The sequence below is a fragment of the Acinetobacter sp. DSM 11652 genome (assembly GCF_900109815.1).
Lineage (GTDB): Bacteria > Pseudomonadota > Gammaproteobacteria > Pseudomonadales > Moraxellaceae > Acinetobacter.
In genome coordinates, this window is sequence record NZ_FOBK01000012.1 from 1 (window position 1) to 108,453 (window position 108,453).

The 108,453-nt window shown below is 39.6% G+C and carries 117 protein-coding genes, 4 tRNA genes and 2 pseudogenes; 40 read left to right on the forward strand and 83 right to left on the reverse strand.

All coding sequences use genetic code 11. From position 1 onward, the window contains the following. Window positions 1-414: 414 nt before the first annotated feature. Genes BMW42_RS11540 through BMW42_RS11550 form a run of 3 tightly spaced genes read right to left on the reverse strand, consistent with a single transcriptional unit; the run spans window position 415 to window position 3,222 of the window. Window positions 415-1,482, reverse strand: coding sequence for a DUF6670 family protein (locus BMW42_RS11540; RefSeq protein WP_092768032.1), 1,068 nt, complete (start codon window positions 1,480-1,482; stop codon window positions 415-417). A gap of 18 nt (window positions 1,483-1,500) precedes the next feature. After that, complete coding sequence (pssA, locus tag BMW42_RS11545) at window positions 1,501-2,325, reverse strand: CDP-diacylglycerol--serine O-phosphatidyltransferase (protein WP_035269898.1); 825 nt, start codon at window positions 2,323-2,325, stop codon at window positions 1,501-1,503. A 39-nt stretch (window positions 2,326-2,364) separates the two neighbouring features. Then, window positions 2,365-3,222, reverse strand: coding sequence for a 23S rRNA (adenine(2030)-N(6))-methyltransferase RlmJ (locus tag BMW42_RS11550; RefSeq protein ID WP_092768034.1), 858 nt, complete (start codon window positions 3,220-3,222; stop codon window positions 2,365-2,367). A gap of 117 nt (window positions 3,223-3,339) precedes the next feature. Between BMW42_RS11550 and BMW42_RS11555 the strand changes: the two genes are divergently transcribed. Both BMW42_RS11555 and BMW42_RS11560 read left to right on the forward strand, forming a co-directional pair. Then, entirely contained in the window at window positions 3,340-3,942 is a 603-nt protein-coding gene (locus BMW42_RS11555) for a 2OG-Fe(II) oxygenase (protein WP_092768036.1), read from the forward strand. A 58-nt stretch (window positions 3,943-4,000) separates the two neighbouring features. Continuing rightward, window positions 4,001-4,528 (forward strand): hypothetical protein, encoded by a 528-nt coding sequence (locus BMW42_RS11560; RefSeq protein WP_092768038.1) that lies wholly within the window; start codon window positions 4,001-4,003, stop codon window positions 4,526-4,528. A 27-nt stretch (window positions 4,529-4,555) separates the two neighbouring features. Here BMW42_RS11560 and BMW42_RS11565 read toward each other — a convergent pair whose 3' ends face one another. From BMW42_RS11565 to BMW42_RS11585, 5 genes are all read right to left on the reverse strand, one after another. Further along, window positions 4,556-4,807: a DUF2789 family protein gene (locus tag BMW42_RS11565; RefSeq protein WP_035269894.1), complete on the reverse strand. Its 252-nt coding sequence runs from the start codon at window positions 4,805-4,807 to the stop codon at window positions 4,556-4,558. A gap of 119 nt (window positions 4,808-4,926) precedes the next feature. Further along, complete coding sequence (locus tag BMW42_RS11570; RefSeq protein WP_035269893.1) at window positions 4,927-5,166, reverse strand: DUF2789 family protein; 240 nt, start codon at window positions 5,164-5,166, stop codon at window positions 4,927-4,929. Between the two features lie 148 nt (window positions 5,167-5,314). Next, entirely contained in the window at window positions 5,315-6,301 is a 987-nt protein-coding gene (locus BMW42_RS11575; protein ID WP_035269892.1) for a malate dehydrogenase, read from the reverse strand. Between the two features lie 173 nt (window positions 6,302-6,474). Continuing rightward, complete coding sequence (locus BMW42_RS11580; RefSeq protein WP_143047415.1) at window positions 6,475-7,137, reverse strand: ribonuclease T2 family protein; 663 nt, start codon at window positions 7,135-7,137, stop codon at window positions 6,475-6,477. A gap of 26 nt (window positions 7,138-7,163) precedes the next feature. Beyond that, window positions 7,164-9,077 carry a lytic transglycosylase domain-containing protein gene (locus tag BMW42_RS11585; protein WP_213032617.1) on the reverse strand — a complete coding sequence of 638 codons (1,914 nt, stop codon included), beginning with the start codon at window positions 9,075-9,077 and terminating at the stop codon, window positions 7,164-7,166. A gap of 360 nt (window positions 9,078-9,437) precedes the next feature. Here BMW42_RS11585 and miaB point away from each other — a divergent pair, with 360 nt between their 5' ends. From miaB to BMW42_RS11620, 7 genes are all read left to right on the forward strand, one after another. Beyond that, window positions 9,438-10,895 (forward strand): tRNA (N6-isopentenyl adenosine(37)-C2)-methylthiotransferase MiaB, encoded by a 1,458-nt coding sequence (gene miaB / locus BMW42_RS11590; protein WP_092768042.1) that lies wholly within the window; start codon window positions 9,438-9,440, stop codon window positions 10,893-10,895. 38 nt (window positions 10,896-10,933) lie between these two features. Next, a complete protein-coding gene (locus tag BMW42_RS11595; protein ID WP_092768044.1) occupies window positions 10,934-12,019 on the forward strand; it encodes a PhoH family protein in 1,086 nt (361 codons plus the stop codon). A gap of 30 nt (window positions 12,020-12,049) precedes the next feature. After that, window positions 12,050-12,538, forward strand: coding sequence for an rRNA maturation RNase YbeY (ybeY, locus tag BMW42_RS11600; protein ID WP_035269880.1), 489 nt, complete (start codon window positions 12,050-12,052; stop codon window positions 12,536-12,538). 74 nt (window positions 12,539-12,612) lie between these two features. Continuing rightward, window positions 12,613-12,906, forward strand: coding sequence for an antibiotic biosynthesis monooxygenase family protein (locus BMW42_RS11605; protein ID WP_092768046.1), 294 nt, complete (start codon window positions 12,613-12,615; stop codon window positions 12,904-12,906). 258 nt (window positions 12,907-13,164) lie between these two features. Next, window positions 13,165-13,845: a hypothetical protein gene (locus BMW42_RS11610; protein ID WP_092768048.1), complete on the forward strand. Its 681-nt coding sequence runs from the start codon at window positions 13,165-13,167 to the stop codon at window positions 13,843-13,845. Window positions 13,846-13,986: 141 nt separating this feature from the next. Then, window positions 13,987-14,700 carry a DUF3108 domain-containing protein gene (locus BMW42_RS11615; protein ID WP_092768050.1) on the forward strand — a complete coding sequence of 238 codons (714 nt, stop codon included), beginning with the start codon at window positions 13,987-13,989 and terminating at the stop codon, window positions 14,698-14,700. 82 nt (window positions 14,701-14,782) lie between these two features. Next, window positions 14,783-15,358, forward strand: coding sequence for a xanthine phosphoribosyltransferase (locus tag BMW42_RS11620; protein WP_035265221.1), 576 nt, complete (start codon window positions 14,783-14,785; stop codon window positions 15,356-15,358). A gap of 37 nt (window positions 15,359-15,395) precedes the next feature. On the opposite strand, the gene BMW42_RS11625 is transcribed toward BMW42_RS11620, so the two are convergent. From BMW42_RS11625 to BMW42_RS11635, 3 genes are all read right to left on the reverse strand, one after another. Further along, window positions 15,396-16,250: a MetQ/NlpA family ABC transporter substrate-binding protein gene (locus tag BMW42_RS11625; protein WP_092768052.1), complete on the reverse strand. Its 855-nt coding sequence runs from the start codon at window positions 16,248-16,250 to the stop codon at window positions 15,396-15,398. Continuing rightward, window positions 16,247-17,296 (reverse strand): isopenicillin N synthase family dioxygenase, encoded by a 1,050-nt coding sequence (locus BMW42_RS11630; protein ID WP_092768054.1) that lies wholly within the window; start codon window positions 17,294-17,296, stop codon window positions 16,247-16,249. The genes BMW42_RS11625 and BMW42_RS11630 overlap by 4 nt, the downstream gene beginning before the upstream one ends. 115 nt (window positions 17,297-17,411) lie before the next feature. Further along, window positions 17,412-18,392: an aliphatic sulfonate ABC transporter substrate-binding protein gene (locus tag BMW42_RS11635; RefSeq protein WP_092768056.1), complete on the reverse strand. Its 981-nt coding sequence runs from the start codon at window positions 18,390-18,392 to the stop codon at window positions 17,412-17,414. Between the two features lie 271 nt (window positions 18,393-18,663). Here BMW42_RS11635 and BMW42_RS11640 point away from each other — a divergent pair, with 271 nt between their 5' ends. Next, window positions 18,664-19,038 carry a hypothetical protein gene (locus BMW42_RS11640; RefSeq protein ID WP_035265212.1) on the forward strand — a complete coding sequence of 125 codons (375 nt, stop codon included), beginning with the start codon at window positions 18,664-18,666 and terminating at the stop codon, window positions 19,036-19,038. Window positions 19,039-19,088: 50 nt separating this feature from the next. On the opposite strand, the gene wrbA is transcribed toward BMW42_RS11640, so the two are convergent. After that, on the reverse strand, window positions 19,089-19,685 hold the full coding sequence (gene wrbA / locus BMW42_RS11645) for an NAD(P)H:quinone oxidoreductase (RefSeq protein ID WP_035265209.1): 597 nt from the start codon (window positions 19,683-19,685) through the stop codon (window positions 19,089-19,091). 114 nt (window positions 19,686-19,799) lie between these two features. Here wrbA and BMW42_RS11650 point away from each other — a divergent pair, with 114 nt between their 5' ends. Next, the gene (locus tag BMW42_RS11650; protein WP_035265206.1) at window positions 19,800-21,044 is read left to right on the forward strand and encodes a YihY family inner membrane protein; all 1,245 of its coding nucleotides are present in this window, start codon (window positions 19,800-19,802) and stop codon (window positions 21,042-21,044) included. A gap of 38 nt (window positions 21,045-21,082) precedes the next feature. Here the strand turns inward: BMW42_RS11650 and yddG are convergent, their stop codons facing one another. Both yddG and BMW42_RS11660 read right to left on the reverse strand, forming a co-directional pair. Next, entirely contained in the window at window positions 21,083-21,970 is an 888-nt protein-coding gene (gene yddG / locus BMW42_RS11655) for an aromatic amino acid DMT transporter YddG (protein ID WP_228143126.1), read from the reverse strand. Then, window positions 21,967-22,908 (reverse strand): DMT family transporter, encoded by a 942-nt coding sequence (locus BMW42_RS11660; RefSeq protein WP_092768060.1) that lies wholly within the window; start codon window positions 22,906-22,908, stop codon window positions 21,967-21,969. The genes yddG and BMW42_RS11660 overlap by 4 nt, the downstream gene beginning before the upstream one ends. A gap of 102 nt (window positions 22,909-23,010) precedes the next feature. Here BMW42_RS11660 and BMW42_RS11665 point away from each other — a divergent pair, with 102 nt between their 5' ends. After that, complete coding sequence (locus BMW42_RS11665; protein WP_092768062.1) at window positions 23,011-23,814, forward strand: AraC family transcriptional regulator; 804 nt, start codon at window positions 23,011-23,013, stop codon at window positions 23,812-23,814. Window positions 23,815-23,865: 51 nt separating this feature from the next. On the opposite strand, the gene BMW42_RS11670 is transcribed toward BMW42_RS11665, so the two are convergent. Together BMW42_RS11670 and BMW42_RS11675 are read right to left on the reverse strand one after the other, a co-directional pair. Beyond that, the gene (locus tag BMW42_RS11670) at window positions 23,866-24,504 is read right to left on the reverse strand and encodes a fumarylacetoacetate hydrolase family protein (RefSeq protein WP_092768064.1); all 639 of its coding nucleotides are present in this window, start codon (window positions 24,502-24,504) and stop codon (window positions 23,866-23,868) included. A 45-nt stretch (window positions 24,505-24,549) separates the two neighbouring features. After that, entirely contained in the window at window positions 24,550-25,053 is a 504-nt protein-coding gene (locus BMW42_RS11675) for a YcxB family protein (RefSeq protein ID WP_035265193.1), read from the reverse strand. 171 nt (window positions 25,054-25,224) lie between these two features. Between BMW42_RS11675 and BMW42_RS11680 the strand changes: the two genes are divergently transcribed. After that, window positions 25,225-26,532: a hypothetical protein gene (locus BMW42_RS11680; protein WP_092768066.1), complete on the forward strand. Its 1,308-nt coding sequence runs from the start codon at window positions 25,225-25,227 to the stop codon at window positions 26,530-26,532. A gap of 74 nt (window positions 26,533-26,606) precedes the next feature. On the opposite strand, the gene BMW42_RS11685 is transcribed toward BMW42_RS11680, so the two are convergent. From BMW42_RS11685 to BMW42_RS11700, 4 genes are all read right to left on the reverse strand, one after another. Then, window positions 26,607-26,683 (reverse strand) — tRNA-Arg (locus BMW42_RS11685). Window positions 26,684-27,043: 360 nt separating this feature from the next. Further along, window positions 27,044-27,120: transfer RNA gene (locus tag BMW42_RS11690), tRNA-Arg, on the reverse strand. A 43-nt stretch (window positions 27,121-27,163) separates the two neighbouring features. Beyond that, window positions 27,164-27,240 (reverse strand) — tRNA-Arg (locus BMW42_RS11695). Between the two features lie 16 nt (window positions 27,241-27,256). After that, window positions 27,257-27,347 (reverse strand) — tRNA-Ser (locus BMW42_RS11700). Window positions 27,348-27,609: 262 nt separating this feature from the next. Between BMW42_RS11700 and rnr the strand changes: the two genes are divergently transcribed. The 3 genes from rnr (at window position 27,610) to BMW42_RS11715 (ending at window position 32,510) form a co-directional block, all read left to right on the forward strand. After that, the gene (rnr, locus tag BMW42_RS11705) at window positions 27,610-30,048 is read left to right on the forward strand and encodes a ribonuclease R (protein ID WP_213032618.1); all 2,439 of its coding nucleotides are present in this window, start codon (window positions 27,610-27,612) and stop codon (window positions 30,046-30,048) included. A gap of 172 nt (window positions 30,049-30,220) precedes the next feature. Further along, a complete protein-coding gene (locus BMW42_RS11710) occupies window positions 30,221-32,260 on the forward strand; it encodes a M3 family metallopeptidase (RefSeq protein ID WP_035265188.1) in 2,040 nt (679 codons plus the stop codon). 40 nt (window positions 32,261-32,300) lie between these two features. Further along, on the forward strand, window positions 32,301-32,510 hold the full coding sequence (locus tag BMW42_RS11715) for a YheV family putative zinc ribbon protein (protein ID WP_171076743.1): 210 nt from the start codon (window positions 32,301-32,303) through the stop codon (window positions 32,508-32,510). Window positions 32,511-32,604: 94 nt separating this feature from the next. Here the strand turns inward: BMW42_RS11715 and BMW42_RS11720 are convergent, their stop codons facing one another. The 5 genes from BMW42_RS11720 to BMW42_RS11740 form a co-directional block, all read right to left on the reverse strand. Beyond that, the gene (locus BMW42_RS11720; protein ID WP_092768070.1) at window positions 32,605-34,824 is read right to left on the reverse strand and encodes a TRAP transporter large permease subunit; all 2,220 of its coding nucleotides are present in this window, start codon (window positions 34,822-34,824) and stop codon (window positions 32,605-32,607) included. A gap of 339 nt (window positions 34,825-35,163) precedes the next feature. Next, a complete protein-coding gene (gene rrtA / locus BMW42_RS11725; RefSeq protein ID WP_092768072.1) occupies window positions 35,164-35,751 on the reverse strand; it encodes a rhombosortase in 588 nt (195 codons plus the stop codon). Between the two features lie 84 nt (window positions 35,752-35,835). Continuing rightward, window positions 35,836-36,879 (reverse strand): hypothetical protein, encoded by a 1,044-nt coding sequence (locus BMW42_RS11730; protein WP_092768074.1) that lies wholly within the window; start codon window positions 36,877-36,879, stop codon window positions 35,836-35,838. Window positions 36,880-37,416: 537 nt separating this feature from the next. Beyond that, window positions 37,417-37,740, reverse strand: coding sequence for a hypothetical protein (locus tag BMW42_RS11735; protein ID WP_092768076.1), 324 nt, complete (start codon window positions 37,738-37,740; stop codon window positions 37,417-37,419). A 52-nt stretch (window positions 37,741-37,792) separates the two neighbouring features. Then, window positions 37,793-38,053 carry an FAD assembly factor SdhE gene (locus BMW42_RS11740; RefSeq protein WP_092768078.1) on the reverse strand — a complete coding sequence of 87 codons (261 nt, stop codon included), beginning with the start codon at window positions 38,051-38,053 and terminating at the stop codon, window positions 37,793-37,795. Between the two features lie 179 nt (window positions 38,054-38,232). Here BMW42_RS11740 and BMW42_RS11745 point away from each other — a divergent pair, with 179 nt between their 5' ends. Next, on the forward strand, window positions 38,233-39,405 hold the full coding sequence (locus BMW42_RS11745) for an acyl-CoA dehydrogenase family protein (protein ID WP_035265167.1): 1,173 nt from the start codon (window positions 38,233-38,235) through the stop codon (window positions 39,403-39,405). Between the two features lie 48 nt (window positions 39,406-39,453). Here the strand turns inward: BMW42_RS11745 and BMW42_RS11750 are convergent, their stop codons facing one another. From BMW42_RS11750 to BMW42_RS11895, 30 genes and pseudogenes are all read right to left on the reverse strand, one after another. Further along, window positions 39,454-40,944, reverse strand: a complete 1,491-nt coding sequence (locus BMW42_RS11750; protein WP_092768080.1) for a flavin-containing monooxygenase — start codon at window positions 40,942-40,944, stop codon at window positions 39,454-39,456. A gap of 188 nt (window positions 40,945-41,132) precedes the next feature. After that, on the reverse strand, window positions 41,133-41,498 hold the full coding sequence (rplQ, locus tag BMW42_RS11755) for a 50S ribosomal protein L17 (protein WP_034587447.1): 366 nt from the start codon (window positions 41,496-41,498) through the stop codon (window positions 41,133-41,135). Between the two features lie 18 nt (window positions 41,499-41,516). Then, the gene (locus BMW42_RS11760) at window positions 41,517-42,524 is read right to left on the reverse strand and encodes a DNA-directed RNA polymerase subunit alpha (RefSeq protein WP_035265161.1); all 1,008 of its coding nucleotides are present in this window, start codon (window positions 42,522-42,524) and stop codon (window positions 41,517-41,519) included. 17 nt (window positions 42,525-42,541) lie between these two features. Continuing rightward, a complete protein-coding gene (gene rpsD, locus BMW42_RS11765) occupies window positions 42,542-43,168 on the reverse strand; it encodes a 30S ribosomal protein S4 (RefSeq protein WP_035265160.1) in 627 nt (208 codons plus the stop codon). 12 nt (window positions 43,169-43,180) lie between these two features. Continuing rightward, entirely contained in the window at window positions 43,181-43,567 is a 387-nt protein-coding gene (rpsK, locus tag BMW42_RS11770; RefSeq protein ID WP_001040166.1) for a 30S ribosomal protein S11, read from the reverse strand. A gap of 19 nt (window positions 43,568-43,586) precedes the next feature. After that, window positions 43,587-43,943 (reverse strand): 30S ribosomal protein S13, encoded by a 357-nt coding sequence (rpsM, locus tag BMW42_RS11775; protein WP_035265156.1) that lies wholly within the window; start codon window positions 43,941-43,943, stop codon window positions 43,587-43,589. Between the two features lie 106 nt (window positions 43,944-44,049). Next, window positions 44,050-44,166: a 50S ribosomal protein L36 gene (rpmJ, locus tag BMW42_RS11780; RefSeq protein ID WP_000867907.1), complete on the reverse strand. Its 117-nt coding sequence runs from the start codon at window positions 44,164-44,166 to the stop codon at window positions 44,050-44,052. Window positions 44,167-44,186: 20 nt separating this feature from the next. Further along, window positions 44,187-45,506, reverse strand: a complete 1,320-nt coding sequence (gene secY, locus BMW42_RS11785; RefSeq protein ID WP_171076742.1) for a preprotein translocase subunit SecY — start codon at window positions 45,504-45,506, stop codon at window positions 44,187-44,189. A gap of 45 nt (window positions 45,507-45,551) precedes the next feature. Then, complete coding sequence (gene rplO / locus BMW42_RS11790) at window positions 45,552-45,992, reverse strand: 50S ribosomal protein L15 (RefSeq protein ID WP_092768082.1); 441 nt, start codon at window positions 45,990-45,992, stop codon at window positions 45,552-45,554. 3 nt (window positions 45,993-45,995) lie between these two features. Beyond that, the gene (rpmD, locus tag BMW42_RS11795; RefSeq protein WP_004786899.1) at window positions 45,996-46,172 is read right to left on the reverse strand and encodes a 50S ribosomal protein L30; all 177 of its coding nucleotides are present in this window, start codon (window positions 46,170-46,172) and stop codon (window positions 45,996-45,998) included. A gap of 6 nt (window positions 46,173-46,178) precedes the next feature. Further along, a complete protein-coding gene (gene rpsE, locus BMW42_RS11800) occupies window positions 46,179-46,676 on the reverse strand; it encodes a 30S ribosomal protein S5 (RefSeq protein WP_035265141.1) in 498 nt (165 codons plus the stop codon). 2 nt (window positions 46,677-46,678) lie between these two features. After that, on the reverse strand, window positions 46,679-47,029 hold the full coding sequence (gene rplR / locus BMW42_RS11805; protein ID WP_035265138.1) for a 50S ribosomal protein L18: 351 nt from the start codon (window positions 47,027-47,029) through the stop codon (window positions 46,679-46,681). A gap of 14 nt (window positions 47,030-47,043) precedes the next feature. Next, a complete protein-coding gene (gene rplF / locus BMW42_RS11810) occupies window positions 47,044-47,577 on the reverse strand; it encodes a 50S ribosomal protein L6 (protein WP_035265135.1) in 534 nt (177 codons plus the stop codon). A 13-nt stretch (window positions 47,578-47,590) separates the two neighbouring features. After that, window positions 47,591-47,986, reverse strand: coding sequence for a 30S ribosomal protein S8 (gene rpsH, locus BMW42_RS11815; protein WP_035265132.1), 396 nt, complete (start codon window positions 47,984-47,986; stop codon window positions 47,591-47,593). Window positions 47,987-47,998: 12 nt separating this feature from the next. Next, on the reverse strand, window positions 47,999-48,304 hold the full coding sequence (gene rpsN / locus BMW42_RS11820) for a 30S ribosomal protein S14 (protein ID WP_067731180.1): 306 nt from the start codon (window positions 48,302-48,304) through the stop codon (window positions 47,999-48,001). Between the two features lie 9 nt (window positions 48,305-48,313). Continuing rightward, window positions 48,314-48,850: a 50S ribosomal protein L5 gene (rplE, locus tag BMW42_RS11825; RefSeq protein WP_004809796.1), complete on the reverse strand. Its 537-nt coding sequence runs from the start codon at window positions 48,848-48,850 to the stop codon at window positions 48,314-48,316. A 16-nt stretch (window positions 48,851-48,866) separates the two neighbouring features. Beyond that, window positions 48,867-49,184 carry a 50S ribosomal protein L24 gene (rplX, locus tag BMW42_RS11830; protein WP_035265122.1) on the reverse strand — a complete coding sequence of 106 codons (318 nt, stop codon included), beginning with the start codon at window positions 49,182-49,184 and terminating at the stop codon, window positions 48,867-48,869. A gap of 11 nt (window positions 49,185-49,195) precedes the next feature. Then, window positions 49,196-49,564, reverse strand: a complete 369-nt coding sequence (gene rplN, locus BMW42_RS11835; RefSeq protein WP_035265119.1) for a 50S ribosomal protein L14 — start codon at window positions 49,562-49,564, stop codon at window positions 49,196-49,198. A gap of 91 nt (window positions 49,565-49,655) precedes the next feature. Further along, complete coding sequence (gene rpsQ, locus BMW42_RS11840; protein ID WP_092768084.1) at window positions 49,656-49,913, reverse strand: 30S ribosomal protein S17; 258 nt, start codon at window positions 49,911-49,913, stop codon at window positions 49,656-49,658. After that, window positions 49,910-50,107: a 50S ribosomal protein L29 gene (rpmC, locus tag BMW42_RS11845; RefSeq protein WP_035265113.1), complete on the reverse strand. Its 198-nt coding sequence runs from the start codon at window positions 50,105-50,107 to the stop codon at window positions 49,910-49,912. The genes rpsQ and rpmC overlap by 4 nt, the downstream gene beginning before the upstream one ends. After that, entirely contained in the window at window positions 50,107-50,520 is a 414-nt protein-coding gene (gene rplP, locus BMW42_RS11850) for a 50S ribosomal protein L16 (protein WP_035265110.1), read from the reverse strand. The genes rpmC and rplP overlap by 1 nt, the downstream gene beginning before the upstream one ends. Further along, window positions 50,460-51,276: pseudogene (gene rpsC, locus BMW42_RS11855) on the reverse strand (30S ribosomal protein S3). The gene rplP and the pseudogene rpsC overlap by 61 nt, the downstream one beginning before the upstream one ends. Window position 51,277: 1 nt before the next feature. Beyond that, window positions 51,278-51,607 carry a 50S ribosomal protein L22 gene (gene rplV / locus BMW42_RS11860; RefSeq protein ID WP_035265103.1) on the reverse strand — a complete coding sequence of 110 codons (330 nt, stop codon included), beginning with the start codon at window positions 51,605-51,607 and terminating at the stop codon, window positions 51,278-51,280. An 11-nt stretch (window positions 51,608-51,618) separates the two neighbouring features. Beyond that, window positions 51,619-51,894: a 30S ribosomal protein S19 gene (rpsS, locus tag BMW42_RS11865; protein WP_004281508.1), complete on the reverse strand. Its 276-nt coding sequence runs from the start codon at window positions 51,892-51,894 to the stop codon at window positions 51,619-51,621. A 19-nt stretch (window positions 51,895-51,913) separates the two neighbouring features. Next, on the reverse strand, window positions 51,914-52,738 hold the full coding sequence (rplB, locus tag BMW42_RS11870; RefSeq protein ID WP_035265099.1) for a 50S ribosomal protein L2: 825 nt from the start codon (window positions 52,736-52,738) through the stop codon (window positions 51,914-51,916). Between the two features lie 11 nt (window positions 52,739-52,749). Beyond that, complete coding sequence (rplW, locus tag BMW42_RS11875) at window positions 52,750-53,070, reverse strand: 50S ribosomal protein L23 (RefSeq protein WP_035265097.1); 321 nt, start codon at window positions 53,068-53,070, stop codon at window positions 52,750-52,752. Further along, window positions 53,067-53,669, reverse strand: a complete 603-nt coding sequence (gene rplD, locus BMW42_RS11880; protein WP_035265093.1) for a 50S ribosomal protein L4 — start codon at window positions 53,667-53,669, stop codon at window positions 53,067-53,069. The genes rplW and rplD overlap by 4 nt, the downstream gene beginning before the upstream one ends. Window positions 53,670-53,680: 11 nt before the next feature. Continuing rightward, complete coding sequence (gene rplC, locus BMW42_RS11885; RefSeq protein WP_035265091.1) at window positions 53,681-54,319, reverse strand: 50S ribosomal protein L3; 639 nt, start codon at window positions 54,317-54,319, stop codon at window positions 53,681-53,683. 59 nt (window positions 54,320-54,378) lie between these two features. Further along, a complete protein-coding gene (gene rpsJ / locus BMW42_RS11890; protein ID WP_004725677.1) occupies window positions 54,379-54,690 on the reverse strand; it encodes a 30S ribosomal protein S10 in 312 nt (103 codons plus the stop codon). Window positions 54,691-54,925: 235 nt separating this feature from the next. Continuing rightward, a complete protein-coding gene (locus BMW42_RS11895) occupies window positions 54,926-55,684 on the reverse strand; it encodes a type 1 glutamine amidotransferase (protein WP_092768086.1) in 759 nt (252 codons plus the stop codon). Window positions 55,685-55,836: 152 nt separating this feature from the next. Between BMW42_RS11895 and BMW42_RS11900 the strand changes: the two genes are divergently transcribed. The 6 genes from BMW42_RS11900 (at window position 55,837) to BMW42_RS11925 (ending at window position 62,052) form a co-directional block, all read left to right on the forward strand. Beyond that, window positions 55,837-57,039 carry a PLP-dependent transferase gene (locus tag BMW42_RS11900; RefSeq protein ID WP_092768088.1) on the forward strand — a complete coding sequence of 401 codons (1,203 nt, stop codon included), beginning with the start codon at window positions 55,837-55,839 and terminating at the stop codon, window positions 57,037-57,039. Window positions 57,040-57,051: 12 nt separating this feature from the next. Further along, entirely contained in the window at window positions 57,052-58,569 is a 1,518-nt protein-coding gene (locus tag BMW42_RS11905; RefSeq protein ID WP_092768090.1) for a helicase HerA-like domain-containing protein, read from the forward strand. 149 nt (window positions 58,570-58,718) lie between these two features. Continuing rightward, a complete protein-coding gene (locus tag BMW42_RS11910; RefSeq protein ID WP_092768092.1) occupies window positions 58,719-59,480 on the forward strand; it encodes a globin domain-containing protein in 762 nt (253 codons plus the stop codon). A gap of 106 nt (window positions 59,481-59,586) precedes the next feature. Then, the gene (locus BMW42_RS11915; RefSeq protein WP_035265081.1) at window positions 59,587-60,033 is read left to right on the forward strand and encodes an RrF2 family transcriptional regulator; all 447 of its coding nucleotides are present in this window, start codon (window positions 59,587-59,589) and stop codon (window positions 60,031-60,033) included. 86 nt (window positions 60,034-60,119) lie between these two features. Next, complete coding sequence (gene yihA, locus BMW42_RS11920) at window positions 60,120-60,974, forward strand: ribosome biogenesis GTP-binding protein YihA/YsxC (protein WP_092768094.1); 855 nt, start codon at window positions 60,120-60,122, stop codon at window positions 60,972-60,974. A 133-nt stretch (window positions 60,975-61,107) separates the two neighbouring features. Beyond that, window positions 61,108-62,052: a metal-dependent hydrolase gene (locus BMW42_RS11925; RefSeq protein WP_092768096.1), complete on the forward strand. Its 945-nt coding sequence runs from the start codon at window positions 61,108-61,110 to the stop codon at window positions 62,050-62,052. A 55-nt stretch (window positions 62,053-62,107) separates the two neighbouring features. Here BMW42_RS11925 and BMW42_RS11930 read toward each other — a convergent pair whose 3' ends face one another. Together BMW42_RS11930 and BMW42_RS11935 are read right to left on the reverse strand one after the other, a co-directional pair. After that, complete coding sequence (locus BMW42_RS11930; protein ID WP_092768098.1) at window positions 62,108-63,361, reverse strand: dicarboxylate/amino acid:cation symporter; 1,254 nt, start codon at window positions 63,359-63,361, stop codon at window positions 62,108-62,110. A 169-nt stretch (window positions 63,362-63,530) separates the two neighbouring features. Continuing rightward, complete coding sequence (locus BMW42_RS11935) at window positions 63,531-64,403, reverse strand: acyl-CoA thioesterase (RefSeq protein ID WP_035265059.1); 873 nt, start codon at window positions 64,401-64,403, stop codon at window positions 63,531-63,533. Window positions 64,404-64,704: 301 nt separating this feature from the next. On the opposite strand from BMW42_RS11935, the gene plsB reads away from it, so the two are divergent. Continuing rightward, window positions 64,705-67,278, forward strand: a complete 2,574-nt coding sequence (plsB, locus tag BMW42_RS11940) for a glycerol-3-phosphate 1-O-acyltransferase PlsB (protein ID WP_035265057.1) — start codon at window positions 64,705-64,707, stop codon at window positions 67,276-67,278. Between the two features lie 36 nt (window positions 67,279-67,314). Here plsB and BMW42_RS11945 read toward each other — a convergent pair whose 3' ends face one another. Continuing rightward, window positions 67,315-68,112, reverse strand: coding sequence for an NAD(P)-dependent oxidoreductase (locus BMW42_RS11945; RefSeq protein ID WP_092768100.1), 798 nt, complete (start codon window positions 68,110-68,112; stop codon window positions 67,315-67,317). A 53-nt stretch (window positions 68,113-68,165) separates the two neighbouring features. Here BMW42_RS11945 and recG point away from each other — a divergent pair, with 53 nt between their 5' ends. After that, entirely contained in the window at window positions 68,166-70,211 is a 2,046-nt protein-coding gene (gene recG / locus BMW42_RS11950; RefSeq protein ID WP_092768102.1) for an ATP-dependent DNA helicase RecG, read from the forward strand. 67 nt (window positions 70,212-70,278) lie between these two features. Next, window positions 70,279-70,911, forward strand: coding sequence for a ComF family protein (locus BMW42_RS11955; protein ID WP_092768104.1), 633 nt, complete (start codon window positions 70,279-70,281; stop codon window positions 70,909-70,911). Window positions 70,912-70,928: 17 nt separating this feature from the next. Here the strand turns inward: BMW42_RS11955 and BMW42_RS11960 are convergent, their stop codons facing one another. Continuing rightward, window positions 70,929-71,330: an NUDIX hydrolase gene (locus BMW42_RS11960; RefSeq protein WP_092768106.1), complete on the reverse strand. Its 402-nt coding sequence runs from the start codon at window positions 71,328-71,330 to the stop codon at window positions 70,929-70,931. Continuing rightward, the gene (locus BMW42_RS11965) at window positions 71,327-71,926 is read right to left on the reverse strand and encodes an LOG family protein (protein WP_092768108.1); all 600 of its coding nucleotides are present in this window, start codon (window positions 71,924-71,926) and stop codon (window positions 71,327-71,329) included. Before BMW42_RS11965 ends, BMW42_RS11960 begins: the two co-directional genes overlap by 4 nt. A 155-nt stretch (window positions 71,927-72,081) precedes the next feature. Between BMW42_RS11965 and BMW42_RS11970 the strand changes: the two genes are divergently transcribed. After that, a complete protein-coding gene (locus tag BMW42_RS11970; protein WP_035265042.1) occupies window positions 72,082-73,095 on the forward strand; it encodes a CorA family divalent cation transporter in 1,014 nt (337 codons plus the stop codon). Between the two features lie 110 nt (window positions 73,096-73,205). On the opposite strand, the gene BMW42_RS11975 is transcribed toward BMW42_RS11970, so the two are convergent. From BMW42_RS11975 to dxs, 8 genes are all read right to left on the reverse strand, one after another. Next, window positions 73,206-73,493 carry an STAS domain-containing protein gene (locus tag BMW42_RS11975; protein ID WP_092768110.1) on the reverse strand — a complete coding sequence of 96 codons (288 nt, stop codon included), beginning with the start codon at window positions 73,491-73,493 and terminating at the stop codon, window positions 73,206-73,208. Window positions 73,494-73,505: 12 nt separating this feature from the next. Then, window positions 73,506-74,138, reverse strand: a complete 633-nt coding sequence (locus BMW42_RS11980) for an MlaC/ttg2D family ABC transporter substrate-binding protein (protein WP_035265038.1) — start codon at window positions 74,136-74,138, stop codon at window positions 73,506-73,508. 19 nt (window positions 74,139-74,157) lie between these two features. Beyond that, window positions 74,158-74,838, reverse strand: coding sequence for an outer membrane lipid asymmetry maintenance protein MlaD (locus BMW42_RS11985; protein ID WP_092768112.1), 681 nt, complete (start codon window positions 74,836-74,838; stop codon window positions 74,158-74,160). Continuing rightward, entirely contained in the window at window positions 74,838-75,617 is a 780-nt protein-coding gene (mlaE, locus tag BMW42_RS11990) for a lipid asymmetry maintenance ABC transporter permease subunit MlaE (protein WP_035265034.1), read from the reverse strand. Before mlaE ends, BMW42_RS11985 begins: the two co-directional genes overlap by 1 nt. Next, window positions 75,614-76,432, reverse strand: a complete 819-nt coding sequence (locus tag BMW42_RS11995) for an ABC transporter ATP-binding protein (protein ID WP_035265033.1) — start codon at window positions 76,430-76,432, stop codon at window positions 75,614-75,616. The genes mlaE and BMW42_RS11995 overlap by 4 nt, the downstream gene beginning before the upstream one ends. A gap of 423 nt (window positions 76,433-76,855) precedes the next feature. Next, a complete protein-coding gene (locus tag BMW42_RS12000; RefSeq protein ID WP_092768114.1) occupies window positions 76,856-78,640 on the reverse strand; it encodes a DEAD/DEAH box helicase in 1,785 nt (594 codons plus the stop codon). A 408-nt stretch (window positions 78,641-79,048) separates the two neighbouring features. Then, complete coding sequence (locus tag BMW42_RS12005) at window positions 79,049-79,879, reverse strand: inositol monophosphatase family protein (protein ID WP_092768116.1); 831 nt, start codon at window positions 79,877-79,879, stop codon at window positions 79,049-79,051. Window positions 79,880-79,997: 118 nt separating this feature from the next. Continuing rightward, window positions 79,998-81,902: a 1-deoxy-D-xylulose-5-phosphate synthase gene (dxs, locus tag BMW42_RS12010; RefSeq protein WP_092768118.1), complete on the reverse strand. Its 1,905-nt coding sequence runs from the start codon at window positions 81,900-81,902 to the stop codon at window positions 79,998-80,000. Between the two features lie 317 nt (window positions 81,903-82,219). On the opposite strand from dxs, the gene ribA reads away from it, so the two are divergent. Further along, window positions 82,220-82,822: a GTP cyclohydrolase II gene (gene ribA, locus BMW42_RS12015; protein ID WP_171260724.1), complete on the forward strand. Its 603-nt coding sequence runs from the start codon at window positions 82,220-82,222 to the stop codon at window positions 82,820-82,822. Window positions 82,823-82,908: 86 nt separating this feature from the next. On the opposite strand, the gene hemN is transcribed toward ribA, so the two are convergent. Next, window positions 82,909-84,279, reverse strand: a complete 1,371-nt coding sequence (gene hemN / locus BMW42_RS12020; protein ID WP_092768122.1) for an oxygen-independent coproporphyrinogen III oxidase — start codon at window positions 84,277-84,279, stop codon at window positions 82,909-82,911. Between the two features lie 245 nt (window positions 84,280-84,524). Between hemN and hemF the strand changes: the two genes are divergently transcribed. The 5 genes from hemF to BMW42_RS12045 all read left to right on the forward strand — a co-directional run bounded on the left by hemF (window position 84,525) and on the right by BMW42_RS12045 (window position 89,776). Continuing rightward, window positions 84,525-85,466 (forward strand): oxygen-dependent coproporphyrinogen oxidase, encoded by a 942-nt coding sequence (hemF, locus tag BMW42_RS12025; protein WP_035265021.1) that lies wholly within the window; start codon window positions 84,525-84,527, stop codon window positions 85,464-85,466. A 243-nt stretch (window positions 85,467-85,709) separates the two neighbouring features. Continuing rightward, on the forward strand, window positions 85,710-85,922 hold the full coding sequence (locus BMW42_RS12030) for a hypothetical protein (RefSeq protein WP_035265018.1): 213 nt from the start codon (window positions 85,710-85,712) through the stop codon (window positions 85,920-85,922). A gap of 84 nt (window positions 85,923-86,006) precedes the next feature. Beyond that, window positions 86,007-86,795 (forward strand): shikimate dehydrogenase, encoded by a 789-nt coding sequence (aroE, locus tag BMW42_RS12035; RefSeq protein WP_092768124.1) that lies wholly within the window; start codon window positions 86,007-86,009, stop codon window positions 86,793-86,795. A gap of 379 nt (window positions 86,796-87,174) precedes the next feature. Continuing rightward, entirely contained in the window at window positions 87,175-88,998 is a 1,824-nt protein-coding gene (locus BMW42_RS12040; RefSeq protein WP_035265010.1) for an acyl-CoA dehydrogenase C-terminal domain-containing protein, read from the forward strand. A 172-nt stretch (window positions 88,999-89,170) separates the two neighbouring features. Then, window positions 89,171-89,776 carry an SRPBCC family protein gene (locus tag BMW42_RS12045; protein ID WP_092768126.1) on the forward strand — a complete coding sequence of 202 codons (606 nt, stop codon included), beginning with the start codon at window positions 89,171-89,173 and terminating at the stop codon, window positions 89,774-89,776. A gap of 59 nt (window positions 89,777-89,835) precedes the next feature. Here the strand turns inward: BMW42_RS12045 and BMW42_RS12050 are convergent, their stop codons facing one another. Beyond that, window positions 89,836-90,249: a hypothetical protein gene (locus tag BMW42_RS12050; protein ID WP_092768128.1), complete on the reverse strand. Its 414-nt coding sequence runs from the start codon at window positions 90,247-90,249 to the stop codon at window positions 89,836-89,838. A 125-nt stretch (window positions 90,250-90,374) separates the two neighbouring features. Then, window positions 90,375-91,529: a radical SAM family heme chaperone HemW gene (hemW, locus tag BMW42_RS12055; RefSeq protein ID WP_092768130.1), complete on the reverse strand. Its 1,155-nt coding sequence runs from the start codon at window positions 91,527-91,529 to the stop codon at window positions 90,375-90,377. A gap of 111 nt (window positions 91,530-91,640) precedes the next feature. On the opposite strand from hemW, the gene BMW42_RS12060 reads away from it, so the two are divergent. The 4 genes from BMW42_RS12060 to BMW42_RS12075 all read left to right on the forward strand — a co-directional run bounded on the left by BMW42_RS12060 (window position 91,641) and on the right by BMW42_RS12075 (window position 95,272). Further along, window positions 91,641-92,102 (forward strand): DMT family transporter, encoded by a 462-nt coding sequence (locus BMW42_RS12060; RefSeq protein WP_092768132.1) that lies wholly within the window; start codon window positions 91,641-91,643, stop codon window positions 92,100-92,102. Between the two features lie 99 nt (window positions 92,103-92,201). Further along, a complete protein-coding gene (locus BMW42_RS12065) occupies window positions 92,202-93,506 on the forward strand; it encodes an MATE family efflux transporter (RefSeq protein ID WP_092768159.1) in 1,305 nt (434 codons plus the stop codon). Window positions 93,507-93,650: 144 nt separating this feature from the next. Beyond that, complete coding sequence (locus tag BMW42_RS12070; RefSeq protein WP_092768161.1) at window positions 93,651-94,943, forward strand: ABC1 kinase family protein; 1,293 nt, start codon at window positions 93,651-93,653, stop codon at window positions 94,941-94,943. A 77-nt stretch (window positions 94,944-95,020) separates the two neighbouring features. Beyond that, the gene (locus BMW42_RS12075) at window positions 95,021-95,272 is read left to right on the forward strand and encodes a type B 50S ribosomal protein L31 (protein WP_035264993.1); all 252 of its coding nucleotides are present in this window, start codon (window positions 95,021-95,023) and stop codon (window positions 95,270-95,272) included. A 73-nt stretch (window positions 95,273-95,345) separates the two neighbouring features. Here the strand turns inward: BMW42_RS12075 and crcB are convergent, their stop codons facing one another. Further along, window positions 95,346-95,726 (reverse strand): fluoride efflux transporter CrcB, encoded by a 381-nt coding sequence (gene crcB, locus BMW42_RS12080; RefSeq protein ID WP_092768135.1) that lies wholly within the window; start codon window positions 95,724-95,726, stop codon window positions 95,346-95,348. 119 nt (window positions 95,727-95,845) lie between these two features. On the opposite strand from crcB, the gene BMW42_RS12085 reads away from it, so the two are divergent. Continuing rightward, window positions 95,846-96,178, forward strand: a complete 333-nt coding sequence (locus BMW42_RS12085; RefSeq protein WP_035264987.1) for a HopJ type III effector protein — start codon at window positions 95,846-95,848, stop codon at window positions 96,176-96,178. 24 nt (window positions 96,179-96,202) lie between these two features. On the opposite strand, the gene BMW42_RS12090 is transcribed toward BMW42_RS12085, so the two are convergent. Together BMW42_RS12090 and BMW42_RS12095 are read right to left on the reverse strand one after the other, a co-directional pair. Then, window positions 96,203-97,429: a TIGR03862 family flavoprotein gene (locus BMW42_RS12090; protein WP_092768137.1), complete on the reverse strand. Its 1,227-nt coding sequence runs from the start codon at window positions 97,427-97,429 to the stop codon at window positions 96,203-96,205. Further along, entirely contained in the window at window positions 97,426-98,091 is a 666-nt protein-coding gene (locus BMW42_RS12095) for a DUF938 domain-containing protein (protein ID WP_171260725.1), read from the reverse strand. The genes BMW42_RS12090 and BMW42_RS12095 overlap by 4 nt, the downstream gene beginning before the upstream one ends. Before the next feature lie 84 nt (window positions 98,092-98,175). Here BMW42_RS12095 and BMW42_RS12100 point away from each other — a divergent pair, with 84 nt between their 5' ends. Continuing rightward, window positions 98,176-98,355, forward strand: coding sequence for a DNA gyrase inhibitor YacG (locus BMW42_RS12100; RefSeq protein WP_035264978.1), 180 nt, complete (start codon window positions 98,176-98,178; stop codon window positions 98,353-98,355). A 352-nt stretch (window positions 98,356-98,707) separates the two neighbouring features. Here BMW42_RS12100 and BMW42_RS12105 read toward each other — a convergent pair whose 3' ends face one another. The 5 genes from BMW42_RS12105 to BMW42_RS12125 all read right to left on the reverse strand — a co-directional run bounded on the left by BMW42_RS12105 (window position 98,708) and on the right by BMW42_RS12125 (window position 103,089). Next, window positions 98,708-99,352, reverse strand: a complete 645-nt coding sequence (locus tag BMW42_RS12105) for an MBL fold metallo-hydrolase (RefSeq protein ID WP_092768141.1) — start codon at window positions 99,350-99,352, stop codon at window positions 98,708-98,710. Between the two features lie 14 nt (window positions 99,353-99,366). Further along, the gene (gene hemH, locus BMW42_RS12110; protein ID WP_035264970.1) at window positions 99,367-100,383 is read right to left on the reverse strand and encodes a ferrochelatase; all 1,017 of its coding nucleotides are present in this window, start codon (window positions 100,381-100,383) and stop codon (window positions 99,367-99,369) included. Between the two features lie 125 nt (window positions 100,384-100,508). Next, window positions 100,509-101,471, reverse strand: a complete 963-nt coding sequence (locus BMW42_RS12115) for a DUF4062 domain-containing protein (RefSeq protein WP_092768143.1) — start codon at window positions 101,469-101,471, stop codon at window positions 100,509-100,511. Window positions 101,472-101,543: 72 nt separating this feature from the next. Continuing rightward, window positions 101,544-102,428 carry a glutamate racemase gene (gene murI / locus BMW42_RS12120; protein WP_092768145.1) on the reverse strand — a complete coding sequence of 295 codons (885 nt, stop codon included), beginning with the start codon at window positions 102,426-102,428 and terminating at the stop codon, window positions 101,544-101,546. A 49-nt stretch (window positions 102,429-102,477) separates the two neighbouring features. After that, window positions 102,478-103,089 (reverse strand): DUF1285 domain-containing protein, encoded by a 612-nt coding sequence (locus BMW42_RS12125; protein ID WP_092768147.1) that lies wholly within the window; start codon window positions 103,087-103,089, stop codon window positions 102,478-102,480. A gap of 183 nt (window positions 103,090-103,272) precedes the next feature. On the opposite strand from BMW42_RS12125, the gene BMW42_RS12130 reads away from it, so the two are divergent. After that, window positions 103,273-104,985: an electron transfer flavoprotein-ubiquinone oxidoreductase gene (locus tag BMW42_RS12130; protein ID WP_092768149.1), complete on the forward strand. Its 1,713-nt coding sequence runs from the start codon at window positions 103,273-103,275 to the stop codon at window positions 104,983-104,985. Window positions 104,986-105,156: 171 nt separating this feature from the next. Here BMW42_RS12130 and BMW42_RS12135 read toward each other — a convergent pair whose 3' ends face one another. The 4 genes and pseudogenes from BMW42_RS12135 to BMW42_RS12150 all read right to left on the reverse strand — a co-directional run bounded on the left by BMW42_RS12135 (window position 105,157) and on the right by BMW42_RS12150 (window position 108,301). After that, a complete protein-coding gene (locus tag BMW42_RS12135) occupies window positions 105,157-105,519 on the reverse strand; it encodes a hypothetical protein (protein WP_228143128.1) in 363 nt (120 codons plus the stop codon). A gap of 548 nt (window positions 105,520-106,067) precedes the next feature. Next, window positions 106,068-106,351: pseudogene (locus BMW42_RS12140) on the reverse strand (IS5/IS1182 family transposase); the annotation flags it as partial. A 206-nt stretch (window positions 106,352-106,557) separates the two neighbouring features. Then, on the reverse strand, window positions 106,558-107,613 hold the full coding sequence (locus BMW42_RS12145) for a hypothetical protein (protein WP_228143129.1): 1,056 nt from the start codon (window positions 107,611-107,613) through the stop codon (window positions 106,558-106,560). A 130-nt stretch (window positions 107,614-107,743) separates the two neighbouring features. Beyond that, window positions 107,744-108,301, reverse strand: a complete 558-nt coding sequence (locus BMW42_RS12150) for a hypothetical protein (RefSeq protein ID WP_092768151.1) — start codon at window positions 108,299-108,301, stop codon at window positions 107,744-107,746. Window positions 108,302-108,453: the final 152 nt, after the last annotated feature.

Below are 108,453 nucleotides of genomic sequence, written 5' to 3' on the forward strand. Positions count from 1 at the left end.
CAATTACTGACAAAAAATTTGCTCAAATAAACTTCGAGAAATTTCTACCATCAATCAATGATAATATATATCGATCAATCAACCAGTAAAAATCCACACAAGTTGTTCTTCATAATCTCTTAATGATCTTCTTAATGCTTCGTCAGCATCAAGCTAGGTCGGCTATATTACCCTTTCTTTTCAGAAAGTCAACTAGAAATGTTAATTTATTTTCTAACTTATTCTCAAAACTTAGATCCAACCTATTCAGCTAAATCCTTGTTTTTCAACAAGTTTTAATCAACATCACCGCCGATGGATGTGCATTCTACAGCATTTCATATCCAATGCAACCATGTTTTTTTAAATATTTAAATAAAATATGATTAACTGGATATTTATTGTTCAATTTACGTGATTTTTATGCTTTTTTAGCTATTTTTTAAGCGTGCATGGCACAATACTTGCAAAATTATCCATTAATTTTTCATCTTTATTAATTTCTTGCCACTTTAAACTACGGCAATCTATATATTCACAATACCCAGATTGCCCCTCTTCTTGAATTCCGTCAATCTGCACCTCATAACTAAAACTACCGACATAACCTGCGGCAACACCGAATTTAAAATCTCCACGACTTTCACCTTTCACGATTATTTTTCTTTTTTTATTTTCAAATGACCATTCAAATACGCGCGCTAAATACATCTCATGCCCATTAGGGGTTTTTACTTTTGGGTATACACGATGAACTTTGAAATAAACATCATCAAACATTTCAGATGTCTGAGTTTTTAAATCTCTTAAATACATTCTTGATTGTACAATTTGATTTAAACCATTACGTATATGAGCAAGAAGTAACTGCCTTTGATCAATCAAATTAATAATCTGATAGGTAAAAAAATGAAGTGGTAGATAAGGAATATTGATCGCTCTAGCAAATTCAAATGATCCTAACTGGTCAATTTTATATGTTTGTTCTTTATAGGTTACTGTTCCTTTGCATTGACACACTAATGACCAGTGATCAAATAAACCTAATTTTAGTTTGGTAAAGTGCGAAATAATTGGTTGAGTTTGAATATTCAGATCAACGGAAAGTTCATTGTCCTTTCTTATTAATTTGAAGTTTGGGATTGAGCCTTCTAGTTGCTCTCTTTGTCCGAATACAAATTTATTCTCTTTAATCTCGCAATCATTAATGATTGAATAACCATGAAAATGTCCAACCATATGTGGACTAATGCTCGTAATGAGTGAAACAGTATCCAAGGCTCTTGTTTTAATTGCATAATCATTACGCAGCATTGGAACATTCGGCTGGCCGATAATGGTTAAAAAATTAAAATAATGAAGTGGAGATGGTAATCCTGGAATCATCAATCCTTGATGGATAATTTTATAGATTCCTCGTGGACCGTGATAATCCAACCGAAGAGGAAAAGGAGCCTGATTGAGCTGTTTTGAATCGTCCGCTAAACTCATCAACAACTGCATATCAAACTCCTTTTTTATTTATATTGTTTTTTCTCGAGCCAAAAATGTAGTGACGAAACCTGAAAGTGCATAAATAATCGAAAGCACTAAAATACCGACAGGAATATTGTATGTAATCGCAGCAAAGATAAATACAACAATAGGCAAGACTGCAAACGGCACACGTTTACGATCTACGGTTTTAAACGAATAGTATTTAATATTCGAAATCATCAGCAAGCCAACTGCAATAATAATGACTGCATTTATCGTCTGAATCATTGGATCAGATAGGACAAAAATTTCAGGGAAATCACGCCCCACCCAAACCAAAGAAATGATCATTACTGCGGCTAGAGGACTAGCTACACCAATAAAATAGCGTTTATCAACCACACCTATTTGCACATTGAAACGTGCCAATCGGAATGCAGCACAAGCAGTATAGACAAAACATGCAGCCAAACCGATTCGACCTAGATCATGGAGGCTCCAGCTATACATCAAAATTGCAGGCGCAACACCAAATGCCAACATATCTGATAATGAATCAAACTGCTCACCAAAAGGGCTTTGCGCTCCAATTGCTCGTGCGACCCGACCATCTAAACCATCAAATAAAGCAGCGATAAAAATGGCATAAATAGCTTGTGTGAATTCGCCATTCATACTTGCAATAATTGAGTAAAACCCTGACAACAATGCCGCAGTAGTAATCAGATTTGGCCACAGATAAATCCCACGACGCTTAACCTTTTGCCCTTCTTGCGTATGTTCCTCTTCTTCAACTTCGAAAGTAATACCATCAAAGCCCGGAACATTTCTTGGAGAAGATTCAGTTTCAGGTTTATTTATATTTGTCATTGTCATTCGTCCTAACTGTAGCCTTATCTCTCAATATTCTTATTCGCCGACCAACCAACGAACGGCAGCATGACCACCATTTTCACTCATTCTTAAGTGCGGGAAAAGCCATTGCAATGCTTCATCTGCATCTTCAGAAAACTTCCAAGGTGGATTAATCACCAATAAACCACAACCGTTTAATCCTACAGGTGTATCGTCTGGCCATACACATACTTCACAAACCAATTGGCGGCGAATACCAGTCTTAATCATTTTTTTCTCAAAACGATCAATCATTGCGCGATCTTTAATTGGGTACCAAATTGCAAATACGCCTGTAGGCCATTTTTTATATGCCGTAGCAATGAGTTCAACCAACTGCGGAAAATCCTTTCGCTCCACCTCATATGGTGGATCAATCATGACCAATCCACGTTTTTCTTTAGGAGGAATCACACCGAGCAAACCTTCATAAGCATCACGCTCATGCAAACCTGCACGACGATCACGCACATTCATATAAAGTTGCTGAAATACATCTCGTTGCATCTCAAAAATTGTTGCTTTATCTGTTTCGCGCATTCCTTCCAAAGCGAACCATGGCGAACCCGGATAAGCGCCTTTTCCGGCACCTGCACGCATATCTTCTACAACTTTAAGATATTGCTTAACACCTTCAGGGGCATTACGCTTAATTGAGTCATCGAGTTTAACTAAACGGTGAATACCATTTAAAAACTCTCCCGACTTCTGTGCTGCAGACGTTGATAAATCGTATTTACCTGCACCACCATGTGTATCAATGTAACGATACGGCTTATCTTTTTGATTAAGACGTGACAAAATCTGAAGCAACAATACATGCTTCATGACATCGGCAAAGTTTCCAGCATGGAAATGGTGACGGTAATTCATGTTTCAATTATTCCTAAGATCAACAATCATTTTAACATGAAAAAGTGTTTCATTCAGAATCGATTATTACTCTAAAATAGCTGACCTTTTTTTTATACAGTAAATAGCGAGATAAATATGGAAGCAGTTGTCATCCCAGGGGATTGGAATGTTGATCAAATCCTTGATGATTTAGATCAACATGGCTTCAGTATCATCGATCATGCATACCCACCAAGCTATTTAAAAAACGTTGTAAATGAATGCCAAATCCATCTCGATGATTTTCGAAATGCAGCAATTCAAAATGGCATTGTCAGCACAATCCGCAGCGATCACATTTTGTGGTTAGATCCAAAACTATCAATTTCCCATCAACACATAAAAACCTTAGATTTACTCTCTCAGGAATTAAATCGTGCATTTTATTTAGGCATTCAAGAAGTCGAAGCCCACTTCGCTTGTTATAATCCTGGTGATTTCTATGCTTTACATCGAGACAACCCTCAAGGCAAAAATGGTCGTGTGATGTCGACAGTTTTTTATTTGCATGAGGAATGGCATCAGCATTGGGGTGGTCAACTAAAGCTCCAAGATAAGAATAATCAGTGGCATATTATTGAACCTAAACCTAATCGCATCGCTCTATTTCAAAGCGATTTATTACATGAAGTTCTTGTTGCACACCACCAACGTCTTTCGATTACAGCTTGGTTAAGGACCGCACGAACTTTAATTTAGCGCTTTATTTTTTCGAAGTTGCCTCCATATAGGTTTTAAACCTGATGAGGACTCATCCATGCAATCTAATACCAAGCTAATTATTCAACGCATTGGTGAAACAGACCAACTTTACTTACAAAAAAATACGCCTGAGCTTGCCTTTGAACGTGCTGAATTGCGTTTAGAGCTGGTCAGTATGAGTAAGCTTCGTCAGGAACAAATTCATTTTCTTCAAGAAGCGATTGTTCTTCTTGAACAAGGTCGAGTAGATTTTGAAGAAATGCCAATGCGTTTGTATATTAATCTGACCCTGATGTTAGCTAGAGCCTACATGATGTATTTTGAGATTACTCAAGATGAAAAATTTGCGATTATCACTCAGCAAATTTTAAAATCATTAACGTCAACCAACCATAGTGATGTTTATTTTAATCTGGCTTATGCTTGTGCTTCTCGTAAAGAATCAGCACTTACACGCCATTGGCTGAATAAATATTTTAAAACCATTGATCATGATTTAGATGTAGTAAGAACCCACCCTTCTTTCAAACAATTTCATGATCAAGAATGGTTTATCCAGTTAACCAAACCTAAAGTGCATTAAAAAAAAGCCCCATGAATGGGGCTTTTTTTAGGCCATTTTTAATTTATATGCATCCATATGTAATTGTTGATTAAGTTCATCTATCCATATTGCCCAATCATCATCTTGTACTAAATGACTAATTAAGAAGTCGCGCTGACCTTTATTCCAGAATGGCGCATCATGTAAATTTTGTTGAGCGGAAAGCTGATGTGTCCGGATATAGAGTTCAATTGCCGCTGGGCTATTTGCCAACCCCAATTGAGAAAACAATAACGCTAAGGAAGGTTTATGTTCCATCAAGAGACTCTCCTTATCAGATTTTAATAAAATTATTATTTAAATAACTTATAAGAAATCCAAGAAAAAACCCAGCTTTTGGTCTGGGTTTATTGTTTCAATTTGTGATTATATTTTCATCACTTTGTGTCGTTTGTGAGTTGCTCACTCAGTTGATCAATGACAATGGCCCATTCATTATCTTTTTTCCAATGACTAATAATAAAATCGCGTTGCGATGGGTTCCAAAAATCAGCTTCATGCATCGGCGTATTGGGATCAAGCCGATGTGTTTGTATAAAGTGATCAATCCCTTCAGGTGAGCTATCTAGGCCCAATTGCTCAAAAAGTAATTCTTGATTTACTTCCATATCTAACATGGATTGCTCCTTGAATTTTCATGATTTTGTTCAAGATAACATGTCAATACTAAGTTCAATGTAGAAGGATTTCTTAAGCATTGTTAAGTTTTGTGCATAAAAAAAGCACTCCCAATGGAGTGCTTTTTTAATTTAGTTGAAAACTAAATTATTTAACCATATCAGCAATCGCTGCACGTTCTTCTTCTAACTCATTAAGCGTGAAGTTGATACGCTCACGGCTGAATTCGTCAATTTCAAGACCTTGAACGATTTTGTACTCGCCATTTTCACAAGTTACAGGGAAACCGAACATTACGCCTTCAGGGATACCGTAAGAACCATCAGAAGGAATACCCATAGTTACCCATTCGCCGTTTGTGCCAAGAGCCCAATCGCGCATATGGTCGATTGCAGCGTTTGCAGCAGAAGCAGCAGAAGAAAGACCACGCGCTTCGATGATCGCAGCACCACGCTTACCAACAGTTGGAAGGAATACGTCTTTATTCCATGCAGCATCGTTGATTTTGTCTTTTAAGCTTTCGCCGTTTACATTAGCAAAACGATAGTCAGCATACATTGTTGGAGAGTGGTTACCCCAAACTGTCATGTTTTTGATGTCAGAAACTGCAACACCAGCTTTTTGAGCAAGTTGAGTTAACGCACGGTTGTGGTCAAGACGTAACATTGCTGTGAAGTTTTTCGCTGGAAGATCTGGAGCAGATTTCATTGCGATATAAGCATTCGTGTTAGCAGGGTTACCTACAACAAGAACTTTAACGTCACGGCTAGCAACTTCGTTAAGCGCTTGACCTTGACCGATGAAGATTTCACCGTTGACTTTAAGAAGGTCAGCACGTTCCATACCAGGACCACGTGGACGTGAACCAACAAGAAGCGCGTAGTCAGCATCTTTGAATGCAACTTTAGGATCATCAGTACCGATCATGCCAGCCAACAATGGGAAAGCACAGTCGTCAAGTTCCATCATCACGCCTTTAAGCGCTTGTTGAGCTTTCTCAACAGGAATTTCTAATAATTGAAGAATAACTGGTTGGTCTTTACCCAACATTTCACCGCTAGCGATACGGAATAAAAGGCTGTAACCAATTTGACCAGCAGCGCCAGTAACGGCAACGCGAACAGGTTGCTTCATGTAATTATCTCCAGTTGAGAGGATAGTCAATGCGATTAAATAGCTGTTCTATCTAATCTTAATAATCATAAACGGCGAAGATTGTACTCCAATACTTTGACAGATGCATTGAAAAGAGAATGAATTTCAACAAAAGTCTGATAGGAAATATAAATTAACTTCGCGGAAATAAATTAGTAGGCGCCCTCTATGTCAAATGTATTTGGGCAGGTCGAGACAATATCAGACGCACATGACTTGAATTGACCATTCGTGCGATAACAGATTTCAACCCCCGTTAACACCGGGCGACCATTTAAGCTTTGGCATTGAAATTCAATACCTTGGCTGGGTAATTTTGGGTTGAGTTTGATGAATTGCGATCGTAATGTCGAGATAGAGACTGTTTTACGATCCACTCCTGTTAAGTAATCAGGAACTTTTAATTGGTCTGCATGATTAATAATGGTACGAAAATACTGACTGGCATTCATTGGAACGCAACCACCATAGTTGGCCCACAGCCTAATTCTAGCCTGCTCATCAGGCATCACCCTAGCAACAACCCTCTTCTGTAGCGGTGCCAAGGTGGCAGATGAACTCGTTTGGCAATCATGACGACTGGTTTCTGGGATAAGACCCTTTATCGTAAGTGAATATCCTTCTAGGCATTTACGGTGTTTCGCTTTTGTTCGATCTAATGCACAAATGGCAGGTGTCATCTGTACTTGAAGCACATATCCTTGTAAACCTTTCCCTGATGCCATCACATCTGCTGAACACAACAAAGCCCCTACGCTCAAACTACTGAGGAGGTAAGTGTGTTGACGACTAAACAGCAGTTTTGTGTGATTCATCAAAGCTCACAAAAGTAGTTGAAATGCTATTGCGTATTTCTTACTGGAATAGGCGGCATACGACTTTCGATCGCTTGCGGCCCCTGTCCAAGCAATACACCATAATGAGCAGCATTGGTCATAACTTTCTTCACATAGTCACGTGTTTCATGAAGTGGTATTGACTCTGTGTATTGATCCGCCGCAATGCTTTTGAACTCTGGTTGCCAACGGCGTGCTCTAGTCAGTCCTGCATTATAACCAGCCGTAGCCAGAACTGGACTGTTACTCAGCATACCTTGAATCATTGACAGGTAATATGTCCCATAACGAATATTGGTATTCGGATCGGATAATGCAGCAGGATTATACGTTTCACCCATTTTTCGTGCCACATCTTTTGCTGTTGCAGGCATAATTTGCATCAATCCACCAGCACCTACATGTGAACGGGCCGTGGTTACAAAGCGACTTTCTTGACGCATTAAACCATAAGCCCACGAAGGATCAATCCCTGCATTTTTACTATGCGTCACCACTAGATTTTGATGTGGTGTCGCATAACGATATGCATAGTTATGACGTTTAAGTGTTCTTTCCGCCGCATAAATAGCACGGTCATACCACCCCATTTCTGTGGCACGTTTTGCCGCAGCCAGTAATAGACCATCATCTTGCTTGAGATAAGCTTGGCGGACAGCCCAATTCCATTCACGGTTTGTGTAAGTTGCTGAAGCATTGATATTGCGTAATGCAAAAGCACGTCTAAAGTGAATATCTTGATCTAAACGTTGAATATCCTGTGCGCTTGGTTGTGCTCGATCATGTGCTTCATTATAACGAATACCTAAATGATCTTTTGCCAACAGATTGTGATAATCATCGCCAGCGGCAGCTAATCGTTGATAAATACTTTTTGCAGCTTGCTTGGAAGCTTGATCTTTGCGATTTTCATACGCTCTCGCCATCCAATATTGCCAGCGATCTTCTTGTTTTTGCGTAACGCTCATACTATCTATGGCGCGCAACACACTTTCCCACTCACCAAAACGAATCGCTTGACGCGCGTAAATTTCAGCCTCTTCTGGTGTAAAAGGCACGCCATAACTGTAATCAAAGTTCTTCAGCACTTCTGGATTAAAATTATTTTTCATCACTGTCGTGCCTCCAATATACGCCACCGTGCGGTACATATACTTTTGAACATCTGCAGGAACACCTTGCACGACACGAGGAAGATTTTGAAGCGCCGTGTTCAAGTCAGCATCTGCAGCACGACCTAAAGCAAACACCAAATAAGCATAATCTACTGTTGTTCCTTTGGTCGCAGACCATAAATAATTCAAAGGATCTGCCTGAATTTGATTTAATTGTGCTAATGACAAGTTTAAACCCAGAGTTTGTGCTGTTGCGATCGCTGGACCAGACTGGCCCGCTCTAAGTTGCGCATACAAGCGCTGTTGACGATCCGTGGTGGTGAGTAAGGGACTACTTAGCATTAAGCGACCTAAACCATTACACGATTCTGGCTGCGACTCTGTTGTAAGCCAGACATCTTTGTATTCCGCGTACACCAATGTATCGCCATTTTTTGCTCGTACTTGCGCAACCGCACAGCTTTCAGCTTGGTCAGGATTGGTGACATAAGGTAAAACAGGTTGAGCTGTCTTGAAATCCGCTTGTTTTACCTTTTCTTCGACATAATCAGCAGCTAATTTTTCAGCCATTGCAGATTGAGGATAGCGCTGTGCAAAGCTGATAATATTCGTTGCAGGTTGGAAGCCTAAATTATTATTCAACATCCAATATTCTGGATAATATCCAAGCGCATCATTTTGCATTGCAGAACGATAATATTCGAGCTGAGCTGTATTACCCGAGTTCGCAAATTTAATCGCTTCATTAAATTGCTCTTCAGCCGCATGAGCAATGGGCAAACAACCTAGTGTTATCAGCCCCATTAAATATTGTTTTAACTGTTTTTGCTTCACTGCTTTTTTTAACACGCTTCTCTTCTCAACTTTAACTCGTCGCTACATTTGGACATGCTTTTTTGCATGATCAACTCTTTTGCAGCGCTTGGCAATTTTAAAATGTATTTTAAATACTCTAATGATCAAGTACTGTTCTGTTATGTAAAGCGCTGATTAACCACTATTATTTTAAAGTATTTTTACTGTAAATCCATAAACTTGATCTGATTTATATATTTGTTCAACCCGTAGTACAAATACTGTAAAATAGCTCGCTTTTATCGAGTGTGGGATTTCCCCATACTTCACCGGAACATATTTATCCCTTTTTATAGGATAGGAGCCTTCATGACGGTTCAAACCTTCATTCCGAATAGTGCCCCAGCTGCCTCAGAAAACACTGTTACCCAGCCACAGCACACCCCAGCCATCGATGGTGCAGTCAAAAAACTGTATATCGAAACGCAAGGGTGTCAGATGAATGAGTATGACAGTCATCGTATGGCCGACTTGCTAGGTGATTCACACGGTTATGTATTAACAACAGACCCTGCTGATGCAGATATTCTTTTAATGAATACCTGTTCAATTCGTGAAAAAGCGCAAGAAAAAGTATTTTCAGAATTAGGTCGCTGGCGCAAGCTGAAAGAAAAAAATCCTGATTTGGTGATTGGTGTAGGTGGATGTGTTGCATCTCAAGAAGGTGACAATATCCAAAAACGTGCACCTTATGTCGACATGGTATTTGGTCCACAAACACTTCACCGTTTGCCACAAATGCTTGATCAGCATACGGATCAAATTGAAAAGCCGAAAAAAGAGAAAATCAAACTGGTAGACATCTCATTTCCAGATATCGAAAAGTTCGACTTCTTACCTGAACCTCGCGTTGAAGGTTATAAAGCTTTCGTATCGATTATGGAAGGCTGTTCAAAATACTGTTCATTCTGCGTGGTGCCATACACTCGTGGTGAGGAAGTCTCTCGTCCCCTAGATGATGTACTTGCTGAAATTGCTGGTCTTGCGGAAAAGGGCGTACGTGAGGTTTCTTTACTCGGTCAAAACGTAAATGGTTACCGCGGAGAAACATTCGAAGGTGAAATCTGTACGTTTGCTGATCTTCTTCGTCTAGTGGCGGAAATTCCAGGCATTGGTCGTATTCGCTATACGACATCTCATCCATTAGAATTCAATGATGACCTTATCCAATGCTATCGTGACCTACCACAGATGGTTTCTCACCTTCATTTACCAGTTCAAAGTGGTTCAAATGATGTATTGAAGGCGATGAAGCGTAACCACACGATTGACGTTTATATCGATAAGATTGCTAAATTACGCCAGGTACGCCCTGATATGCATTTGTCTTCAGACTTTATTATTGGCTTCCCTGGTGAAACTGATGCTAACTTTGAAGAGACATATCAATTTATTCAAGACTTAGATTTTGATCATTCTTATAGTTTCATCTACTCGAAACGTCCTGGTACACCAGCATCAGAGCTGGAAGATTTAACACCTGAAGATATTAAAAAAGAGCGCTTGGCTAAAGTTCAACAATGGATTAAGCAGTCAAGTATCCAAAAAACTGATGCTATGCTTGGTACTGTCCAACGTGTGCTCATTGAGAGCGTTTCAAAACACGATCCAAACTTATTGGTAGGAACCGCAGACAATACACGTTTAGTAACATTTATTGGTGATGCCTCTTGGCTTGGACGCTTTGCAGAGATTGAGATTACAGAGATTAAAACCTTAAATTTAGTTTACGGTGAACTCTTGAATCTTGAACCTGACGTGGCGTAATGTAGAGGTATAGATTAATAGACTCTAAAGGAAATCTCTTGACTGCAGCGATTCGACGTACAGTGGCTTTTCCCGGTGTTTCAATGGACCGTTTACAAACCATGCTTGGCGCGTACAACGGTCATATGAAACAAATTGAACAACGTTTAGATGTAAAAATCAGTCAGCGTGGTGATAGTTTTTTTATTGACGGTGGAATTGATGAAGTCGAGAGAGTTGAAAGCTTACTTCAGCGCTTATACGCCGAAGCTGAAGTTTCTCAACAAATCAGCTCTGATTTGATTCATTTAATGATTCAAGGCAGCCAGACTGATCATGAATTACAATTGGATCCTAATCAAGAACACACAGGACTTGATGAAGTCTGGCTCCAAACCCGTAAGGGCCGCATTAATCCGCGGGGGGCCAACCAAAAACGCTATGTACAACGCATTCTTCAAAGTGATATTTCTTTCGGGATTGGTCCAGCGGGTACAGGTAAGACCTATTTGGCTGTAGCTGCTGCCGTTGATATGCTTGAACGCAATGAAATTCAACGTATTCTTTTAGTTCGCCCTGCTGTGGAAGCTGGTGAAAAACTTGGCTTCTTGCCAGGTGACTTATCACAAAAAATTGATCCTTATTTACGCCCACTCTATGATGCCCTGTATGAAATGCTTGGCTTTGAAAAAGTGGCAAAATTAATTGAGCGTCAAATTATTGAAGTAGCGCCACTTGCATATATGCGTGGTCGTACACTCAATCACTCCTTTGTCATTTTAGATGAAGCTCAAAATACAACGCCAGAACAGATGAAAATGTTCTTAACTCGTCTTGGTTTTGGTTCGCGTGCAGTCATTACCGGTGACATTACTCAAGTGGATTTACCACGTGGACAACAGTCTGGTTTGGCACATTCATTACGTGTGCTTGAAAAGATTAAAGAAATCCATATCACACGTTTTCACTCACGTGATGTTGTAAGACATCAGCTTGTACAAAAAATTGTAGAAGCATACGAAGGTTGGGACAGTGAACAACATCGTTTAACTGCTGAAGCACGTGCGGAACGTAAAGCGCGTCAAGAAGCACTCATATCAGAAAATGATTCTGCTGCTGATGCTCAGCATCAAGATGCAGAGTAATTTAAATCTAATCACGCTCAAGGCAAGATTTTGAAACTCAGTCTCTCATTACAACAATCGTTTGAAGCATCAAGCTTGGTGCTCAAACGTGCGTATGTTAAAAAAATTATTGAAACCACCCTTCGTCATATTGATACACAAAGCGATTGTGAAATTGGTATAGCTTGCGTAGATGTCGAAGAAAGTCACAAACTTAACCTTGAATATCGTGGTAAAGATAAGCCAACCAATGTTTTATCTTTTCCAAGCGACTTACCAGATGAAATGGCTGAAATTCTAGACAGTTTCCCTATCGGAGATCTGGTGATTTGTATTCCTGTTGTGCTTCGTGAAGCAGAAGAACAATTTAAAGCACCATTAACACATTTCACTCATATGTTGGTTCACGGTACTTTACATCTGATGGGCTATGATCATGAAACTTCTGAACAAGATGCTGAGGAAATGGAAGCAATTGAGATTGAGATTTTACAAAAACTAGGCTTTGAAAATCCTTACCTGCTTTTGGATGACGAATAACACTCCTCAATGACTTCGGTCTATGCTTCCCGTTCTTCGGGAAGCAAATTAAAATAATAAATGAGTATTCAAAAATGAACTTCGTTGTCATCTTCAAAGCTAAAATAAAAAATATTGATGATGAATATGTAATATTGGCTAGCCAAATGCGGCATAAAGCGATGCATGATTACCATTGTATAAAGTTTGAAAGCTATCAAGAGAAGGATAATGAAGTCAGTCTTTCTTATTGGAGTCGGTTAGAAGATATTCAAGCTTGGCGTCAAGACACCCAACATCTTTATGCCCAACAAAAAGGTCGCCTATCATGGTATGACACGTATTCGATTGAGGTCTGTCAGATTCAGCGCGCTTATCAATCTGAATAAATCGAGTTGATCTTTATATTGATGACATATTTTAGACAAATGAGTTAAATATTGAGCAAGTTCTTTAGATAAAATAAGATAAAGTCATGCGAAACCAATAGATTAAACCTAAATAACGCCTGACCATCAAAACCATAATAAACGTCTTTGTAAACATTACATCGCAATTGGATAAGCTGTTATCCTTCGGCAGTAATCACCTACAAGATATACACTAGCTGACATCTCACAAGATTTAGAGGTAATGGAACTTCACTTATGCCAACGATTATTTCAAATATCGCGAACAAATTTCGTAAAGTCTATCAAAAGGCTGAAGGGTTTATTGAAGAAGAACGTGAATTTCCTGTCTCTCAAGTTTTTTTAAATGCGACTTTCAAGCGCTTTGTGACCGACAATGTCAGCATCCTTGAAGATTTACATGCTGATTTACACGACGATTGGCTTCGACTCTATGCCACTTTGAATGTGAAAGGGCTTTATACCATTCTCTCTGTAGATTTAAAGCTGATTCAAATGGAATTGAATAAAGATGTACAACTGATTGTATTTGAACAAATTAGTGAAACCGAAGTCATTGAAGCAAAATTTCAAACCTTTTGGATGAAAATTGCATTCCGCTCTGCCCTATTTTTCTATCAAAAAATTCTTCGTAAAGATCCACTTGGCATGATTTTAGAGCGGTTTAATGTCATTAAAGTCAAAGACGATCTCTTACATCTCGATTTAAATCAGTGGCTCAGAAAAAATCGCTCGATCATTGAAACATTGGGCAAAGTACACGTCAACCATGCAGAACTTCGTGAAACAGAATTGGTGGTGATTGGTAATGTAAATTTGATGGCTTTATTCAGCAAAATGAATACTGATCGATTCAAATCGAAATCTGATGAAGTGGAAAGTGATCACATTACACCAATTAAACAAAAGGACGACTAGAGCGCAGCGTTTTGATGTCGTCATAAAGCTTAAGCTACAGAAAAATACATTTTCACTGTGATTATTGATTATTTCTCCTTATTTATCAGAGATAATAAAACTTCAAGTGATCCTTCGATACGAAGGTAAAGGAAAATATTTATGGCATTTAAATCGTTTAAAACTTTGAGTGTGATTGCAAGTGTAGGTACAGCCGTGCTTTTCACAGGCTATTCAAGTCAAGCGCTTGCCATGACGCCCTTCCAAGCCTCTTATCAGTTTGCATACAATGGTAAAAACTTGGGGTCAGCAACACGAACCTTGAAAAAATCAGGTAACACATGGAATTACGTTTTTGCAGCTAAAGCAGGTGGTATTGCTTCAGCGACTGAAACCAGTAACTTCACATTCAACAATAATCAGATTCAATCATCCAATTTCAGTCGCACCAGTAAAATTTTAGTTCATAACAATACAATGAGCATTAAATTTAATCCGAGTGCCAAAATCATTAACACCACCAAAGATAAAGAGCAACGCTCATTTGCATGGAAATCTGGTGTACTGGATGAGTTAAATGCAGAATTGCAAATTCGTGAAGACCTCAAAAATAACGGTTTAAAATCGCAATATTGGATTGCAGATGCTAAAGAAGTTGAATCACGTCGATTCGTCAAACAAGGCACTGAAAAAGTGGAAACCAAGTACGGCACGTTTGATACCATCAAGGTGGTGATGAAACATGATAAACCAGGTCGTGAAACGATTTTTTGGCTGTCTCCGAAATTGGACTATCTACCAGTGAAAGTCACACACCAAGATAAGAAATCTTCATACGGGCTCTTACTGACAGGGTATAACGGTCCACAAAATTAAGGCATTTTTTACTTGCTTTTTTGCAGATGCTTTTTAAAATACGTCTTTGCTTAAAAAGGCACCTGCCCTAGAGGATTCTCCCGTGTACGCACTAGAACAGAAAATCTTAAACGAAGGTATCGTTCTATCTGATCAGGTTTTAAAAGTTGATTCTTTTCTAAACCACCAAATCGACCCAGTGATGATGCAACAAATTGGTCAAGAATTTGCTCGTCTATTCAAAGATGCAGGCATCACCAAAATCATCACAATTGAAGCTTCAGGTATCGCACCTGCTGTGATGGCTGGCTTGGAACTTGGTGTACCGGTAATTTTTGCACGTAAGTATCAATCTTTAACTTTAAAAGATGATTTATATCGTTCAAAAGTATTCTCTTTTACAAAGCAAGTAGAAAGCACAATTGCTATTTCTAAGAAGCACATTGCAGCAACAGATAAGGTTCTTGTGATCGATGACTTTCTTGCGAATGGACAAGCAGCTTTAGGTTTAGCTGATTTGATTCACCAAGCTGAAGCTGAGGTTGTCGGGATTGGTATCGTGATTGAAAAGTCGTTCCAACCTGGCCGTGATCTTTTACTTGAAAAAGGTTACCGAGTTGAGTCACTTGCTCGTGTTGAATCACTTGCAAATGGGACAGTGACTTTTGTTCAAGAATAATTTTGAACATTAAAAAAAGCGCCTAACGGCGCTTTTTTTATTTTAATGTGGCAGGATCTAGTTGAATGCCCAATTTTGTACCACCAAAATGCTTTTGAATATAATCCTCAACGTAAGGCTGATGGTAAAGATTTGAAAGTTTTTGAAATTTTGGATCATTCAATCGGTCTTTACGCACTGCCAGTATATTGACATTTTCTAAAGCTTTATCAGTGACCTCTTCTTTAAATATCGCATTTGTTATTACATTTAGTCCACTTTCCAGAGCAATAGTATTTCCAATTGCGGCTAAATCCACCTCAGACAAGACACGTGGGAGTTGTGCACCTTTGACCAATTTAAATTGAAGTGATTTCGGATTTGACTGGATACTTTCAAGAGTTCCAGAAATCGTATTAAAATCAGGCTTAAGTATAATTAGCTGAGCACGCTCTAATAACCTTAATGCACGTGCTGTATTCGCCACATCATTTGGAATTGCAATTAAGGCCCGATCAGGCAAAGCAATTAATGACTTGTAGTTTTGAGAATATAAACCCATAGGCTCTAAATAAGTGGTCGCCAAGACAGCAAGCTTCAGATGATTCAAGTCATTAAATTCTTTGAAATACGCCCAAGATTGAAATGCATTTACATCAATTTCACCATCGAGCAAAGCTTGATTCAAAGCCACACCGTCATTAATTTCTTTCACCTCAATGTCAACATTTGCTGTTTTCGCCTGATCAGAATCCGCGATATATCTCCAAATATCAACATCCGATCCATGTGATCCTATCACGATTGTTTGTTGTGTTTGCTTTGTTTTTTGAGGTTCAGGTTGAGCACTACATGCACTGATAATGAGAATTGCAAAAATAATAAATAAAAATTGGGCGTATTTTGACTTCATGATTTACTCGATATTGTTGTTGATTGTTTGAGTTGTTTAAATTGTGCTGGATAATATTTTTCTGTAACGTCTAGATGAGATCTAAGTCGTCCTTTGATACAGTTTTCTCCTACATTTCTCAGTAAAGGATTCAGCGGATCTGTCTCTGGTCCTTGTGCAAGCGCTTTTAAATTATCTGCAAGATTTAAAAGTGGAATTTCACCAGCAAATAAATTGGGAGAAAGAAAATAAGCAACCGAATACCGATCTGCATTCGTTGGAGATATGACTCGATGTTGATTTGCAATCAAATATCCATTTGTGGCAAGCTCTAAAACCTCACCGATATTGACGACAAATGCGTATTCAACAAATGGTACTTCAATCCATTTGCCTTGACTTAAGCCCTGAAGTCCTCCGATCTGGTCTTGTAAAAGTAAAGTTAAAATATTGGAGTCTTTATGAGGCCCTACACCCTGATGATTCATTTGATCAATTGGGGGATAATGAATCAGCTTGAGTAGTTCATGTGGACTGCCTGTAATCAATTGATCAAGTGCTGTGTCCTGCTGCCCCAATGAAAGCAACAAGGCTTTTAATAATTTAATTGCAACTTGTCTGAGATCTCGTTGCCATGCGGTGACTACGCGTTGAAACTCAGGCCAATTCGAAGGCCACTGATTTGGTCCCTGTAAACGTCTCCATGTCGGTCCAGTTTCAGGTTCTAATGCTGCTAGTTCAAAACCAATGTCTATTTGTTCTCTAAAATCAGGTTGCAGACGTGTAACTTCGGCATTTACTCGACTATACCCTCGAAAATGCGGGGAATGAATCATAGCGATTTCATCTTTTTGTTCTTGTGGCAGCGAAAAAAACTGCCGAGTAATACGCTGAATCTCTGAAATTTTTTCAGTTGGAATGCCATGACCCGTCAAATAAAAAAAACCAATATCCTTGGCGATATGTGCAAGTCGTTGCAGAAAATCTGCTTGAGTTGATGATTGATCAAATTGACTTAAATTCAGAATAGGAAATGCGTTTAAGCTTTGTTTTAATGGTTGAGTCATGATGCACTCATCTTTCTAATACTTCATTGTATTAATGACTGAAAGATGAATGCTTTTGAAATCATTTAAATTGGATACTTATGCGTCTATAAAAATATGATTCACGTTCAATCACTTAGTCTTGCCCAGTCCACACATGATCTTTTAAAGACACGGCATTCGGAATGAGTTTAAGTTGATAAAACAAATCTGCAATTTTTTGTTGCGCCGTGACTGTATCTGTATCGACCAGTTTGGCATAAGCAGGAATATTTCTTTTTTCTAAAACCAGTTTGGTAATATTTTCGTCCAAGCTTGTACTTTGCGCCAAAATTTTTGCGGCTTGATCTGGGTGTTGATTGATCCAATCATCTACTTGATTTAATGTTTGCACAAATTTTTGGGCTTCAACCGCATGTTGTTTTAAAAATTTTGGTGAAGACAAATAGAAGCTATATGCCAATGGCAAAGCTTTTGAATCAATAAGAACACGTGTATCACCTTTAAGCGAAGCAGCACTTGCATAAGGATCCCAAATCGCCCAAGCATCGAGTGATTTTTTATCAATAGCAGCTCGTGCATCTGCAGGCGTTAACCAGACGGGTTGAATATCAGACCAGCTCAATTGAGCTTGATCTAATATTTGTGAGAGAAAGTAATGCGCACTTGAACCTTGTGTAACACCAATGCGCTTACCTTTTAGATCCTTTAAGCTTTGAATCGTGCTGTCTTTGGGCAAGAGCAAGCTATGTGAGTTTTTAGATCCATTTTCATAAGCTAAATATTGAATTGGTTTACCTGCAGAAAGTGCGAAAATTACAGGTGTATCCCCTGTATACCCCACATCTATAGCACCGACATTTAATGCTTCTAGTGTTTGAGGACCTGCCGGGAATTCTTTCCATTGAATTTTCACACCAGGAAATGCCTGCTCAAAAGTTTTATTTTGTTTTGCAACGATGAATTTAAGCGCCGCTTTTTGATAGCCAATATTCAAGGTTGTTAATTTTTCATTTGATTCATCTTGCCCCTTAAGATCAGTAGGCTTTTCTTTTGAGCATGCAATGAGGCTAAAACTCAATGTCACAATAGTACTTAGTACAAATAATTTTTTCATTGTCTTGGTAATTTTTTTGATTGGAATAAAAAAATAAGCCAAACTTCGAAAAAAATTAAATCACTATTTGCGCTTAGTTATTCAGTTCAAGATCTAAGCCATCCTGCTCATAAAATACGGTTTTATCCTTAAAAATTAAATTAATCTATTTTGAAATCAATTTTTTATTTTATCTGGCATTACAGTTTTTCTACATTCGGCCATGTTGCAACTTTAAGTGCAATGCTAGAATCTTTGAAATAAATGGATGTATAGATTAGAGCAATCCTAAATGACTGAAAACTTAGAAATACACTGCCCAAAATGCGGTTCAACTGATATTGAAAAACGCAACCATGAACAATTACTGCAAAAAACAGGTGGTGTTCTTCTTTCCGCAGCGGGTACGACTGCGGGTACTGTGGGTGGTGCTGCATCAGGTGCTTCTATTGGTGCTTCCATTGGTGCTGTTGCGGGCCCTTTAGGTGTAATCATGGGTGGCACAATTGGTACTTTTGTTGGCGCAATCAGTGTCGGTGTGACTGGTGGCTTTTTAGGTCATCGTTTTGGAAAAAAAGCGGGAGAAATCGTCGATAAGAATGTTTTCCTCGATTACCAATGCAAAAAGTGCAAACACCGGTTTGAACAAAAACATATTTCAAAATAAAAGTGAGCGAGAAGCTCACTTTTTTATGCCTGATAAAATAATCTTTAAAATTATTTCTTTAACATTTGCAACGCCACTTCACCTAATCGTTTCCCTTGCTCGATACATAGTGATTTTTCATCTTGGCTTAGAGATTGATCGTGTCTAGGACCACTGACATGTGTAGCACCATAGGGTGTCCCACCTGATTTTGTATTTGATAAAGCTGGATTGGCATTGGTTAAACCTAAAATCAGCATTCCATGATGAAACAAAGGTGGCAACATGGTCAGTAATGTACTTTCCTGCCCGCCGTGCATAGACCCCGATGAACCAAACACACAAGCAGGTTTATTATGCAATGCACCATTGAGCCATAAGCTCGTTGTTTGGTCCCAAAAATATTTCATTTCTGATGCCATATTGCCAAATCGAGTGGGTGATCCTAATGCAAGTCCCGAACAATGTTGAAGATCATCCAAAGTCGCATAAATATCGCCCTCCTCTGGAATACTTGGTGCTGCTTCGGTCACCACTGTTGCCAACTGTGGAACTGTTCTAATTTTCGCAAGCATTCCAGTAGATTCAATTCCTTGAGCAATTAAATGTGCCATTTCCTTGGTTGAACCATATTTGCTGTAATACAAAACTAGAACATATGCTTGCATAAAAAGATCATCCAATGAAAAAAGAAAACTATACGGTATTTTTTTTAAAATTTGGTTAAGCTGTGCAACGAACGTACAGAATTTTAACTAAAAAATACTCGAGACTCATTATTTATGGCGGAAATCTTAAAAAAGTTACCTTTCTACAATAAAACATGGTTTCAGTTTATTTTGTTTGTACTACGACGCTTTGAAACTAACAATTGTCGTGAGCAAGCAGGCTCTTTAACTTACACCACACTTTTCGCTGTCGTGCCGATGTTGACCGTATTCTTGGTTATCATTTCATCGATTAAAGCATTAGAACCTGCTCGGCAACAATTACAACAATTGATCTACAGTAATTTTCTGCCTAAAACCAGTATCGCGTTTGACAAAGCATTGAATGCATTTACTGACAATTCGAGCAACTTAACCATTATTGGTGTGCTGTTTTTATTCTTTACCACAGTAATGATGCTCACTAGCATTGAGACAGCATTCAATCGTATTTGGCGTGTGACAGAAACGCGTAATGGCATTATTGGTTTTATGCGCTATTGGACCATCATTTCACTGGGACCTATCCTGCTGGGTTCGGCTTTTGTGATTTCATCGACTTTAGCGTCTATGAACATCTTAAGCAATAATTTTGCAGGTTATGAATTGAATGGCACGTTTATTTTATGGGTCATCTCATTTGCACTCACCGCATTTGGTTTTTTTGCATTGTATTGGACAATTCCAAACCGCTCTGTTCCAATAAAAGCAGCCATGATTGCTGCGATTTTTAGTGCTGTTACCTTCGAGTTACTGAAAAATTTATTCGGCTTCGTGATGACTAACTTTACCAGTTATCAATTGGTTTACGGTGCTTTTGCAGCGGTTCCAATTTTCCTGTTGTGGATTTATCTATCTTGGAACATCGTACTGCTTGGTGTTGAGATAAGTTATGCTCTCACAGCATTTCATACAGGTAAAACTGAAACGCGCCATCCAATTCTCATGCTTCTAGATATGCTTGAGTTATTCTATAAAAAACAAAAACAAGGTAAAACCGTAACTGATCTGGAGGCACTTGATATTTTAGGACGCGGTGAAATTGGCCGCTGGCCTAAATATGTCAATCTATTGGAACAGCAGAATATTATTAAACGTACAGATAATAATGAATATGTTTTGGTTAGAAATTTAGATCATCTTGATTTTTGGTCATTTTATAAATCATTACCTTATACGCTGCCTGATAAAAATGATATCGGACAAATCCATGAAGATGACGTATGGATGAACCGTATTGGTCCTGCACTGATTGAAGCTGATGATTATCTGGCTGCGAAGCTCTCCGTACCGCTATCGACCATACTTGAAGAAAAATAAACTATTGCAATAAGAAAAGACCTCTATAGGTCTTTTTCTTATTTCATAGATGGATTATATGGACGTGTAGATTGCCAACAAATAAGTGCGCCTAAGGTCACCAAGACACAACCGATCCAAAAGCTTATTAGAGGTTGCACATCTAGAATCAGCATCGACATCAGACTTGAAAAAATGGGCATAAAATACGTTGCCAAAATTAAAATTTTGAGATGTCCATATTGCATGCTTTGGTTCCAATTGCTGTAAGCCAAGCCAATTAAGCTGCCAATGACTACAACCATCAGCCATGTCATCAAATTCAGCTCAACAAAGAGTTCTCGCATCACAAAATGTACAGCCCACAACCCAACTGCAGTCATTAGAAAAAGAAACGGAACAGCATTATGACCTTCTGCATATTTCTTGGTCAATATACTGTACAAAGGCCATAGCACCGCGCCAATAAAAGCAAATGAGTACGCCAATGGATTTTCAAGCACGGCCACCAATATCCGTTTCGGCTCGAGAATATCTGGATTAACAACCATCATTAACCCAAGAATGGCACATGCAAAGCCAGCAATCACCCAAATATTCGCGCTCAATTGCCGTGCAAGAATCGAAAATACAATCAGCAAAGGAGGCCAAAGATAATTAATCATTGCAATGATTAATACCTGTTCTCGATGCGTTGAGAGTGCAATCGAAATTAAAAACAGGATCTCATAGCCAACAAAAAGAGCACCACAGCCCAATAGGTATTTTTTAGGCATGAGTGAAAGCTTGGGAAAACCATTCTTCCATAACATGAACAATGCACTAAAACTATAGATCAGCGCCACCGCCTGTACCGGACTTAATGATTCAGTTACAAGCTTCACTACCGCAACCAACGAGGCCCAAATCAAAATTGAGCTTAATCCTAGCCATGTGTACTGATTCAATGGAATGCTCCAATTCTTGCGCTGATTCGATCAAGATAAATTCTCAAATAGCGGTGCAAAGACACAATCATAATCCCTGCAAGAACCATACAAGATCCGACCAAGAAACTCGTTTCGATCTCCTCATCTAACAGCCAGACACCAAACAACATGCCGAACATGGGAGTCAAAAACGAAAACACACCTAAGCCATTTGCTAAATAAGTTCGTAACAACCAAAACCATAGCAGCAAACTTAAAAAAGACATGACAACCGCATGAAATGTTAAGCTCAGAAACGCCAGTTGTGACCAGCGTACATCTGCTTGTCCAGTCCAAAAAGCTAAAGGTAATAAAAAAATAAAGCCCCCTAGCAATTGATAAAATAATGTTTGAGTGGGAGGCGCCTCAGAAAGCTTTGAAAATTTTAAAGAAATCGTAGTCAATGCCCACATCATCCCTGCCATTAGAGCAAGAAAATCTCCCCATAAAATATGGTTGAGTTGACTTTGAGCTTGATCACGCACTAAAAAAGTATAAGCGATGCCAAGAAATGCGAAACAAATACCAAACCACTGCAGATTATTCAATTTTTCAGCTTTGACTTTCCAATGTAAGCCTAAAGCCACAAAAATAGGCGCGGTATAGAGCAGAACAACAGTGTGCGCAGCACTGGTGTACCTGAGTGCCTCAGCAACCAAATAAAATTCTGCAGAAAATAAAAAGGCTAACCAAATTCCAGGAACAACATAACGGTAATTGAACAGTTGTTGCACTCGTTGTCGATACAATAATGGAACGACAAGCAAGGTTGCCAAACCACAGCGCAATGCGATTTGCATCAGAGGACTAATATCAGTAGCTGCAAGTTTCAAGACAATTTGCTGTAAACCCCAGACTAAACACAATACGATCATTAAGCTTGACGCCTGAAGGTCAAGACCTCTTCGCTCACCCATGAGTGGCACTCTTCACACAAACAAGTCGTCACTATACTGCTGACTGAATTAGAATATATAATTCAAAATAGACAACAAATACATTTATTCAGGCAATTTAATATGCCAAAACGCCATCCACATGAATCATTCGTTCAGTTAGATAATTATGATCATATCCAAGAGAATCTTTGGCTAACATTCCGTAATGATCCAGCCCATTCGGAATATCCTAAACACGGTCATGCATGGGGCGAATTTATCTATGCATTTGATGGTGTAATGGAAGTTCATATTGATCAAAATCAATATTTAACACCTCCGCCCTACGGAATTTGGCTACCGCCGCATCTGCATCACAGCAGTATTAATCTCACAGCTGTTTCTCATGCCACCTTATACGTGCATGAAAGCCTGTGTGATGCACTGCCCAAACAATCAGGTATTTTACTAAGCTCCCCCTTAGTGACGGCGCTACTCAATGAACTCAGAAAAACTTATTTCAAATATGATCAACCCGAATATCAACGACTCTTAATGGTTTTGCTGGATCAATTAAAAAGTTCACCACTGCTCAAAAGCTACTTACCCCATTCTGATCATCCTGCATTACAAACGATATTTACCTACATGCATGAGCATCTCAGTGATCAGCGTCCACTGAGAGATTATGCTCAAATGGTGAATATGAGTGAGCGCACTTTATCGCGCCTATGTGAAGCTGAAATTTCGATGTCGCTCAATGAATGGCGTCAACGCTTTAAAATTACACGAGCATTAAGCTTATTGTCTGAAAATAAAACCGTTGAACATATTGCTCTAGATTTGGGCTATGCCAACGCCTCAGCCTTTATCAATATGTTTAAACGCTGGATGCACATCACGCCCCAACAGTTTCGTAAAAACATCAATTCAGACAATCTCTAGCCATAAAAAAAGGATGAACCATCATCCTTTTTAATTGAGCTTGATGCATCATTAATGCACTTGCGTAGTCCACACAAAATCTTGTTTTAAGCCAGTCAAAGTCATTTTGAGCTGATCACCCGATTCTAATGGTCCCACACCTGCAGGCGTACCCGTCATGACAACATCACCAGACATTAAGCTAAAGTTTTGACTGATTTCTGCCAAAAGCGCTCCTAATTTAAAAATCAGTAACCCCGTATCACCATGTTGCCTAAGTTGATCATTAATTTCGAGCTTAAACTGGACTTGATCTAATGCTGGGACCTGATCAAGCGAAATCCAACCTGCCAAAATACAAGATCCATCAAATGCTTTCGCACGTTCCCAAGGTTGTCCTTTCTTTTTAAGCTGATCTTGTTGATCTCTTAAAGTCAAATCCAAACCAAGGGTGACTGCACCTACTGCTGCTAATGCCTCTTGAGGATCCGTAACGTTTTTGAGCGGTCGATCTATTCGCAATGAAAGTTCACATTCATGATGACACTGTCCCAATGCACGATTCCAATCAATCCCTTCTGCTAAGGACACCAAGCTACTCGGCGGCTTGATAAATAAGACAGGTTGATCAGGAATCGCATTACCTAATTCTTGAGCATGCGCAGCATAACTGCGACCGACACATACAATTTTTGATGGAACTGCACTCATGAAAATCTCTCTTATTTATAGTTTGAATAATGAACTCATCAAAACTTAACGTTTTTGGAATGTATTTTCAAACAGTGTTCTGTCTACATCAGACTCAAATGCACGTTTTGGAATAATGACAACTGTATGATTTTTGAGTTCAAGCATATAGGTCAATTTACCCACTACAAATTTTTGTACTTCACTGTAGGCAAATGCTTGTTTAGGACGACCACTTGAAAAAAGCTCGGCAGAGTTTTGAAACAAATCGATACCTTGTTCAGTCTTACCAAATTGATATTTTTCAAACTGACGCTTGAACATCATAGGTAAGAACCAGTAACGCATAACGATTTGTAAAAAGATAAAGAACGTGCCTAAAGCCACGTAATAGCGCCCTACTCCCTCTAATCCAAGATAAAGCCCCCAAATCACGATCGCAATACTGACAAGTGGCGTTAAAAAACGCGTAAATTGTTTTTTGCCAAAAGTAGCTAATGCAAAACCATCCTGAGACTCTTGTAAATTTAAGAAGTAACGGACAGATAAAACTGGTTGAGTATCAGACATAGGGGATTCAACAATCGATTTTCTTAAGCAAAGATATTACACCACTTTACCTGAAATCGAATTGTCGTTTTAATGAATACTGTTGATTACATCATCGCACTATTGATGAAAGCATCACACGATTTACAATGACACAAAATAAAAAGTCTAAATTCATAGTTCAGGATGAAAATGAAATACTTTAACTATCGAGCATTGTGCTTAAGCCTTATTTTTGTACCTAGCTTGTCGTACAGCGCGATTATTGAATGGAAAGAAAATATACCCAGTGCGTTAAAACCATTTCAAAATAATAGTACCGAACTCGCCAGCATCGCCAAAGATCAGATTCTCATTTATGCGCACACAAATACCCAAACATCTATTCCGACACGCAAAAAACAACCCAATCCAAATGTGAAGTTCACATCATCTGCCATCGTATTGCCTGTTAATGAAGAAAAGGTCGCCAAAACGCTTTCACAGTTTGAAAATTTTGTTGGATTATTCCCGACATTGAAATCAGCTAAAATATTAAATCAAGAAAAAAATATCACTCAGGTTCAATATAAAATTTCCATTCCAACACCAATACCAGTGCTCAACTTTAATGAGACCATAGTGTTTCAGCATCATATTGAAGCCAATAGTATTTCGAGTTTGATTGTGGATGCACCTGTTCCTTATGGTCTAGGCAAATTTGAATGGTTCAAATTGGATCAAAATCATACTCTTCTGACCCTAACGCAATGGGGAGATTTGAACCAACCTAAAGGTTTTCTATTTAGCAAAGTTCTGAATGCAGTGCCTGAAGCAAAAATGGGAATTCCAAGTGGTACACATGCATTTTTACTTGAATCAATTCGAAAAAAATTAACAGCGCCTTCTTCGAGTGCGCTCAAACCAGGACAATTTCCATCCGACCAATTAACGACAAATCAAATAGCCAAAATCGCACAAATCAGTCGTATCACCGAACACCCTGTAAGTTTTGTCCATACACCGACAACCGTGCCTTATCAACACGGTGCAGAATCAATGCGTTTTGTGACGACGTATCAGTATTATTCCCAACCAGTGCAACAATTACAAAAATGGACACAGCCTGTACATTATAAAAAGTTGTTTCCCCGCCAACTCAAATCTATTGATATCGAAACCCTAAAAGACCAAACACAATTGGCAGATTTTAAAGTTGAACTCGGGTTAGGAGTTATTCAAATTCCATTCCGATTTAAACTAAATTTTAGCTTTCCTCAGTCGAATCAGAATAGTTTTTATGCTCAAGGCGGTGATCTGAAATACATTAAAGGAAAAATGCAATTTGATAAGTTTCAACAAGGTACTTTATTGAAAATGACGAATGCTGGAAAAATAGATGAAAAAGCACCGTTCCTGATTCGTGCAGCACGGAGCTTGCCTTATCATGATGTGCTCCCTACAGTTGGGGCGAATGTCGTCTTTGCATTGAAAGTCAAAAACGAAGAGCAGAAGAAATAAGATAAAAAAATAGACACAAAAAAACCGCAATTAAGCGGTTTCTTCTCTTTTTTACATCTTATAGATGATCAAGTTGGTGCGCTCAGAGAGATTCGAACTCCCGACCCCTTAGTTCGTAGCCAAGTGCTCTATCCAGCTGAGCTATGAGCGCGACGTCTTGATGGAGTGCATTATATATGAATATTATTATTTGTTAAGTACTTTTTAATAAAATTTAAATCAAGCGAACAGTATTTATACGTAAATGTAAATTATGGCTAGATAATCAACAACTTAAGAGATGGTCAACAAGATCAATCCAAATTCCAAACAATCCTGAGTTGGATTGATGATGTTTTTATAAGAGCTAATATCTATTAATTAAAAATAATATGTGTAGAAATTTTAAAATTTATTTCTTTCTTAAGTAGCTAATAAAATATGATGATTTATAGCATCACTTCATTCTAGAAACAAAAAAACCGCAATTAAGCGGTTTCTTCTCTTTTTTACATCTTAGAGATGATCAAGTTGGTGCGCTCAGAGAGATTCGAACTCCCGACCCCTTAGTTCGTAGCCAAGTGCTCTATCCAGCTGAGCTATGAGCGCGTACTTGAGTGTCTTACGACTTCGTTACATCGATTAACTTGATTGGTGCGCTCAGAGAGATTCGAACTCCCGACCCCTTAGTTCGTAGCCAAGTGCTCTATCCAGCTGAGCTATGAGCGCATTTCAAGTTTATCGTTGGCGGTGAGAGAGGGATTCGAACCCTCGATACCAGTAATAGGTATGCTTCCTTAGCAGGGAAGTGATTTCAGCCACTCATCCACCTCACCGTAACGAGACGCCATAATACAAACTTCGTCCCTACTCTTCAAGTGAGAATTTAAAAAATTCTATGTTTTTTGTTCAATCATATATTTTTTAAACAATTTTCAGGTTTTTTACCTTTAATCTGCATTAATTTCACTTTAATACTGTCTATTCTGCATCTCTTTTATAATTTATGAACTAAAAACACTTTATTGCAATCATTTACGTGCAGTATTTCTCATCATGTCTTATGCTAAACTTATCTTCTGATATGAAGCCAAAGACATTATGAAAAATTGGGTCGACCCTGAAGCCAAAGCGGAAGCTGAACGTTACGATAATCCTATTCCAAGCCGTGTTCTTATTCTAGAAACGATTGAGAATAAGAAAAAAGCATTGTCTCATGCAGACCTTGTGGAACACTTCGAAATTGCGGATCAAAAAAGTATTGAAGCACTTAGTCACCGTTTAAGTGCGATGGTTCGTGATGGTCAATTGACGAAAGAAGGTTATAAGTTCCAGCTTATGGCAGATCAACCTGTTCATGATGCGACCATCTATATCAATAACAAAGGTTTAGGGGTTGCGAGTATAGATAGTAAGAAAGAAGAATATTTGTTACCTGAGCGTGAATTACGTCAAGTCTTCCATGGTGACCGAGTTAAAGTTCAACAGACCTCTGTTGACCGTAAAGGTAAACCATGGGGTTTCATTACTGAAATTACCCAACGACGCGTCAAACAAATCATTGGGAAACTCGCAGAATATGAAGGTGAATACTTCATTCAACCAGCAAATCCAAATGCGCATCAACCGATTACCTTAGAAAAAGAACTCATTGCGCATGCGAAAGCTAAAGTTGGTGATTCTCTTCGAGTTGAAATTGATGATTTTCCAAATCGTGAAGAGTTTGCTACAGGCCATATTATTCAATCTATGGCCGACAAATCTGATACTGAAATTATTATTCCTCAAACCATTTTAGAATATGGTTTACCTTACGAATTTCCAGAAGCAGTAGTTCAAGAAGCTGAAAGTTTTAAAGAACCGACAGCACGAGATCGTCAAGGACGCATTGATTTAAGAGATTTACCCTTAGTCACAATTGACGGTGAAGATGCACGTGACTTCGACGATGCTGTCTATGCAGAAAAACGTCCTGGTGGCGGCTATCGTGTCGTGGTTGCGATTGCAGATGTCAGTCATTATGTTCGTATTGGTAAACCTTTAGATGATGAAGCACAAGAACGCGGTACGTCTGTGTACTTCCCTCACTTTGTCTTACCGATGTTGCCTGAAGCACTTTCAAATGGCTTATGCTCACTCAACCCAAATGTCGATCGTCTATGTATGGTCTGTGATTTGAATTTAAGTCGCGCAGGTAAAGTCACAAAATTTGAATTCTATCCGTCGGTGATGCACTCTAAAGCACGACTCACCTATGACCAAGTTGCAAAATATTTTGAAGGTGATAGTCAAGCTGTACCTGAAGATCGTACAGTGCGTAAATCACTGAATACATTATTCCAACTTTACCAAGTATTAAAAGGTTTACGTGCAGAACGCCATGCAATGGAATTTGAAACCGTTGAAACGTACATGACCTTTGATGAACTTGGTGGAATTAAAGAAATTCTACCAAGATCACGTAACGATGCTCATAAACTCATTGAAGAATGTATGTTGTTAGCCAATGTCGCTGCTGCTGAATTTGCTTTAAAACACGAAATTCCAATGTTGTATCGTGTGCATGAGCCACCTGAATTCTCACGCATTCAAAAAGTTCGCGACTTTGTTAAGTTATTAGGTTTGAAATTCCCTGATCAACCTACGCAAGCGGACTACCAAGCGGTCATTGAAGCCACTAAAGACCGTATTGATGCGCCAAGTATTCATGCTGTGCTTCTTCGCTCCATGATGCAAGCTTATTATGGGCCAAATAACGCTGGTCACTATGGTTTGGCGTATGAGGCATACACTCATTTCACCTCTCCAATTCGTCGTTATCCAGATTTATTATTACATCGTGCTATCAAAGCACACCTCAAAAATAAACCTGCACCAGTCTCAGGTGGCGCACTAGAAGAAGCCGGTAATCATTTCTCGGCAACAGAACGTCGAGCTGATGAAGCTTCTCGCTCAGTGACCACTTGGTTAAAATGCCATTATATGCAACAGCATCTTGGTGAAGAGTTTGTTGGCGTCATTAGTGCTACGGCTGAGTTTGGTCTATTTGTCACTTTAAAAGATTTATATGTCGATGGTATGGTCCATGTAAGCCAGCTTGGCGATGACTTCTTTGTCTTCGATCAAGCGAGTCAAAGTTTAGTTGGGCAAAATCGTGGTCAGACCTTCGGTTTGGGTGATGAAGTACGCATCAAGGTTGCAGGTGTCAATTTAGAAGAACGTAAGATTGATTTTGAATTGATTCAACAACTCAGCCATGCAGGTCGCGCTATTCGTAGTCGAGCACCACGTGTCGTGAAGGAAAACCCGGTCACCAAGCAAGAAGCGTTAAATCGCATGTTGAATGAGCCTGTCGAACTCCTAAAAGATAAAGATGAAAGCGGTGAACGCCCTGTTCGTAAGAAAAAGTCCAAGGCAAAACCAAGCTCTTATACTAAAAAATCAGACAAAAAATCTGATGGAAAAGTAAAAGACAAAGCGAAAAAGAAAGCTAAAGTAAAAAAGAAAAAGTCGAATGCGAAAGCTAAATTAGACTAAATCTTTAAAGAGCGCTACGGCGCTCTTTTTTTTAAGCTTTATTTTTTTAATTTATAATCAAGTGCACCGATTCTTTATTTAGCACTTACGTAAATAATTGAATGTATCACTTGATTTAAAGTCCATAAACCCCTACATCTAAATGAAGTAAATGAATCAATTAGGTCCTTGAATGACTTTAGAAAAGGCAACTTTGCCTGTACCCGATTTTTCTCAAATTACACTTGATCAACTTAAAGCACAGATTGAACAAGCGATTCAAAATGGTCAACACTTTATAAACCAACTCGAGAAAGTCCCAGACACGGTACAATTACAATTAAATGTGCTCGATCAAATCGATCAATTAGAAAACCAAATGAGCGAATCTTGGGGTATTTTGTCTCACTTAAATGCTGTGATGAACAATCCTGAAACCCGCGAGATTTATCAGTCTCTTTTACCTAGCTTAAGTGAATACTACACACAATTAGGGCAACATACTGCGCTCTATCAAACCTACCAATATGTGCATGATGCACCTATTTTTTCGGATTTACCAGAAGCTCAACAGAGTGCGATTAAACTTGCACTTAGAGACTTTAAACTCTCAGGCGTGGCTCTAGAAGGCGAAGCAAAAAAACGCTACGCAGAAATATCAGCTCGTTTATCGCAGCTTTCTTCAGATTTTTCTAACCACGTTCTTGATGCCACACAATCATATTTCAAACCATTAACTGAAGATGAACTTGCTGGTTTACCTGCGAGCAGTATCGAACTGCTAAAGCAATACGGTCAACAACGTGAACTCGATCAAGCCGTGGCGACATTGGATTTCCCTTCTTATCTTGCGATCATGACTTACGCAGATAATCGAGAGCTTCGCGAAGCCTTATATAAAGCATATACCACGCGAGCGTCGGATCAGTCAGATCACCCTGAATATGACAATACTGCGGTGATGGAAGAAATTCTCAAATTGCGCCAAGAAATGGCTCAACTTTTAGGTTTTGATCATTATGCAGCATATTCACTGGCAAGTAAGATGGCTCCAAGTGTTGAAGCTGTAGATCAATTCCTGATTGAGTTGGCAGAACATGCTCGTAAACCTGCCCTACAAGAAATTGAGGCATTAAAAGCAATTGCTCAATCTCATGGTGTAGATGAACTACAACCTTGGGACACGACGTATTTCTCGGAAAAACTCAAAGTTCAACAGTTTAATCTGTCTCAGGAAGCACTTAAGCCATACTTCCCTACCCCTGTCGTCGTTCAAGGTTTATTTAAAATTGTGGAGCGTTTATATGGTATTCAAGTCATTGAACGTGAAGCACCTGTATGGCATCCAGATGCACGATATTATGAGCTTGAAGATCAAGGCAGTGTCATAGGTGGATTCTATTTTGACTTGTACGCTAGAAGTGGGAAACGTGGTGGAGCATGGATGAGCGGATTCCGCTCACGTATGCAAACCAACAATGGCATGCAGAAACCGATTTGTTACATGGTCGGTAATTTTACACCACCAATTGGTCAACAGCCTGCGCTTTTAACACATGATGAAGTCGTTACTCTTTTCCATGAGTTTGGACATGGTCTGCATCATATGCTCACAGAAGTAGATCATATCTCTGTAGCAGGCACACATGGTGTCGCTTGGGATGCCGTCGAGCTGCCAAGTCAGTTTATGGAATTCTGGACTTGGGATAATGAAAGCTTGGCTTTAATCAGCCAACACATTGAGACCAAAACACCCTTACCTGAAGAACTCCTTAAGTCGCTTTTGGATGCGAGATTTTTCCAATCAGGCATGCAAACCCTTCGTCAACTAGAGTTTGCCATGTTTGATTTGAATATACATAAACAATCTCCTGCTTTAGATGCAATAGCTATTCAACACACTCTAAACGAAATTCGTGAACAATATGCTGTTCTCCCTACAGCACCTTACAACCGATTCCAAAATAGTTTTAGCCATATTTTCGCAGGGGGTTATGCCGCAGGCTACTACTCTTACAAATGGGCTGAAGTTTTGGCAAGTGATGCATTCGATCGCTTTGAACAAGAAGGCATCTTCAACCAAGAGACTGGACTTGCTTTCCGCAAAGCAGTGCTTGCTGTAGGCGGTAAAGATACAGCGCTTGATGCCTTTGTTAAATTTAGAGGTCGTGAGCCTAAAATTGATGCATTATTACGCCATCAAGGTTGGACGAATGACACTAAAACTGCTTAAACTACGCTACTAATTTTTGAAGGTGAGTGTCATTATGTCGATCAAACGTCGTTTCATTGCAGGTGCAAAATGTCCGAAATGTGAAGCTATGGATCGTATTGTCATGCTCACTTCAGGTGATTCAGAATGGATCGAATGTATTGAATGTAACTATTCTGAAAATCGTCCGACACATATAGATGAACCTCAAATGCCTGAGGTTGCAGACGAAATTGGTGTTATTCAATTTAAGCCGCGCCCAAGAAATTAAGATGTTTTAAAAATCAACAAAGCCAGCTCGATGGAGCTGGCTTTATTGTAAATTCATTAAAAAATAAGCACCCGAAGGTGCTTATTTTATTTAATTATTGATACCAACCAAATAACTTAAAGATATAAGGTACATAGGCGATAATTAACATAGCTGGAATCATCACAATCAGAGGAAGAATCCAACGTTCGTATTTGTAGTAGAACGTTTTATCTTTCACTTCTGCATCGGCAGCAGCCACCTCTTCATCACCAATCGACTGCCTTGCGAGCAAGTGATTGAGTGCAACTGGAGGTGATACATAACCCAATTCGAAACCAATTAAAGCAATCATCCAGAAGTGAACAGGATCTATACCATAAGCGTAGGCGACAGGAGCAACTGTTGCTGAAATTAAGATGACAGCACCAAACGGATCCATAATCATACCGACAAATACCATGAGACATACGATCAAGGTAATCACGATATAGATATTTTCAATATCCGTTGGGAAGTGTTCCATCAACTCGATACGCTCTAAGTATCCACCAACGCTGACAGACAATGCCATTAAGATCACAAGCGCCCCGATATGTCCGACTGTTTCACTTGCAGATACATGAATTGACTTCCAGAAACTCACTTTACGCGCAGGATTGTCTGGACTATCTTGCGCTGCAATTTCAGATGCTGACACTCGCGCCTTAGCTGCTTCTTGTTCAACCGAAGTATGGCTTAATGTCGTATCCCAATGTCCTACTGGTGCGAGTGGTGCTGGTTCATGACGTAATTTTTCATAAAGCACCATGACAAGTAAGATGATTGGCATCATGACTGGTGCAGTGAACTCATTCAAATTGGTATTTAATGCATACTTGTAGAATGACCACACGATCAGGAACACGATCACATAAGGAACTACTGCCACTAATGCCTTAGCGGAATTCGGGAATGCAACTGATGGCGCTGCAATACGGAATTTTTGCTCAGCAAAGAACAGTGAAATTAATAGGAACAGTGTCGAAGTGATGAGGAAAACACCGATACCATATTGGTATAACAAGTCAGTCGTCACTTCTTTGTTCAGCGATGCAACAACAACAATCAATAGACATGGACGGAGTACCACACCAAGCGAACCTGACATTGCAGCCGTAGCCAAAGCGAATTGACGGCGTCCGCCCGCATTCCAAACTTCTTTATAAATGATCGCACCTGCAGCGATTACAAAAATACCTGATGCACCTGTATAGGCTGTAGGTAATGCAGCAGCAAGTAAGATTAACCAGGTAAGCGTTTCAGGCGCTAGATTCCATGGACGTAAAATGTTTAGGAATTTATCAACAATTAAGGTCTGCTTTAACAGCATACCTGCCCAAATGAATAGTGATAAATTAAGGAAAATGGTAGAGAACTCAACCAGCTGCCCTAAATAAATCCCTTGACCCATTGGATAGTCCATCACAAAGGTAAAGTTAAATCCTGTTGTGATCGCCATATAGGCATAAAGTGGGACTGACAATAATGCCATGCCAATCGTACCACCTGGCTTCGCATTTTCTGGTACACGGAATAATTGGTACAAACTAATTAATGTCAGTGTACTGAACAAGATTATCCATAACCAGTAGATGATTGTCATCTCACTGGTTGGCGGAACACCAGAGTTCAATACAGATCTATACTGACTGATCGCTGAACTGGTTAAGAAACTGTTCGCAAGTATCATTGCGACAGCGTAAACCCGATAATCTAAAACAGAACTTGGACCGCGTAGACCAATGTGGTGGATTTTAAGTGTTGCAGTGATCGCTGCAAGTACCACCATGATAATCAATAGAACTGCCTTATTTTCAGTACCAAATTGGAAAATACCAAAGAAAGTTGTTTCCATGGTTCGGTAAGTTCGTATTGAAGGGTTATCTTCTAAATACTGAATTGACTTATCGTAGAAGGCATATTTTTCTTCACATAACTGTTGACCAGCCAATACAGAGGCACGAACATCTTCTTCAGACGTTGTACCAAAGATATCTGCAAATTCATCTTTTGCATTGGCTTGCATTTGGTTTTGAACCAAAAGGTCAATATTTGGATTTCGATCACAGACTGGCTTTTCAGGTTCGGCACGCAAGAATGAATACTGCATACCAATTTTTTCGTCACCGTATAGACTTTCACCTATACGTAACATCTGCCCGTGAATCATTTCTCCTGTCCCGATGATGAGCGTCAGTAACAGTAGAAGCAAAATCGTAAACGCAGATATCCACTCAGTCCATATATAACTAAGTAGACCTAACCCAGATCTCTTTTTAGAAGGCTCTTGCATTGTTATTCCATTATTTAATACTGCTATACATTGCCTGTACAGCTCATCTTTTCTAATTCGGGCTTAGGCAAAATCCTTTACCTAATTTCCTTACCACTTTTATCACATGAATCTGACTGATTTTTTTTTAAAAAAGAATGACTGACTTTTCCATTTTTTTTAAATTTATGCCAATTTTCATCAATTCACCTCTTAAGAGCGAGATAAAAACCAACTAAATCAGTAGGCTATACCATACTGTATTTCTTTTTTTAAACAAATATGACCTTAAAAAAATAAATGCAAAAGATTTGAATCTGATCACACATTAAAATAAGTGATAATTAAGCATCAGAGGAATTAAGAGATGTGTGTGTCCTTCACGGAGATATGCTGATAAATTAAAAAGAGCATGCTGAGTAATGCCCCCCATATTGCACCTGTTAAATGTGCTTCAACCAATACTGGGCTACCAATCATTTGCGCAGTATCGAGAGAACCAAAGATATTTTCCCACAAAATTTTGCCCGTGATTAAAGCTAATACAAGCAGCGAGAATTTACGTTCTTTTTCAAATTTAAAAAAATAAACTGCCAAAGCCATATACATACCATGTAGCACCCCTGATAGACCTGCATAAGCTTCAACGCGAGGATAAACATAAAAAAAACTTAAACTAATTAATGGCGGGAGTGCGATCAACAAGTACAACATGTACCTAATTTTGACATATGGGAAGATGAATGGTAGGCAGGCTAAACCCACCATATTCAATGCATAGTGTATCCATCCCACATGTACATAGTGAGCTGTCCATACTCGCCAAATTTCTTCATCCAATACAGGACGCCAATAGAAAAAATACTCCTGAAAAATCTGCAAACTAGCAGCAATACTGATACAGCATGCAATAAACAGTATTTTTCGAATCAGGATAGTATCTTTCATCTTTCGTATTCCTAAAAGAAAAAGAGCTTAAAGCTCTTTTTCTTGAATAACTCCATTTTTAATTTTGAACAAAATTAAAAAATCTTATTCGCCTAATGTGTTCTCGAAAAGATCATCGGCTTCATTGGTCGCTTGATCATCCCAGAAGCTCGACATTCCATCTGCTTCAGTTCGGACACCTGTATTCTCCGTCCAATAACGGTCTGAGATCGCTTGTATCATTTGTCCTGCCATATTATCCAATAACTTAAACTCTGGATTTACAGGAACTTTTTCAGCACGTGAAGCGGCATAAGAACGTAATGCATCACGTATTTTTGCATCGTCACCACTGGCTTGTGCTGCAACAGCATACAAGGCATGCGATAAGCGTACTCCTTTTTGCTCACCAATTTGCATAGATTGTTTAAGCGTTTGGTATGGATCTGGTTTGCCTGCATCAGCTCCAGGTAATAATGTCCAAATCACTGCTCGAGTAGCATTCGGTACACCCCAAAACTTGTTGTTATCAAGGCAGACCATGCCACGTTCAACAATTGCTGCGATATCTTTAGGAACATGCACTTGACCACCAGAAGCAATATCATTGGTCATTGCTTGTAAGCCACTTAACATCCCTAACAGATATACTGTTTGGTCAAGATTACGACGCATAGTTGGACATGAGTCACCTAAATTATATTTATATTTAGACTGCCAACGTTCCGCAAACAATTGATAACCCGTATATTGACGTTCGGCAGCAACAGCAGCCCAGCGCTTTTGTTCAATACGCGCATCTTGTGCTTCTGTCACTTGACCTGCTTTTGATGCTCTTAGGTATCTTAATTCTGCATCTAAGGCACGATTTTCTGCGCACATCCCTGAAGCTGAATATAAAAGAACTGCCATACGGGTCGGATCAGCACCCATATCTTTAGTCGCCATAATCACAGGAGTCAAAGCTGTGCCCTGATTACACACCATATCCACATCACCCATTGAGAGTACTGGTGGTAAGATGTGTTTTTCACTAAAAGCAAGTGATGCATTCGCACCAGTTTTGATTACGTATGAACATCCAGATAAAGTTGTAGCTGCTACAACCGCAATTGCCGTGAAAAGACCTTGAGTCTTTAATTTAGACATACTTCCTGTCCTCAATTTTATAATTTTGTCATCCTTGCGATTTAAAATATCAGATGCAATCGCTGAATAAAAGTGCAGCAATGCACTTCATTAACAATTAGTCTGTCATTGATCTGAATTGAAATAATTGACTTATTTTTTGAATTGTTAAAATTTTGGGCAAAAAAAAGTAGCATTGCGACGGTTCGGCACATGCTACTTATTAAACGGTAAACTCAAGAGAGTTTATTTTGTTCGTTGTTGTGGTGTTCAATTCGTTCCTTCAGCACAGTTCCTAGTCTTCCAATTATAATTGCCATAACAGCAGCAACCACTAGAAACAACCACATATGAATTTCACTCATTTTGAAATTCCTCTTTAGCTGTTGGTATATTTAATGTACTTTAGAAATTAAGATTTCACCGTATTTTTGTCTAACAATTTGATTTTCTTTCATTTTCGTCAAACAATTCATTTTTTATACATATTATATATTTTTAAATAATTGTTTTTTATCATGTTTTAAATTTAAAAATAAAAGACTTATTGTCTAACAATTAGCCAAAACTTGCATGAGTAATCAAGCTTTTCCATTGTTTTTCATCTATTTGATCTCTCCAAATCACCAAAGAGTCGAATTTATTTTCGTTAAAACTGAGTACTACGAAGTAATGAAAATGAAAAACTCGATTCAGTTTTGCTTGGTATATTTTTAGATTTGAAGTCATTTGAATCGACCATAAATCTTTGTCTATTTTTTGTAATTCTTTTAATTGTGGTTTTTTTCTAAAATTCCACCAGATAATCAGTATAAATATAATACTGCCCAAAGCATAAATGAGCTCAATACAGATTAATAAAGTAATACTTATGATGAGCATAAAGAAAACATGAAACACAGCCGAATAAAAGCTGTGTTTCAGTGAATAGTGCTCATGGATTATGGACATAATCTTTTAATTTTTGAATAAAATCGCGCAATTCAGGTCGAGGTGGTTCAGAAACCTCCATAAACCAATCCAATAAATCAGGATCTTCTTGTTCAACCAGTTCAGCAAACATTGCTTTCTCTTCTGGTTCAGCTTGCAAATAGTATTGCTTTACATAAGGATCAAAATACACGTCAATTTCTTTTAAACCACGACGTGCGCGATAGATAACTTTACGCTCTTCAAGCGTTAATTCATCGTACATTTTTATCCCCTAATCTGTGTTCATTCCATTTTAACTGAAGCCATGAGCTTTGTGTTTTAAAAATATCAATTGACCAAATTCATCAGCAATTCTTGCGTTTTGAGCATTCAACACATTGCACCAATGTTCAGGCTCTCTTATGTTGTGGCTATTCTAATAACACTTATGGAAATATAAATATGCAATCAGGCGCAATTCGACCAATTCCTAATATGTTGCCTCGAAAATTATTCAATGCAGAGCATGAAGCGTTTCGTGATACTGTCCGAAAATTCTATGAAAAAGAAGTCGTTCCAAATATTGCTAAATATGAAGAACAACAACATGTAGATCGTGACTTATGGAATAAAGCGGGTGAAATGGGTCTATTGTGCACCACAATGCCTGAAGAATATGGTGGATATGGTGTAGATCGACTCTACAGTATGATCCTCATTGAAGAACAAGCTTATGCAATGGATTCATCAACTGGTTTTTCATTGCATTCGGATATTGTTGCGAATTACCTGAATAATTTTGCCAACGAAGAGCAGAAGAAAAAATGGCTCCCTAAAATGGCTTCTGGCGAAGTTGTCACTGCCATTGCGATGACTGAGCCTGGTACAGGTTCAGACTTACAAGCTGTACGAACTTCTGCAGTTTTAGATGGCGATGAATATGTCATCAATGGTTCTAAAATTTTTATTACCAATGGTTATCTATGTGACATGGCGATTGTTGTGTGCAAGACAGGTAATAGTGATAAAGGTTCAGCCAACTTATCTCTCATTATTGTCGAAGCTGATCGAGCAGGATTCACCAAAGGTAAACCACTCAATAAAATTGGTATGAAAGGGCAAGATACTTGCGAATTGTTCTTTGATAATGTTCGTGTACCAAAGGAAAACTTGATTGGTATGGAAGGCATGGGCTTCATCATGCTTATGAAAGAACTCGCTTGGGAACGTATGCTTGTAGCGATTATCTGCCAAGCTGGTGCAGAAGCTGCCTTTGCACACACAGTACAATATACAAAAGATCGTAAAGCATTTGGCAAGCCAATTGGCGCATTTCAAAATACACGTTTTAAGCTAGCAGAACTTCGAACTGAAATAGACTTTTGTCGTTCTTATTTAGATCGTTGTATGGAATTACAGCTTGAGGGTACGTTAGGTGTAGATGCGGCTGCAGCTGCAAAATATAAAATTTCTGATATGTTCTCTAAAGTCGTCGATGAATGCTTGCAGTTACACGGTGGCTATGGCTTCATGCTTGAATACCCTATTGCACGCGCATATATCGACAACCGTGCAAATCGTATTTATGCAGGTACCAATGAAATCATGAAAGAACTCATATCACGTTCTTTGTAGATAGAAAAAGGAAGCTTTCGCTTCCTTTTTTATTTTAATAGCTATTCATTAAGACACTAATTTAGGCTTTTTTACAGACTGTGCCGGAGCCTTCGCAAATTTTAAAATACCATCATTAAAAGTCGCATTTTTGAGATCTTTACGATCAGCTAAATAGTTATGCGTTGCCATCCAAGGTGCCTTAGTACCTTGTTTTGGAAGTTGATCAGCCGCACGCGCAATATAACCTGATGACATTTCACCCATAACTGTTTCATCGAGCATTGCAGAATGGTCAGTTGGTGCGACAACTTCATCATAACCGTTCTGATCCATATATTTGAATAGACGGCAAATATAATCAGCGACTACATCTACTTTTAATGTCCATGATGCGTTCACATAACCAATGACCATCGCCATATTTGGTACATCACTTACCATCACACCATTATAAAGCATATGTTCGCTAGTCTTGATCGGCTGACCATCAACCGTCGCTTTGATACCGCCCATAATTTGAATTTCTAGACCAGTCGCAGAAACAATGATATCTGCATCTAAGTGTTTACCAGATTTCAATTGAATACCATTTTCAGTGAATGATTCAATATGATCTGTTTCAACACTTGCTTTACCACTACGTAAAATTTTGAATAAATCACCGTCTGGCACTACACATAAACGTTGATCCCAAGGATTGTAACTTGGGGTAAAGTGCTTCATATCCACTTTACCTTTCAACTGCATTTCAATAGATTTAAGAAGTAACTTGCGAACAAGTTGAGGTTGTTTTTTTGACAAAGCAAAAATCGCACGTTGCATTCCGATATTACGAGCACGCGTGAACTTATATGCCATATCCTCTGTCATAAATTTACGTGTTTTGTCATAAACAAAATCAATCGAAGGAATTGAAGCAATATACGTTGGTGAACGTTGTAACATTGTTACATGCCCAGCCCCACCTTTTGCCATTGCTGGTACTAAAGTGATTGCAGTTGCTCCACTACCAATGATAACTACTTTCTTACCGGTATAATCTAAATTTTCAGGCCAAAATTGTGGATGAATCAATTGACCTTTAAATTTATGTTGATTTGGAAAATCAGGTTGGAAACCTTGGTCATAGTTATAATAACCTGTGCAGCCTAAGACGAAATTAGCTTGCCAAGTTTGTTTCTTTTCATTTTGATCTTCGATTTCTACAATCCATTTTTTAATTGAAGTATCGTAATTAGCTGAAAGGACACGATGTTCAAAATGAATTTTTTCATTAATATTGTACTCACTAACAACTTCGCCCAAGTAACCTTTAATCGAAGCGCCATCTGCAAGCACATTCGCTTTACGCCATGGCTTAAAATTGTAGCCAAAAGTAGACATATCTGAGTCGGAGCGAATACCTGGGTATTTAAACAAATCCCACGTTCCACCGAAACTTTTACGACGTTCGAGTATTTCAAATTTACGGTTCGGATTATTTTTAATTAAATGTGCTGCAATTCCAATTCCAGAGATACCAGCACCAACAATAAGAATATCGACTTGCTTATCCATTTCTTTTATTAACCTTTTTATAAGAACATTTTTATTAAAACATATTTTTGACAATACACAATGTCAAGTTTGACTAAAAGTTGCAAAAAACATATCAATTCAGGTCAAGTAATGCCAATTGTTAGACAAAAAAAGGCCGGTTTATTCAACCGACCTTTTTTGAACAACTTGCGATGTTCTACACGAAATTATTTAACTTCGCGATCTACTAGCTCAACGTAAGCCATCGGTGCAGCATCACCTGCACGGAAGCCCGCTTTAAGAACACGTAGATAACCGCCGTTACGTTCTTTGTAACGAGGGCCAAGAACGGTAAATAATTTACCAACAGTTGCTGCTGAACGAGTACGAGCAAACGCTAAACGACGGTTTGCTACTGTATCGACTTTAGCTAAAGTGATTAAAGGCTCAGCTACACGACGTAACTCTTTTGCTTTAGGCACAGTTGTTTTGATCAACTCGTGTTCAAACAAAGAATTAGCCATGTTTTGGAACATCGCTTTACGATGACTGCTTGTACGGCCTAATTTCACACCACTATTACGATGACGCATGGTGATAGTCCTACTTAATTAACGACTACGATAGGCAAAACGATCGTCCATACGTAAACTAGCTGGTGGCCAGTTTTCTAAACGCATGCCGAGTTGTAAGCCTTTTGAAGCCAGAACATCTTTGATCTCAGTCAACGATTTTTTACCTAAGTTAGGAGTTTTTAACAACTCAACTTCAGTACGTTGAACAAGATCACCAATGTAGTAAATATTTTCTGCTTTCAAACAGTTAGCAGAACGAACAGTAAGCTCTAGATCATCTACTGGACGAAGCAAGATTGGGTCAACTTCTTCACGAGGTTCTTGAGCAACTGGAGCTTGATCTTTCTGAAGATCAACAAAGATTGCAATTTGTTGTTGCAAGATTGTTGCCGCTTTACGGATCGCTTCTTCAGGATCAACAGTCCCGTTTGTTTCAAGATCAATGACCAACTTGTCAAGGTCTGTACGTTGTTCTACACGAGCATTTTCAACTGTGTAAGAAACACGTTTAATCGGGCTATAAGACGCATCTAATTGTAAACGTCCCACTGGGCGAGTTTCACCTTCTGGGAAGCGAGAATCAGAAGTCTCATAACCACGACCTTGAACAACTTTCAAGCGCATTTTCAATGAGCCTGAAGCACTTAACGTGCCGATCAAATGTTCAGGGTTAACCACTTCGACATTGTGAGGTAAACGAAGATCAGCGGCAGTTACATCGCCAGGTCCTTGTTTCTCTAATGTCAAATATGCTTCATTTTGATCGAACAGCTTAATAGACAATCCTTTAAGGTTCAGCAAGAGCTCGACGATGTCCTGCTGCAAGCCTTCTAAAGTACTGTACTCGTGCTCGACGCCTTCAATCTCAACTTCAACCACAGCAGCGCCAGGTAAAGATGATAAAAGAATGCGACGTAAAGCATTACCTAGAGTATGACCAAAGCCACGCTCTAAAGGTTCTAGAATCACTTTTGCCGAGGTCCCGCTTGCCGCTTCGACCTTGATCGCTTGCGGAGTTAGAAACTCGTTTGCAGTACGCGTCATTATTGCTACCTCAAGGATTATTTAGAATACAATTCAACAATCAAGCTTTCGTTGATTTCAGCAGGTAAATCAGAACGATCAGGTGCAGATTTGAATGTACCTTCTAATTTAGAATGGTCAACTTCCATCCAAGAAGGAGTTCCACGTTGAGCAGCCAATTCAATTGCGTTTTTAATACGTAATTGTTGTTTAGCGCCTTCGTGTACTGCAATCACGTCACCAGCTTTAACTTGGATTGACGCGATGTTAACACGACGACCATTTAAAGTGATTGAACGGTGAGATACAAGCTGACGAGCTTCTGCACGTGTAGAACCAAAGCCCATACGATAAACAACGTTATCTAAACGGCTTTCAAGCAATTTCAACAAGTTTTCACCTGTTGCGCCTTTAACACGAGCAGCTTCTTTATAGTAGTTACTAAATTGACGCTCTAAAACACCGTACATACGACGTACTTTTTGTTTTTCACGTAATTGTAGTGAGTACTCTGATTGTTTACCACCACGAGCTCCACCATGTTGGCCAGGAGCTTTAGCATGTTTTTTTGTCTTAACATCAAACGGTTTAACGCCTGATTTAAGTTGCAGGTCTGTCCCTTCGCGGCGAGAGAGTTTGCATTTTGGACCAATATAACGAGCCATGAATGTTTCTCCTTACACGCGACGTTTTTTAGGTGGACGGCAACCGTTGTGAGGAATTGGAGTCACATCGGTAATGCTATTAATTTTATAACCCACTGCACCTAAAGCACGAACCGCAGATTCACGACCTGGACCAGGACCTTTAACAAGGACATCCAAGTTTTTCAAACCGTAATCTAAAGCAGCTTTACCAGCTACTTCAGCAGCTACCTGAGCAGCAAACGGAGTTGATTTACGTGATCCACGGAAGCCTTGTCCACCTGAAGTGGCCCAAGCCAGTGCATTACCTTGACGATCGGTAATAGTCACAATGGTGTTATTAAAAGAAGCGTGAATGTGTGCAACACCTTCAGAGACGGTACGAGTGACCTTCTTGCGTGTGCGAGTATCTTTAGCCATCTTTTAGCTTCCAGAAATCTTATTTCTTAATAGGTTTGCGCGGACCTTTACGGGTACGTGCGTTAGTTTTGGTGCGTTGTCCGCGGACAGGCAAGCTGCGACGATGACGAAGACCGCGGTAGCAGCCTAAATCCATTAAACGTTTAATGTTCATGGAAATTTCGCGACGTAAGTCACCTTCGGTCGGAACCTTAGCAACTTCTGCACGAATCGCATCAAGCTGAGCGTCATCTAATTCACGGATCTTAGTAGTTGGTGCAATACCAGTTGCAGCTAAGATTTGCTTAGCAGTATGGCGGCCAATACCAAAGATATACGTAAGAGAGATAACAGCATGCTTGTTATCCGGAATGTTTACACCGGCAATACGAGCCATTCACTTTCTCCAAAAAGGCAGTAGAGATAATCAACCGCCCCACAAAATCTTTGAGGGGCGGATAATAACCTAATTAGCCTACTGAAATCAACAGGTCTTGATCAGATTAACCTTGACGCTGCTTATGACGAGGTTCAGCGCTACAAATCACGCGGATTACCCCATTACGACGGATAACTTTACAGCTACCACAAATTTTCTTTACAGAAGCTTGAACTTTCATGATGAAACCTCTAAGTGCGCTTATCCCTTAGGATGAGCAGTCGTTTTACTCATTAGTGTTTGATTATCATATTGGCGCGATGTGAGGTGTGCCTGTAGCTGAGCCATAAAGTCCATAACTACAACAACCACGATCAACAGCGATGTACCACCCAAATGGAATGGAATACCAAAAGAACTTTGAAGTACCATCGGCATTAAACATACAACAGTGATATAAATCGAACCGATAAATGTTAAACGACTAAGAATATGATCTAAATAACGAGCAGTTTGCTCACCTGGGCGGATACCAGGTACATAAGCTCCACTACGCTTTAAGTTTTCTGATACTTCTTTAGGACTGAAAACTAGTGCCGTATAAAAATAACAGAAGAAAATAATAAGCGCACCGAATAGCACCAAATATAATGGTTGTCCAGGCGATAAAACTAATGCCAAATCTTGTAGTGTACGCTTAACGATCCCTGCATTAGGATCAGAACTACCTAACCATTGACCTAAACTTGCAGGAAACAGCAATAACGAACTTGCGAAAATTGCTGGAATAACACCTGCCATGTTGATTTTTAATGGTAAGTGAGTCTGCTGTGCAGTAAATACTCGGCGACCTTGCTGCTTTTGAGCATAGTTAACAGGTATACGACGTTGTGCTTTTTCAATAAACACAATCGCAGCTAAAACAGCTAAAGACAATAAGCCAAATATAGCAATACCAATTAAGCTTGATTGACCATTTTCCACTAGGGTAAATGATTGCACAACCATACTTGGTAAACCAGCAACAATACCTGCAAAGATGATCATAGAGATCCCATTACCAACACCACGTTCGGTAATTTGCTCTCCCAACCACATTAAGAACATGGTACCTGCAACTAACGACGTTAATGCAGGAATATAGAATGCTAAACCTGAAGTAAAGGTAATCCCTTGACTGATCAGACCCGCACACATACCAATACCTTGTACAATTGCAAGGAATAATGTGCCGTAACGCGTATATTGGTTAATCTTACGCTTGCCCTGCTCGCCTTCTTTTTTCAATGCTTCCAGCGAAGGAACAACCGTTGACATTAACTGCACGATAATCGATGCAGAAATATACGGCATGATCCCCAACGCAAGAATGGACATTCGTTCCAATGCCCCGCCTGAGAACATATTAAACAAACCAAGGAAAGTACCCTGGTTTGCATTAAAGAAACGTTCTAAAGCGACATTATCAATACCTGGCAGCGGAATATGCGCTCCTAGTCGAAAGACCACCAAAGCACCAATTAAAAACATTAATCGGCGAATAATTTCACGATATTTCACGTGAAATGGTTGACCTTTCATCATGTGAACATGACCTGTAGAACTAGGAGACATAGACACTCGCGATTACTCCTCGACTTTACCGCCAGCAGCTTCAACAGCAGCTTTAGCGCCTTTAGTCAATGCAACACCTTGAACAGTGAATGCACGAGTGATTTCACCAGAAAGAACGATACGAGCACGAATCATATCTTTACGTACAACGTTCGCTGCTTTTAAAGTTTCAAGAGACACGATATCGCCTTCAACTTTGTTAAGTTCAGACAAACGTACTTCAGCAGTTTTCAAAGCCAATTGGCTAGTGAAACCGAACTTAGGTAGACGACGATATAACGCAGTTTGACCACCCTCGAAACCTGGACGAGTACCACCGCTCTTACGTGAGTTTTGACCTTTGACACCACGGCCACCAGTCTTACCAACGCCAGAACCAATACCACGGCCTAAACGAAGGTTTTCACGCTTAGCACCTTCTGCAGGTGCAATTGTATTTAAACGCAGAGTCATGGCTTATTCCTCTACACTAACCATATAGTAAACTTGATTGATCATACCACGGTTAGAAGGAGTATCTTGAACTTCTACAGTGTGACCAATACGACGCAGACCTAAACCTTTAAGGCTAAGCTTGTGATTTTTCAAGCGATGCGATGCAGATTTAGTCTGGGTAACTTTAATCGTTTTCATGATTGATTACCCTTGAATTTGTGCTACTGAAAGACCACGTTTCGCAGCAACTTTCTCAGGAGAAGTCATATCACGCAGACCATTAAAAGTCGCGTTTACTACGTTCGCAGCGTTAGTAGAACCATAACATTTAGTTAATACGTTACGTACACCAACAGCTTCTAAAACAGCACGCATAGCGCCACCAGCAATTACACCAGTACCTTCAGAAGCAGGTTGCATGTAAACACGGCTAGCACCGTGACGAGCGTTGATAGGGTGCTGAACAGTACCATCAACAAGTTCAACAGTAATCATGTTGCGACGAGCAGCTTCAAGTGCTTTAGAAATAGCAGCTGGAACTTCACGAGCTTTACCACGACCAAAACCTACGCGACCATTACCATCACCTACAACAGTTAATGCTGTGAAAGAGAAAATACGACCACCCTTAACAACTTTGGCTACACGATCAACGGCAACCAGCTTTTCAACAAGACCTTCGTTTTGTTCAACTTTAGCCATGATTAGAACTCCAAGCCGTTTTCACGAGCAGCATCAGCCAAGGCTTTGATACGACCATGATATTTGAAACCAGAACGGTCAAATGCAACTTTAGTTACGCCAGCTGCTTTAGCACGTTCAGCGATTAAAGCACCAACTTTAGTAGCTGCTTCAACGTTACCTGTAGTACCACTACGTAACGTAGCATCTAAAGTAGAAGCTTGCGCTAATACTTTGCCACCATCTGCTGAGATTACTTGAGCATAGATGTGACGCGGAGTGCGGTTTACACACAAACGAGTCGCACCCAATGCACGGATGTGCAAGCGTGTGCTTTTCGCACGACGCAAACGGGTTTGTTTCTTTTCGTTCATAAGAACCTCGCGCCTTATTTCTTCTTAGCTTCTTTACGAAGTACAACTTCATCAGAATAACGAACACCTTTACCTTTATATGGCTCTGGCGGACGGTAACCACGGATATCTGCAGCAACTTGACCTAAAGCTGCTTTATCAGCAGATTTAAGCACGATTTCAGTAGCTGTAGGTGTTTCAGCAGTTACACCTTCAGGAAGGTTGTAATCGATCGGGTGAGAGAAACCTAGGTTAAGGTGAACTGTGTTCCCTTTAACCGCAGCTTTATAACCAACACCGATAAGTTGTAACTTACGTTCGAAACCTTCGCTAACACCTTTAACAAGGTTGTTAAGCACAGCGCGAGCAGTACCAGCTTGCATCCAAGCATCTTTAGATTCAGCTTTAGGAGCAACAGCTAGAATACCGTCTTCCTGTTTTAGCTCGACCAGCGCATGCAGGTTGAAAGACAAAGTACCTTTGCTGCCTTTCACTTCGACCTGCCGGCCGTTCTGAGTAACTGTTACACCGTTAGGTACAGTTACTGGGGCTTTAGCCACACGAGACATGAGGAATCACCTATTAAGAAACAAAAGCAATAACTTCACCACCGATACCTGCAGCACGTGCAGCGCGATCAGTCATGATGCCTTTGCTTGTAGAAACAATTGCAATACCTAAACCTTGCTTAACGCTTGGAAGGTTATCTTTACCGCGATATTGACGTAAACCTGGACGGCTAACGCGCTTCACAGTTTCAATAACTGGTTTGCCTTCGAAATATTTTAAAGTCAAAGTAAGTGTTGGTTTGCCTTCAGCATCTGCAACAGCTACATCAGCTATATAACCTTCTTGTTGAAGAACGTTAGCAATCGCAACTTTTAACTTTGAGTTTGGCATAGAAACAGTTTGTTTCTTCGCCATTTGTGCGTTACGAACACGTGTTAACATGTCGGCAACGGTATCTTGCATACTCATTTATAGTGCTCCTTACCAGCTTGCCTTAACAACGCCCGGTACATCACCTTGCATTACTGTGTCACGTAATTTGTTACGGCTTAAACCGAACTTACGGAAGTAACCATGAGGACGACCAGTTAAACCACAACGGTTACGAAGACGTACTGGAGATGCATTACGTGGTAATGCTTGTAACTTCATCATCGCTTCGAAACGCTCTTCGTCGCTTGCATTTACGTTTGCAATAACAGCTTTTAATTCAGCACGTTTTGCAGCGTATTTAGCAACAGTAGCTTCGCGTTTCAATTCGCGATTAATCATACCTTTCTTAGCCATATCGACCTCTTATTTGAACGGGAAGCCGAATGCACGCATAAGCGCACGGCCTTCGTCATCGGTGCGAGCAGTCGTAGTGATGGTAATATCCATACCACGAATACGGTCAATCTTATCAAAATCGATCTCAGGGAACATGATCTGTTCTTTAAGACCCATAGAGTAGTTACCACGACCGTCAAATGATTTCGCAGAGAAACCACGGAAGTCACGGATACGAGGAATCGCGATAGAGATCAAACGGTCTAAGAATTCGTACATGCGTTCGCCGCGTAAAGTAACTTTACAACCAATCGGCCAACCATCACGGATTTTGAAACCAGCGATAGATTTACGAGCTAACGTAAGAACTGGTTTTTGACCAGCGATAGCTTGCATATCAGAAAGAGCACCATCAAGGAGTTTTTTGTCAGCAGCAGCTGCACCAACACCCATATTGATCGTGATTTTAGTGATGCGAGGGATCTCCATCACATTCTTAACGCCCAATTGTTCTTGTAATTGAGCTTTAAGTTCGTCGTTGTAACGCGCTTTAAGTCTGGCCATTGCCTATTTCAACCTATTACTTCGCTACCGCCACTGATTCACCATTTGATTTGTAAACGCGAGTTTTCACGCCGTCAATCACTTGGTAACCAACACGGTCAGCCTTTTGGGTTGTAGCATTAAAAATTGCCACGTTAGAGATATGAAGCAAAGCTTCTTGTGTAACGATAGCGCCTTCAGCACCTGTTGCACGGTTAGGCTTTTGATGCTTCTTAACTAAGTTAAGACCTTCAACCTTAACTCGGTCATTAGAAACAGACAAAACAGTACCTTGTTTGCCTTTTTCTTTACCTGCGATCACGATTACTTGATCGCCTTTTTTAATCTTAGCCATGATTGCCTCTATTATAGAACTTCAGGAGCCAATGAAATGATTTTCATGAACTGTTCAGTACGAAGTTCACGAGTCACTGGTCCGAAAATACGAGTAGCAATCGGAGCTTTGTTGTTGTTCAAAATAACAGCAGCGTTATCATCGAAACGAATAACAGAACCATCTGGACGACGGATACCGAATTTTGTACGTACAACTACTGCATTCATTACGTCGCCTTTTTTAACACGGCCACGTGGAATTGCTTCTTTTACAGTAACTTTAATAATGTCGCCAACTGAAGCATAACGACGATGTGAACCACCAAGTACTTTAATACATTGTACGCGGCGAGCACCACTGTTGTCTGCTACGTCGAGCATAGTTTCGGTCTGAATCATTGCCCTACTCCAAAACCGAGCATCACCGGTCACAATTTCGAAAGGCTCAAAGAGTACTCGAAATTGACCGATGATGCAACAAGAACGTTATTTACTCAGCAGCTGCTTCAACAACTTCAACTAAAGTCCAAGACTTAGTTTTAGAAATTGGGCGGCTTTCTTTGATAGTTACAACATCGCCAGTTTTAGCAGTGTTGTTCTCATCATGAGCGTGTAATTTTATTGAACGGCGGATTGATTTGCCATACAACGGGTGTTGAACGCGGCGTTCGATAAGAACAACGATAGACTTGTCCATCTTGTCGCTTACTACTTTGCCTGTTAACGTGCGAACTGTTTGCTCACTCATTGTGCGTTCCCCTGTTTTTCGGTAAGGAGGGTCTTGATGCGAGCAATAGTTTTACGAGTTAATTGCACTTCGTGCGATTTACCCAATTGACCAGTTGCTTTAGCCATGCGAAGACGGAATTGGTTCAACTGTTGCTCATCAAGCAAAGCTGTCAATTCTTCTACCGACTTTTCACGTAGATCTTTAGTTTTCATTACATTACCGTCCGAGTCACGATAGTGGTTTTAAACGGAAGTTTAGCAGCAGCAAGCGTAAATGCTTCACGCGCTAATTCTTCGTTCACACCTTCCATTTCGTACAGGATCTTACCTGGTTTGATTTCACAAACCCAATATTCCACAGAACCTTTACCTTTACCCATACGAACTTCTAATGGTTTTTCAGTAATTGGTTTGTCCGGGAATACACGGATAAAGATCTTACCACCACGTTTTACACGACGGCTGATTGTACGACGCGCTGCTTCAATTTGACGCGCAGTCATGCGACCACGTTCAACTGATTTAAGTGCGATAGTACCAAAAGATACTGTGCTACCGCGATGTGCTAGACCAGTGTTACGGCCTTTTTGCACTTTACGGAATTTAGTACGTTTAGGTTGCAACATGGATTATTCTCCTTTTTCAGCAGAACGATCATTGCGACGACCACGACGCTCTTGACCTTCACCACGACCGCGACCACGTTTAGCTGGACGTTCTTCAGCTGGAGCTGGGTTCATGACTTGTTTCATGCCGCCCAAGATCTCACCACGGAAGATCCAAACTTTAACGCCGATCGTACCGTAAGTAGTTTCTGCGCGAACCGCTGAATAGTCGATGTCAGCACGAAGAGTATGTAGAGGTACACGACCTTCACGATACCATTCAGTACGTGCAATCTCTGCACCGCCTAAACGACCAGAAACTTCAACTTTGATACCTTTCGCACCAGCACGCATAGTGTTTTGAACCGCACGCTTCATAGCACGACGGAACATTACACGTTTTTCTAATTGAGAAGCAATTGCTTCACCAACTAGACGAGCGTCTAAATCTGGACGATCAATTTCGTTGATGCTTACTTGCGCTGGAACACCCATAATATTGGTAAGTTCGCGCTGTAATTTTTCAATGTCTTCGCCTTTTTTACCGATCACGATACCAGGACGAGCAGTGCTAATTGTTACTTTAGCAGCGCCTGTTGGACGTTCGATAAGAATATTGCTCACCATCGCATTCTTAAGTTTTTTGTTTAAAAACTCACGAACTTGAAGATCTTTAAGCAAGTATTCAGCGTATTGTTTCGGATTCGCATACCAGTTAGCGTTATGACGTTTCACAACACCTAGGCGGATACCGATTGGATGAACCTTCTGACCCATATCAAACCCCTACCTTAACGGTGATGTGACAAGTACGCTTAGTAATACGATCTGCACGACCTTTAGCACGTGGCAAAATACGTTTAAGGCTCATGCCTTCATCAACGTAGATCGTAGAAACTTTAAGATCGTCTACATCTAAACTGTTATTATGTTCAGCGTTTGCAATCGCAGATTCCAACGCTTTCTTAACTAAAACTGCAGCTTTTTTGTTGCTGAAGTTTAGGATGTTAAGAGCGTGCGCAACAGATTTGCCGCGAATCAAGTCTGCAACCAAACGAGCTTTTTGTGCCGAGATAGCGGCACCGCGTAATTTAGCAGTTACTTCCATCATAGCACCTATTAACGTTTAGATTTCTTGTCAACACCGTGACCACGGTAAGTACGAGTCGGTGCAAATTCACCAAGCTTGTGACCAACCATATGCTCAGATACGATTACCGGAACATGGTTACGACCATTGTGTACAGAAATTGTTAAACCAACAAAATCCGGGAGGATCATCGAACGACGCGACCAAGTTTTGATCGGCTTACGGTTATTAGCCGCGATAGCCGCTTCAACCTTAGCGAACAAGTGCGCATCGACGAATGGGCCTTTTTTCAGAGAACGAGGCATTGTCAGATTCCTTTACTTGTTACTTAACGCGACGGTCGCGAATGATCATCTTAGTCGTACGCTTATTGGTACGTGTCTTGTACCCTTTAGCTTTTTGACCCCATGGGCTTACAGGTTGAATACCTTTGTTACGCCCTTCACCACCACCATGTGGGTGATCTACCGGGTTCATCGCCATACCACGAACGGTAGGACGAACACCACGCCAGCGTGAAGCACCAGCTTTACCTAGTGAACGTAAGTTGCTTTCTTGGTTAGAAACTTCACCAAGAACTGCGCGACATTCAACGTGTACTTTACGCATTTCGCCAGAACGTAGACGAATAATTGCGTAAGAACCGTCACGACCCAATAACTGAGCAGAAGCACCAGCAGAACGCACTAATTGAGCGCCTTTACCGATTTTAAGCTCGATATTGTGAAGAGTAGAACCGATAGGCATGTTACGAAGTGGTAAGCAGTTACCTGGACGAATTGGAGCATCGTTACCAGATTGAACTTTATCACCAGCACGTAGACCTTTAGGCGCAATGATATAACGACGCTCACCATCAGCATACAAAACTAATGCAATGTGTGCAGTACGGTTAGGATCGTATTCGATACGCTCTACAGTCGCAGGAATGCCATCTTTGTTACGTTTAAAGTCAACAATACGGTAATGTTGCTTGTGACCACCACCAACGTGACGTGTAGTAATGTGACCGTTGTTATTACGACCACCAGTACGTTTTTTAGCTTCTACCAACGGAGCATAAGGCGCACCTTTGTGAAGATGGTCGTGAACGACTTTCTCTACAAAGCGACGTCCTGGAGACGTTGGCTTACATTTTTGAATAGGCATAATTCTCGTCCTTATTCCGCTGTGCTTTCAGCGGTATCGCCCAAGTCAGCCATTTCTACATCTTGGCCAGCTTTCAGGGTGACGTATGCTTTTTTAACATCAGAACGACGTCCGATAGTTTTACCAAAGCGTTTAGTCTTACCTTTAGTGATAGTCGTGTTAACTTTAACAACTTCTACACCAAATAATTGTTCAACTGCTTTTTTGATTTCAAGTTTGTTTGCATCGATAGCAACTTTAAACACTTGAACACCAGCAGTTTCACCTAAAACTTGTGCTTTTTCTGAGAATACAGGTCCTTTTAGGACTTGATAGATACGTTCGTTGTTCATCCGAGTTCTACCTCAATTTTCTTAGCAGCAGCTACAGACATAACAACTTTATCGAACGCGATCAAGCTAACAGGATCGATAGCAGCAGCATCAACCACATCAACGTGTGGAAGGTTACGAGCAGCTAGATACAAGTTCTCATCAACAGCATCAGTAACGATCAATGCACGAGTAGCATTCAAGTCGTTAAGTTTTGCAAGCAATTCTTTAGTTTTTGGAGCAGCTACAGCAAACTCTTCAACTAAAACTAAGCGATCTTGACGAACAAGTTCAGCTAGGATGCATTGCATAGCACCGCGATACATTTTACGGTTTACTTTTTGAGACCAGTCTTGTGGACGAGCAGCAAAAGTTTTACCACCGCCAACCCAGATTGGGCTACGAATAGAACCAGCACGAGCGCGACCAGTACCTTTTTGACGGAATGGTTTTTTACCACCGCCAGAAACGTCTGCACGTGATTTCTGAGCTTTTGAACCTTGACGACCACCAGCTAAATAAGCCGTAACAACTTGGTGTACAAGAGCTTCATTGAATTCACGACCGAACGCAACTTCTGATAATTCAACAGCAGAGCCGGAAACAGTATTTAAATTCACGTTATTTCCCCTCAAGCCTTGATAGTAGGACGAACAGTTACGTCACCACCGGTAGCACCAGGAACCGCGCCTTTAACTACAAGAACTGAACGCTCTGTATCGATAGCAACGATTTCAAGACCCTGTGTAGTTACGCGTTCAGCACCTAAATGGCCAGCCATTTTTTTGCCTTTGAATACGCGACCAGGAGTCTGGTTTTGACCTGTAGAACCTAGAACACGGTGAGAAACAGAGTTACCGTGAGTAGCGTCTTGAGTACGGAAGTTCCAACGCTTAACACCACCTTGGAAACCTTTACCTTTAGACTGACCAGTTACGTCAACGATTTGACCCACTGTGAACAAATCTACACCGATAGTTCCGCCAACTTCACGACCTTCAAGATCAGCTTCTGTAACACGGAACTCTTGAACTAAACGACCAGCAGCAACACCCGCTTTAGCGAAGTGACCTTTCTGAGCATTAGTAACGCGAGATTCGCGACGTTCACCAGTAGTGATTTGAATCGCTTGATAACCATCAGTTTCAAGCGTTTTGATTTGAGTGATACGGTTAGGATCAACCTCAATCACTGTAACAGGTACAGAAACACCAGCATCTGTAAAGATACGTGTCATACCGCACTTGCGACCGACTAAACCAATAGCCATGTGCATAAACCTCTAAAAAAGCGGCTTAATTAACTTAGAGTGTTAATTAACCGAAAGCCTTAACCCAATGCGATCTGAACGTCTACACCAGCTGCAAGATCTAATTTCATCAATGCATCTACAGTTTTGTCTGTAGGTTGAACGATATCGATCAAACGCTTGTAAGTGCGGATTTCATACTGATCACGCGCGTCTTTGTTAACGTGCGGTGAAGTTAGAACGTTAAAACGCTCGATGCGAGTTGGCATCGGGATTGGACCACAAACTTGTGCGCCAGTACGTTTTGCTGTTTCTACGATCTCTTGAGAAGATTGATCAATTAAACGGTGATCAAAAGACTTCAAACGGATACGGATTCTCTGGTTAGACATACCAGTAAACTCCAAGCCAAATATATAAAGAATCACCCATGACGCATCTCCCCCTGTCCGAAAACAAGGCAAGTGTCAGAGGCAGTGAAAATCACTAAGGTCGTGATCGATGCCACGACTGTAACGATCTAAACAACAATCAACGTTGTTTAGCCCTTAATATCAAAGGGTCGCCCATTATAACGATTGTTTAACTGTTAAGCAAACCTATTTATCATTTTTTCTCAATTTACGGTTAAGCGTTGGCGGCTTTCTTTTGTACACCCTGCCCGAACCCCAATACATAATTAATTGCATCGGTCAGCAATTCATTCCCTTTTTGGAACCTCGTTTTTTTTGTTTGTTTTAAGGTATCTAAAGATTGTACATAAGCGCCAGAAAATACCTTCTCATGCTCTTCATTCTCAATATACATTTGTAAAACTTTCGGCGTTATTTCTGGATGAAACTGAAAACCCAGCACATTCTTTCCAATTTGGTACATTTGATTTGCACACACATTATTTTCAGCCAGTCTGACGCCTCCTTTAGGAATCTCAAAAGTCTCACTGTGCCATTGCATTATTTCCAATTCTTTAGGTATTTCAAAGTAATCTGATAAACCATGTTGAGTTCTGAAGACATTAGTCCAACCTAACTCTTGTTGTTCATTTAAACGTACACTTGCTCCCAAAGCATTGGCTATAAGCTGACCTCCGAGACACAAACCAATGGCAGGCTTGCCTAGTGATAAATATCGACGGATCCATCTTTTTTCTATTTTTAGCCATGGATAATTTGCCTCATCATTTACACTCATTGCTCCACCCATGATGATTAGTAAATCAATATCTTCAATTGCTGGTAACGCCTCGATTTCTAATGCCATCTCAACAGGTAATGCAAAAAACTCCGTAGCACTAATTTGTGCTCCAATTGATTTTAAATATTCATAACAACTTCCGAACCCTTCACCAGCAATATGCTGAAAGTAATGCACTTTTAATGGCTTCATTTTCCAACCCGAACTTTTCTTATATTGCACTAGCAGTTGCAAAAATGAAGCCAACCTATAGGTTGTTAAATAATTTTAAACAAAGCACAGCTATGCAGTTTTTTAGTAGTATGTTTTGTTAGTTATAAAATGACGGTTTATACAGGTAAATTGTGAAAATAAATACGCAAACTCAACTCATACATAGCCCTAGAAAAGCACCTCAACTTTTAAATAGTATTCAACCTCCTATTTATCGTGCATCAACGATCATTTTTGAAAATACCGATGCTCTTTTCAATCGCCATTGGACCGATGCTTATGACTATAGTTACGGAACGCATGGCACCCCCACTACGTTTACGCTAGGCGACAATATTGCACAATTAGAAGGCGGAAAATACTGCCTCCTTGCACCAAGCGGACTCTCTGCAATCAACTTGGTGAATTCTTGTTTTTTAGCACATGGTGATGAAGTTTGGGTCGCGGACAATATTTACGGTCCAAATATGGAGCATTTGCGAAACCTAGAATCACGTTATGGTATTGCCGTTAAGGTCTATAACCCAATTGATGTTGAGAGCTTTAAACCCAGTGATAAAGCTAAGTTAATTTGGTTAGAAGCTGCAGGATCTGTAACACTCGAATTTCCAGATTTAAAGAATCTGGTCAAAAAAGCTCAAACGCATAAGATCCTTACCGCACTTGATAATACTTGGGGAGCGGGTCTGGCTTTTAATGCTTTTGATTTTGGTACAGAACACTTAGCAGTCGATATCACCGTCCATGCACTCACCAAATATCCAAGCGGTGGTGGTGACATTCTCATGGGGAGTGTCGTAACAAAAAACAAGGATTTATACCACAAGCTATTTCGCATGCATGCAATTCAAGGGATTTCTATATCAGGCGATGACACCGCACAGATTCAGCGCAGCCTATCTTCAATGGAACTCCGTTATACACACCAATCTAAATCAGCGCTAACTTTATTAAGCTGGCTTCTACAGCAAAATGAGTTTGCACAAGTATTGCACCCTGCCAATCCAAAATCTGCAGGTCATACTTTTTGGAAAGAAGTTTGCCTATCAGAATTGAGCGCAGGTTTGATCAGTGTAATTTTTGATAAAAAATATAATCTTCAAGATATACGCAATTTTTGTGATGCGCTTAACCTGTTTAAATTAGGTTTTAGCTGGGGTGGCCCAGTGAGTTTAGTAATGCTCTATCAAATTGATCAAATGCGTGAGCTTGCACATCCACATTTACAAGAAGGAATATTGGTTCGTTTTTGTATAGGACTGGAACATCCTCACGATTTGATAGAAGATATTCAACAAGCACTCAAAATAATGCAACAACAAAAGATCGAATAAAAAGGAATAATTATGGGCACACCAATTGTCATCGCAAAAAAAACCTCAGATACATCCCAAGAGATTGTTTTACATTCGCAACTGGCAAACCGACATGGCTTGATTGCCGGCGCAACAGGAACTGGAAAAACAGTCACTTTAAAGGTCTTGGCAGAGAGCTTTTCTCGTATTGGTGTGCCGGTATTTTTAGCCGATGCAAAAGGTGATGTCTCTAGCCTTGCCAAAGCAGGTGAAAATAATTCAAAATTTGATGAACGCATCAAGAGCCTCAATATTGAATCAATCCCATTTAGCGCATCACCTGTGGTTTTTTGGGATTTATTTGGCGAACAAGGTCATCCGATTCGGACTACAGTATCAGAAATTGGTCCATTGCTTTTAGCCCGAATGCTGAATTTGAATGATACCCAAGAAGGTGTGCTTTCTGCGATTTTCCGCATTGCGGATGATCAAGGTTTATTACTGATCGACTTTAAAGACCTCAAGGCGATGATCACTTATGTGACTGAGCATGCAGCTGACTTTAAAGCAGAATACGGCAATCTTTCTCCTGCCAGCTTGGGTGCAATCCAACGTAATTTGCTAGCACTGTCCGATCAAGGCGGTGATCAATTTTTTGGTGAGCCTGCATTAGACCTCATGGATTTTATCCAAACCGATGCACAAGGTCACGGCAATATTAATTTGCTCGCTGCCGATAAATTAATGAACACACCAAAGCTTTATGCGACTTTCTTACTGTGGATGCTTTCCGAACTGTTTGAACAATTACCTGAAGTCGGTGATATGGATAAACCGAAATTGGTATTTTTCTTCGATGAAGCTCATTTACTGTTTGACAATGCCAGCTCTGGTTTGCAAGAAAAGATCGAACAAGTGGTACGCTTAATCCGCTCTAAGGGAGTAGGTATTTATTTTGTCACCCAAAATCCGCTGGATTTACCTGAAAGTGTTTTAGGACAACTGGGCAACCGTGTTCAGCATGCACTTCGCGCCTTCACACCAAAAGATCAAAAAGCAGTAAAAACTGCAGCTGATACTTTTAGACCCAATCCTGCATTCAAAGTACAGGACGCCATTACGGAGTTGGCAGTTGGTGAAGCGCTAATTAGCTGTCTAGATGAGAAAGGCACGCCACAAATGGTTGAACGCGGTTGGGTTATGCCCCCATATTCATCTTTTACACCTATCACGCTTGAAGAGCGTAAGACGCTCATGACAAACAGTGTGGTTGCGGGTGTTTATGAGCAAGTACTTGATAGAGAAAGTGCTTTTGAAATACTGCAAAACAAAGTAGTTCAGCATCAACAACAAGCCGAACAAGAAGCTTTCGCAAAACAGCAAGCCAAAGAACAAGAACGCCTTGCCCGTGAACAACAAAAAGAAGCAGAACGTGCAGCCAAACAACGCGAAAAACTCACCCAAGATATTGTCGGTACGTTTGCTAAAAGTGCTGCACGAAGCCTCGGCGGAAGCACTGGGAAAAAAATCGTACGCGGTCTACTGGGCTCATTATTTGGAAAAAAATAGTCCTCCCTTTACCCATCATTTTTAACTTCATTATGGGATATTTTAATATCCCATAATTATTTTAAGGTTTTCTATGCAAGTCATATTGCAGCTCGACCCTAAAAGATGTATTTTAAATATATCTTTTAATAAAGCCAAAGTTGAAGCTCATGACGCCACAACATATTGAACTTGTAAAAGCGACTGTTCCCGTTCTGCGTGAGAATGGTGTTGCCCTTACGACCTATTTCTATAATCGCATGCTGAACAACAACCCCGAGTTAAAAAATACATTTAACATGGATCATCAAAGTACTGGTCGTCAGCCACGTGCTTTAGCTGCTGCTGTTTTGGCATATGCTGAAAATATTGAAAATCCTACAGTTTTGGCAAAAGCGATTGAGCGAATTACCACTAAACACGTAAGTTTAGACATTCAAGCGGATCAATACTCGATTGTGGGTGAAAACCTTCTGCATTCAATCAGCGAAGTATTAGATGTGCCAATGGACTCTGATCTGATTGCTGCTTGGAAAGCCGCGTATATGCAATTGGCAGACATTTTAATTGGTGTTGAAAAATCAAAATATGAAGCTTTGACTGCACAAAATGGCGGTTGGGCTGGCTGGCGTGAATTTAAAATTACAGCGATTGAAGCTGAAGCTAACACCAAAACCTTCAGTTTAGCTGCCAAAGACGGTCACACCATTGCGACGGCTGAAGCAGGTGAATATATTTCGGTGCGAGTCCAAGTACCGGGGCAAGAGATGCGCCAACCACAACAATTTAGCTTTGATGCTGCACAAGCTGACCAGTATCAAATCACAGTAAAAGCGGTAGATGAAGCAACTGAATATTCTGTGGCAAATATCTTATTAAACCACTATCAAGTAGGTGATGTGGTTGAGGTATCTGCACCACTAAAAAATTAATTCATCTAAATCTTTAACCGAAATAAGATTTTAAGAGATCATTGAAAGCTCCGTTCACGGGGCTTTCAATGTTAAGATGGAAATAAGCTATCTTTTATGATGATCTATGCAACTGAATAAATTTACCGACTATGCGCTGCGTATATTGATGTATGTCGCACAACCTCGCGACTTGCCTTATACCATTGCAGAACTGGCAAACCAATTGCAGGTCTCAGAAAACCATGCCATGAAAATCGTTCACTTTATGGCAAAACAAAATTGGCTAATGACCAGTCGAGGCAAAGGTGGCGGTATACGTCTAGCCCCTCAAACTCTGAATATCTCATTAGGGACTTTAGTGAGAACACTTCAAGGCGATCAGCAAATTGTAGAGTGTCATAACCCGCCATGCGTATTAAGAAGTGACTGTGGCTTGAAAGGCATTTTAGATCATGCAGTCCAACAGTTTTATCAGCATTTAGATCAATTTAAACTGAAGGATGTTATACCCACCTCAGGTATAAAATTCAATTCAGATTCACCCATTCCTTTCATTCAAGTTACACCATAGATTGACTCAATTCGATTGAGTATTCGCTTGCATGCGCGACTTCCTTTATAATAGCTGATTGTAAATTGAGTTATTGAAGTTGAGCTATGCATCACAGCAGAGGAAAGTCGAAAAACAGTAAGGCGTCAAATGCCCCAAAGCAAAAGATCAGCTATGAGAAAAAAGCCGATCCAGCGATTACTGAATATTCGGTTCAAGCGCTCAACTGGTTGCGCAAAGCCGAATTCTTAATGAGTGCACCAAAACTGAATTTATGTGTCGATGACACAGGTTATGAGATTGCTTTTGCAGGTCGTTCGAATGCTGGTAAATCGAGTGCGATTAATGCATTAACTAATCAAAAACAACTTGCACGTGCGTCTAAAAAACCTGGTCGCACACAAATGATTAACTTTTTTAGCATGGGCAATGCCGAACAAAGATTAGTTGACCTTCCTGGATATGGCTATGCTGCTGTACCTGAAAGCATGAAAATCGTTTGGCAAAAAGAGCTTGAAAACTACCTCATTCATCGTGAAAGTTTACAAGGGCTTGTATTGTTAATGGACATACGACACCCTTTACAACATTTCGATGTCATGATGTTAGAATGGGCTTATTCACGTAAATTATTTGTCCATGTTTTATTAACAAAATCAGATAAGTTAAATCGTGGTCCAGCTTCCAAAGCATTGCAAGAAGTCAAAGCTCAATTAAAGAAAATGAAGCTTAACTTCTCTATCCAATTGTTCTCATCCCTCAATAAGCAAGGTCTTGAAGAACTCGCAAGCGTTATTGCTGGTCGTTTAAATTTTACGCTTGAGCAGCCTAACGGATTTGATCTAAGTGCAATTCCTGAAGTAAGTGAATCAGACATCGATGAAGATTTTGAACATGTTATTCAAGAAGATGATGAATCACCAAGCGAAACAACCGAACTAAAATCCAACAAAGCCGAATAGTATCTACCCTACCGAATGGTTAAATCATTACATTCACTAATTGATATATCAATGTCCTCAAATGCTAAGGTTATTTGAGGGCATTTTTTTATACTGAAAAATGATAATCACAACAAAAATTCAGGAAAGTGTGATGAAATTATTGTCTCGATTAAGAAATAGTAAGATTGGATCTTCTATTGAGTATCACATCAAACCTCGTAAAGTTAAATTTGAGTGGGCGGATACACCAGTAGATTGGGTTCCAAATCAGCCTTTCGTTAGTTATTTTATCAATGAAATCAATAATATCTTACCAGCAGGCGAATTTTGGTTTTGTCGTCTGTACAACAAAGTTTTGCCCAAAATTACTGATGAAAAACTTGCAGAAGATGTGAAAGCTTTTATTCGCCAAGAAGCGATGCACGCTCAAGCACATAATTCAGCAAATAAAGAATATCTCAGCGCACGTCATATCGATATTCAACGTAACCTCGATATCATGGACTTTCTTTTTGGAAAACTTTTAGCGGATAAACCTTTAGGTCTAAACATCCCAAAAGCCTTAGATCATCAGTGGGATTTATTCAGATTAGGTATTATTGCTACTGTTGAACATATGACTTGTGTCCTCGGCAAATATGCCTTGTACAACAAAAAATGGGGTGAATTGGGCGCTGATGCCAATATGCTCGATCTCGTAAAATGGCATGGTGCTGAGGAAATTGAACACCGTACCGTTGCATTTGACTTATATCGTCATCTCGGCGGTGGTTATATTTCTCGTTATTATCAAAGTGTAGTTGTGATTGCTGCTGTATTAGGTTTATGGGTTGATGGTGCTGCTCATATTATGGGTCAAGACCCTCGCTTTGAATCAATTAAACCAGCTGTTTACAAACCTTGGATTTGGCGTGAATGGGCACGAATTGCCCAAAAAGACAATGGTTTACTCCCACACCCATTCTGGCTTGTTTCTCAACAACTCGGCTATTTAATGCCTTGGTATGACCCTGTTCATGAAGCAAAAACTGAAGATGCGATTAACTATCTGAATCAATCACCAGCAGCAGAACGCGCAGCACTGAAAGTTGCATAATGTATTTAATAAAAAAGCAGGGTGATCCCTGCTTTTTTATATCTGATCCAATCTTTTAAGCTGTATTTTTTTCAATGGGTTCATGATCAGGATTCATGTAACGATCTACAACAACACTAATCATCATATCCCCCTGCACATTAACCACTGTTCTAACGGTATCTAACAAACGGTCAATCGGCAATAATATCGCGATTGCTTCTGCTGGGAGTCCAACTGATTGTAAAACCATAATCATGGTAACCATACCTGCGCTAGGTATACCTGGTGCCCCTAAAGATGCAATCATTGCTGTCGCACACACAATCAATTGTTGTCCTAACGTTAAGTCAAGCCCCATTAAATTCGCAATAAACAGCGCCGCCGCAGCCTCATACAATGCCGTCCCATCCATATTCAACTGTGTCCCGAGCGGGATCACAAATCCTGCAGTCTGGGGTCTTACTCCTAAATTTTCCTGAGCACACTTCATTGATAGCGGCATGGTTGCGGAACTTGAGCTGGTAGCAAACGCCGTAATCAAGGCTGCTCGTGTTCCCTTAAAAAATGTAATTGGATTCATTCTCCCGAAAATCCAGAGCAACAAAGGCAAAACAACAAGGCCATGAAAGATGGTTGTTCCCGTGACTACTGCTGCGAATTCTGCTAATCGACTCAGAACGGATAGGTCCTCCGTCGCGATTAACTTTGCCAGTAATGCAAAAATCCCTATTGGTGCGAGCTTCATCACCCAACCAATCATCAACATCATGATTTCAAAAAATTGCTGACTCAACGCTTTCACTGTTTTAAATTTTTCACCACCTTTAACGAGAGCCACCCCAATTAAAAGTGCAAAAACGACAACGGCTAACACATTACCTTCAGCAAATGCTTTAAACGGGTTTATTAGTGTATTTTGGATAAAGTTGGTAAAAAAACTCGAGGGAGTCAAAGTATCAGGCGTCTGATGCTGATTCATGGTCTCTTGAAAAATAGTGATGTCTACACCCTTCCCGACCTCGAAAAGATGCGCACACGCAAGCCCTAAAATCAGCGCCAACGTTGTGGTTGTGACACAACAAGCAAGGGTAATTTTCCAAGTTCTACCAAGTTGGCCACCAGTCTGCAGATTGGAAACTCCGACAACAATAGAACTAAAAATTAGAGGAATCAGTAATAGTTTAAGTAGACCAATAAAAATACTACTGGCAATCCCTAAGCCATATAAACTTCCGTTAAAAAATGCTGTATCAGGGAATACATTTAACAAGAAGCCAAAAGCCACACCTAAAATTGCAGCAATTAAAATTTGCGTATTTAGACTCATGTCCTGTGCTTTTCATTTTGATTTATTAGTCGCACTATGCCATGAGCGACTTCAAGAATCGATCATTTTTTCTTGTTAGCTTTGCAACCGAAACGAATAATTTATAAATACAAATATGAAGTAAAAAAGCCAAATCTGAAGATTTGGCTTGAAGCATAGATCAATTATCTTATTGCGTTTCGATTTCACGAATTCTAATTAGACCTTCTTGTACTGTACTACAGACCAATTGTCCATTTTGCCACATTCGTCCAAAGTTCAATCCTCTTGAACTTGCACTAATCGTTGCCTCCATGTCATAGAGCATCCAATCATCTACACGAAATGGTTTATGAAAGTACATGGTATGGTCAATGCTGGCACACTGTAAACTCGGTGAAATATAACTGAGTCCATGTGGTCGTAGCGCGGTTGTCATCAAAGTAAAGTCTGAATAAAAAGCAGCGATCGCCTGATGTAATGCGTTTTCATCTACATCATCAGCCAAACGATCATGTGTACGAATATAGTGCGCGTAAGACGGCGCCTCAGGTTGTGGTTGGAATGGATTGACTGGCATTACAGGCTTAATTTCAACATGACGATCACGCATAAAGCTGGCACGCACATTCTCTGGTACAAAATCCACAATCATTTTCTTGAGTTCAGCTTCAGATTTTAACCCATCTACTGGTGGGTATTCGGGTTCAGCAACTTGATAATTGAGACCCTCTTCTTGGTCTGCAAAAGATACCATACACATGAATATCGTCTTGCCATGTTGAATCGCACGAACTTGGCGACTCACAAAACTACGCCCATCTCGGATTCGATCTACTTCATAAATAATGGGTGCATTAACGTCTCCACCAAATAAGAAATATGCATGCAATGAGTGTGCAGGGCGATCTGTTGTATATGAAGCAGCACGTAACGCTTGACCTAGAACTTGCCCACCAAAGACACGTTTGCCAACCAAATTTTGGCTTTTGCCTCTAAAAATGTTTTCTTCAAGTCTTTCTAGCGTGAGTAAATCTACGAGTTCTTGCGTGAGCTGATTCATATCGGACCTATATATTTCATTGCTACGACATTAAATTGGGCCTGTTGAATTTAAACAGATTTTCCAATTTAATGACTCAATCTCTATATTGCCATAATTTCCGAGTAAACAACTAAACTTTGCTTGACTATATTGTCATAAAACAAATTTGATATTTTGGCTAAAAATACGATTATTAACGAAAATTCATCCAAATTCTGTGCATTTTGTTAGAAAATGACATATTGTTTTGATCACAGATTTAAGAAAATAATTGCCTTCATTCGCGTCATGCGAAATTCGTCTTTGGCTAGGAGTATGTATGTCCAAGAATGGCTTTGGTCAAATGTATCGTCGACTTTCCAGTAAGTTGCTTGACCTCGTAGTAACACCGCATGTTCTTGGAGAGGTTCCTACTGAAACCCAACCTTCAACACCACCCACTGAAAATAACACGACTCACAAAAAAGTGGTGTGCTATGTATTACAAAATTACTCGCGTAGTAATGCGTTAGTGGTTGACGGCGAAACTCGTCGATTAAATCTCGCGCCAGCACTTGACCCACTCATGATCGGGGACCATAAAGAGAAAGCTGCTGTATTATTTTTACAACACCAAGATGAAACAAACTTACTTAATCCGCCACCCCATGCATTTCCACCTCGTCTCCTCAGATTGATCGAGATATTGGATAAGCATCCAGATACTGACATTGAACTTATACCTGTGACTGTATTGTGGGGCCGCTCACCGGACAAAGAAGATTCATTATTTAAATTGCTATTTACGGACACTTGGGCAACGCCAAGTACTGTTAAACAACTGATGAATATTGGTTTACATGGTCGCCAATCTTTTCTTGAATTTCATGAACCAAAATCACTGCGCGAATTGGTAGATTACGCACGTGTAACACATCCAAACTTGTCTCCTGCAACATATATCGTCAATCAACTCAATGATTATCTAGATCGTCAGCGTGAAGTTGTATTAGGTCCAGATTTATCAGATCGTCGAAACGTGATGCAATCATTGATTAAATCTCAAGATGTTCAGGACGGAATTCGCAAAGAAAGTATTCGCTCTAAAATCAGTTTGATTGAAGCTGAGCGCCGTGCGATCGGCTACGTGAATGAAATTGCATCAGACTATTCTCATGCAACCGTACGTTTTGCAGAACAAGCCCTGACGCGTCTTTGGACTCAACTCTATGACGGCGTAGAAGTACATAATTTCAATACAGTTCGTGAATTAGCGAAAGACTACGAAATTATTTATACACCTTGTCATCGTAGCCATATTGACTACCTATTACTCTCTTATGTGATTTATAAGCGTGGAATGATGGTACCGTACATTGCTGCAGGTGATAACCTGAATATGCCATTCGTTGGTCAGCTTTTACGTGGTGGCGGTGCATTTTTTATACGTCGAACCTTCCGTGGAAATGCGTTATACACCACTGTATTCAAAGAATATCTATACAGTATCCTATCGCGCAACACGCCATTAGAATACTTTATTGAAGGTGGACGTTCACGTACTGGACGTTTATTACCGCCGAAAACAGGTATGTTGGCAATGACTGTGCATAGTCATTTGCGTGGTCGTGCTAAACCTATTGTATTTGTCCCGACCTATTTTGGTTATGAACGCCTGATGGAAGGTGCAACTTACGTCGGTGAAATGAATGGTAAGCCTAAAGAGGCCGAATCTATCTTTGGTATTTTACAAACCTTAAGAAAGATCGAACGCATCTTCGGTAAAGTACACGTAAACTTTGGTGAACCCGTCTTCCTTGATGAGATTTTGAAACAGCATGGTGCTGAACATATCAAAATTGAGAAGAATGATGACCCGATTCCTCAAGAAGTTTCTGATGCAGTCAACACCTCAGCAAATGCAATTCTTGAAAATATTAACCGTGCTGCTGTTATCAACCCAGTTTCGTTATTGTCACTTATTCTTCTATCGACTTCCAAGCACACGCTTGATGAAGAGATTTGTATTAAACAGTTAGATACCTATCGCAATCTTCTAACAGCGTTACCTTATGATCATCGAGTTCAAATCACACCACTGTCTGGTAAAGAAATCATTGCTTATGGTTTAAAACTCAAGTTGATTAAGCGTGTAAAACATGTCCTTGGCGACATCATTGCGATTGAAGATGGTCAAGCAGTATTACTGACATATTTCCGCAATAATATTTTGCATGCTTATGTCTTGCCATCACTGATTGCTGCGATGGTCGAGCACAATGGTAAAATTTCACAGGGCGATTTGATTAATGTCATTCGTACACTTTATCCATTCTTGAAAGCTGAACTTTTCCTTAAGTGGAATACGGATGAGCTTAAAGAACAGATCTGTAACTATGTTCAAGGTCTGGTAGAAGCACAGTTGATTACGATTGATGAACATGGAAATTTATGTAGCCCTGCACCTAACTCTGAACAACACAATCAGTTAGTCGTGCTTGCTGCTCCAGTGAAGCAAAGTATTGAACGCTACTACATGACACTTGCCCTAATTACTCAACGTGGCTCTGGAAATATTACGACCAAGCAGGTCGAAGATTTAAGCCATCTATTAGGTCAGCGTTTATCTGTACTTTATGAGTTCAACTCACCTGAATTCTTTGATAAAGCGCTCTTCCAAAGTTTTATCAAAGTTCTGACTCAACAAGGCTATATCAGTAATAACGAAGAAGGCGCAATAGTCTTTGATGCACAATTCAAAGAGGTTGCTCAATATGCCAACTTGGTACTAGATGATGTAACCTTACAAATGTTGCAACATATCACTTCATTTAACGATGAAGAGCTCAAAGAAGCTTTGGATGCAGTTGCTGATCAACAAGCCAAAAAACGCTTAAAACGCAAGAAAAAATAGTATCTAAAACCCTCCCCAGCGAGGGTTTTTTTATGCCTAAATGAGTTCTCGATAATCCTTAAAAAATTGATTATGTTTCAATTTAAAACCAGTGCTTAACATTCGAGAGGCATAAACTTTCTTTCCATGCTGTGCCTCACTCAATAATTTTAATGGAGGGATGTTTAACTGCTTTTGGAACCACAGAATAATTTCATGTAATGGAATGGGTTGATTATTACTACAAATATAAGTTTTTTCTGGATGTTCCACGTGAAGTAAATGGACAAGAAAACCCGCTAAATCTTCGATATGAATTCGATTCGACCAATGCACATTGGGATAGGTCATTGTATTTTGAGCAAGCTGCATCATTCTCTTCACGGATACGCCATAAATACCAGTGGGTCTCACAATGATACATTGCTGTGGGAAGGCTTCTTGCCAAAGTTTCTCCATTGTGGCTAACACTAATGCTTTCTCATCTTTCGGATTGATCTCTGTTTGGTCATCAATCTCCTCCCCTTGATCTTGTCCGTAAACGCGTGTTGATGAGACAACAATAATCTTTTGGATGGGATGCAATGCCAGCTGATTTCTCATATGTGGAATCGCATCTATGAAAGCAGCTTTATACCCGTCTAGTGATGGGTCTTTGGGTGCAATCAACACGTATACTGCATCAATAGGCGACAATGTCGATAAATCAAGTTGGTGTATATCTTGTTGAAGATGCATAGCACCTGTTTGATCTTTCCTGCTTAAACTGACTGTGGTAATTTGATGTCTTTGTTGAAATAATTGTTTAGCAACATGTTGGGATGTTTTACCATAACCGATAAATAGAATATGCATGTAAGACCTATTCTCTAGTGTTATAAATTCAATTTAAGCAAAGTTGAGGGGACATGACTGCAGTCCATCAGTTGCAAGGTGTAGGAAACGCCGCTGCCGCTTTACTCGAAAAATTAAATATCTGGAATACGGATGATCTTTTGTTTCATCTGCCTCGAGATTATGAAGATCGCAGTACTATTGTGCCCATGAATCAACTTCAAGTAGGTCGAAGCTATTTACTTGAAGGCACTGTCGCATCAATGGATATGCCGCCCGGTAAACGCAAATCCATGGCAATATTATTACAAGATGATTTTGGAAAAGTCACCTTACGTTTTTATCATATTTATAAAGCATTGATGGATCGCGCAAAGCCTGGAAATCGTTTAAGAGTGTTTGGTGAAGTCCGAGTAGGCGCTCGTGGCCTAGAAATGTATCACCCAGAAATTCAATTGATTACGGATCATACACCACTTCCAAAAACGCAGCTAACCGCAATTTACCCATCAACGGAAGGACTCACTCAACCTAAACTGCGCGAATATATTAAACAAGCTTTAGCACAACATGCCCATGATTTACCAGAACTGATTCCTGCAAAATTTACCAATGGGTATGCTTTAAAAGAAGCACTAGAATATATTCATCACCCTCCCACCGATGCCAATATGTTGCAACTGGCTGAAGGACAGCATCCTGCGCAGCAACGTCTCATCTTTGAAGAGTTAGTCAGTCATCAAATTAGTTTGTTGACTCGTCGTGCATACATTCAACAGATTTCCGCACCTGCATTTTCAACTAGCCGAACATTTGCTAAACAACTTCTCTCCACACTTCCCTTTGAAATGACGAATGCTCAAAAACGTGTTTCAAATGAAATTGTGAAAGATCTTAAACAAAACAAACCGATGCTCAGACTGGTGCAAGGTGATGTAGGCGCAGGCAAAACCCTAGTAGCAGGCATTGCGGCATGTCATCCACTCGAAGAGGGATGGCAAGTTGCTCTTATGGCACCGACTGAAATCCTCGCAGAACAACATTATTTAAATTTTAAAAAATGGTTCGAACCACTCAGCATCCAAGTTTCTTGGTTATCAGGCAAACAAAAAGGGAAAGCACGCGCTGCTGCAGAACAGCAGATTAGAGAAGGCTCTGCCCAATTGGTCGTCGGCACTCATGCACTATTTCAGGATAACGTCCAGTTTCATAAATTGGGTCTTGTCATCATTGATGAACAGCATCGGTTTGGAGTTGACCAGCGTCTAGCATTACGAAATAAAGGGGCACAGGATACGACACCACATCAGTTAGTAATGACCGCCACGCCTATCCCACGTACGTTAGCAATGTCAGCGTACGGCGATTTAGATACTTCTGTGATTGATGAGTTACCCCCAGGGCGTACTCCAATCCAAACAGTCACTATTCCACTCGATCGTCGTGAAGAGGTCCTGCAGCGTATTGCGACAAACTGCGCTGAAGGTAAGCAGGCTTATTGGGTCTGTACATTAGTGGAACAATCAGAGACGTTAGATGCCCAAGCTGCTGAAGCGACTTATCAGGAGATTAAAGAACGCTTTCCGCACCTCAATATTGGTTTGGTTCATGGCAAAATGAAAGCTGATGAAAAACAAGCTGTCATGCAACAGTTCAAAGACAATCAATTACAACTGCTGATCGCAACAACTGTGATCGAAGTTGGAGTGGATGTACCAAATGCATCCATCATGGTCATTGAAAATGCGGAGCGACTGGGTCTATCTCAACTACATCAATTAAGGGGGCGTGTGGGTCGAGGTGCTAAAGCAAGTTTTTGCGCATTATTGTATAAAAGTCCTTTATCGCAGAATGGACAAGAGCGTTTACGCATTATGCGTGAAACCAATGATGGCTTTTTAATAGCAGAAAAAGATTTGGAAATCCGTGGCCCAGGCGAACTGTTAGGAACGAAACAAACTGGAGACATGGGCTTTCGCGTGGCTAAATTGGAACGTGATGACCATCTGTTAACTCAAGCACACTATGTCGCGACTCAAATTTTAAAAGATTACCCACATCAAGCGGATGCTCTTCTTAAACGATGGTTACCAGAAGCACCTAGATATGCGTATGTTTAATATGTTCCTTAATCAACGAACTCAGTTATAATCATAGGTACTCACAATAAAAATAACTTGAGCCATGATGCTGAGCCCTATTCATAACCTCTATCACACATTATTATCACGACGCGCTTGCCAATTATGCGGATTCTCTCCAACTCAAACCCACAGATTATGTGATGACTGTTGGACAATGCTCCCATGGAAAAGCCCTTCACTCATTCATCGACATGAAAGAAATATTTATGCTTGTTTCGACTATAGCTTTCCTATAGATCGCATTATTCACTTATTCAAATATGAACAACAACTTCATTATCAAACTTTTCTAGCACACACATTGCTAGAACTTAAACTGAAACGTTTTCAAGCGATTGTACCTATGCCTATTTCAAACGAGCGCTTGAAGGAGCGTGGTTATAATCAAATGATGGTCATCGGAAAAATTCTTTCCAAAAAACTGCAAATACCCATTTGGCAGCCAATTGAACGTTCAGCACAACACTCACAGAAAGGCTTAACACGTGTAGAAAGAATCGAGGATATTCAATCTCAATTCAAACCAATACGTTCAGAAAAAGGAAAGTTTAGAAATATCCTGATTATTGACGATGTCGTGACCACAGGGAGTTCAGTCAATGCGTTGGCCAATGCACTAGAAAAGCTCGGCTGTCAGAACATTCAGATCGCATGCATTGCAGCCGCAGAATATTGACACAGTCACTTTAAGTTTTAATCGGCATTAAAATGCTGCCTACACCAAGGAATCACGATTTCTCGAGTTAACGGTGCTAAAGGCGTAGCATCATCATCTAAATCGATCCATTTCATTTCAGCAATTTCTGCATGAATGTGAGGCTCTTGTTTAAGCTGAACTCGATAGAGATAACTAATCAACTGATGATCCGCTTCATTTGCAGCTTTGGTTTCAAAACGACCTATATATTGATCTATTACTGCCTCAGCGCCAATTTCTTCTTTAATTTCTCGCAGAATCGTGTCTTCAGAAGGCTCATTCTCCTCTAACTTCCCACCAACCTGCATGAAAAACTGGGTATTCTTTTTTCGAACCAACAACAACTGCTGATCCTCATTGGAAATAATCGCTGCTGCGACAGTAATGACTTTGCTCATGTATCTAGTTTCACCAAATCTTCTCGATCTTGGACACCCCATTTCGGTTGTGGTGCCTGATAAGACTCGAATTTTGACACAATATCCTCGATTGAAGTTGAATTGATTAATGCATTGGTAAAGCGAGCTCGAGTAAACTCTTGATCTGTCGTATGTTGAATGAATTGTAATAGACCATCATAAAACCCGTTAATGTTTAAAAATGCGCAGGGTTTAAGATGAATACCGAGTTGCGCCCATGTCCATTGTTCAAAAATTTCTTCAATTGTTCCTGCACCACCCGGTAAGGCAATAAAACCATCCGACAAATCTGCCATCAGCGTTTTACGCTCATGCATACTGGTAACAACGTGAAGTTCAGTCAAATTTGGATGTGCTAATTCACGATCCACCAATCCTTGTGGAATCACGCCAATGACCTTTCCACCAGCCTCTAATGCACTATCCGCAACAATCCCCATTAATCCTGAACGACCGCCACCATACACCAAGGTCTTGCCTTGTTGCGCTAAATATTTCCCTGTTTTCTTTGCTGCATCAGCATAAACAGGATCGGAACCTAATGTTGAACCACAAAATATTGCAATAGAATTCATTTAAAATTAGCCTTAAGTTTTTATAACAACAATTAAAATGATATGTTCTGTGTTTTTTAACCTAATTAATGATGGAATCAGTTTTTTTTCATGGCATCCTTGTCTAAAATACACCCATCGTTCACACACAAACTGCGCAAGGGAGAAAAGATAAAATGCTTGAAGCCTTTTATGCCACAGAGCGCGGTAGTCTAGAAGATGCAACGATCAATGGTGGGTTTGATTTACACCCTGAATTGGTTTGGATCGATTTAATTGCACCCTCTCAAGATGAGCAAGAATGGGTTTTAGATGCCTATAAACAAAATCTTCCAACACTAAAATCATTAGAAGATATTTCTTCATCTGCACGATTCTACCGTGATGATGATGGCATTTTACATATCAGTACGTATTTTTTAACGAAAAATAAAAACTACCAAGTCGATGGTGACCCTGAAGAGTCATCCAATATGCTAGGAACGGTTCAAACCGTTGCATTTATTTTACATAAAGATCGACTATTTACTTTACGTGGTGAAAAGCTCGTTGCTTTCCGTGCCTTTCGAGCACGTGCTCGCCGTAATGATTACGACATTGACTATAAAGATCCGACTTGGATACTTTTGGGTTTACTCGAAGCTAAACTCGATGAGCTTGCGGATATCTTAGAAGATATCCACAAGGATCTAGAACTCTACTCTACAGAAGTATTGAATGTTCGCCACCGTGAGCAAATTCTTGATCTCGATGATATGATTACCCGTCTTGCTCAAAAAGAAGATATGTTGGGTAAAGCGCAACTCTGTTTAATTGACTTACGCCGCGTTCTGACCTTCTTAGCAAGACCCCGTGCCTTAGGCAGTCATATTTATGATGCTGATATTCGAGAACTCAGTGAGGATGTTCGCTCATTAGTAGAACATGATGCATTCTTGTTCCAAAAGGTTCGATTCCTATTGGATACCACTTCGGGTTTCATTAATACTGAACAGAATGATACGATTCGTCGATTCTCGATTTTACCTAGCATGCTTGCTCCCCCGATGTTGGTGGCCAGTATTTATGGTATGAACACTGATGTACTGCCCTTTGCTCAAGGAACGACGAGCTTTGTTGTTGTCAGTCTGATTATCCTAGTATTCTTATTTGGACCACTGATTTATTTTAGATGGAAAAAATGGATTTGAGCACGCTTGGATGTTGTGTTTTTTAAACAACGTATGAAGTACCTTCTGTTGAGTAAATTACTATTTTAAAGCGATAAAAAAGCACCCTAAGGTGCTTTTTCATTTTTCAATCAAATCAATTTTAAATCATTTTCTAAATGGCAAGATTGAATGATTTTCATCATTTTTTCTGGCACAGATTTAAACTGTAAACTCGATGTTCCAGGTGCTTGACGCAATAAACGCACTAAAACAGCTAGCGCCAGAGTACTACCATGTTCAAGACCTGATAAATTTACAGTAAGTGGAAACTGATTTGCCTGCTGAATCAACATTAAACCTTGTTGATAATACTGTTCAGCATTGTCGAAACTAATTTTTCCAGAAACTATAATTTCTTGATCTTTGAGTGAAATCACAATTGTTCTCTGTTATTTTTTCTCAACTGCAGCTTCAGCATCAGGCTTAAAGTTTGCAATTGCTTTATTGATATCGCCACCATTACGCTTCACAGTAGCAGCAAACTGATTACGGAATTGCAAACCTAAGTCAATTCCAGAAACGTTGATATTGCGAATCTTCCACTGATCACCTTTATCAGCCAATTGGAACGATACAGGGATCTTCTCACCCTTGTTAATAAAATCAATCGTTACAACAGGGTTTTTAGTGTTAGATGCTTTATACGGACGAATTGTATATGTCTGATTAGAAAACTTAGAGAAAGCACTGCCATAGTTTTCAATCAATGTTTCACGGAAGTTCTTCTCAAACTGTGCGCGTTGAGCAGCATTACTATATTGATTCGTCGCATAAGTTCCCATCACGATACGAGTAAATGATTGCGAATCAATATATGGATCTAAATTTTGACGAACAATTGCGCGTACCGCAGCAGGGTTATTTTGTAACTTAGCTTGGTCTGCTTTTAAACGTGAAATTAAGCCATCAGCTACTTTTTTGATAAATGCAGGAGGAGTCTCCGTAGGTGCAGCAAATGCTGTACTCGCAATCATCGTCGATAAAACGCTAACAGTCAGTGTTTGCTTTACGAACGTATTCATTTATTTTTCCTCTATTTAATCATTCAACAAAAGAAGCAGTTTCATCTGTGAATTCTACAGTTTCTGCATCTGATGAACCATTTGAATCTTTTTTCGCAGCTGAATCACCAGCACCACCAGTCACAAATTTAGACACTAAGTCTTCAATTTCCATTGTGCTTTGTGTGTTGCCAATTTGATCACCACGTTTTAAATAATTTAAACCACCACCTGGAACAATTTTGAGATACTTCTCGCCCAGTAAGCCATTTGTCGCTACCATAATGTAAGCATCTTCATCAATATTGGTGATGGAGTTCATGTTAGCGATCAGTTGCTTTTCCATTTCTTTTTGTTGCGATGGCATCGCAGCTTCATAGTCACTGCTATAACGCAACTCTTCTAAAGCACCTTCTTGCACAGTTTTAAGTTGTTCATCATTGAAAGATGTCAGCTCACCATCTAAATTAATTTTCACTGTTGCAAGACGTGTTAACGGATCTAATGTGATTGACTCAACTTCACCTACTTTTACGCCGCTTAGTGCAACTTTAGCACGTGGTTTAATACCATTCACGTTATCAAAAGTTGCCGTCATGCTATAACTATCTTTTAAATTTGTCCCAGCTAAGCCACTTACTTTCATTGCCAAGAAAAATAATGCACAACCAAATAGAATCACGAATATTCCAACTGCGAGCTCACTCGTACGTGATTTCATTACACACCTCCAAACATGACCGCAGTCAAAACAAAATCAAATCCTAAAACACATAGTGATGAATACACTACCGTTCTTGTTGTTGCTGTCGCAATGCCTTCTGATGTAGGCTCGCATGAATACCCCTGATATACGGCAATCCACGTACAGATTAAAGCAAATACAAAGCTTTTGATGATCGTGCCATTAAAGACATCTTTATAAAATTGAACGGCACTTTCCATACCACTCCAATACGAACCTTCATCAGCACCTAAAAAATCCACACCGACCATTTTTCCGCCCATGATCCCCACAGCAGCAAAAATTACGGCAAGCATAGGCAAACTAAATATACCCGCCCATAAACGTGGTGAAATAATGCGTTTAAGTGGATCAACACCGATCATTTCCATACTAGACAATTGCTCAGTCGCTTTCATCAAACCAATTTCGGCGGTTAAAGCAGATCCTGCACGCCCCGCAAAAAGAAGGGCTGCAACCACTGGCGCAAGTTCACGCAACAAGGTCAACGAAACTGCTGCTCCAAGCATCGCTTCACTGCCGAAAGTGACCAAAATGCTATACATCTGTAAACCCAAGACTGCACCTATAAACAGCCCTGACACCACAATGATAAGCAATGATAATACGCCAACACGATACATTTGATAGATAAAGAGTTTGACTCCAATCCAAGTCGGCATCGAAAATAAAATTTGAACTAGCATAATGGCTGCAACGCCAATACCTTGAACACGTTCTATAACGCGTCTACCTAGTGAGGCTATCGCATTCATGTACGCACCTCATCACTTAAATATGCTTGATGACTAAATTGATAATCCACAGGACCTTCGACCGAACCTGTTAAGAATTGACGGACGAAAGGCGAACTATGATTCTTTAACTGATCAGGTGTGCCCTCGCCTTGTACTTTACCTTCCGCAACCACATAAATGTAATCTGCGATCGATAATGTTTCAGCAACATCGTGAGACACGATAATGGTCGTTAGGTCTAACGCTTCTCGTAAAGAACGAATCAATCGGGTTAAAACCCCCATTACGATGGGATCCTGACCAGCAAATGGTTCATCGTACATAATCAAATCTGGATCTAGTGCAATTGCACGAGCTAACGCCACACGGCGATTCATCCCCCCTGAAAGCTCAGAAGGCATCATTTGCTCAGCGCCACGTAATCCTACAGATTCGAGTTTTAAAGCGACCAGTTCTGCAATCAAATGTTCAGGCAATTGAGTATGGGCGCGGATAGGGAAAGCTACATTTTCATAGACAGTCATATCAGTGAAAAGCGCACCACTCTGAAAGAGCATCCCCATACGAGCACGTGCTTTAAACAATTCCTGACGACTCATTTGGCTAATATTTTTACCATCCAACAAGACCTCGCCTGCATCAGGTACAAGTTGCCCCCCAATGAGTCTAAGAAGCGTGGTTTTCCCCGTCCCTGAAGGCCCCATAATGGCAGTAATTTGACCCTTACGAATCTTTAAATTGACTTGGTCGTAAATAACACGATCACCACGATTAAAGCTTAAATTTTTTACTTCGATCAACGCTTGCTCATCGATTTGTATTTGATTATTCATAGCTGAGCGTGTTCCTACAATTTTTCAGCTTGCATACTATACTCTGAAATAACTGAATTTAAATGTTATTTATAAAATACAAGGTTAAGCGGACATTGTAGCATTATTGATCATTTTTATTAATTTTGCTTATAGAAAGATGTATTTTATTTATGAAACAATGATTTGAAATTATTCTTTTTTATAAATTTATAATGTGATACTAAAAAAGTAATAGGCAAGATTAAGTAATACCAATAAAAAGAACACGTACATCATGATTGCACCAACATTCATTTGCTTCGTCTCAATCATTATAATCTTATTATTCATATTTTACATTTACCATAAATAATGTGAAATTAATCACTTTTATTCTAACAGATTTTTTGATATGAGCAATAAAAAAACCAGCCCGAAGGCTGGTTTATTTAGCTATACCGATTAGTCGTTAAATTTACGACGTGGGCGATCGCTATTGAATTCACGCTTTGGGCGGTCATCACCAAATGTACGTTTTGGACGATCAAAACCACCTTCTCGACGTGCTGGACGGTCACCGAAATCACGTTTTGGACGGTCACCAAAACTGTTTTCACGAGGTTTATAATCTACACGGTTACCACGATTGTCATCGTTAGAACGAGGGCGATCACCGAAATCACGCTTTGGACGATCATCAAATGAACGTTGCGGACGGTCACCGAAATCGCGACGTGGACGATCTTCGCCATTAAACTCACGACGTGGACGGTCATTGTTAAACTCGCGACGTGGACGATCGTTGTTGAACTCGCGACGCGGACGATCTTCGCCATTAAACTCACGACGTGGACGGTCGTTGTTGAACTCGCGACGTGGACGATCTTCACCATTGAATTCACGACGTGGACGATCTTCACCAAACGAACGGCGTTCGCCATCACGGTTACCTTCGCGACGTTTGAAGTTTGATTCACCTTCAAAACGACGACCACCACCGAAACCACCACGGCCACGGCCTTCACCACCACGGCCACGACCGCGACCAGCGCCATCACGACTACCGCGTGCTGGAGGTGGAGATGGCTCAAGACCTTCAATTTCAGAAACTTCTAGACGTGCATCTAAGTAGTCTTCTAAAGCACGAATTTTACCACGTTCACGGTAAGTCGCTAATGTGATTGCTTTACCAGTACGACCTGCACGACCTGTACGACCAATACGGTGTACATAATCTTCGTTCTTCATTGGAAGACCAAAGTTAATCACGTGTGAAATTGTTGGTACATCTAGACCACGTGCTGCAACATCAGTTGCAACTAAAATTTTTGCGCGACCTTCACGGATGCTGCGCAAACGACGGTTACGTACAGTCTGTGGCATTGCACCATGAAGTGCTACAACTGAAAGACCAGCTTCAGACAGTTCTTCTGCAAGCATATCTGTATCTTCTTGCGTAGAAGCAAATACAACAGCTTGATCAAGATCTTCTTCATTCAACCAATGTGTTAAAAGCTTTTTCTTGTGCTCAAAACCATCAGTCCAATGTAGAGTCTGAGTGATGTCAGTATTCGTCGTGTGACCAGTTTCAATCGCAATACGTTCTGGCTCATTCATCATACGTTCTGCCAACGTAATAATACGTGGTGCGAACGTCGCAGAGAACATTAATGTTTGATCACGGTTACCCGCTAAATCACTGATCGCCTCTAAATCTTCAGAGAAACCAAGATCAAGCATACGGTCTGCTTCATCTACGATTAATGATTTAACTTTGTCCAATTTGATTTGACGACGGTTTACAAGATCAAGTAAACGACCTGGAGTCGCCACAACAACTTGTGCACCTTTTAATTGTTGGATTTGTTTACCAAAAGGCATACCACCCATAATCGCAGCAATACGAACACCTTTCATGTGACGTACAAATGCAATCGCATCTTGGCTGACCTGTTGAGCCAATTCACGTGTTGGGCAAAGTACTAAAATTGTAGGTGCAGTTACAGCACGCATACGCTCTTTGAAAGAAAGCAACGTATCTTCACTACCCGCTAAAGCGTGAAGTGTAGGTAATAAGAATGCAGCAGTTTTACCAGAACCTGTTTGGCTTGATACTAAAAGATCTTTACCATCTAAAGCAGCAGGAATTGATTGTTCCTGAACAGGAGTAGGCGATGTAAAGCCTAATGCTTGTAATGCTTGTTGAAGTGATTCGTGTAGTGGAAAATCAGCAAAAGTTTTGCTCATAGAGTTTTTCACCCGAAAATTGGGTGCTCCATTAAATAAAGTCTGATGGACATCGGCAAAAAGCGGTACAGCAATAATCGCTGAAAATATAGAATCAGCGGCGATCCGAGAACGACGATGCGTATAACGCACACATGATTACAGCCTGAACCTGAAGGAATCGCTTTTAGCGATTGGGTGGGGCGCGAAATAATGTCCTCTCTTTGGACCGGACGCGCATACACAATATAGAAGAGAAATGTTCAGGTAATGAACGAAATTTAGTGCGTGCGCGGAGTATAACAGATTTTTTTATAATGTCATTAAGTTTAATTGCTTTTTGATGCGTTCAAGTACAAATATTCAAATTTATCATGTTTTGGAGATAAAAAAGCTCCCTATTAGGGAGCTTTCATAAATTTGATCTGCTTATTTAGCAGCAGCACCCCAAGCTGGGACAACTGCTTGCATCAATGGTTTCAATAATTTCATAGAACAAGCCAAGACTTGACCATTTTCCATTGAATTTGAACCACCGCGCGCATCAACTACTGTACCACCAGCTTCTTTAACGATTAGCTCACCCGCTGCGATATCCCATGGTTTCAAACCAAGTTCGAAATAACCATCGTAACGACCAGCAGCAACATAAGCTAAGTCGAGTGCTGCTGAACCTAAACGGCGGAATTGAGCACCTTGCTCAGTTACTGCCAACAAAGAATCGAAGTGATTTTTTGCATAAGAAACTACTTCGCCATCGCGTTTAGCACGATATGCATGACCAACAGCCAAGAACGTACGATCTAAACTATCTTTTACATTCACACGAATACGACGTTGGTTCATCATTGCACCGCGACCGCGACTCGCAGAGAACAATTCATCTTTGATTGGGTCATACACAACACCGTGTTGAGTCACGCCTTTGTGTTGAACTGCAATAGAAATACAGAAGTGTGGGACACCATTAATGAAGTTTAAAGTACCATCTAAAGGATCGATCACCCAACACCAATCAGCATCGTGACCTTTACCTTCTTGCATACCAAACTCTTCACCAAGGAAGCTGTGATTTTTATAGCTTTTGCGCAAGATATCGATCGTCAATTCTTCAACATAGCGATCAACGCGAGTCACAGGACCTTCGATACCTTTTTCTTCAACTTGCAGATCAAGTTTATGACGATTCTGATGCGCTTTTAAAAGCTCTTGACCAACTGTTTGAGCCGCACGCGCAGCCATCACCACCATAGGTTCCATTGAACACCCACTACAAATTTGAAGATACTGATAAAGAATAATGCATAAAAGCGCCGACATTTTATCAAATATCGGCACTTTTAGGTAAAAAATGTTTCTAAAATTTTATGACTTGTATTTAAACCACCTGTACAAGCTTTAACCAAGCTTGTTGAATTGAAGATTGGATACCTTCTGCATCCAATCCACAATCTTTAAGCATCTCACCATGACTGGCTTGTGCTAAGAATTGATCAGGTAAGCCTATGTTCAAAACTGGCTTGAGAATGTGTTCGGCCATTATAAATTCATTCACAGCACTTCCAGCCCCCCCCATGACTGCATGCTCTTCAACCGTTACAAAAAGTTGGGTTTGATCTGCATATTGTCGAATGATTTGACCATCTAGGGGTTTAACAAACCGCATATTCACAACGCGTACCGCAACATCCAATTGATCAACTAAAAGCTGAGCAGCATGTTCTGCAACAATCACGCGGCTACCGAAAGCTAAAATAGTAATCACTTCTTCGGCTTTTACATTCAGCTCCAAAGTTAACTCAGCTTTACCAATTTCAAGCGCTGTCAGTTCTTTTTGAATTTCAACACCTAAACCATTTCCGCGTGGATAACGTACTGCAGCAGGACCCGGGTGCAAATAAGCGGTATGTAGCATTTGACGGCATTCATTTTCATCTTTTGGTGCCATAATCACGATATTCGGAACTGTACGCATAAATGCGTAATCATATGCACCAGCATGAGTTGGTCCATCCTCACCTACTAAACCTGCACGATCGATACCAAATGTGACATCAAGGTTTTGTAATGCCACATCATGAATGAGCTGATCATAACCACGCTGTAAGAAGGTTGAATAAATTGCCACTACTGGTTTTAAACCTTCACATGCCATACCAGCAGCTAAGGTCACTGCATGTTGTTCTGCAATTGCCACATCAAAGTAACGATCAGGATATTGTTTGGCGAATTGCACCATACCTGAACCTTCACACATGGCAGGTGTAATGGCTAACAACTTATCATCCAACTGGGCTTCATCGCACAACCATTGCCCAAAAACATCAGAATATTTGGGCGCTTTTGTTGAAGCTGCTGCAGCATTTAATTTAGCAATTGCGTGATATTTTATTTGATCTGCTTCAGCAGGTGCGAAGCCCTTACCTTTCTTGGTATAGATATGAATTAAGCGCGGCCCCTTACGTTTTTTTAAGGCACTAAATACATTAACAAGTTCATCGACATTATGACCATCGAATGGACCAAAATAGTCAAATCCAATCGCTTTAAATAAGTTATCCGCAGCCTCGGTAGCAGCACTATGTAAACGTGAAGTGTAGTCCCACTCAGGATAGTCCTGAATAAATGGATTACCCTGCTCATCAATATGCACAGACTGCCCTTTTTCCCAAATCGCAGCCAAATGTTTTGCAAAACCACCCGTGCTACATGAAATCGACATATCATTGTCATTCAGTATCACCATGAGATCAGCATTATGTGCAACAGCATCATTCATGGCTTCGAATGCCATCCCTGCTGTCATTGCACCATCACCGATAATTGCAACCACTTCACAAGGATCTTTTTGATAACGACGAGCTAAAGCCATTCCCAAACCCGCTGAAATAGCAGTCGATGAGTGGCCCACACCAAAAGTATCAAATTCAGACTCTTCACGAGCGGGGAACGCCGCTAAGCCATTTTTTGCACGAATTGTAGTCAGTTGCTCACGACGTCCAGTCAAAGCTTTATGTGGATATGCTTGATGTCCCACATCCCAGATAAGACGATCATGCGGTGTATTGAAACAATAATGCAAGGCAACAGTTAATTCGATTACACCTAGATTGGCACCGAAATGCCCACCACTTTGTCCAGCAGCATACAAAATAAATTGACGTAGCTCGTCCGACACTTGACTCAATTGTTCTTTGGCTAGTTGACGCAATTGCATTGGATGATTAATCGCATCCAACAAAGGCGTAACAGGACGTTGACTAGGTATTTCGGTATACAACATATGTGGCAATGCCTTCTAAAGCCTGGCAAATCCTAAGCTAGGTAAATGGGTTAGCTCGATTCTTCTTATTGATCGAGAAATCGAAAAAAAACACCTTAAATCAACCACATTTATATTGGTCCAGTGTTGAGCTTTCGCTAAACGGGCGTTGTTAGGTAGCTAGATTATCCTGAATATCGATGCTACTTATCAACTATTATCTTGTGCTTTGCAAAAAAAAGGAAATCTTCTGTGTAAATTTGCACAATGATACTCAACTATGGTCTGATCATTCAGCTATACTTTAGCCAAATTATGAATATGTAATGGAAGTCGCTGTGCCTATAGAGTTTGTTGCCACATCTAAATTACCCACTGCCTTTGGTGATTTTAAAATCACTGTTTTTCAAGATCCTAAAACAGGTGAAGAACACGTAGCATTGTCAAAAGGATTAGATAAAGCACCCACCTCTCCTGTCTTGGTACGAATCCATTCCGAATGTTTAACAGGTGATGCTTTTGCTTCATTAAAATGTGATTGTGGCCCACAACTTCAAGCAACTCAAAAACTGATTAACGAAGCAGGACAAGGCGTAATTTTATATTTACGTCAAGAAGGTCGTGGTATTGGTTTAACCAATAAAATTCGTGCTTATGCCTTGCAAGATCAAGGGCATGACACAGTGGATGCCAACCTGATGCTCAACTTACCCGCTGATGCGCGTAAATACGATATGTGCAGTATCATGCTGGATCACTTACAAGTGAAAAAAGTCAAACTGGTTACGAATAATCCTCTCAAAATTAAAGCTTTAACTGATTTAGGAATTGATGTGGTTGATCGTGTCCCGTTAACGGTCGGTTTGAATAAATTCAATGAAGAATACTTAAAAACCAAACATGAGCGCATGTCACATATGTATCAAAAGGATGATTTTTAACTACAGCATAATTTAATCGTTGTAAAAAATACCCCGATGCTTAGGGGTATTTTTTCACTTAGACTCAATCTAATTTGTGAAGATGACTATATCGTCATAGAAAATATCCGATTTTCAGGTTTGTTTCTTTTTAACCTTAAATCGAAAGCCATACAGATATTTCGTACAAATGGTTTTCCAGCTTCCGTTACCTTCAATCCATATTCACTCATCTTCACAAGTTGGTCATTTTGCATTTCAGCTAAATCTTCTAAAACTTGTGGTCGCTGTGCAAAATCCATGTCACCTTGCCAATTCGTCTCAAAGTGGCACATGAGATTTAAAATGTGTTTTCTGATTTTCAAATCTTCTTCTGTTAAAAGATGACCTTTAAAAACTGGAATTTCGTTTTGTTCTAATCGAGCATAATAATTTTCAAGCGTCTTTTCATTTTGGGCAAAACCTTGCCAACAATCGCCAATAGCTGACATCCCTAAGCCAATCATCACTTCTGTTTTTGAAACGGTATATCCCATAAAATTACGATGTAACTGTTGGGCTTGAAATACCTGATACATATCATCATGCTCAAGCGCAAAATGATCCATTCCTATTTCATGATATCCAGCAGACAATAATTTTTGTTTTCCTTGCTCATAACACTGTCTTTTCTCTTCATCGCGCGGAACATCATGGTCTTTAAAACCACGTTGCCCATTGCCTTTGATCCATGGTACATGCGCATAACTGTAAAAGGCTAAACGATCTGGCTTAATTTGAATGGTTTGATCAATTGTGTTTAAAACATCATCTAAATATTGAAAGGGCAGCCCGTAGACCAAATCATGCGAAATAGAGGTATAACCAATTTCACGCGCCCATTCTGTAACCTGCTTTACGTGTTCAAAAGGTTGAATTCGGTGGATCGCTTTCTGCACGGTTTCATTATAATCCTGCACACCAAAGCTAACGCGTCTAAAACCCAATTCAAACAGCGTCTTTAAATGATCGTAAGAAGTATTATTAGGATGTCCTTCAAAACTAAATTGATGATCTTCAGCTACTTCTGATAGTGCTAAAAGCCCATCAATCAACTGTTTAAGATGCTGAGGAGAAAAAAATGTAGGTGTCCCCCCCCCTAGATGTATCTCTTTAATCAAAGGACGCTCTACAAATAACTCACAATACAATTTCCATTCTTTTAACAAAGCCAAAATATAGGGCTGTTCCATTTCATGTTTTTTAGTGATTTTTTTATGACATCCACAAAAAGTACATAAGGACTCGCAAAAAGGTAAGTGAATGTAAAGGCTAATACCATGTTGGCTATTCGAGTGATCAAAACGTATTTTTAGTTTTTGCTGCCATAGTACTTGATCAAAAGTCGACTGCTCCCAATACGGAACTGTGGGATAGCTCGTATATCGAGGACCTGGAACATTATATTTTTGCACCAGTGAAATAACGTTTTCGAACATATCCCCACCTTTAAAATCACCACATATTAAAAGCTTAACTGCTTTCAGTCATCCTATTTTGAGGAGCTTATTCTTTTAATTCAACCTAGTATCTTGGTCAGGATTCATAAGCAAATTCAAATCACAAAGTACGTTTACCCTGACTAAACTTAAATCTCGATCTGCTATATCGATAAAATCACCTTAATCTTTCATACAATTTATGTTTTGATGTAGCTAGTTTTTCATTGCCCAAGAGGCTTGGTATGTCACACCCGACTTCTGCAGATATTCAACGTGTTCGTGAATTTTTACTCGACTTACAAACTCGAATTTGTGCTGCGCTTGAACAACAAGAACAACAAGGTGGCGGTAATGCCCAATTTGAGATCGATGATTGGGAACGTCCCGAAGGTGGTGGTGGCAGATCACGCGTATTGCAAGATGGTACAGTGATCGAAAAAGGTGGTGTGATGTTCTCGCACATCAATATCTCAAAGTTACCAGCATCTGCTACCGAACGGCACCCACATATAGCTGGTGCACAAGCACAAGCCATGGGGGTTTCTTTAGTGATCCATCCTAGAAATCCAAATGTGCCGACCTCACATGCCAACGTAAGACTATTTGTCGCAGAAAAAGAAGGACAAGATCCTATTTGGTGGTTTGGCGGCGGTTTTGATTTAACGCCATTTTATCCGAATGATGAAGATGTTAAATCATGGCATCAAACTGCGCACGATCTTTGTGCACCTTTTGGCGATCATGTCTACCAAGATCATAAAAAATGGTGTGATGATTATTTTTATTTGAAGCATCGTGATGAACAACGTGGTGTCGGTGGGTTATTTTTTGATGACTTAAATCAGTGGGATTTCGAAACTTGTTTTAAATACATGCAAGCTGTAGGCAATGGATATCTCAATGCGATTCTACCAATCTTCCAACGTAATCAAGATAAACCCTATAGTGAAGCTCAACGCGATTTCCAATTGTATCGTCGTGGGCGCTATGTGGAATATAACTTAGTTTACGATCGAGGGACGTTATTTGGATTACAAACTGGCGGTCGAATTGAGTCTATTTTAGTAAGTCTTCCTCCATTAACGGGTTGGAAATACAGACCTGAATGGGATGAAGGCTCTGCTGAAAAAAAATTAACCGACTACTATTTAAAACCGAGAGATTGGCTCGCTGAACTGCATTAAATGTAAATCACTCGCCCTGTTAAAAACAGGGCTTTTTTGTTGAGCAATATATTCATCCCATTGTCTAACGAAATTGAATAATTCCATTACATTCTCTTAGAAAAAAAGGCACAATAGATAAAATTGATTAAATTTTGTCACACTTCTGACACAGCTCTTAAGTTTAATTTAAGCAAAGTACTGTACAATCAATTTTTACTTGTATTACTCATGGAAGTTTTTACTTCTGCATAAGGAATCGATATGCAACACAACTCTATTCGCGCACGTGTTGTCGTATTTTGGACACTGGTTATTGCTCTTTTGAGTGCAATCAGTACCACTATATTTTCAGAAACACTACTCAATGATAGCTTTGGTTTTAGCTTGATGGTGTTTGCAGCTGTTGGTCTACTGCTCAACATTGCGCATATTTTACTTCATACCCTATTTGAAATTTGTAACCCAAGTCATTAATACACTTCATTGAATATGTTCATATTGGGAACTTTCTGCATTTGACGTATATTGTTTGCCACTTCTTCATCAGGAATTAGAGCAATGCGCAAACAATTTGCCGTAATTGGAAATCCCATTGAACAATCTCGATCTCCAGAGCTTCATCATGCGTTCGCACAAAAGACTGGGGTGATCCTTGAATATAGCAAACGCCTTGCTCCTCTCGATGGTTTTACACAGAGTATCAATGAATTTTTTAAGGCTGGTGGTATTGGTCTGAATGTCACGGTGCCGTTTAAAGAACAAGCTTTTGCACAATGTGATGTACTCACTGAACGTGCCAAAATTGCAAAAGCAGTAAATACACTATGGATGAAAGATGGTGTATTGCATGGCGACAATACCGATGGCCAAGGACTTGTTGCAGCCATTCAACATTTAAATTGGCCTCTTGAGCAAGCAAGCGTGCTTATTTTAGGCGCAGGTGGTGCAACACGTGGCGTGATTTATCCACTGCATAAAGCTGGTGTAAATAAAATCATGATTGCTAATCGAACGGTTGCTCGCGCAGAGCAATTGATTCAGGACTTACAACCTGCTGTCCCAGATCTAGAGCTAAACGCTTGTGGTCTTGATCACATAGCAGGTGAATTTGATATTGTTATTAATGCTACCTCGGCAAGCTTATCTGGCGATGCAATCACTCTACCTCAACAGTTAAAATTCAAATATGCCTATGAAATGGCCTATGGCAAACCTTCCACTTTCCTTGATCAAGCGAAACAGCGTGGAATTCCGACTGCAGAAGGATTTGGAATGCTCGTTGGACAAGCGATTGAATCTTTCGCGATTTGGAATGGTGTGCGTCCAGAATTAAAAGATTTTATTTAGTTTTTGCACACGTTTAGTGCCTTGTGAACAGTGCAATTTTTTAAATTGCACTTTTTCTCTCTATAATATCGATTAAATCTCTTCGAATTGATTTTAGTGACATATTTTTAGTGCATATTCAAATTGAATAAATTCAAATTAAACATATGATCATCCACTCAACAAAACCAACCTAAGCTTATGTATTAATAATATTATTTTTTCTAATAAACTCCTACTACAACAAATGAATTCAGTTTATATTCATTCAAGAGCCTAAACATTAATTCGCAATTCTGACATTTATTTCCGTGACTTACATCAATGTTTTTTTAGTGTTGTAGGTCAATAATCGGATCATCTAACAAGTATTTTCTCTATTCAAATTAGGAAAAGTTCAATGCCTGCATATAAAGCGCCCGTACGTGATATTCGTTTCTTAATGAACGAAGTTTTTGATTATCCTGCGCACTATAAAACTCTAAGCAACGGCGAAGCTGCTGACTCTGATACTGTCGATATGATTATCGAAGGTGCTGCAGATTTCTGTGAAAATGTATTATCTCCACTTAATCAGTCTGGAGATGAAGAAGGCTGTCATTTTAAAAATGGCGAAGTCAAAACGCCTAAAGGTTTCAAAGAAGCTTACGAGCAGTTTGTACAAGGTGGCTGGCAAGGTCTTTCGTATCCTGAAGAGTTTGGTGGTCAAGCACTGCCTATGTCGCTGAACCTGATTAAATCAGAAATGATGGGTACAGCAAACTGGTCTTTCACGATGTATCCGGGCTTAAGTATGGGTTGTATGAATACCATCATGCAATTTGGTACTGAAGAACAGAAAAACACCTACATGCCTCACCTCACTGCTGGTACATGGTCAGGCACAATGTGTTTAACTGAACCACAATGTGGTACAGACTTGGGTCAAGTTAAAACTAAAGCTGAGCCTAAAGGTGACGGTACTTATGCTATCACAGGTACTAAAATCTTTATTTCTGCGGGTGAACACGATTTAACTGAAAATATCATTCATATTGTGTTGGCACGTCTTCCAGACTCTCCAGCTGGTACGCGTGGTATTTCATTATTCATCGTTCCAAAATTCATCCCAACTGCTGATGGTGGTGTAGGCGAACGCAATCCTGTGACTTGCGGTTCTATTGAACACAAAATGGGGATCAGAGCATCTGCTACTGCCGTACTGAACTTTGATGCTGCAACGGGTTATCTGATTGGTGAAGTCAACAAAGGCTTACACGCAATGTTTACCTTCATGAATACGGCGCGTATCGGAACTGCTGTTCAAGGTTTAGCACATGCAGAACTTGCATTCCAAGGTGCATTACCTTATGCAAAAGAACGTATGTCAATGCGCGCACTCTCAGGTAAAAAAGAGCCTGAAAAAGTAGCTGACTCAATTATCCATCATGCTGATGTTCGCCGTATGCTTTTGACTCAAAAAGCCATTGCTGAAGGTGGCCGTGCAATGATCTATCATGCTGCACAGCTAGCTGACAAGATGACTGATGCTTTAGCTCAAGGTGATCAAGCGAAGTTTGATGATTACGATGATAAACTAGGTTTCTACACACCAATTTTGAAAGGCTTCTTAACTGAGTTAGGCTTAGAAGCAGCAAACCACGGTATGCAAGTCTTTGGTGGCCATGGCTATATCAAAGAACATGGTATGGAGCAGATCGTTCGTGACGCACGTATTTCAACGCTTTACGAAGGTACAACTGGTGTTCAAGCACTAGACTTAATCGGTCGTAAAGTACTGTTATCTTCTAAAGGTAAAGTCGTTCGTGACTATACAGCTGAAATCTTAAAATTCTGTGGCCAGCACGCACGCAATAAATACATGCGCCGTTTTGCTTGGGACTTAACTAAGATTTGTGCACAATGGAATGCATTAACTGTACGTATTATGCTTGCTGCACGCAAAGATCGCGACATCGTTTCAAGTGCTTCTGTGGATTACTTAATGTTCTCTGGTTATGCAATGATGGCATATTACTGGGCTCAACAAGCGGCAGTGGCATCAGCGAAGTTAGCATCAGGTGATGGTCAAGAAACTCCTGAGTTTTATAAAGCGAAAATCAAAGTTGCAGATTTCTACTTTGAGCGTTTACTTCCACGTGCCCAAGGTCATGCTGAATCTATGGTTAACCCTTCGAAAACTTTAATGTCTTTAGAAGCTGAACACTTCAGTTTTGATTACTAAGATTTCATAGAGAAAAAGACCGCCAAGGCGGTCTTTTTTTATTAATTCAATAAACCATTGTACTTTAAGAATACGAAATTACATTTAGAGCAAGAATACAACAGTGGTATCTTGATCAAGCGATATAAATATTCCAAATGAGCTTTTATCAATATACAAAAAGGAAAATAATATGCATAAGACATTGATCTCCTTCTCTTTACTCAGTGCAGTCTTTCTCGCTACAAATAGCTTCGCTGAATCGGATATTAAACATCACCAACAAACCACGACGTATTCAACAAAGAATTTGAATTACTCGACGAGTGGATCTGCTGAGGTCATTATTCATCGCCCTGTGAGTGAAGTCTTCAATATTTTAACCAATGTGAATCTTTGGCCAAAAATTAATGTGGGTGCAACTCAAGCCATCGAGCCTAAGAATATTCGCGTTCAAAAAGGTACGACTTTTAAAGAGTTTATTAGCAGCCCGATTCCAGGCATAAAAGATTGGAGTAATGAATGGCATGTGATTGAGTTTGAGAAAGATAAGAAGTTTGTTATCGCAACCATAGAACAATTTGCTCAAGTCCCAATCCATTCAAAAATTACCTATGAATTTGATCGTATCAACGCCAATAGCACAGAATTTGAACGAACTATTGAAGTAACTTTAGACGATAAATTTATTCAAGACGCGACAAAACAAGAAGTTGAAGCCCTGTATCGTTTTATTGGTTCTCAGTGGGAAATGGCCAATCATTTAAAAAAATATGTTGAAGATCAACGCTCAAATTAAGGGATTAAAAAACACCTGATTGAACAACCAATCAGGTGTTGTAAATTAATGCATATATTTTAATGCTCACGGTACTCTTTAATCTCTATTGGCTTATCTTTCACGAGTTCAACTGTTCCCTCATTCAAACCATTGAAATTTTTAAAATGAATTGAAACACCATCTCTATTTGCAAGTTTTACACCACTTGCAGCAACCGCGCTCTTCAAGTGATAAACCGCATCCGAGTTATCCCTGAGTTCTGCCGTCTGAAAATTGTCTTTTGTTTTTAGCTCTAATGTTAAATCCATTGGTCCAGTAAAATGGATCACCTGTTCACCTTCAGCACGAGCAACTTGATCAACAGGCGCAGAAGCTTCAGCATTTAAATACGCTGGTCTCTCTTGTTCTGACATTTGCTCACTATTTTTGTTTTTATCAGTACAACCAACGAATGCCAATCCCAAGATTGAAGCCACTAGAACTAATTTCATTTTTATTACCTATCTTGATGAGAACCATTAAAAAACTCATCATTATTTTCACAGTAAAGGAGCGAAATAAGTATGGATTTAACAGTTTCGCTGTTAAAAATTACATTGGAGTTTAACTATAGAACTTACAGAAACTCCTCAAGCAATGAGTTCAAATATAAATGTCCTTGAGCAGTGCATGACAAACGGTTTGGATCATCTACCATTAATTTTCTGTCAATCAATGACTGAATTTGAACTTGGATTGATTTCAAAGATAAACCTGTACGAGCTTCATAATATGAGGTTGGTACACCTTGATTAAGTCGCAGTGCATTCATCATAAATTCGAATGGCATTTCATCAGCTTCAATTTTCTTAAACTGCAAATGCTCTGCAGGGACTTTCGCTAGATAATCTTTCGGTAATCGTGTTTTTTGGTAACGATATACACCATCACTTAGCGTCACTTTAGCATGCGCACCAGCACCAATCGCTAAGTAATCGCCAAATTGCCAATAATTTAAATTATGTGCTGAGGGTTTTTCTTTACGCCAAGCCGACACTTCGTAGTTAGTAAAATCATTTTCGATTAAATAGGCCTCACCCTGTACCTGAATTTCTTCTAATACATCATCGACAGGCAATATAGGTTGAGTTCGAAAAAATACGGTATTGGGCTCAATGGTTAACTGATACCACGAGATATGTGTAGCACCGTGCTCTACGGCAAGTTTTAAGTCAAGTAATGCTTGTTCAAGCGTTTGTTCAGGCAAGCCGTGCATTAAATCAACATTAATTCGCTTAAAGCCTGCATCCTTCGCCAAACCAATTGCTGAAATTGCATCTTGGTTGGAATGAATACGCCCCAGTTTTTGAAGATGATTCGAGTTAAAACTTTGGACACCTAAAGACAACCGATTGATCCCCGCCTTTAAATAATCTGCAAATGGATCATGTTCTACCGTTCCCGGGTTGGCTTCTAAGGTAATTTCACAATCATCCTCAAACGGAATCAAAGCGCTTAGCTGAGCAAATAGCCATTGATACCCTTGAGCAGAAATGAGAGAAGGAGTACCTCCACCTATGAATACGCTATGAATTTGACGACCCTGAGCAAAATTTATCTGTGTTTTGAAATCCTCAACCAATGCTTGTAAATATTCTTTCTCCAACGCCATGGACAATGCCCCATTGGGTACTGCATGCGAATTAAAGTCGCAATATGGACATTTACGCACACACCACGGCATATGAATATAAAGTGACAATGGAATATCTTGTGGATTCAAAGTAGCCAACCGTACAGCTCAAAACTTAAAAACTTATTTTAACATGACTACACCATAACGCTCAGAACTGATTCAGTTTTTACTTTACACTCAATATAAAACAAGGACGTGGGTACATTTATGTTTAAAGTCGCGAGCCAATTTTTATTCTTTCTCCCTTTAGCACTGGGGATCGGAATCGCAATGACCTTCCAAACTGCGATTAACACACAATTACGTGAATATTTATATTCTCCATTACAAGCTGCACTTTTATCATTTTTGATTGGTACAATAGTTCTCGCAATACTGGTTTTTTTTCAACAGACTGAAAAACCACAATTGAGCGAAATTGTACAAATTCCTTGGCATCTTTGGCTTGGCGGTTTTTTAGGTGTTTATGCCATCAGTATTAGTATTTATTCCGCACCTAAATTAGGTTTCTTAACCTTATCGGCATTAATTATATTTGGACAGATTGTTATGTCCATGATAGTCGACCATTTTGGAATTTTAGGTACAGAAAAAATTGCCATTAATTGGCAGCGCATTTTGGGTGGCGTGGTGATTTTTATAGGTGTGCTTCTCACTTTACAACGCTAAACCTTCATTCTAAGCACATAAAAACGATGAGTAATTTTTGTGTCTAATGTGACTGCAACTTCCAACATCAGTTATGAATTAAAAAAACTATTTCATCTCATGATCCCAATCTTGATTACGCAATTTTCGCAAGCAGGATTAGGACTGATTGATACTATTATGGCAGGACATTTATCTGCATTAGACTTAGCGGCAATTGCTGTCGGGGTCGGTCTTTGGATTCCTGTCATGTTGCTATTTAGCGGCATTATGATTGCAACAACGCCGTTGGTTGCTGAAGCAAACGGTGCGAGGACTCCAGAGAAAATTGCCACTATTACACGACAAGCATTATGGGTTGCTTTAGTTCTCGGGATTATTGCTGGTCTAGTCTTACAGATTCTCCCCTATACGCTTCCTCTTCTTGGCGTTCCAGAGTCACTTCACCCTAAAGCTGGCCTATTCTTACATGCGATTGGATTCGGTATGCCAGCAGTCACCATGTTTGCTGCACTACGAGGATACTCTGAGGCGATTGGTAATCCACGCCCAGTGACTGTGATCAGTTTAATGGCCTTAGTCGTACTTATTCCGCTTAATTTTGTGTTTATGTATGGTTTAGGTCCAATTCCTGCATTAGGAAGTGCTGGATGTGGATTTGCAACGGCAATTCTACAGTGGCTGATGCTGATCACGTTGGCATTGTATATCTTGAATAATCAGGCATATCAAAAAACCCAACCCTTTAGTCATTTTGAAAAAATTGATCGCTACTGGTTAAAACGCATCCTTGCTTTAGGTTTCCCAATTGGTTTGGCTATCTTCTTTGAGGTCAGTATTTTCAGTACCGCTGCAATTGTATTGAGTCCATTGGGTGAAATTACGGTTGCAGCGCATCAAATTGCCATCTCCATTACGTCACAATTATTTATGATCCCGATGTCTCTCGCGATCGCACTTACCATCCGAGTGGGAACGTATTATGGTGAAAAGGATTACCAATCTATGCGTAAAGTCCAATGGTTGGGTTTAGCAACAGGTACTGTACTGGCAGTAATGACCATGGTTTTATTGTGGGTCTTCCGCCATCAAATTGTCGCGTTGTATACCTCTGATGTATTGGTGACTCAAATTGCGGTTTACTTGGTGCTATTCGCTGTTGCTTACCAACTGATGGACGCTTGGCAAATCAGTGCTGCAGGATGTCTACGAGGCATGCAAGATACGAAGGGTCCTATGTGGATTACTATGCTTGCCTATTGGGTGATTGCGTTTCCTGTAGGCGTATATCTCTCTAGATTCACCAATATTGGTCCCGCGGGTGTATGGATTGGATTGATCGTGGGGTTAAGTATTGCCTGTGTACTCTTACTCGGACGTTTATATATGAATAATCAGCGGCTTGAGCGTAGTCAATCATCATGAACTATAAATCCCGAATGATCGGGATTTATTTTTTTATGCCAATGATTTACTTACAACTCATTAACAATTTCAAATATGCATCTTTTGATTTGTCGCCTATGATCAAATCAGAAGATGAAAATAATGAATCGAGGTTCTCAACTCATGGCAAACAAAGCGAGCTCTCCCGGCCGTCGTTTCATGAAACTCGCAGGTATGACTGCAAGTATTGCTACTAAAACCGTGTCCAACTCTATCCGCACCTTTAATGCAGATGATGATAAAAAAAACGAAGCACGAAGTAAGCTATTTCAAGACATTGGTGTTCAAATTGCAGATACCCTTGGGGAAATGAAAGGTGCTGTAATGAAAGTTGGTCAAATTGCATCACAATATAAAGATATTTTCCCGCCTGAAGTCGCGAAGGCTATTGCTAAATTACAACGTCAAGCCCCTGCGATGCCCTTCCAACAAATCAAGCAACAAGTAGAAAAAGAACTTGGTCAGCCACTGTTAGATGTTTTTAAAACATTTGATGAACAACCTTTTGCAGCAGCTTCGATTGGGCAAGTTCATAAAGCCACCTTAAAAAATGGCCAAGAAGTCGTTGTAAAAGTACAGTACCCAGGCGTAGATGAAGCATGCGAAAGCGATCTAAAACAAGTTCGCTTGGCCTTACGTTTGATGGGTGTACTAAAAGTCGATAAAAAATTACAAGATCGATTATTTGCAGAAATTCAAGACAGCTTACACGAAGAGCTCAACTATGAAATTGAAGCGCAGAATTTAGAGGTATTTAGAACCTTCCATCAAGCATTGGATTCTAAAATTATTATCCCACAAGTGTTCAAAGATTATTCCAGCAGACGAGTTCTAACATTGAGCTTAGAAGCAGGTGACAATATTGAAACCGCAAGCACTTGGCCGCTTGATACACGCAACGAAATTGGTCGTCGACTAATTCAAGCTCTTGGTCATCAGATTTTCTATCTAAAACGTTTTCATTGTGATCCGCATCCTGGCAATTTTGCTTTCCGCTCCGATGGTAGTGTCATCATCTATGATTTCGGTGGTGTTAAAACCTTATCTGCTGAACTGGTGGATCGATTTAAAAAATTAGTTCGCGCTGGTCGTGCTGAAAATATCCAAGAGATTGAACAGCATTTATTCGCATTGGATGCTCTTGCTGAAACAGGAAAATTCCCTGAGGAACTTTACAAACAATGGTTAGAAGTGTTGCTCAGACCCCTTACCACTCAATACAATTTTGCTGAAAACTCATCTCATCATGATGGCGTCATTTTAGTGAAAAAATCACTTAAGTATTGGGATACATTTAAGCCCTCTCCAGACACATTAATGGTCAATCGTACTATTTCTGGACACTATTGGAATCTGATTAACTTAAAAGTCGATGACAATCTCAATGATTTGTTTGAAACGCTCGTTCCTAATTGAAAAATTAACAAGACCTTACAATGCTCATTGTTGTTATGTTATATTATAACAAAATATAAATAATTCGGAGTGTTTCCATGCGTCCCAATATTCATCCTGAATACCATGAAGTACTGTTTCATGATACCAACGCAGATCAGTATTTCATCATCGGTAGTACGATTCAGTCAAAGCAAACCAAAGAATATCAAGGGAAAACTTACCCCTATGTCACGCTAGATATTTCAAGTGCTTCGCACCCTTTCTATACTGGTGAAGTCCGTCAAGCTAATAATGAAGGACGTGTGGCAAGTTTCAATAAGCGTTTCGGTCGCTTTAAACGTAAATAAAAATAATTTCGACTCTCACTATTTTAAAGCCTAAATTTACTCCTCCAATTTAGGCTTTTTTTTATTCTTATCGTTATTTATGGGTTAAATAAAATTGAGTAAAGAAAAAACTCAAAACCAATCCCAAGAGTCCAATCATGATACTACTCACAACATACATCAGTGCCAAATTGTATTGCCCAGATTTTATCAATTGAAAAGTTTCCAAGCCAAAACTAGAGAATGTGGTAAAACCACCTAATATGCCAACCATAAAAAATAGGCGAGCCTCATGTTGTAATACAGGATATTGTAAACTGAATGCAAAAAATCCCCCTGCTAGAACACAGCCCAAGATATTCACAATCCAAGTTGCCCATGGAAATTGATCTGCATTTTGCATGAACCACATACTGGTCATATATCGAAGTGTTGCACCAATCGCTCCACCACATGCTACCCATAACCAACTCATATTATGTCCGTTCTCGTGTATTGATCATATTTTTACCTTAAAAAGTAACGAATTATTGTCTTGGATTCACGCGTTTTTTCGTTAAGATGTAGCAAATTTAAACGTGTAAGGACTCAATTATGGCTCAAGCATTATTGGAACAATTAAAAAATGGCGAAGCAAAATTTGCCGACGTAATTTCATTTATTGAAGCAGGTTATACACATACGCCAACCGCATTTAGTAATGGTCAACAATATAATGCCAGTAATGAAAATCAAGGGAGTGCTAAAGTTTTTTCCTTTGCCAAATTAAATGGTCTTTCTCAAGAACAAACATTACAGCTTTTTGCAGAACACTACGCTTCTGTTCTGGCGACACCTGAAGCATCAGATCATCAAAATATCCGTCAATTCATGATTCATGGATGGGATGGCATTAAATTTGAAGGAAATGCACTCACTGCGAAATAATCATAAATAAAGACTAGCGCTTGGCTAGTCTTTTTCAACAGTTTTATTTAGGTATTCAATTACACCTAATCCTGCTGCACGACCTGTTGCAAAACACGCTGTAAGTAAATAACCACCTGTCGGGGCATCCCAATCCAACATCTCTCCACAGCAGAAAACAATTGGATTACTTTTCAACTGTAACTGTTTAGTCAAGGCAATTTCCCGTACACCACCTGCGCAGCTAATGGCTTCTTCAATGGGTCTAAAACCGTCTAGTTTGATAGATAAATGTTTAATATGCTGAGCCATTTTCTCTGCAATCGCCCAATCATGCTTTGAGGTCAATTCACGTAATAAATTTGACTTTGCATTGTCTAATCCCAATTTTCGCCAAATATTATTCATACTTTGTTTCTTAGCATTCTTAAGTTTAGAGATGATTTCATGCTCAGATAATTCTGGCAGTAAATCTAAATTTAAAACCATAGAATCTTGATATTGCAATTGTGTTCGAAGTGCCCGACCATGCTTATAGACCAACCCACTCTCCAAACCATAATGGGTGATCACGATGTCACCCTTAGCTTTGGGCTGATGATCCACCCAAGCTTCAACTCGTTTGAGTGGCGAGCCAAATACAGGTTCCATATACGAAGACCAAGCTCTGACTACACCAGCATTACTCGGGGAAAACGCTTTTAACTCTTCTTTAGCTAACCATGACTGCCAAGCCCCATCACTGCCCAACTGTGCCCATGACACAGCGCCACACGCCAATACAATCGCATCAAATTGCTCAGTTCGTATTGAATTGGATTGAGTATCAAAAACTGTCAGTTCATTTTGATTAAGCGCGGTAATTTGATGCCGATAATGAAAATTGACTTTGGTATCTACTAAACTTTTTAACCAAGCACGCAGTAATGGAGCTGCTTTCATTTCATTGGGAAATATACGACCAGAGCTTCCAACATAGGATTCAATCCCTAGGTTTTTCATCCAATTTCGAATCCAACGCGCATCCCATTTTTTTACCCAAGGTGCAAGCCATTCGGCATGATCATAACGACCAATAAATTGATCGATAGGTTCGGCATGAGAAATATTTAAACCTGTTTTACCTGCCATCAAAAATTTACGTGCAGCTGAAGGCTTTTGTTCAAAAATATGAACTTCAAATGCAGGATGAGCAGATAAAACTTCAGCAGCCATTAAACCTGCTGGACCTGCGCCTACGATTGCGATTCGCTTTGAATATTCCAAATTCATAGATTATTCGTTTGTTGATTTTCAGAAGAGATCGGCATTTGCCCTTGCAGAGGCATAAAGTGATCGAAGCGAGTTTGGTACGCTTCAGGTTTTTGAATAATCAACTGCTGGCATAATTCACCACGCTCTAGATACTTTACTTCAAAATGCGTTCTTGCCGAAGTTGAAGAGATTCGTTCTTTAACATAAGAAAGGTTCCAAACATTAAGCAGTTGTTGCTCTGCCTCGTCAATATATTCAGGAATATTGCTGGCTAAAGTGATCGTACCATTCGGTTGCAATCGAGACAGTAAAAATTCAAAAAAAGGCATATTCAACCAACGTTGCGCTGGATTATGAGGTTCAGGATTCGGATATAAAATAAAAAAATCTTCAACTTGCTGTGGAAATAGCGCATGTACGATCCAAGGGATTGCATCTGCATGTACAGGTCGCAAATTGGTTTGTCCCTCTAGTTGATGCTGTTTTTGCATCGCTAGAAATTTTTCTCTAGTTCGTTCAATCGCGATTAGTTGTCTTTGCGGATTTTGTTGCGCAAACAATAAAGCATGTTTACCTTTACCCGCCCCAATCTCAACACATAGTGGTTCAGCTAGAATCGGTTGAAAGTCGCGTGGCGCATGCATACGCTGTGCTTGAAATTGACGAATCGGCATAATCAGATCAAACTTATGAAAACGCGACAAGTCTAGCAACTCTAGATGCTTTTGCCTATTTTAGCTGTTTTATTTTACTAGGATTCATTTATGCCAAAAACATTTCCGTGCCCACGCTGTGGACAGCCTAGTCAATGGACTGGCAATGAATTTCGTCCATTTTGTTCTGAACGATGTAAACTTATCGATTTAGGGGCTTGGGCAAATGATGAATATCGCCTTCCGACACAGGATTCTCCTCAAGCTGATCAAGGGGAATATCATGAATAATGCCAACTTTGCTCAATATTAAAAGAATAATTCAATTATATTTACACAAACAAAAAAAATTAGCTTTTTTAAGAAAACTCAATAAATGTGATTTTATTTAAGTTTATGTTGTGATATTGTGATTACAATCACATTAAAACAACAATTCTACTTTCATAAATACATGAGACTTTATAAATTCACATTCACACTCAGTATAATTTTATCTTGCCTAGGCTTCCTTTTTGCAGGTCTAGGCATTTATCAACATGATTTCGTCTTGATTTTAATCTCTGCACTATTTGTGTTAGCCGCTGCCCTTCTCTTTTGGGAATTGAATGACATCAATCGAGATCACTTTTTTCGTTTTTAATTAACCAGCTTTACCTGCCACAAACGGGTTAAACTTTTTCTCATAGCCAATGGTACTGATTGGACCATGCCCTGAAATAAACTGTGTTTCATCTGGCAAACTAAAACATTCTCTCTCAATCGAATCCAGCAACTGTTGATGATTTCCCTTGGGAAAATCTGTTCGACCAATTGAACCCTTGAAAAGAACATCTCCAGTCCATAACAAGCCATAGTTAGCATTATAGAACATGACGTGGCCAGGCGTATGACCGGGAGCGAATCGAACCTCAAAGGACTCATCCCCTAGTTTTAAAGTTTCACCACCTTCAAGCCACTGATCAACCACAACAGGTTCAGGTATCGGAAACCCATATCGTGCTGAAACTTCCTGAATCATATCTAACCAAAATGCATCTTCTTTATGAGGACCAATTACTGGAATACCCCACTCTCTCGCCAATGCTCCGACCGCACCAGCATGATCAAGATGACCATGAGTTAACCATAGCTCCTTCACTGTTAAGTCTAACTCTTGCACAACTTGCATAATTTTTTCAGGCTCACCACCTGCATCAATTAACACAGCTTCTTTGGTCTCTTGATCCCAAACCAATGAACAATTTTGCTGAAATGCTGTCACAGGAATAATTTTAACTTGAAGCATAGGAACCTTTAAATTTACGCAGAATGTTGGAGGGTAATCTTGAGTGCATCCAGTTGAGCTTCTACTAAATCGACCAACAAATCAATATGTGCTGCATCAGTGTTTAACGCTGGAATATAGGCATAGTCTTTCCCGCCCGCTGTTTTAAAGGTTTCGGCATTTTCCACAGCCAACTCCTCTAAAGTCTCTAAGCAATCTGCTGAAAAAGCAGGGCTGAGCACATGGACAGATTGAACTCCTTGTTGTCCCCACTCAGTCAGCAACGCATCTGTATATGGCTTGACCCACTCTTGTTTACCGAATCGTGATTGGAAGCTGATAGCCCATTCATCGTCACGTAATCCCAGAGCCTCTGCGACTTTTTTCGCTGTAACTCTACAACGGTCGGCATATGGATCACCTTTATCTGCATAAGGCTGAGGAATCCCATGGAAAGACATTAATAATTTTTCCGCTTTACCGTGTTGCGCCTGAAAAACCTGAACACTCTTTGCCAAAGCCTGAATAAATTTTGGATGTTGATAATAATCGCGTATTAAACTTAAGCCAGGTAAATTTCTCTGCGTTAAAACCCATTTCGCCAATGCATCATACAATGGTGCTGTAGATGTCGCTGAATATTGAGGAAAAAGTGGAAATAAAATGACGTGATCTTGCGGTGTCTGAGTAAGTTTTTTTAGAACCTCATGAATACTAGGATGACCATAAGTCATCGCAGGAACGACCTGAACATCAAAATCTGGATAATCTTGAATAACTTTTTGACGGATTAAATCTGTTTGCTTCAACAGAATTTCACGCATAGGGGAATCTCCATTCCACACCTGCGCATATGCTTCAGAAACATGCTTTGGTCGAAATGGTAAAACAAAACAATGTAAGATAATTTTCCACAAAAACGATGGAATCTCAATCACACGCTGATCAGATAAAAACTGTTTTAGAAAAGTTCGTACCGCAGGCACTGTAGGGGCATCTGGTGTTCCCAAGTTGGCAATAATTACGGTGATTTTCGGCTTTAACTCAGACATCTGATCCACATCAATTCACTGTTTAATTAAGAAATACTTTATCAGAGTCTAAGTAAATTCGGCGTAATTTTATGATTGCTTTTTAAAATGTGAATGAAAGAGAAAAACTATCATATGAACTTGATCTATTTATTCATGCATTTCCATAACATCCGCTGACGATCATCTCGTCCTACAGGAACGATCCATTCATTATTACGCATTTGTTGCTTGATGGTATGCAATGCACGTACATTAATCTGTGCTCTAGATACCATATGTGCCTTAGGAAGTTGCAATTGAGCATCGACCAGCCCCGTATCAGTCAAATACTGATTCAACACTTTAGAATAAAAATCTTCTGGTGTTGCTTGGGAAAATTGAGACTCAAGAACAGCATAAATTTCATGCCATCGCATGGAACGTATACAAATAATTTCTTTAAAATGACTATCAACATAGGCATGCATACGATAATCAAAACTGAATTGATCATCCCACTCTATTCTAGGCAAAGATAGAAAAGGATCGATTTCAGATTTGGCTTGTTCCATTTTTGCTTGTGCCAACTGAGCTCTTAATCGATCAATCTCATCTTGTTTTGCTTGAATGCTTTGTGGTCTTACCCAACCCAAAACTGGGTAACGCTCAAGCATTTGAGGCATATGAGACCTGAGTGCAAGCTCTAATTCACGAGCACTTTTAAAAAATACGACCTGATCAACTTCTTGAATGATCTGTTGCCGGAAATTTTGAAAGCGCTGTTGAAGATCCGCTTCACGCTCTCGTAAATGCTCCTCACGCGATTCTGGCTGTTCATGCATAAATACAATAATGGGCTTTTGCTTAGTCACTGCATAGATATATTCCAAGTGCATGTAACTAATACCAGAGACAGATTGCTCGCCATACTGGCTTCCTAAAAGCAGAAGTACATAATCACAATCATCAATTTGACGGCGTGCAAAAGCGGTTGTTACAGGTGTTCTTTGTTCTAAACCCCATGAAAAAAAACCCATACCGATCAGCGTTTGAGACACAACCATACGCTCTGGCTGCATCTCTTTACCAGAAGTTGTAATAAACACTTGGTAACGCTTATCTAGCATGCCTTAATCCAATCCTGCATCTAGGTAAAAATGCCTTACTCATAAGGCTTAAAATATATAGCTTGATATTGATCATTCTTCTTCGAATGTATCAGTTAAATTTTCAATTGACCATAGTATTTCATGCCCGATCATATTTTGAAGTACAGGCTGAAGTTCAAGCGCATTTCCGCCACTGACGACACAACGCAACTGCACTGATTTGTCATATGGTTGAGTTGCATTGAATTTATTTTTGATAAGGACTCTTGCTGTTTGGCGTGCAACAGCAAATCCAGAATCAACCAAAGTCAGTCGCTCTGCATAAAGATGCTCAATTGCAGATTTTAAAAATGGATAATGCGTACAACCCAACACCAAATAATCGGCTTGATCTTGCATGACGGGATCAAGTACTCGTTGTAATGTTGCAATACAGGCTTGCGAATTTTGTTGCCCAGCTTCCACGAAAGGAACCAAATCCAAACTGGTGACTTGATGAACTTTAACGCCTAAAGGATCTGCAAAATTCTGCATTACATCCTTGATTAACTGGCCTCTAAAAGTCGCTGGAGTCGCCAATACAGCCACCACTTTAGACTGTGTCTGTAACACTGCAGGTTTTAACGCAGGAACCAACCCAATGATCGGAAATCGCTCACCATAATGCGTCCTTAAGTAATCCAGACTAAAAGCTGATGCCGTATTACACGCAACAACCGCAACTTTACATCCTTGACGATACAACCACTCGATTGCATGTGCTGTGAGCTGACGAATATCTTGATCTTCGCGCGGACCATAAGGGACATGAGCTGTATCTGCATAGTAAAGGATATGCTCATTGGGTAAATATTTTGCTATTTCCAATGCAACTGATAAACCACCAATACCCGAGTCGAAAATACCAATAGGGGCATGTTCAAGTGCATGAGGCATAGGCTCATTAGAGCTCGGTTGGGGTAAAATTGCAGACATCTCAACGACTACTTTTATAATGCTTAAATGAATGGGCTAAGCTTAAACCTCAAGTCCCTAATTGCAATAGCAGATTACCACTTTTTAAATTCAAAACTGATTCACCTTGCTCATTTTCGCTCAACTCCCCCATTTCAACTAAATGAAAAAAAGCTGAACGTTGTATCAATGCGTTGATGCCGAAACGCACATGCACGTAAGGACGCATCTCTCCTTGAAAATCACGCATAAAGATTGGATGATCTTGATCCACAATAATGAGATCTTGAGTGGTCGTTGTTAGCTGTAGATAGGAAAGCCCTTGAATCTCGACTTGATCTACCTGATTGACCAATAAAGGTTCATCTTCGACTTCAATTTCGATTTGCTCAACGGGTGTTTTTAAGTAAAATTTGTTGTCTTCTTTCCACAGTACTGTCGAGAATAGGTCAATGAGGCTTTGTCTTTTAATCAATTGACCTTCGTGCCACCATTCACCATTCGCTTTTACTTTCAAATCCATTGAGCCACAATGCTTTGGGTTCCATTGTTCAAGAGGTGGGATTGACCTTTTGTGACTTGACTGTGCATCTTTTAGATATTGTACGATATTGATTAAGTTTTTATCATCAGGTACAAGTGAATCAGGCTGTGCTGTTATAGAATCATTTTGTTTTACCATGGTTTATGCCCTGCTGACGGAAAATAAAGCGACTCAGCCAATTGGCTTGATCAAGGTTTGAACCTATACTAGCGCAAAATATATAAAAGGTACGAGAGCAAAATTGTACCTGCAACTAAGAACACTCATGGCAGCACCGTCGGAATTATCGGTTGCCACCCTTTACTTTATGAGGAGTCCTTTATGGAACACATCGAACGTGAATCGATGGAGTTTGACGTTGTAATCGTTGGAGCGGGCCCTGCGGGTCTTTCAGCTGCGATCAAAATCCGTCAACTTGCAATTGAAAACAACCTCAACGATTTATCTGTATGTGTCGTTGAAAAAGGCTCTGAAGTAGGTGCGCATATTCTTTCTGGTGCAGTGCTTGAACCACGCGCTATTAATGAATTGTTCCCAAATTGGAAAGAAGAAGGTGCACCTTTAAACGTACCTGTTACAGAAGATGAAACATACTTCCTTCTTTCAGATCAAAAATCTCAAAAAATGCCTCATGCTTTTGTGCCTAAAACAATGCACAACGACGGTAACTATGTCATCTCTCTGGGTAACGTTGTACGCTGGTTAGGACAAAAAGCTGAAGAGCTTGAAGTATCCATTTTCCCGGGCTTCGCAGCAGCGGAAATTCTGTATCATGCTGATGGTACCGTAAAAGGTATCCAAACAGGTGATATGGGTATTGGTAAAGATGGTGAGCCAACACATAACTTTACCCCAGGCTATGAGCTCCATGCGAAATACACGTTATTCGCTGAAGGCTGCCGTGGTCATTTAGGTAAACGCCTAATTGCTCAATTCGGCTTAGATAAAGATGCTGATCCTCAGCATTACGGTATCGGTATTAAAGAACTTTGGGAAATCGATCCAGCGAAGCACAAACCAGGTAAAGTCATGCACGGTGCAGGTTGGCCTTTAACTGAAACTGGTTCATCTGGTGGTTGGTGGTTATATCACGCTGAAAATAACCAAGTATCATTGGGTATGATTGTCGACTTATCTTACCAAAACCCTCATATGTATCCATTCATGGAAATGCAACGTTGGAAAACACATCCATTAATTAAAGATGTATTGGAAGGCGGTAAACGTATTTCTTACGGTGCACGTGCAGTAGTTAAAGGTGGTTTTAACTCTCTTCCTAAATTCACCTTCCCAGGTGGAAGCTTAATTGGTGATGATGCTGGCTTCTTGAACTTTGCAAAAATTAAAGGTTCACACACTGCTATGAAATCAGGCATGTTATGTGGTGAGGCTGTATTTGAAGCAATTAAAGCTGGTGTAGAAAAAGGCGGCGACCTTGCAATTGCTCGTGTGACAGAAGGCGAAGATTTCTTTGCTAAAGAGTTAACGTCATATACAGCGAAATTTAACAACAGTTGGTTAAAAGAAGAGTTATATAATGCTCGTAACTTTGGCCCTGCAATGCATAAGTTTGGTACATTCTTCGGTGGTGCATTCAACTTTATCGATCAAAATATATTTAAAGTTCCGTTCACTTTACGTGATTTGACACCTGACTACAGTGCTTTAAAAACTGTTGATGCTGTGAACTTCAAACCAAACTATCCAAAACCAGATGGTAAGCTTACATTTGACCGTTTATCTTCAGTGTTTGTTTCAAATACAGTACACGAAGAAAATCAACCAGCGCATTTAAAATTAACTGATCCATCAATTCCAGTAAACGTTAACCTTCCTCAATGGGATGAGCCTGCTCAGCGCTACTGTCCTGCTGGCGTATACGAAATCATGGAAAATGATGATGGTTCTAAGCGTTTCCAAATTAATGCTGCGAACTGTGTTCACTGTAAGACTTGTGATATTAAAGATCCGTCACAAAACATTACTTGGGTTGTACCTGAGGGTGCGGGTGGTCCGAACTATCCGAATATGTAATCTCGTTTGAGATCAAAAAACCCGCGAAAGCGGGTTTTTTTATATTATTTAGATAAAATGGCTAATCAATAAGATTGTTATTCAATTTATTTTAAGTAATGTTCCTTCTAAAGCCATCTATAATAGACCGTAATATACTATATAAAAACACAACCCAAGATATTAATAATATTATTTTATAATTAAATCATATTTTTTATTAAAATCGGTGACTCCACCCATAATACCGCCCCTAAACTCACCTTTAATTATAATTTCGTAACTACCTTCAACTTTTGGAACACCTTGTATACTTATTAAGTTTTTATCAAATGGAGGCTCTCCTTCAATTGTAATATCAAGTCCCGAGTTACTAGGCAAATTTGTATAAAAATTGATATCTAAAATATTAATATCTTCAATTTTTATTGTCTCTTTATAGTATTTATTTAATTCAGCTTGCTTAAGATCAATTTTATCAAAAGCAAGCTTGTGGCTGCATGCCATTATAAAAATACTGAAAAATATAATTCCCAATATATTAATTTTTTTCATAATTATCTACTCAAAACATAAATTCCGAAAATTTGACTACATAATTCAGATAAATTCATGATTTTTTCATCATAAATTTTACCCCAAATAAATACTTTGAAACCTACTATTTCTTTCGGATTACCTAATTTGATTTGCGAAAAATATCTAATATATCAAATAAAAAACCACTAATATTATCTATTACTTCACCTTTAACTATTTTTAGTTATCGTTAAAGCGATGCAACCTATTTACTAAATTATTAAAAACAAGTCAGCTACAATAATAATTTTGATATATAATTGATTCATCACCACTATTAACAAATAACCCATTTACTTTAGATTTGAAGTTATTAATTTTACTATATCCAAATATTGCTGATACTTTTCTAAAGCCTTTCGTGTTTCTACGACCCTATCTATTTGTGATTTTGTTCTTTCCTATACGGTATTAATAATTTTTCATGTCTTTCTTAAATATTTTTCGAAATGTGCGCACTGTGTTCATTAGAAGCTTTGTTATATAAATACTCAAAAGCTAAGTTTCCCCCAAGCCATTCAAATTTAAATGGCAACTTGGGTGTGAGATTTACCTAATTCCGTAGATCCATTTAGAACTGTGCCACACGCGTATGCATTTCATTGACGTGACTTTAAAAATGTCATGCTGTCAGCTTATCTCCTAATAATTTGATGCAATGCATCTTGGTTTCCACCAAACTGCGACGGTGATAACCCAACCATTATTTCCATATGGTTCTTCCTAAACCTAAACAGTGAATTATTCGAAGTAACTCATTACGTTCTAGGAACTCAGTTTTATCTTTCCAAGGTTTGCATTTTTTCTTAGCGAAACTACTGCAGTAATTTTGTGCACCATTGAGTCTGAAGATCGAAACAAATCGAAATATTTCCACGATTAATTAAAACTTTTTATTGTAATTAGGCCAGTTGGATGTCGAATAGATTTTAGGTGTGGGCTTACTCGTCTCACAATTATATTGCTAAATTAAACCTAACAAACAACTTTGTGAAACAAAGCCCACCAAATATCCTATCTCATATATTGCCAAACATCAGGGTCTACATAGCTGCCATCAATATGATAGCCTTCCAGTTTAATTTTTTGTTCCTTAAATTTACGATCTTTTTCATTTTCCCTCCTTTCATCTAAAAAGGCTTGTTTTAACTGTTCTGCTGTCATTTCATCTGAGTTAGAAATAGCATTAAAACCAGTATATCTAAAATGCTCAAAACTGTATCTCAGCATATACTGTTCTTTTTTATCATCTTTATATGTTTTAGAAAGAGATATCCCCAAATTAATATTACTATTATATAAATTAAAATACATATGGCCATTAGTCAGATCCATCATTTCTTGCCACTCTTTAAAACTTAAAATATAGCTAGGGTCAATAACCTCTCCCATGTTTTGACTCATATATTTTAAATTATCTTGTTTATCTATACGTTCCGAATAAGGTAAAAAATACTGCTTCCAGTTTTTCTCACTCATTTGCTTCATAAGTTTTACATAAGCCTGATATGCATCTTCTCTAGTCGTATATTCATTAGCATGTAAACTAGCGTTTACATCCATAATCAAAACACCATCATTGCCCATTCGTGCAATTTGCGTCCCCATTACGCTAATAACATTATCAATTTCAAAGTTACTTTGTTCAGTCACAATTTTAACCTGTCCCAGTTTGGGCGGTCTCCAATCTAGTGACAAAAAATTCATCCCCGCAGGTTGGCGGTCTATTGGCGCATTACTGTATTGAGTAAAGTCTTTTAATCCTTGCTGTCCAAAATGTAAAATAGCACTTTGTGGTGGCATGATTTCATTTCCTTTACTTTTCGTATTTGGAGTACAAGCCAATAATAGGCAACATATCGAAAATCCAAAAATTAAACTCAGATAATTTTTCATATTAAAACTTTTGTTAAAAAAATCGTTATTTTTTCCTTCATTACTACTTGGATGTATTCCAAAGAGAAAGTTTGCTTTGCTCTGACTCCACCCCGTTATTAGTTTTAATTCCTGATGTAAAAAGGCACGCCCTTTATCCTCCAAAATTAAACGTTGATATTTTTCCGCAGCCAAATTAATCTTAACTAAAGATCCGTTATAAAAAATTACTTAGGTTGTACATGAAGGTCCGGGTAATGTGAGCTATTCGAATATGTAATGTCTTTTTAAAAACCCCGCTAAAGAGCTTTTTCTCGTTAATTTATCAATCAATTTTTAAAGTTAATCGGTTAAAACTCAGATCATTGCCTTTGAATTCTATGTTTGAGAAAAATCTCATCACTACTTTCTTAGTATTTAGATTGATTGAAAATACATGTACATATATGTAATCTTGATTATTTTTTAGCTCTGTATTTATATATTTGATATTAAGATTATTAATGCAATTTGCATTTAAAATTAAATCATTTTTGAAGTGATGCCTTGCATTAGGTGATAAAATCATCTCACTTGCAACTCCACCATCTAGATACACCACAATTTTACCAGGAGTACCCAATATACTCTTTGATAATTTATACATACCCAAATTAGAAGGACGACCATCTTTGAGAACGTGCAATTGAAATGGTCCTAAATTTTTAGCACTATTTAAATTCTGACTTTCAGATACTTTAAATATCTCATTCAAAACAGTGCAGAAATTTTGATTATCTATCACAATAGCCTCACGATTTGATTCTTTAATTATATTTGATGCTGTAACATTTGAGTAAAAACAAAGTAGAGTTAGAAAAATATATGTGAGAAATTTATTCATTTATATAGCCTCAATTTACTAACGGATCAACATCACCCACTCCCAAAAACTAATACTCTTCTTTTGTGGCATCATCACCTTCTCTCCAGATGATATCTTCTGAATGGCTTTGTTGCACAAAGATTTGAAAGGCAAAGTGCCCCTAATTGAGC

Excerpts from the sequence above, each read along its gene's own strand:
- BMW42_RS11540 (WP_092768032.1), bottom strand. The coding sequence starts at position 1,482 with ATGCAGTTGTTGATGAGTTTAGCGGACGATTCAAAACAGCTCAATCAG.
- pssA (WP_035269898.1), bottom strand. The coding sequence starts at position 2,325 with ATGACAAATATAAATAAACCTGAAACTGAATCTTCTCCAAGAAATGTT.
- BMW42_RS11550 (WP_092768034.1), bottom strand. The coding sequence starts at position 3,222 with ATGAATTACCGTCACCATTTCCATGCTGGAAACTTTGCCGATGTCATG.
- BMW42_RS11555 (WP_092768036.1), top strand. The coding sequence starts at position 3,340 with ATGGAAGCAGTTGTCATCCCAGGGGATTGGAATGTTGATCAAATCCTT.
- BMW42_RS11560 (WP_092768038.1), top strand. The coding sequence starts at position 4,001 with ATGCAATCTAATACCAAGCTAATTATTCAACGCATTGGTGAAACAGAC.
- BMW42_RS11565 (WP_035269894.1), bottom strand. The coding sequence starts at position 4,807 with ATGGAACATAAACCTTCCTTAGCGTTATTGTTTTCTCAATTGGGGTTG.
- BMW42_RS11570 (WP_035269893.1), bottom strand. The coding sequence starts at position 5,166 with ATGTTAGATATGGAAGTAAATCAAGAATTACTTTTTGAGCAATTGGGC.
- BMW42_RS11575 (WP_035269892.1), bottom strand. The coding sequence starts at position 6,301 with ATGAAGCAACCTGTTCGCGTTGCCGTTACTGGCGCTGCTGGTCAAATT.
- BMW42_RS11580 (WP_143047415.1), bottom strand. The coding sequence starts at position 7,137 with ATGAATCACACAAAACTGCTGTTTAGTCGTCAACACACTTACCTCCTC.
- BMW42_RS11585 (WP_213032617.1), bottom strand. The coding sequence starts at position 9,077 with ATGGGGCTGATAACACTAGGTTGTTTGCCCATTGCTCATGCGGCTGAA.
- miaB (WP_092768042.1), top strand. The coding sequence starts at position 9,438 with ATGACGGTTCAAACCTTCATTCCGAATAGTGCCCCAGCTGCCTCAGAA.
- BMW42_RS11605 (WP_092768046.1), top strand. The coding sequence starts at position 12,613 with ATGAACTTCGTTGTCATCTTCAAAGCTAAAATAAAAAATATTGATGAT.
- BMW42_RS11610 (WP_092768048.1), top strand. The coding sequence starts at position 13,165 with ATGCCAACGATTATTTCAAATATCGCGAACAAATTTCGTAAAGTCTAT.
- BMW42_RS11615 (WP_092768050.1), top strand. The coding sequence starts at position 13,987 with ATGGCATTTAAATCGTTTAAAACTTTGAGTGTGATTGCAAGTGTAGGT.
- BMW42_RS11625 (WP_092768052.1), bottom strand. The coding sequence starts at position 16,250 with ATGAAGTCAAAATACGCCCAATTTTTATTTATTATTTTTGCAATTCTC.
- BMW42_RS11630 (WP_092768054.1), bottom strand. The coding sequence starts at position 17,296 with ATGACTCAACCATTAAAACAAAGCTTAAACGCATTTCCTATTCTGAAT.
- BMW42_RS11635 (WP_092768056.1), bottom strand. The coding sequence starts at position 18,392 with ATGAAAAAATTATTTGTACTAAGTACTATTGTGACATTGAGTTTTAGC.
- BMW42_RS11640 (WP_035265212.1), top strand. The coding sequence starts at position 18,664 with ATGACTGAAAACTTAGAAATACACTGCCCAAAATGCGGTTCAACTGAT.
- wrbA (WP_035265209.1), bottom strand. The coding sequence starts at position 19,685 with ATGCAAGCATATGTTCTAGTTTTGTATTACAGCAAATATGGTTCAACC.
- BMW42_RS11650 (WP_035265206.1), top strand. The coding sequence starts at position 19,800 with ATGGCGGAAATCTTAAAAAAGTTACCTTTCTACAATAAAACATGGTTT.
- BMW42_RS11660 (WP_092768060.1), bottom strand. The coding sequence starts at position 22,908 with ATGGGTGAGCGAAGAGGTCTTGACCTTCAGGCGTCAAGCTTAATGATC.
- BMW42_RS11665 (WP_092768062.1), top strand. The coding sequence starts at position 23,011 with ATGCCAAAACGCCATCCACATGAATCATTCGTTCAGTTAGATAATTAT.
- BMW42_RS11670 (WP_092768064.1), bottom strand. The coding sequence starts at position 24,504 with ATGAGTGCAGTTCCATCAAAAATTGTATGTGTCGGTCGCAGTTATGCT.
- BMW42_RS11675 (WP_035265193.1), bottom strand. The coding sequence starts at position 25,053 with ATGTCTGATACTCAACCAGTTTTATCTGTCCGTTACTTCTTAAATTTA.
- BMW42_RS11680 (WP_092768066.1), top strand. The coding sequence starts at position 25,225 with ATGAAATACTTTAACTATCGAGCATTGTGCTTAAGCCTTATTTTTGTA.
- BMW42_RS11710 (WP_035265188.1), top strand. The coding sequence starts at position 30,221 with ATGACTTTAGAAAAGGCAACTTTGCCTGTACCCGATTTTTCTCAAATT.
- BMW42_RS11720 (WP_092768070.1), bottom strand. The coding sequence starts at position 34,824 with ATGCAAGAGCCTTCTAAAAAGAGATCTGGGTTAGGTCTACTTAGTTAT.
- rrtA (WP_092768072.1), bottom strand. The coding sequence starts at position 35,751 with ATGAAAGATACTATCCTGATTCGAAAAATACTGTTTATTGCATGCTGT.
- BMW42_RS11730 (WP_092768074.1), bottom strand. The coding sequence starts at position 36,879 with ATGTCTAAATTAAAGACTCAAGGTCTTTTCACGGCAATTGCGGTTGTA.
- BMW42_RS11735 (WP_092768076.1), bottom strand. The coding sequence starts at position 37,740 with ATGCTCATCATAAGTATTACTTTATTAATCTGTATTGAGCTCATTTAT.
- BMW42_RS11740 (WP_092768078.1), bottom strand. The coding sequence starts at position 38,053 with ATGTACGATGAATTAACGCTTGAAGAGCGTAAAGTTATCTATCGCGCA.
- BMW42_RS11745 (WP_035265167.1), top strand. The coding sequence starts at position 38,233 with ATGCAATCAGGCGCAATTCGACCAATTCCTAATATGTTGCCTCGAAAA.
- BMW42_RS11750 (WP_092768080.1), bottom strand. The coding sequence starts at position 40,944 with ATGGATAAGCAAGTCGATATTCTTATTGTTGGTGCTGGTATCTCTGGA.
- rplQ (WP_034587447.1), bottom strand. The coding sequence starts at position 41,498 with ATGCGTCATCGTAATAGTGGTGTGAAATTAGGCCGTACAAGCAGTCAT.
- BMW42_RS11760 (WP_035265161.1), bottom strand. The coding sequence starts at position 42,524 with ATGACGCGTACTGCAAACGAGTTTCTAACTCCGCAAGCGATCAAGGTC.
- rpsD (WP_035265160.1), bottom strand. The coding sequence starts at position 43,168 with ATGGCTCGTTATATTGGTCCAAAATGCAAACTCTCTCGCCGCGAAGGG.
- rpsK (WP_001040166.1), bottom strand. The coding sequence starts at position 43,567 with ATGGCTAAAGATACTCGCACACGCAAGAAGGTCACTCGTACCGTCTCT.
- rpsM (WP_035265156.1), bottom strand. The coding sequence starts at position 43,943 with ATGGCTCGTATTGCCGGTGTAAACATTCCGGATAACAAGCATGCTGTT.
- rpmJ (WP_000867907.1), bottom strand. The coding sequence starts at position 44,166 with ATGAAAGTTCAAGCTTCTGTAAAGAAAATTTGTGGTAGCTGTAAAGTT.
- secY (WP_171076742.1), bottom strand. The coding sequence starts at position 45,506 with ATGAAAGGTCAACCATTTCACGTGAAATATCGTGAAATTATTCGCCGA.
- rplO (WP_092768082.1), bottom strand. The coding sequence starts at position 45,992 with ATGACTCTGCGTTTAAATACAATTGCACCTGCAGAAGGTGCTAAGCGT.
- rpmD (WP_004786899.1), bottom strand. The coding sequence starts at position 46,172 with ATGAAAACGATTAAAGTTACCCAGACTAAATCTGCATCGCATCGCTTG.
- rpsE (WP_035265141.1), bottom strand. The coding sequence starts at position 46,676 with ATGGCTAAAGTTGAACAAAACGAAGGTCTTGTTGAAAAGCTGGTTGCC.
- rplR (WP_035265138.1), bottom strand. The coding sequence starts at position 47,029 with ATGAACGAAAAGAAACAAACCCGTTTGCGTCGTGCGAAAAGCACACGC.
- rplF (WP_035265135.1), bottom strand. The coding sequence starts at position 47,577 with ATGTCTCGTGTGGCTAAAGCCCCAGTAACTGTACCTAACGGTGTAACA.
- rpsH (WP_035265132.1), bottom strand. The coding sequence starts at position 47,986 with ATGAGTATGCAAGATACCGTTGCCGACATGTTAACACGTGTTCGTAAC.
- rpsN (WP_067731180.1), bottom strand. The coding sequence starts at position 48,304 with ATGGCTAAGAAAGGTATGATTAATCGCGAATTGAAACGCGAAGCTACT.
- rplE (WP_004809796.1), bottom strand. The coding sequence starts at position 48,850 with ATGGCCAGACTTAAAGCGCGTTACAACGACGAACTTAAAGCTCAATTA.
- rplX (WP_035265122.1), bottom strand. The coding sequence starts at position 49,184 with ATGGCTAAGATTAAAAAAGGCGATCAAGTAATCGTGATCGCAGGTAAA.
- rplN (WP_035265119.1), bottom strand. The coding sequence starts at position 49,564 with ATGATTCAGACCGAAACTATGCTCGACGTAGCAGACAACAGTGGTGCT.
- rpsQ (WP_092768084.1), bottom strand. The coding sequence starts at position 49,913 with ATGAGTGAGCAAACAGTTCGCACGTTAACAGGCAAAGTAGTAAGCGAC.
- rpmC (WP_035265113.1), bottom strand. The coding sequence starts at position 50,107 with ATGAAAACTAAAGATCTACGTGAAAAGTCGGTAGAAGAATTGACAGCT.
- rplP (WP_035265110.1), bottom strand. The coding sequence starts at position 50,520 with ATGTTGCAACCTAAACGTACTAAATTCCGTAAAGTGCAAAAAGGCCGT.
- rplV (WP_035265103.1), bottom strand. The coding sequence starts at position 51,607 with ATGGAAGTAACTGCTAAATTACGCGGTGCCGCTATCTCGGCACAAAAA.
- rpsS (WP_004281508.1), bottom strand. The coding sequence starts at position 51,894 with ATGCCTCGTTCTCTGAAAAAAGGCCCATTCGTCGATGCGCACTTGTTC.
- rplB (WP_035265099.1), bottom strand. The coding sequence starts at position 52,738 with ATGCCTATTCAAAAATGTAAGCCAACGTCTCCAGGACGTCGCTTTGTA.
- rplW (WP_035265097.1), bottom strand. The coding sequence starts at position 53,070 with ATGAACAACGAACGTATCTATCAAGTCCTAAAAGGACCTGTATTCTCA.
- rplC (WP_035265091.1), bottom strand. The coding sequence starts at position 54,319 with ATGGCTATTGGTTTAGTCGGTCGCAAGTGCGGTATGACACGTATCTTT.
- rpsJ (WP_004725677.1), bottom strand. The coding sequence starts at position 54,690 with ATGTCTAACCAGAGAATCCGTATCCGTTTGAAGTCTTTTGATCACCGT.
- BMW42_RS11895 (WP_092768086.1), bottom strand. The coding sequence starts at position 55,684 with ATGAAGCCATTAAAAGTGCATTACTTTCAGCATATTGCTGGTGAAGGG.
- BMW42_RS11905 (WP_092768090.1), top strand. The coding sequence starts at position 57,052 with ATGGGCACACCAATTGTCATCGCAAAAAAAACCTCAGATACATCCCAA.
- BMW42_RS11910 (WP_092768092.1), top strand. The coding sequence starts at position 58,719 with ATGACGCCACAACATATTGAACTTGTAAAAGCGACTGTTCCCGTTCTG.
- BMW42_RS11915 (WP_035265081.1), top strand. The coding sequence starts at position 59,587 with ATGCAACTGAATAAATTTACCGACTATGCGCTGCGTATATTGATGTAT.
- yihA (WP_092768094.1), top strand. The coding sequence starts at position 60,120 with ATGCATCACAGCAGAGGAAAGTCGAAAAACAGTAAGGCGTCAAATGCC.
- BMW42_RS11925 (WP_092768096.1), top strand. The coding sequence starts at position 61,108 with ATGAAATTATTGTCTCGATTAAGAAATAGTAAGATTGGATCTTCTATT.
- BMW42_RS11930 (WP_092768098.1), bottom strand. The coding sequence starts at position 63,361 with ATGAGTCTAAATACGCAAATTTTAATTGCTGCAATTTTAGGTGTGGCT.
- BMW42_RS11935 (WP_035265059.1), bottom strand. The coding sequence starts at position 64,403 with ATGAATCAGCTCACGCAAGAACTCGTAGATTTACTCACGCTAGAAAGA.
- plsB (WP_035265057.1), top strand. The coding sequence starts at position 64,705 with ATGTCCAAGAATGGCTTTGGTCAAATGTATCGTCGACTTTCCAGTAAG.
- BMW42_RS11945 (WP_092768100.1), bottom strand. The coding sequence starts at position 68,112 with ATGCATATTCTATTTATCGGTTATGGTAAAACATCCCAACATGTTGCT.
- recG (WP_092768102.1), top strand. The coding sequence starts at position 68,166 with ATGACTGCAGTCCATCAGTTGCAAGGTGTAGGAAACGCCGCTGCCGCT.
- BMW42_RS11955 (WP_092768104.1), top strand. The coding sequence starts at position 70,279 with ATGCTGAGCCCTATTCATAACCTCTATCACACATTATTATCACGACGC.
- BMW42_RS11960 (WP_092768106.1), bottom strand. The coding sequence starts at position 71,330 with ATGAGCAAAGTCATTACTGTCGCAGCAGCGATTATTTCCAATGAGGAT.
- BMW42_RS11965 (WP_092768108.1), bottom strand. The coding sequence starts at position 71,926 with ATGAATTCTATTGCAATATTTTGTGGTTCAACATTAGGTTCCGATCCT.
- BMW42_RS11970 (WP_035265042.1), top strand. The coding sequence starts at position 72,082 with ATGCTTGAAGCCTTTTATGCCACAGAGCGCGGTAGTCTAGAAGATGCA.
- BMW42_RS11980 (WP_035265038.1), bottom strand. The coding sequence starts at position 74,138 with ATGAATACGTTCGTAAAGCAAACACTGACTGTTAGCGTTTTATCGACG.
- BMW42_RS11985 (WP_092768112.1), bottom strand. The coding sequence starts at position 74,838 with ATGAAATCACGTACGAGTGAGCTCGCAGTTGGAATATTCGTGATTCTA.
- mlaE (WP_035265034.1), bottom strand. The coding sequence starts at position 75,617 with ATGAATGCGATAGCCTCACTAGGTAGACGCGTTATAGAACGTGTTCAA.
- BMW42_RS11995 (WP_035265033.1), bottom strand. The coding sequence starts at position 76,432 with ATGAATAATCAAATACAAATCGATGAGCAAGCGTTGATCGAAGTAAAA.
- BMW42_RS12000 (WP_092768114.1), bottom strand. The coding sequence starts at position 78,640 with ATGAGCAAAACTTTTGCTGATTTTCCACTACACGAATCACTTCAACAA.
- BMW42_RS12005 (WP_092768116.1), bottom strand. The coding sequence starts at position 79,879 with ATGGAACCTATGGTGGTGATGGCTGCGCGTGCGGCTCAAACAGTTGGT.
- dxs (WP_092768118.1), bottom strand. The coding sequence starts at position 81,902 with ATGTTGTATACCGAAATACCTAGTCAACGTCCTGTTACGCCTTTGTTG.
- hemN (WP_092768122.1), bottom strand. The coding sequence starts at position 84,279 with ATGTTCGAAAACGTTATTTCACTGGTGCAAAAATATAATGTTCCAGGT.
- hemF (WP_035265021.1), top strand. The coding sequence starts at position 84,525 with ATGTCACACCCGACTTCTGCAGATATTCAACGTGTTCGTGAATTTTTA.
- BMW42_RS12030 (WP_035265018.1), top strand. The coding sequence starts at position 85,710 with ATGCAACACAACTCTATTCGCGCACGTGTTGTCGTATTTTGGACACTG.
- aroE (WP_092768124.1), top strand. The coding sequence starts at position 86,007 with ATGCGCAAACAATTTGCCGTAATTGGAAATCCCATTGAACAATCTCGA.
- BMW42_RS12040 (WP_035265010.1), top strand. The coding sequence starts at position 87,175 with ATGCCTGCATATAAAGCGCCCGTACGTGATATTCGTTTCTTAATGAAC.
- BMW42_RS12045 (WP_092768126.1), top strand. The coding sequence starts at position 89,171 with ATGCATAAGACATTGATCTCCTTCTCTTTACTCAGTGCAGTCTTTCTC.
- BMW42_RS12050 (WP_092768128.1), bottom strand. The coding sequence starts at position 90,249 with ATGAAATTAGTTCTAGTGGCTTCAATCTTGGGATTGGCATTCGTTGGT.
- BMW42_RS12060 (WP_092768132.1), top strand. The coding sequence starts at position 91,641 with ATGTTTAAAGTCGCGAGCCAATTTTTATTCTTTCTCCCTTTAGCACTG.
- BMW42_RS12065 (WP_092768159.1), top strand. The coding sequence starts at position 92,202 with ATGATCCCAATCTTGATTACGCAATTTTCGCAAGCAGGATTAGGACTG.
- BMW42_RS12070 (WP_092768161.1), top strand. The coding sequence starts at position 93,651 with ATGGCAAACAAAGCGAGCTCTCCCGGCCGTCGTTTCATGAAACTCGCA.
- BMW42_RS12075 (WP_035264993.1), top strand. The coding sequence starts at position 95,021 with ATGCGTCCCAATATTCATCCTGAATACCATGAAGTACTGTTTCATGAT.
- crcB (WP_092768135.1), bottom strand. The coding sequence starts at position 95,726 with ATGAGTTGGTTATGGGTAGCATGTGGTGGAGCGATTGGTGCAACACTT.
- BMW42_RS12085 (WP_035264987.1), top strand. The coding sequence starts at position 95,846 with ATGGCTCAAGCATTATTGGAACAATTAAAAAATGGCGAAGCAAAATTT.
- BMW42_RS12090 (WP_092768137.1), bottom strand. The coding sequence starts at position 97,429 with ATGAATTTGGAATATTCAAAGCGAATCGCAATCGTAGGCGCAGGTCCA.
- BMW42_RS12100 (WP_035264978.1), top strand. The coding sequence starts at position 98,176 with ATGCCAAAAACATTTCCGTGCCCACGCTGTGGACAGCCTAGTCAATGG.
- BMW42_RS12105 (WP_092768141.1), bottom strand. The coding sequence starts at position 99,352 with ATGCTTCAAGTTAAAATTATTCCTGTGACAGCATTTCAGCAAAATTGT.
- hemH (WP_035264970.1), bottom strand. The coding sequence starts at position 100,383 with ATGTCTGAGTTAAAGCCGAAAATCACCGTAATTATTGCCAACTTGGGA.
- BMW42_RS12115 (WP_092768143.1), bottom strand. The coding sequence starts at position 101,471 with ATGCTAGATAAGCGTTACCAAGTGTTTATTACAACTTCTGGTAAAGAG.
- murI (WP_092768145.1), bottom strand. The coding sequence starts at position 102,428 with ATGTCTGCAATTTTACCCCAACCGAGCTCTAATGAGCCTATGCCTCAT.
- BMW42_RS12125 (WP_092768147.1), bottom strand. The coding sequence starts at position 103,089 with ATGGTAAAACAAAATGATTCTATAACAGCACAGCCTGATTCACTTGTA.
- BMW42_RS12130 (WP_092768149.1), top strand. The coding sequence starts at position 103,273 with ATGGAACACATCGAACGTGAATCGATGGAGTTTGACGTTGTAATCGTT.
- BMW42_RS12135 (WP_228143128.1), bottom strand. The coding sequence starts at position 105,519 with ATGAAAAAAATTAATATATTGGGAATTATATTTTTCAGTATTTTTATA.
- BMW42_RS12150 (WP_092768151.1), bottom strand. The coding sequence starts at position 108,301 with ATGAATAAATTTCTCACATATATTTTTCTAACTCTACTTTGTTTTTAC.